111 protein-coding genes, 3 tRNA genes and 1 other RNA gene (1 of these 115 only partly in view) are annotated in these 110,793 nt (G+C 69.4%); 67 read left to right on the top strand and 48 right to left on the bottom strand.

Annotation, left to right across the window (positions count from 1 at the left end; translation table 11 throughout):
* Positions 1-322: 322 nt before the first annotated feature.
* Positions 323-793, bottom strand: a complete 471-nt coding sequence (locus DMC61_RS34765; protein ID WP_125694734.1) for a heme-degrading domain-containing protein — start codon at positions 791-793, stop codon at positions 323-325.
* Between the two features lie 33 nt (positions 794-826).
* Positions 827-2,056 (bottom strand): M20 family metallopeptidase, encoded by a 1,230-nt coding sequence (locus DMC61_RS34770; RefSeq protein ID WP_125694736.1) that lies wholly within the window; start codon positions 2,054-2,056, stop codon positions 827-829.
* Between the two features lie 76 nt (positions 2,057-2,132).
* Here DMC61_RS34770 and DMC61_RS34775 point away from each other — a divergent pair, with 76 nt between their 5' ends.
* The 3 genes from DMC61_RS34775 (at position 2,133) to DMC61_RS34785 (ending at position 3,383) form a co-directional block, all read left to right on the top strand.
* The gene (locus DMC61_RS34775; RefSeq protein WP_197684721.1) at positions 2,133-2,615 is read left to right on the top strand and encodes a tRNA adenosine deaminase-associated protein; all 483 of its coding nucleotides are present in this window, start codon (positions 2,133-2,135) and stop codon (positions 2,613-2,615) included.
* A complete protein-coding gene (locus DMC61_RS34780) occupies positions 2,570-3,091 on the top strand; it encodes a nucleoside deaminase (protein ID WP_233595055.1) in 522 nt (173 codons plus the stop codon). Before DMC61_RS34775 ends, DMC61_RS34780 begins: the two co-directional genes overlap by 46 nt.
* 85 nt (positions 3,092-3,176) lie before the next feature.
* Positions 3,177-3,383, top strand: a complete 207-nt coding sequence (locus DMC61_RS34785) for a CsbD family protein (RefSeq protein ID WP_125694738.1) — start codon at positions 3,177-3,179, stop codon at positions 3,381-3,383.
* Between the two features lie 47 nt (positions 3,384-3,430).
* Here the strand turns inward: DMC61_RS34785 and DMC61_RS34790 are convergent.
* Together DMC61_RS34790 and DMC61_RS34795 are read right to left on the bottom strand one after the other, a co-directional pair.
* Positions 3,431-3,518: transfer RNA gene (locus tag DMC61_RS34790), tRNA-Ser, on the bottom strand.
* Between the two features lie 42 nt (positions 3,519-3,560).
* Positions 3,561-4,106 (bottom strand): DUF305 domain-containing protein, encoded by a 546-nt coding sequence (locus DMC61_RS34795; protein ID WP_125694739.1) that lies wholly within the window; start codon positions 4,104-4,106, stop codon positions 3,561-3,563.
* A 94-nt stretch (positions 4,107-4,200) separates the two neighbouring features.
* On the opposite strand from DMC61_RS34795, the gene DMC61_RS34800 reads away from it, so the two are divergent.
* On the top strand, positions 4,201-4,623 hold the full coding sequence (locus DMC61_RS34800; RefSeq protein WP_199750170.1) for a limonene-1,2-epoxide hydrolase family protein: 423 nt from the start codon (positions 4,201-4,203) through the stop codon (positions 4,621-4,623).
* A gap of 76 nt (positions 4,624-4,699) precedes the next feature.
* On the opposite strand, the gene DMC61_RS34805 is transcribed toward DMC61_RS34800, so the two are convergent.
* Positions 4,700-4,882 carry a hypothetical protein gene (locus tag DMC61_RS34805; protein WP_037334852.1) on the bottom strand — a complete coding sequence of 61 codons (183 nt, stop codon included), beginning with the start codon at positions 4,880-4,882 and terminating at the stop codon, positions 4,700-4,702.
* A 125-nt stretch (positions 4,883-5,007) separates the two neighbouring features.
* Positions 5,008-6,336: a BNR-4 repeat-containing protein gene (locus tag DMC61_RS34810; protein WP_125694741.1), complete on the bottom strand. Its 1,329-nt coding sequence runs from the start codon at positions 6,334-6,336 to the stop codon at positions 5,008-5,010.
* Between the two features lie 232 nt (positions 6,337-6,568).
* Here DMC61_RS34810 and DMC61_RS34815 point away from each other — a divergent pair, with 232 nt between their 5' ends.
* A complete protein-coding gene (locus DMC61_RS34815) occupies positions 6,569-8,971 on the top strand; it encodes an endonuclease/exonuclease/phosphatase family protein (RefSeq protein ID WP_233595062.1) in 2,403 nt (800 codons plus the stop codon).
* Between the two features lie 170 nt (positions 8,972-9,141).
* Here DMC61_RS34815 and DMC61_RS34820 read toward each other — a convergent pair whose 3' ends face one another.
* From DMC61_RS34820 to DMC61_RS34845, 6 genes are all read right to left on the bottom strand, one after another.
* Positions 9,142-9,513, bottom strand: a complete 372-nt coding sequence (locus tag DMC61_RS34820; RefSeq protein ID WP_016337969.1) for a hypothetical protein — start codon at positions 9,511-9,513, stop codon at positions 9,142-9,144.
* A complete protein-coding gene (locus DMC61_RS34825) occupies positions 9,506-12,247 on the bottom strand; it encodes an FtsK/SpoIIIE domain-containing protein (RefSeq protein WP_125694743.1) in 2,742 nt (913 codons plus the stop codon). The genes DMC61_RS34820 and DMC61_RS34825 overlap by 8 nt, the downstream gene beginning before the upstream one ends.
* Before the next feature lie 15 nt (positions 12,248-12,262).
* A complete protein-coding gene (locus DMC61_RS34830; RefSeq protein ID WP_016337967.1) occupies positions 12,263-12,508 on the bottom strand; it encodes a hypothetical protein in 246 nt (81 codons plus the stop codon).
* A 1-nt stretch (position 12,509) separates the two neighbouring features.
* On the bottom strand, positions 12,510-12,770 hold the full coding sequence (locus tag DMC61_RS34835; protein WP_005167132.1) for a hypothetical protein: 261 nt from the start codon (positions 12,768-12,770) through the stop codon (positions 12,510-12,512).
* A 140-nt stretch (positions 12,771-12,910) separates the two neighbouring features.
* Positions 12,911-12,995, bottom strand: a tRNA-Ser gene (locus DMC61_RS34840).
* Between the two features lie 72 nt (positions 12,996-13,067).
* The gene (locus tag DMC61_RS34845; RefSeq protein ID WP_125694745.1) at positions 13,068-13,814 is read right to left on the bottom strand and encodes a PP2C family serine/threonine-protein phosphatase; all 747 of its coding nucleotides are present in this window, start codon (positions 13,812-13,814) and stop codon (positions 13,068-13,070) included.
* Between the two features lie 77 nt (positions 13,815-13,891).
* On the opposite strand from DMC61_RS34845, the gene DMC61_RS34850 reads away from it, so the two are divergent.
* The 5 genes from DMC61_RS34850 to DMC61_RS34870 all read left to right on the top strand — a co-directional run bounded on the left by DMC61_RS34850 (position 13,892) and on the right by DMC61_RS34870 (position 23,002).
* Positions 13,892-15,532: an N-6 DNA methylase gene (locus DMC61_RS34850; RefSeq protein WP_125694747.1), complete on the top strand. Its 1,641-nt coding sequence runs from the start codon at positions 13,892-13,894 to the stop codon at positions 15,530-15,532.
* A 1-nt stretch (position 15,533) separates the two neighbouring features.
* Positions 15,534-16,418 carry a serine/threonine-protein kinase gene (locus tag DMC61_RS34855; protein WP_125694749.1) on the top strand — a complete coding sequence of 295 codons (885 nt, stop codon included), beginning with the start codon at positions 15,534-15,536 and terminating at the stop codon, positions 16,416-16,418.
* Positions 16,419-16,512: 94 nt separating this feature from the next.
* Positions 16,513-17,157, top strand: coding sequence for a L,D-transpeptidase (locus DMC61_RS34860; RefSeq protein WP_125694751.1), 645 nt, complete (start codon positions 16,513-16,515; stop codon positions 17,155-17,157).
* A gap of 124 nt (positions 17,158-17,281) precedes the next feature.
* On the top strand, positions 17,282-20,092 hold the full coding sequence (locus DMC61_RS34865) for a PQQ-dependent sugar dehydrogenase (protein WP_125694753.1): 2,811 nt from the start codon (positions 17,282-17,284) through the stop codon (positions 20,090-20,092).
* Between the two features lie 87 nt (positions 20,093-20,179).
* The gene (locus DMC61_RS34870) at positions 20,180-23,002 is read left to right on the top strand and encodes a PQQ-dependent sugar dehydrogenase (RefSeq protein WP_125694755.1); all 2,823 of its coding nucleotides are present in this window, start codon (positions 20,180-20,182) and stop codon (positions 23,000-23,002) included.
* A 73-nt stretch (positions 23,003-23,075) separates the two neighbouring features.
* Here the strand turns inward: DMC61_RS34870 and DMC61_RS34875 are convergent, their stop codons facing one another.
* On the bottom strand, positions 23,076-24,599 hold the full coding sequence (locus DMC61_RS34875; RefSeq protein WP_125694757.1) for a 3-hydroxyacyl-CoA dehydrogenase: 1,524 nt from the start codon (positions 24,597-24,599) through the stop codon (positions 23,076-23,078).
* Between the two features lie 169 nt (positions 24,600-24,768).
* On the opposite strand from DMC61_RS34875, the gene DMC61_RS34880 reads away from it, so the two are divergent.
* Complete coding sequence (locus DMC61_RS34880) at positions 24,769-24,963, top strand: hypothetical protein (RefSeq protein WP_016337959.1); 195 nt, start codon at positions 24,769-24,771, stop codon at positions 24,961-24,963.
* Between the two features lie 9 nt (positions 24,964-24,972).
* Positions 24,973-25,596, top strand: a complete 624-nt coding sequence (locus DMC61_RS34885) for a TetR/AcrR family transcriptional regulator (RefSeq protein WP_125694759.1) — start codon at positions 24,973-24,975, stop codon at positions 25,594-25,596.
* Here DMC61_RS34885 and DMC61_RS34890 read toward each other — a convergent pair.
* Positions 25,580-26,269: a TetR/AcrR family transcriptional regulator gene (locus DMC61_RS34890; protein WP_199750171.1), complete on the bottom strand. Its 690-nt coding sequence runs from the start codon at positions 26,267-26,269 to the stop codon at positions 25,580-25,582. The genes DMC61_RS34885 and DMC61_RS34890 overlap by 17 nt on opposite strands.
* 117 nt (positions 26,270-26,386) lie before the next feature.
* Between DMC61_RS34890 and DMC61_RS34895 the strand changes: the two genes are divergently transcribed.
* Positions 26,387-26,842 (top strand): nitroreductase family deazaflavin-dependent oxidoreductase, encoded by a 456-nt coding sequence (locus DMC61_RS34895; RefSeq protein WP_125694763.1) that lies wholly within the window; start codon positions 26,387-26,389, stop codon positions 26,840-26,842.
* 29 nt (positions 26,843-26,871) lie between these two features.
* Here DMC61_RS34895 and DMC61_RS34900 read toward each other — a convergent pair whose 3' ends face one another.
* From DMC61_RS34900 to DMC61_RS34910, 3 genes are all read right to left on the bottom strand, one after another.
* Positions 26,872-27,087, bottom strand: a complete 216-nt coding sequence (locus DMC61_RS34900) for a hypothetical protein (protein ID WP_016337955.1) — start codon at positions 27,085-27,087, stop codon at positions 26,872-26,874.
* Between the two features lie 81 nt (positions 27,088-27,168).
* A complete protein-coding gene (locus tag DMC61_RS34905) occupies positions 27,169-27,822 on the bottom strand; it encodes a response regulator transcription factor (RefSeq protein WP_016337954.1) in 654 nt (217 codons plus the stop codon).
* A complete protein-coding gene (locus tag DMC61_RS34910; RefSeq protein ID WP_125694765.1) occupies positions 27,819-28,988 on the bottom strand; it encodes a sensor histidine kinase in 1,170 nt (389 codons plus the stop codon). The genes DMC61_RS34905 and DMC61_RS34910 overlap by 4 nt, the downstream gene beginning before the upstream one ends.
* Before the next feature lie 52 nt (positions 28,989-29,040).
* Between DMC61_RS34910 and DMC61_RS34915 the strand changes: the two genes are divergently transcribed.
* Complete coding sequence (locus tag DMC61_RS34915; protein ID WP_125694767.1) at positions 29,041-30,105, top strand: hypothetical protein; 1,065 nt, start codon at positions 29,041-29,043, stop codon at positions 30,103-30,105.
* Here DMC61_RS34915 and DMC61_RS34920 read toward each other — a convergent pair.
* Entirely contained in the window at positions 30,099-30,644 is a 546-nt protein-coding gene (locus tag DMC61_RS34920) for a hypothetical protein (protein WP_125694769.1), read from the bottom strand. The genes DMC61_RS34915 and DMC61_RS34920 overlap by 7 nt on opposite strands.
* Positions 30,645-30,813: 169 nt before the next feature.
* On the opposite strand from DMC61_RS34920, the gene DMC61_RS34925 reads away from it, so the two are divergent.
* Positions 30,814-31,563 carry a response regulator transcription factor gene (locus tag DMC61_RS34925; RefSeq protein ID WP_125694771.1) on the top strand — a complete coding sequence of 250 codons (750 nt, stop codon included), beginning with the start codon at positions 30,814-30,816 and terminating at the stop codon, positions 31,561-31,563.
* Positions 31,541-33,022, top strand: coding sequence for a cell wall metabolism sensor histidine kinase WalK (locus tag DMC61_RS34930; protein WP_125694773.1), 1,482 nt, complete (start codon positions 31,541-31,543; stop codon positions 33,020-33,022). Before DMC61_RS34925 ends, DMC61_RS34930 begins: the two co-directional genes overlap by 23 nt.
* Here the strand turns inward: DMC61_RS34930 and DMC61_RS34935 are convergent.
* On the bottom strand, positions 33,000-33,890 hold the full coding sequence (locus tag DMC61_RS34935) for a serine/threonine dehydratase (protein ID WP_125694775.1): 891 nt from the start codon (positions 33,888-33,890) through the stop codon (positions 33,000-33,002). The two genes, DMC61_RS34930 and DMC61_RS34935, sit on opposite strands and share 23 nt — an antisense overlap.
* A 46-nt stretch (positions 33,891-33,936) precedes the next feature.
* On the opposite strand from DMC61_RS34935, the gene ffs reads away from it, so the two are divergent.
* Positions 33,937-34,031, top strand: an RNA gene (ffs, locus tag DMC61_RS34940) — signal recognition particle sRNA small type.
* A gap of 9 nt (positions 34,032-34,040) precedes the next feature.
* On the opposite strand, the gene DMC61_RS34945 is transcribed toward ffs, so the two are convergent.
* Positions 34,041-34,874: a spermidine synthase gene (locus DMC61_RS34945; protein WP_125694777.1), complete on the bottom strand. Its 834-nt coding sequence runs from the start codon at positions 34,872-34,874 to the stop codon at positions 34,041-34,043.
* Positions 34,875-34,902: 28 nt separating this feature from the next.
* Between DMC61_RS34945 and DMC61_RS34950 the strand changes: the two genes are divergently transcribed.
* A complete protein-coding gene (locus DMC61_RS34950) occupies positions 34,903-36,918 on the top strand; it encodes a DNA polymerase III subunit gamma and tau (RefSeq protein ID WP_125694779.1) in 2,016 nt (671 codons plus the stop codon).
* Between the two features lie 60 nt (positions 36,919-36,978).
* Here the strand turns inward: DMC61_RS34950 and DMC61_RS34955 are convergent, their stop codons facing one another.
* The gene (locus tag DMC61_RS34955; protein ID WP_125694781.1) at positions 36,979-37,740 is read right to left on the bottom strand and encodes an endonuclease/exonuclease/phosphatase family protein; all 762 of its coding nucleotides are present in this window, start codon (positions 37,738-37,740) and stop codon (positions 36,979-36,981) included.
* On the bottom strand, positions 37,737-38,717 hold the full coding sequence (locus tag DMC61_RS34960; RefSeq protein WP_125694783.1) for a helix-turn-helix transcriptional regulator: 981 nt from the start codon (positions 38,715-38,717) through the stop codon (positions 37,737-37,739). Before DMC61_RS34960 ends, DMC61_RS34955 begins: the two co-directional genes overlap by 4 nt.
* Positions 38,718-38,968: 251 nt before the next feature.
* Between DMC61_RS34960 and DMC61_RS34965 the strand changes: the two genes are divergently transcribed.
* A complete protein-coding gene (locus DMC61_RS34965; RefSeq protein WP_125694784.1) occupies positions 38,969-40,528 on the top strand; it encodes a helix-turn-helix domain-containing protein in 1,560 nt (519 codons plus the stop codon).
* Here the strand turns inward: DMC61_RS34965 and DMC61_RS34970 are convergent.
* Positions 40,525-41,361: an N-acetylmuramoyl-L-alanine amidase gene (locus DMC61_RS34970; RefSeq protein WP_125695044.1), complete on the bottom strand. Its 837-nt coding sequence runs from the start codon at positions 41,359-41,361 to the stop codon at positions 40,525-40,527. The genes DMC61_RS34965 and DMC61_RS34970 overlap by 4 nt on opposite strands.
* A gap of 89 nt (positions 41,362-41,450) precedes the next feature.
* On the opposite strand from DMC61_RS34970, the gene DMC61_RS34975 reads away from it, so the two are divergent.
* Positions 41,451-41,807: a YbaB/EbfC family nucleoid-associated protein gene (locus DMC61_RS34975; protein ID WP_007035126.1), complete on the top strand. Its 357-nt coding sequence runs from the start codon at positions 41,451-41,453 to the stop codon at positions 41,805-41,807.
* A 1-nt stretch (position 41,808) separates the two neighbouring features.
* Complete coding sequence (recR, locus tag DMC61_RS34980) at positions 41,809-42,405, top strand: recombination mediator RecR (protein ID WP_005166260.1); 597 nt, start codon at positions 41,809-41,811, stop codon at positions 42,403-42,405.
* Between the two features lie 84 nt (positions 42,406-42,489).
* Here the strand turns inward: recR and DMC61_RS34985 are convergent, their stop codons facing one another.
* Positions 42,490-43,602 carry a UDP-N-acetylglucosamine 2-epimerase gene (locus DMC61_RS34985; RefSeq protein WP_125694786.1) on the bottom strand — a complete coding sequence of 371 codons (1,113 nt, stop codon included), beginning with the start codon at positions 43,600-43,602 and terminating at the stop codon, positions 42,490-42,492.
* Between the two features lie 61 nt (positions 43,603-43,663).
* On the opposite strand from DMC61_RS34985, the gene DMC61_RS34990 reads away from it, so the two are divergent.
* The 12 genes from DMC61_RS34990 (at position 43,664) to DMC61_RS35045 (ending at position 56,771) form a co-directional block, all read left to right on the top strand.
* Positions 43,664-44,680 carry a glycosyltransferase family 2 protein gene (locus DMC61_RS34990; RefSeq protein WP_037334926.1) on the top strand — a complete coding sequence of 339 codons (1,017 nt, stop codon included), beginning with the start codon at positions 43,664-43,666 and terminating at the stop codon, positions 44,678-44,680.
* On the top strand, positions 44,677-45,975 hold the full coding sequence (locus tag DMC61_RS34995; protein ID WP_125694788.1) for a hypothetical protein: 1,299 nt from the start codon (positions 44,677-44,679) through the stop codon (positions 45,973-45,975). Before DMC61_RS34990 ends, DMC61_RS34995 begins: the two co-directional genes overlap by 4 nt.
* Before the next feature lie 70 nt (positions 45,976-46,045).
* On the top strand, positions 46,046-48,025 hold the full coding sequence (locus tag DMC61_RS35000) for a DUF6541 family protein (RefSeq protein ID WP_125694789.1): 1,980 nt from the start codon (positions 46,046-46,048) through the stop codon (positions 48,023-48,025).
* A gap of 17 nt (positions 48,026-48,042) precedes the next feature.
* Entirely contained in the window at positions 48,043-48,786 is a 744-nt protein-coding gene (locus tag DMC61_RS35005; RefSeq protein WP_255431745.1) for a glycosyltransferase family 2 protein, read from the top strand.
* Between the two features lie 12 nt (positions 48,787-48,798).
* Positions 48,799-49,236, top strand: coding sequence for a DUF2304 domain-containing protein (locus DMC61_RS35010; RefSeq protein ID WP_016337936.1), 438 nt, complete (start codon positions 48,799-48,801; stop codon positions 49,234-49,236).
* Positions 49,233-49,772 carry a uridine kinase gene (locus DMC61_RS35015; RefSeq protein WP_125694791.1) on the top strand — a complete coding sequence of 180 codons (540 nt, stop codon included), beginning with the start codon at positions 49,233-49,235 and terminating at the stop codon, positions 49,770-49,772. The genes DMC61_RS35010 and DMC61_RS35015 overlap by 4 nt, the downstream gene beginning before the upstream one ends.
* Positions 49,773-50,283: 511 nt before the next feature.
* Positions 50,284-51,825: an ABC transporter substrate-binding protein gene (locus DMC61_RS35020; protein ID WP_125694793.1), complete on the top strand. Its 1,542-nt coding sequence runs from the start codon at positions 50,284-50,286 to the stop codon at positions 51,823-51,825.
* An 86-nt stretch (positions 51,826-51,911) separates the two neighbouring features.
* Positions 51,912-52,913, top strand: coding sequence for an ABC transporter permease (locus tag DMC61_RS35025; RefSeq protein ID WP_016337933.1), 1,002 nt, complete (start codon positions 51,912-51,914; stop codon positions 52,911-52,913).
* Positions 52,910-53,845, top strand: coding sequence for an ABC transporter permease (locus DMC61_RS35030; protein ID WP_125694795.1), 936 nt, complete (start codon positions 52,910-52,912; stop codon positions 53,843-53,845). The genes DMC61_RS35025 and DMC61_RS35030 overlap by 4 nt, the downstream gene beginning before the upstream one ends.
* 6 nt (positions 53,846-53,851) lie before the next feature.
* The gene (locus DMC61_RS35035) at positions 53,852-54,847 is read left to right on the top strand and encodes an ABC transporter ATP-binding protein (RefSeq protein WP_125694797.1); all 996 of its coding nucleotides are present in this window, start codon (positions 53,852-53,854) and stop codon (positions 54,845-54,847) included.
* Complete coding sequence (locus tag DMC61_RS35040; RefSeq protein WP_016337930.1) at positions 54,844-55,962, top strand: ABC transporter ATP-binding protein; 1,119 nt, start codon at positions 54,844-54,846, stop codon at positions 55,960-55,962. The genes DMC61_RS35035 and DMC61_RS35040 overlap by 4 nt, the downstream gene beginning before the upstream one ends.
* A 167-nt stretch (positions 55,963-56,129) precedes the next feature.
* On the top strand, positions 56,130-56,771 hold the full coding sequence (locus tag DMC61_RS35045) for an SDR family oxidoreductase (protein WP_037334951.1): 642 nt from the start codon (positions 56,130-56,132) through the stop codon (positions 56,769-56,771).
* Here the strand turns inward: DMC61_RS35045 and DMC61_RS35050 are convergent.
* Complete coding sequence (locus DMC61_RS35050; protein ID WP_125694799.1) at positions 56,722-57,327, bottom strand: CGNR zinc finger domain-containing protein; 606 nt, start codon at positions 57,325-57,327, stop codon at positions 56,722-56,724. The genes DMC61_RS35045 and DMC61_RS35050 overlap by 50 nt on opposite strands.
* Before the next feature lie 86 nt (positions 57,328-57,413).
* Between DMC61_RS35050 and DMC61_RS35055 the strand changes: the two genes are divergently transcribed.
* Both DMC61_RS35055 and erm read left to right on the top strand, forming a co-directional pair.
* On the top strand, positions 57,414-58,112 hold the full coding sequence (locus DMC61_RS35055; protein ID WP_125694801.1) for an SDR family oxidoreductase: 699 nt from the start codon (positions 57,414-57,416) through the stop codon (positions 58,110-58,112).
* 183 nt (positions 58,113-58,295) lie between these two features.
* Positions 58,296-59,030, top strand: a complete 735-nt coding sequence (erm, locus tag DMC61_RS35060) for a 23S ribosomal RNA methyltransferase Erm (protein WP_125694803.1) — start codon at positions 58,296-58,298, stop codon at positions 59,028-59,030.
* On the opposite strand, the gene DMC61_RS35065 is transcribed toward erm, so the two are convergent.
* Positions 58,933-59,856 carry an EamA family transporter gene (locus tag DMC61_RS35065; RefSeq protein WP_016337926.1) on the bottom strand — a complete coding sequence of 308 codons (924 nt, stop codon included), beginning with the start codon at positions 59,854-59,856 and terminating at the stop codon, positions 58,933-58,935. The genes erm and DMC61_RS35065 overlap by 98 nt on opposite strands.
* 87 nt (positions 59,857-59,943) lie before the next feature.
* On the opposite strand from DMC61_RS35065, the gene DMC61_RS35070 reads away from it, so the two are divergent.
* On the top strand, positions 59,944-60,882 hold the full coding sequence (locus DMC61_RS35070; protein WP_125694805.1) for a LysR family transcriptional regulator: 939 nt from the start codon (positions 59,944-59,946) through the stop codon (positions 60,880-60,882).
* Here DMC61_RS35070 and DMC61_RS35075 read toward each other — a convergent pair.
* The gene (locus DMC61_RS35075) at positions 60,839-61,444 is read right to left on the bottom strand and encodes a TetR/AcrR family transcriptional regulator (RefSeq protein ID WP_370456441.1); all 606 of its coding nucleotides are present in this window, start codon (positions 61,442-61,444) and stop codon (positions 60,839-60,841) included. The two genes, DMC61_RS35070 and DMC61_RS35075, sit on opposite strands and share 44 nt — an antisense overlap.
* Positions 61,445-61,502: 58 nt before the next feature.
* On the opposite strand from DMC61_RS35075, the gene DMC61_RS35080 reads away from it, so the two are divergent.
* Positions 61,503-62,129, top strand: coding sequence for a peroxiredoxin-like family protein (locus DMC61_RS35080; protein WP_125694807.1), 627 nt, complete (start codon positions 61,503-61,505; stop codon positions 62,127-62,129).
* Positions 62,130-62,197: 68 nt separating this feature from the next.
* Here the strand turns inward: DMC61_RS35080 and leuA are convergent, their stop codons facing one another.
* Positions 62,198-63,955, bottom strand: coding sequence for a 2-isopropylmalate synthase (leuA, locus tag DMC61_RS35085; RefSeq protein ID WP_037334969.1), 1,758 nt, complete (start codon positions 63,953-63,955; stop codon positions 62,198-62,200).
* Positions 63,956-64,199: 244 nt separating this feature from the next.
* Between leuA and DMC61_RS35090 the strand changes: the two genes are divergently transcribed.
* From DMC61_RS35090 to DMC61_RS35100, 3 genes are read left to right on the top strand one after another with little or no spacing between them, the layout of a single operon-like run.
* Entirely contained in the window at positions 64,200-64,565 is a 366-nt protein-coding gene (locus DMC61_RS35090) for a hypothetical protein (RefSeq protein ID WP_016337921.1), read from the top strand.
* A 24-nt stretch (positions 64,566-64,589) separates the two neighbouring features.
* Positions 64,590-65,195 (top strand): chemotaxis protein CheB, encoded by a 606-nt coding sequence (locus DMC61_RS35095; RefSeq protein WP_125694809.1) that lies wholly within the window; start codon positions 64,590-64,592, stop codon positions 65,193-65,195.
* A complete protein-coding gene (locus DMC61_RS35100; RefSeq protein ID WP_125694811.1) occupies positions 65,192-67,036 on the top strand; it encodes a CheR family methyltransferase in 1,845 nt (614 codons plus the stop codon). The genes DMC61_RS35095 and DMC61_RS35100 overlap by 4 nt, the downstream gene beginning before the upstream one ends.
* Here DMC61_RS35100 and DMC61_RS35105 read toward each other — a convergent pair.
* Positions 66,969-67,760: an ANTAR domain-containing protein gene (locus DMC61_RS35105; RefSeq protein WP_125694813.1), complete on the bottom strand. Its 792-nt coding sequence runs from the start codon at positions 67,758-67,760 to the stop codon at positions 66,969-66,971. The genes DMC61_RS35100 and DMC61_RS35105 overlap by 68 nt on opposite strands.
* Before the next feature lie 119 nt (positions 67,761-67,879).
* Between DMC61_RS35105 and DMC61_RS35110 the strand changes: the two genes are divergently transcribed.
* Positions 67,880-68,761, top strand: coding sequence for an ANTAR domain-containing protein (locus DMC61_RS35110; protein ID WP_125694815.1), 882 nt, complete (start codon positions 67,880-67,882; stop codon positions 68,759-68,761).
* Here the strand turns inward: DMC61_RS35110 and DMC61_RS35115 are convergent.
* Both DMC61_RS35115 and DMC61_RS35120 read right to left on the bottom strand, forming a co-directional pair.
* Positions 68,754-69,347, bottom strand: a complete 594-nt coding sequence (locus tag DMC61_RS35115) for a hypothetical protein (RefSeq protein WP_233595056.1) — start codon at positions 69,345-69,347, stop codon at positions 68,754-68,756. The genes DMC61_RS35110 and DMC61_RS35115 overlap by 8 nt on opposite strands.
* 9 nt (positions 69,348-69,356) lie before the next feature.
* Positions 69,357-70,196 carry a helix-turn-helix transcriptional regulator gene (locus DMC61_RS35120; RefSeq protein WP_125694817.1) on the bottom strand — a complete coding sequence of 280 codons (840 nt, stop codon included), beginning with the start codon at positions 70,194-70,196 and terminating at the stop codon, positions 69,357-69,359.
* Between the two features lie 103 nt (positions 70,197-70,299).
* Here DMC61_RS35120 and DMC61_RS35125 point away from each other — a divergent pair, with 103 nt between their 5' ends.
* Positions 70,300-71,760 carry an MFS transporter gene (locus DMC61_RS35125; protein WP_125694819.1) on the top strand — a complete coding sequence of 487 codons (1,461 nt, stop codon included), beginning with the start codon at positions 70,300-70,302 and terminating at the stop codon, positions 71,758-71,760.
* Here the strand turns inward: DMC61_RS35125 and DMC61_RS35130 are convergent.
* Positions 71,721-72,317: a nitroreductase family protein gene (locus tag DMC61_RS35130; protein WP_125694821.1), complete on the bottom strand. Its 597-nt coding sequence runs from the start codon at positions 72,315-72,317 to the stop codon at positions 71,721-71,723. The two genes, DMC61_RS35125 and DMC61_RS35130, sit on opposite strands and share 40 nt — an antisense overlap.
* Positions 72,318-72,544: 227 nt before the next feature.
* On the opposite strand from DMC61_RS35130, the gene DMC61_RS35135 reads away from it, so the two are divergent.
* Positions 72,545-73,810, top strand: a complete 1,266-nt coding sequence (locus DMC61_RS35135; RefSeq protein ID WP_016337913.1) for an aspartate kinase — start codon at positions 72,545-72,547, stop codon at positions 73,808-73,810.
* Complete coding sequence (locus tag DMC61_RS35140) at positions 73,810-74,850, top strand: aspartate-semialdehyde dehydrogenase (RefSeq protein WP_125694823.1); 1,041 nt, start codon at positions 73,810-73,812, stop codon at positions 74,848-74,850. The genes DMC61_RS35135 and DMC61_RS35140 overlap by 1 nt, the downstream gene beginning before the upstream one ends.
* Positions 74,851-74,944: 94 nt before the next feature.
* Here the strand turns inward: DMC61_RS35140 and DMC61_RS35145 are convergent, their stop codons facing one another.
* Positions 74,945-76,045: a DUF4034 domain-containing protein gene (locus DMC61_RS35145; RefSeq protein WP_125694825.1), complete on the bottom strand. Its 1,101-nt coding sequence runs from the start codon at positions 76,043-76,045 to the stop codon at positions 74,945-74,947.
* A 9-nt stretch (positions 76,046-76,054) separates the two neighbouring features.
* The gene (locus DMC61_RS35150) at positions 76,055-77,554 is read right to left on the bottom strand and encodes a M48 family metallopeptidase (RefSeq protein WP_125694827.1); all 1,500 of its coding nucleotides are present in this window, start codon (positions 77,552-77,554) and stop codon (positions 76,055-76,057) included.
* Between the two features lie 240 nt (positions 77,555-77,794).
* Between DMC61_RS35150 and DMC61_RS35155 the strand changes: the two genes are divergently transcribed.
* Entirely contained in the window at positions 77,795-78,985 is a 1,191-nt protein-coding gene (locus DMC61_RS35155; RefSeq protein ID WP_038521118.1) for an RtcB family protein, read from the top strand.
* 62 nt (positions 78,986-79,047) lie between these two features.
* On the top strand, positions 79,048-79,419 hold the full coding sequence (locus DMC61_RS35160) for a hypothetical protein (protein ID WP_125694829.1): 372 nt from the start codon (positions 79,048-79,050) through the stop codon (positions 79,417-79,419).
* A 73-nt stretch (positions 79,420-79,492) separates the two neighbouring features.
* Here the strand turns inward: DMC61_RS35160 and DMC61_RS35165 are convergent, their stop codons facing one another.
* The gene (locus DMC61_RS35165) at positions 79,493-80,635 is read right to left on the bottom strand and encodes an MFS transporter (RefSeq protein WP_125695049.1); all 1,143 of its coding nucleotides are present in this window, start codon (positions 80,633-80,635) and stop codon (positions 79,493-79,495) included.
* 207 nt (positions 80,636-80,842) lie between these two features.
* On the opposite strand from DMC61_RS35165, the gene DMC61_RS35170 reads away from it, so the two are divergent.
* Positions 80,843-82,285, top strand: a complete 1,443-nt coding sequence (locus DMC61_RS35170) for a catalase (RefSeq protein ID WP_125694831.1) — start codon at positions 80,843-80,845, stop codon at positions 82,283-82,285.
* Between the two features lie 433 nt (positions 82,286-82,718).
* On the top strand, positions 82,719-83,249 hold the full coding sequence (locus DMC61_RS35175; RefSeq protein WP_037334998.1) for a hypothetical protein: 531 nt from the start codon (positions 82,719-82,721) through the stop codon (positions 83,247-83,249).
* 102 nt (positions 83,250-83,351) lie between these two features.
* On the opposite strand, the gene DMC61_RS35180 is transcribed toward DMC61_RS35175, so the two are convergent.
* Positions 83,352-84,398, bottom strand: coding sequence for an alpha/beta hydrolase (locus DMC61_RS35180; RefSeq protein WP_016337904.1), 1,047 nt, complete (start codon positions 84,396-84,398; stop codon positions 83,352-83,354).
* A 146-nt stretch (positions 84,399-84,544) separates the two neighbouring features.
* Here DMC61_RS35180 and DMC61_RS35185 point away from each other — a divergent pair, with 146 nt between their 5' ends.
* From DMC61_RS35185 to DMC61_RS35210, 6 genes are all read left to right on the top strand, one after another.
* Positions 84,545-85,120, top strand: coding sequence for an NADPH-dependent FMN reductase (locus tag DMC61_RS35185; protein WP_125694833.1), 576 nt, complete (start codon positions 84,545-84,547; stop codon positions 85,118-85,120).
* Positions 85,121-85,259: 139 nt separating this feature from the next.
* On the top strand, positions 85,260-85,682 hold the full coding sequence (locus DMC61_RS35190) for an organic hydroperoxide resistance protein (protein ID WP_016337902.1): 423 nt from the start codon (positions 85,260-85,262) through the stop codon (positions 85,680-85,682).
* Between the two features lie 57 nt (positions 85,683-85,739).
* Entirely contained in the window at positions 85,740-86,216 is a 477-nt protein-coding gene (locus tag DMC61_RS35195) for a Dps family protein (protein ID WP_016337901.1), read from the top strand.
* A gap of 71 nt (positions 86,217-86,287) precedes the next feature.
* Positions 86,288-87,661 (top strand): glutamate decarboxylase, encoded by a 1,374-nt coding sequence (locus DMC61_RS35200; RefSeq protein ID WP_125694835.1) that lies wholly within the window; start codon positions 86,288-86,290, stop codon positions 87,659-87,661.
* Between the two features lie 62 nt (positions 87,662-87,723).
* Positions 87,724-88,350, top strand: coding sequence for a TIGR03085 family metal-binding protein (locus DMC61_RS35205; RefSeq protein WP_016337899.1), 627 nt, complete (start codon positions 87,724-87,726; stop codon positions 88,348-88,350).
* Positions 88,351-88,360: 10 nt separating this feature from the next.
* Positions 88,361-88,546, top strand: coding sequence for a 2-hydroxymuconate tautomerase (locus DMC61_RS35210; RefSeq protein ID WP_016337898.1), 186 nt, complete (start codon positions 88,361-88,363; stop codon positions 88,544-88,546).
* Positions 88,547-88,561: 15 nt separating this feature from the next.
* On the opposite strand, the gene DMC61_RS35215 is transcribed toward DMC61_RS35210, so the two are convergent.
* Complete coding sequence (locus DMC61_RS35215; RefSeq protein WP_125694837.1) at positions 88,562-90,406, bottom strand: prolyl oligopeptidase family serine peptidase; 1,845 nt, start codon at positions 90,404-90,406, stop codon at positions 88,562-88,564.
* 39 nt (positions 90,407-90,445) lie between these two features.
* Between DMC61_RS35215 and DMC61_RS35220 the strand changes: the two genes are divergently transcribed.
* Positions 90,446-91,126, top strand: coding sequence for a methyltransferase domain-containing protein (locus DMC61_RS35220; protein WP_125694839.1), 681 nt, complete (start codon positions 90,446-90,448; stop codon positions 91,124-91,126).
* Positions 91,127-91,427: 301 nt separating this feature from the next.
* Here the strand turns inward: DMC61_RS35220 and DMC61_RS35225 are convergent.
* From DMC61_RS35225 to DMC61_RS35235, 3 genes are all read right to left on the bottom strand, one after another.
* A tRNA-Pro gene (locus tag DMC61_RS35225) sits at positions 91,428-91,501 on the bottom strand.
* A 28-nt stretch (positions 91,502-91,529) separates the two neighbouring features.
* Complete coding sequence (locus DMC61_RS35230; RefSeq protein WP_228688264.1) at positions 91,530-92,510, bottom strand: metallophosphoesterase; 981 nt, start codon at positions 92,508-92,510, stop codon at positions 91,530-91,532.
* 506 nt (positions 92,511-93,016) lie between these two features.
* Entirely contained in the window at positions 93,017-95,185 is a 2,169-nt protein-coding gene (locus DMC61_RS35235; RefSeq protein ID WP_125694841.1) for a transglycosylase domain-containing protein, read from the bottom strand.
* Positions 95,186-95,535: 350 nt separating this feature from the next.
* Between DMC61_RS35235 and DMC61_RS35240 the strand changes: the two genes are divergently transcribed.
* A complete protein-coding gene (locus DMC61_RS35240) occupies positions 95,536-95,853 on the top strand; it encodes a WhiB family transcriptional regulator (protein ID WP_005166974.1) in 318 nt (105 codons plus the stop codon).
* 63 nt (positions 95,854-95,916) lie between these two features.
* On the opposite strand, the gene DMC61_RS35245 is transcribed toward DMC61_RS35240, so the two are convergent.
* The 4 genes from DMC61_RS35245 to DMC61_RS35260 form a co-directional block, all read right to left on the bottom strand.
* Positions 95,917-97,047 (bottom strand): ArsA family ATPase, encoded by a 1,131-nt coding sequence (locus tag DMC61_RS35245; protein ID WP_125694843.1) that lies wholly within the window; start codon positions 97,045-97,047, stop codon positions 95,917-95,919.
* Positions 97,047-98,051: an ArsA-related P-loop ATPase gene (locus tag DMC61_RS35250; protein ID WP_016337892.1), complete on the bottom strand. Its 1,005-nt coding sequence runs from the start codon at positions 98,049-98,051 to the stop codon at positions 97,047-97,049. The genes DMC61_RS35245 and DMC61_RS35250 overlap by 1 nt, the downstream gene beginning before the upstream one ends.
* A gap of 22 nt (positions 98,052-98,073) precedes the next feature.
* A complete protein-coding gene (locus DMC61_RS35255) occupies positions 98,074-98,322 on the bottom strand; it encodes a hypothetical protein (protein WP_125694845.1) in 249 nt (82 codons plus the stop codon).
* Positions 98,323-98,406: 84 nt separating this feature from the next.
* Complete coding sequence (locus DMC61_RS35260; RefSeq protein WP_125694847.1) at positions 98,407-99,351, bottom strand: triacylglycerol lipase; 945 nt, start codon at positions 99,349-99,351, stop codon at positions 98,407-98,409.
* A gap of 129 nt (positions 99,352-99,480) precedes the next feature.
* Between DMC61_RS35260 and DMC61_RS35265 the strand changes: the two genes are divergently transcribed.
* From DMC61_RS35265 to DMC61_RS35295, 7 genes are all read left to right on the top strand, one after another.
* Positions 99,481-99,642 (top strand): DUF4177 domain-containing protein, encoded by a 162-nt coding sequence (locus tag DMC61_RS35265; protein WP_016337889.1) that lies wholly within the window; start codon positions 99,481-99,483, stop codon positions 99,640-99,642.
* A gap of 12 nt (positions 99,643-99,654) precedes the next feature.
* On the top strand, positions 99,655-100,110 hold the full coding sequence (locus DMC61_RS35270; protein ID WP_016337888.1) for a RidA family protein: 456 nt from the start codon (positions 99,655-99,657) through the stop codon (positions 100,108-100,110).
* Positions 100,110-100,739, top strand: coding sequence for a hypothetical protein (locus tag DMC61_RS35275; RefSeq protein WP_016337887.1), 630 nt, complete (start codon positions 100,110-100,112; stop codon positions 100,737-100,739). The genes DMC61_RS35270 and DMC61_RS35275 overlap by 1 nt, the downstream gene beginning before the upstream one ends.
* 38 nt (positions 100,740-100,777) lie before the next feature.
* The gene (locus DMC61_RS35280; RefSeq protein ID WP_125694849.1) at positions 100,778-101,926 is read left to right on the top strand and encodes a hypothetical protein; all 1,149 of its coding nucleotides are present in this window, start codon (positions 100,778-100,780) and stop codon (positions 101,924-101,926) included.
* 251 nt (positions 101,927-102,177) lie between these two features.
* Positions 102,178-102,990, top strand: coding sequence for an NUDIX domain-containing protein (locus tag DMC61_RS35285; RefSeq protein WP_125694851.1), 813 nt, complete (start codon positions 102,178-102,180; stop codon positions 102,988-102,990).
* Positions 102,987-103,757 (top strand): MBL fold metallo-hydrolase, encoded by a 771-nt coding sequence (locus DMC61_RS35290; RefSeq protein WP_125694853.1) that lies wholly within the window; start codon positions 102,987-102,989, stop codon positions 103,755-103,757. The genes DMC61_RS35285 and DMC61_RS35290 overlap by 4 nt, the downstream gene beginning before the upstream one ends.
* Positions 103,754-104,005 (top strand): glutaredoxin domain-containing protein, encoded by a 252-nt coding sequence (locus DMC61_RS35295; RefSeq protein ID WP_063277327.1) that lies wholly within the window; start codon positions 103,754-103,756, stop codon positions 104,003-104,005. The genes DMC61_RS35290 and DMC61_RS35295 overlap by 4 nt, the downstream gene beginning before the upstream one ends.
* 300 nt (positions 104,006-104,305) lie before the next feature.
* Here the strand turns inward: DMC61_RS35295 and dnaN are convergent, their stop codons facing one another.
* From dnaN to DMC61_RS35315, 4 genes are all read right to left on the bottom strand, one after another.
* Positions 104,306-105,370 carry a DNA polymerase III subunit beta gene (gene dnaN, locus DMC61_RS35300; RefSeq protein WP_125694855.1) on the bottom strand — a complete coding sequence of 355 codons (1,065 nt, stop codon included), beginning with the start codon at positions 105,368-105,370 and terminating at the stop codon, positions 104,306-104,308.
* 9 nt (positions 105,371-105,379) lie between these two features.
* Positions 105,380-106,642: an MFS transporter gene (locus tag DMC61_RS35305; protein WP_199750185.1), complete on the bottom strand. Its 1,263-nt coding sequence runs from the start codon at positions 106,640-106,642 to the stop codon at positions 105,380-105,382.
* A gap of 451 nt (positions 106,643-107,093) precedes the next feature.
* A complete protein-coding gene (locus tag DMC61_RS35310; RefSeq protein WP_003081747.1) occupies positions 107,094-107,768 on the bottom strand; it encodes a Crp/Fnr family transcriptional regulator in 675 nt (224 codons plus the stop codon).
* Between the two features lie 160 nt (positions 107,769-107,928).
* The gene (locus DMC61_RS35315) at positions 107,929-108,180 is read right to left on the bottom strand and encodes a hypothetical protein (RefSeq protein WP_005166943.1); all 252 of its coding nucleotides are present in this window, start codon (positions 108,178-108,180) and stop codon (positions 107,929-107,931) included.
* 238 nt (positions 108,181-108,418) lie between these two features.
* Here DMC61_RS35315 and nth point away from each other — a divergent pair, with 238 nt between their 5' ends.
* The 4 genes in view from nth to DMC61_RS35335 are tightly spaced (at most 6 nt apart) and all read left to right on the top strand, a layout consistent with a single transcriptional unit that may run on beyond the window.
* Entirely contained in the window at positions 108,419-109,102 is a 684-nt protein-coding gene (gene nth, locus DMC61_RS35320) for an endonuclease III (RefSeq protein WP_125695050.1), read from the top strand.
* Positions 109,099-109,695, top strand: coding sequence for a TlpA disulfide reductase family protein (locus DMC61_RS35325; RefSeq protein WP_125694859.1), 597 nt, complete (start codon positions 109,099-109,101; stop codon positions 109,693-109,695). The genes nth and DMC61_RS35325 overlap by 4 nt, the downstream gene beginning before the upstream one ends.
* The gene (locus tag DMC61_RS35330) at positions 109,692-110,399 is read left to right on the top strand and encodes a CoA pyrophosphatase (RefSeq protein ID WP_125694861.1); all 708 of its coding nucleotides are present in this window, start codon (positions 109,692-109,694) and stop codon (positions 110,397-110,399) included. The genes DMC61_RS35325 and DMC61_RS35330 overlap by 4 nt, the downstream gene beginning before the upstream one ends.
* Before the next feature lie 6 nt (positions 110,400-110,405).
* Positions 110,406-110,793 carry the 5' end (the start) of a MarP family serine protease gene (locus DMC61_RS35335; protein WP_016337877.1) on the top strand. The gene runs 797 nt beyond the window's last position, so only the first 388 of its 1,185 coding nucleotides appear in the window; the start codon lies at positions 110,406-110,408; its stop codon lies off the right edge, out of view.

The following is a 110,793-nucleotide window of genomic DNA, read 5'->3' on the forward strand; positions in this document are numbered from 1 at the left end:
CTGCCGCAACGGCCGGTCACTGGAGTTCACCAGCTCGATGGCGTCACGACGGAACTGCTCCGGATACTTCGACCTGCGGGACACCAGGACATCCTCCCTCCAGACCCCTGTCTGGAATCAAGGTGTCTGCCCCCAAGGGGCAACTCCACGTGATCAGACGGACGACACGCCCGCGGCGGGGCCGTCACTGCGTGTCGTCCGTCCAGACACGCGTGTCGTCCGTCGGATCACGTGTGTCGTCCATCCAGTCACGCAAGACCGCCAGTAGGTGCCGTTGGCGGCGAGCCCGGACCCTGCCGTCATACCGAGTTGGACAGTCCACTTAGGACAAAGTGGCGAGGAAGATCTCCAGCTGCTCGACGACGAACGCGTGATCATCGGCCTGGGGCAGTCCCGAGACACCGACCGTGCCGACCGGCCCCACTCCCTCGACGATCACCGGGAACACGCCGCCGTGCGCGGCGTACAGATCCGGGTCGAGCCGGGAGTCGGCTTCGAACGTCGTGCCCTTCGCGCGGAACTGTTCGCCGACGAAGTACGAGCTGTGCCCGTATCGGTCGACGACGCGGCTCTTGCGGTCGATCCACGCGTCGTTGTCGGCCGAGGTGCCCGGCAACGCCGCGTGGAACAGCCGCTGTCCGCCGCGGCGCACGGAGACCGTCACCGGGAGGGCGCGGTCCCGTGCCGCCGCGAGCAGGTGGGCGCCCAGCTCCAGCGCGGTCTCGTTGTCGAACCGGCGGAAGACCAGGCGCTCCTCCTGTGCGGCCAGGACGGCCAGGGTGTCATCGCTCATGGCACCCATTAAATCAACGCTGTTGTGTAATGGCTAGCGAAGGGCGTCCAGGGCGAAGGCGGCGTACAGCGCCACGCCGTTGGCCATCGCGTCCTCGTCGAAGACCACCCGGTTCGAGTGGTTCGCTTCCACCGTGGCCAGGTCGGCATCGGGCGGGCAGGCCCCCAGGAACGCGAACGCGCCCGGCACCCGCTGCAGGACGTACGAGAAGTCCTCCGCGCCCATCACCGGGTTCTCCATGACCTCGGAGTTGCGGGCGCCGAGCACCTCGCCCGCCAGCTCCAGCACCCGCGCCGCGACCTGGGGATCGTTCACCGTGACGGGGTAGCCGGGGAGGACCTCGGCGCTCACCTTGACGCCGTGCGCCGCGCCGACCGCCTCGCACACCCTCGGCAGTTCCTCGCGCACGAACGCCTGCGTCCGCTCGGACAGTGTGCGGATCGTGCCCTCCAGGAACGCCGTCTCCGGGATGATGTTCGTCGTCGTCCCCGTCTCGATGCGGGTCACCGACACCACCGCGGGCTCGAACACGCTGACCTTGCGGGTCACCATCGTCTGCAGCGCGCCCACCATCGCGGCCGCCGCCGGCACCGGGTCGATCGCCTGGTGCGGCGCCGAGCCGTGCCCGCCCCGGCCGGTGACGGTGACGTGGAAGCTGTTCGCCGACGCCATGATCGGGCCCGGTCGCGTCTGCACGACGCCGGACGCGGCCGAGGTGAAGATGTGCAGGCCGAACGCCTTTTCGACCCGCTCACCCGCGGCGTCGAGCACGCCCTCGTGGATCATGTGGCGCGCGCCGTGCTCGCCCTCCTCGCCGGGCTGGAACATGAACACCACCGACCCGGCCAGCTCGTCGACGTGCTCGCAAAGCAGCCGCGCGGCCGACGCCAGCATCGCGACGTGGGTGTCGTGCCCGCAGGCGTGCATCGCGCCGTCGTCTTCGGAGGCGAAGTCGAGCCCGGTGTCCTCGTGCAGCGGCAGCGCGTCCATGTCGCCGCGAAGCAGGATCGCCGGCCCCGGCTTCCCGCCGCGGAGGACGGCGGTCAGCGAGGTGGTCGATTTGCCCTCGGTGATCTCCAGCGGCAGGCCCTCGAGGGCGGCTTTGATCGAGGCCTGGGTCTTCGGCAGGTCGAGACCGATCTCCGGATTCCGGTGGATCTCCCGGCGGAGCTCTACGGTTTTCGTCTGGAGAGCGCGGGCTTCGTCCAGCAATCCGGCGAAGCGCGCGTCGGGGAGGGTGGGCAGGTCGGTGGGTCCGGTCATGTCTCGATAGTGGCGCATGCGGCGCTTCGGGCGCACCGTGCGTGCGTTCCGAATGCGGGCGGAATACGGTGTGCGCATGGCGGTGCAAGAGCCGATCACGGGGTTCGCGGTGGCCGTGGTGCGGGAGGACGGTCGATGGCGGTGCAGTTCCCTTGATCCGGGGGCGCTCGGCGAGCTCGACGCTGCGATCACCGAGCTCGGCAAACTGCGTTCGACAGGGGCCGCGTTCGGGCTGCTCGCGGTGGACGACGAGTTCTTCGTGATCGTCCGGCCGAGCCCGAGAGGCCCGTCGCTGCTGTTGTCCGACGCCGCCGCGGCGCTCGACTACGACATCGCCGCCGACGTCCTCGACGTGCTGAGAGTCGACCCGCCGGACGAGGACGACGACGCGGTCTGGCCGGAAGGCGACCTGGAGATCTTGTCCGACCTCGGACTGCCAGGGGCCGAGCTGCAGGTGATCGTCGGCGAGGTCGACCTCTACCCGGACGAACAACTCCAGATGGTCGCGCAGCGATGCGGCTTCGCCGCCGAGTTCACCAAGATCCTGGACGAGATCTGAGCCCCGCCGCCTCCGCCGCCGACATCGCCGCCGTCCGGGCGGCGATCGTCGCGGCGCGGGGTGCGGGCGAAGACGTGCCGATCGGCGCCGTCGTCCTGTCCCCGGACGGGACCCCGCTCGCTTCCGCGCGCAACGCGCGCGAGGAACTCGGCGACCCGACGGCGCACGCGGAGATCCTCGCGCTGCGGGCCGCGTCGAAGATCTACGGCGACGGCTGGCGGCTCGAAGGCTGCACGCTCGCGGTGACGCTGGAGCCGTGCACGATGTGCGCCGGCGCTCTCGTGATGGCCAGGGTCGCGAAGGTCGTCTTCGGCGCCTGGGAGCCCAAGACCGGGGCCGTGGGGTCGCTGTGGGACGTCGTCCGCGACCGGCGGCTCAGCCACCGCGCGGAAGTCGTCGGCGGGGTCCTGGAGGCCGAATGCGCGGCCCTGCTCGAAGCCTTCTTCCACGGGCAACGGGGTAACCGCACCGGGTGAAGGATGTGTCGGACCCCGGGACACGGGTAACCCTCCGGACAGGCGGCCGCAGACGGTGGCCGCAGTCGAAGGAGGAACATCCGCCATGAGCGTTTTCGACAAGGCGAAGGACAAGGCCGAGCAGGCCATCGGCGCCGCCAAGGAGAAGCTCGGCGAGAAGACCGACAACCAGGACCTCGCGAACTCCGGCCGGGCCGACCAGACCGAGGGCCAGGTCAAGGAGGCCGGGCACGAACTTCGCGACCGCGCGGAAGGCGGCGTGCAGGACCTCAAGGACAAGTTCAACAAGTAGCCGCGAACACAGAAGAGCCGGTCTCCGTGGAGACCGGCTCTTCGCTGCGGTGGCGGTGGGATTTGAACCCACGGACGGGTATTAACCGTCACACGATTTCGAGTCGTGCTCCTTCGGCCGCTCGGACACGCCACCGCCGAGAACAATACCGGAGGGTCTTCCGGGGTCTTCAGGGGGTCAAGGAAGCTGCGCGGTGATCTCGTCGATCGCCGCCGTCTGGTTCTCGACGATCTCCTGTGCCAGCGCTTTCGTCTCGGCGTGCTCGCCGGAAGAGAGCACCGTCTTGGCCATCGCGACGCCGTTGCGCAGATGCTCGGCCATCAGCGGGAGCCACATCCTGTCGAATTCGGCGCCGGTCAGGTTCTGCAGGGACGCGACCTGCCCTTCGGTGATCATCCCCGGCATCGCGTGCCCGGCGTGACCCGCCGCGGGGAGCACGGCCGCGTTCCACGACTGGAGCCACGCGGTCATCGTCTGGACTTCGGCCGACTCCGCCTTGACGATCTTGGCCGCGGTGGCCTTCACGTACTCGGACGCCGACCGTTCCGACGCCAGGTTCGCGACCTGGATCGACTGCTGGTGGTGCGGCACCATCTGCTGGGAGAAGGTGATGTCGGCCTGGTTGGCGCCCGGTGTCGCCGGTGCCGCGCCCGTGGCCGTCGAGCAGCCCGCGAGCACCCAGGCGACCAGCGCGAACAGGGCCATCGGCAGTCGCCGTCGCATCGATACCTCCGTTGTCGGGAAAACCGGCCCCTCCCCGTCCTGTGATACGGCTGTGACCTTCCGGCGGTTCAAAACCGGATTAGCCTCGGTGGACATGACGGATCCGAAGACCGTGGTGACCGGTTTCCTTCAGGCTCTCGAAGAGTTCGACATCGACCGCGCGCTGGGCTTCGTCGCGATCGACATCGTCTATCAGAACGTCCCGCTGCCGCCTGCTCGCGGCCTTTCGGCGGTGGAGAAGCAGTTGCGCGCCATGGCCCGCTACGGAAGCGGGTTCGAGGCGCGCACCCACCACATCGCCGCCGACGGGCCGATCGTGCTCACCGAGCGCACCGACGTCCTGCGGCGCGGTTCGTGGGAGGCCGAGTTCTGGGTGTGCGGCACGTTCGAAGTGCGCGACGGCCGGATCGTGCTGTGGCGCGACTACTTCGACTGGACGACGTTCCTCGCGGCGAGCGCGAAGGGTGCGGGCAAGGCGGCGGTCGCCGGCTTGAAAAGACTCACGAGGCGGAAATGACACACCGCCGGTGTACGGGCTCCGTCCTCCCCCGACGGGTCCCGTGCACCGGCGGTGCGCCCCCAGTTCCCCCTGCTCACCCTCCCCGGTGAGCGTCCAGAAGTCGTTCGCCCAGATCGGCCTCGCGCAGAACGGCGTCGAGCCGTGCCCCGCCGAACGGGGCCACCGGGCGCCCGCCGCGTTTCCGGTCGCGCAGGTCGACGGCCAAGGCGGTGGTCAGCAGCAGAACCAGTGCCGTACCGACGATGAGCCAGTTCATCGGACACCTCCTCCGGCGACGTGAGGGAGGATTTGTGTCCTCGCTCACGTCGCCAAAGGTAGCTCCGGAAATGCCGGGTTGTACCCCGACTTGAGGTTCATTTAAGGCAGCGGAACACCAATGGGCTATTTCCGCGGGGTTCCCGCGACATAAATGTCACCGTCGGCCACGGAGACGTCACGGGCACTGGACGCGCCGGTCGCCAGAATGCGGGCGGGGTCCCGGAAACCGGTGATCACTTCCACGCGCTGGACCGGTTTCGGTGTGGTGATCAAGGTTTCCGGCGTCCAGACGCGGCCGTTCCCGAGCAAGAACGTTTCGATGCCCGGCTGTCCGTCGCGCGTTCCATAAACGCGCCAAGTGCCGCCATTGAGCTGTTCGATCTCACGCAATCGGAGTCCCTTGGCGACTTCGCGCACTTCCCAGTTCCGGCCGTTCCACGCGCCCGCGAAATCGCGCGGCGAGCCCGCGGCGTCGAACTGGAACCAGGTGACGAACGGCTTGCCGTCGCGCTGGATGCCGACCTGCAGGATGTAATCCGGCGACTTGAGCCCGCCGGGGAGTTCGAGCGGGGTCTCGACGACCTTGAGGTACCGCTCCTGCTCGGCGTCGTCGACCTGTGTGCCGAGATCGCGGCCCGACGCGGAGAAGAAGTGCAGGGTCCGGACGTCGAACGACAGGTGATAGACGTTCCGGTGGTAGACGTCGTGCTTGTGCTGTGACGGTCCGCCGCCCGCGAGCGTGTAGGCGAAGTGGATCCGCCCGGACGACGGCACGTACCGCAACTGCCCGACGTAGATCTCGTCCATGTGGTCCGACCGGCCCAGCGAACCGAACGCCCACCGCTTCCCGGTCAGCTGCACCGAGTTCCGCCACGTCTTCCCGTGATCGCGGGAAACGAGGTACTTCATCGGACGGAAGTCGGAGTTCGCCGTCGGATCCAGCTCGTTGGTGGTCTCGCGGTAGAACAGGAAGAGCGTGCCGTCGGCGGTCTTCACCGGCATCGGGTAGCTCGCCGCGGCCCCCTCGGGGACCTCGATGTCGGACCAGGTGCCGTCGAGGGAATGCGCGAGCGGCGCGCGGCTGATCACGGTCCGCTTGTTGTGCATGCCACGGAAGATCAGCAGATGCCCGTCACCCGCCGACAGCATCGTCGGGTAGTTGTGCGGATCGGACTCGCCGTCGGCGATCTTCTTCGGCGCCGTCCAGACGCCGGTCCGGTGGTCGTACGCCTGCACGTAGGTGTCCGCGGCCTTGCCGGACCACGAGATGAAGGTCTTGCGCGCGACCGGGTCGAAGATCCCGCCCGCGTTCGGCCGCCGGTCGGTGCGTGACGCGACCGTGCTCGCCGGGGTCATCACGTCGAAAGCCGCCTTCCCCGGTGGTTCGGCGGCCGCCGCGGGAACCGGCATCACGAGACCGGCCGCGACGAGCACGCAAAGCAGTCCGCGCATGAAAAACGCCTCCTGTCGGTAACAGGCGGCGGAGTCCGATCTTCTCACGCGAGGATCCGACCGGGCTAGTGGTGACGAATCGTTGTCTTGACGTCTTCCTCATTTCACTTGTTCGGGGGAGTATGCCTCGACCGATCTTGCGAAAAGGGGACTCAGCGTGACCACATCCCGACATGCTGCCCGGAGACGAGCCCTGACCGTGGCCGTCGCCTCGGGCCTGGTCGTGAGCGGCATGACCGCTCCGGCCGCGCTCGCCGCGCCCAGCGCCGACGCCGTGATCGCCGAGGTCTACGGCGGTGGTGGCAACTCGGGCGCCACGCTGACCAACGACTTCGTCGAACTCGCGAACCGCGGCGCGGCCGCCGTGAGCCTCGACGGCTTCAGCGTCCAGTACGCGCCCGCGTCGGGGAACAGCTGGCAGGTCACGCCGCTGACCGGCAGCGTCGCTCCGGGCGCGCGGTATCTCATCGCGCAGGCGAAGGGTTCGGGCGGCACGGTCGCGCTGCCGACGCCAGACGCCACCGGTTCGCTGGCCCTGTCCGCGACCGCCGGCACCATCGCGCTCGTCCAGGGCACCACGGCGCTGACCTGCAAGACGGCCGCGGACTGCGCGGCCGACAGCCGGATCAAGGATCTGGTGGGCTTCGGTTCCACCGCCGTCATCCGCGAGGGGGCCGCGGCGCCCGCGCCGTCCAACACCGCGTCCGTCGCCAGGGGCACGACGCTCGCGGACACCGACGACAACGCGGCCGACTTCGCCTCCGGCGCGCCGACGCCGACCAACGGCAAGGGTGAGACGCCGGGCGAGACCGGCCCGCCGCCGGTCGACGCCAAGATCCACGACATCCAGGGCACCACGCGGATCTCGCCGCTCAAGGACCGGAAGGTCGCCGGGGTCACCGGCGTCGTCACCGCGATCCGGGGCTTCGGTTCGGCGCGCGGGTTCTGGATCACCGACACCGCACCGGACACCGACCCGCGCACCAGCGAGGGCCTGTTCGTCTTCACCGGCTCGACCACGCCGGCCGTGGCCGTCGGCGACGCGGTGACCGCCACCGGCACCGTCCGCGAGTTCTACCCGGACGCGCCCGCGACCTCGCCGTACCAGTCTCTCACCGAGCTGACGAGTGCACAGTGGACGGTCCAGTCGAGCGGAAAAGCCCTTCCCGCACCGACCGTCGTCACGCCGGACACGGTTCCGGACACCGTCGCCCCCGCGCCGGGCGGCAGCATCGAACCGCTGCCGCTGGAGCCCGCGAAGTACTCGCTGGACTTCTGGGAGACGCACGAGAGCGAGATCGTCAGCGTCTCCGACGCGCGCGTCGTCGGCCCGACCTCGCGGTTCAACGAGCTTTACGTGACCACCAAGCCGAAGCAGAACCCGAGCGTCCGCGGCGGCGCGGTGTACCTGAACTACGACCGGCTCAACACCGGCGTGCTCAAGGTCGCGTCGCTGATCCCGTTCGCCCAGCAGCCGTTCCCGAAGGTCAACACCGGTGACGTGCTCACCGGCGAGACCTCCGGTCCGGTCGAGTACAGCAACTTCGGCGGCTACACGCTGTTCGCGACGAAGCTCGGCGCCGCCAAGGACAACGGGTTGCAGCGCGAGAGCACCCGCCCGCAGCGCGGCGGTGAGCTTTCCGTGGCGACCTACAACGTCGAGAACCTGTCTGCTTTGGACAGTGACGAAAAGTTCGGAGAGCTGGCCAAGGCCGTCGTCGGCAACCTGGCGAAGCCGGACATCCTGAACCTGGAAGAGATCCAGGACAACAACGGGCCGACGAACGACGGCACCGTCGCCGCCGATCAGACGTTGCAGAAGTTCGTCGACGCGATCGTCGCCGCCGGTGGGCCGCGCTACGAGTGGCGTCAGATCGACCCGGAGAACGGCAAGGACGGCGGCCAGCCCGGCGGCAACATCCGCGTCGGCTTCCTGTTCAACCCGGCTCGGGTGTCCTTTGTGGACCGCAAGGGTGGCGACGCGACCACTCCGGTCGGCGTGGTCAAGGAGCGCGGCAAGACCCACCTGACCGTCTCGCCCGGCCGCGTCGAGCCCGGGAACGAGGCGTGGGAGGACAGCCGCAAGCCGCTGGTCGGCGAGTTCGTCTTCCAGGGCCGCACCGTGTTCGTCATCGCGAACCACTTCAACTCCAAGGGCGGCGACCAGCCGACGCACGGCCGCAACCAGCCGCCGGTCCGGAGTTCCGAGGTGCAGCGGGGCAAGCAGGCGACCCTGCTCCGCGGCTTCGTCGACAAGCTGCTCGCTTCGGACAAGAACGCGAACATCGTCGTGGCCGGTGACCTGAACGACTACCCGTTCTCGCCCGCCGTGCAGACGCTGACCGCCGGTGGAGCGCTGAAGGACCTCATCGCGTCGCTGCCCGAGAACGAGCGGTACAGCTACGTTTTCGAGGGTCAGTCGCAGGTGCTGGACCACATCCTGGCGTCGAGGGCGCCGCGCGGGCTCGACTACGACGTCGTGCACCTGAACGCCGAGTTCGCGACGCAGGCCAGCGACCACGACCCGCAGGTGCTGCGGTTCCGGCCGAGTGCCGGCAACCCGGTCCAGGACGCGTTCTGGGACCTGGCGGACTACCTCGAGAAGGTCTTCGGCCCTTACCTGCCGAAGCCGTAGTTCTCCCGCGTGAAGGCCCCCTTCCCTCGGCTCAGCCGAGGGAAGGGGGCCTTCACGCGAGTTACGCCCTCAATCACGCGAGTTCCGCCCTCGATCACGTGTGTCGTCCCTCCAATCACACGTGTCGTCCGTCCGATCACGTGTGTCGTCCGTCTGATCACGAGGAGGGGTCAGGAGCGTTTGGCGCGCCAGCCCAGGGAGAGGACGGCCTGCACGAGTTCCTGGTAGCTCGGCTTGACCTCTTCCAGGTACTTCTCCAGGTACCCGGCCCGCGCGGTCGGCACCGGACGCGGGTCTTCGTCCTCCGGCAGCCACGACAGACCTTCGACGTTGTGCTGCGCCATCTTCCACCAGCGCGTGCACCGGTCGACGGCGCGCTGCTCGCGTTCGGCGGCGTCCGCGACGGCCTGGTGCGCCTCGGCGAGCCGGGCCTCCAGTTCGTCCGCGCGGCCGATCTCCCAGTTCCGGAGGTTCTCCGCCGAAGCGCGCGCGAGGCCGACGATCTCCTTGTACCGCATGGCCGCGGTGATGCCGTCATCCATCGAGAAGCCCTTCCGGACGCTGGAACGGGATGATCACCTCAGGGGCACCGTGCGTGGTGCGGTCGAAGAACAGCGCGCGGCCCGGCCGCGGTGACCAGTGCACCACCTGCCCGGCGGCGAACGGCGACAGTTCGTTGCCCTGGACGTCCAACGCCGCCCAGGTGCCGATGTCGTCGGTGCCCGCGAAGCCGAGCGTGTCCTTCAGCCGGGCGATGCTGCGCCACCAGCCGATGGTGTGGACGCCGTGTGTCGGACCCTGCTTCAGCAGCACCCGCAACTGATCCAAACCGCTCTTGAGCTGTCCGGGCGCCTTCGCCTCCAGCGCGGGGATCGACGCGTCGACGCCGTACAGCAGCAGCACCTGTGCTCTGTCCAAAGAGGACAGGTTCTCGGCGATATCGATTACCCGGGCGGGAAGATCGTCGACGAGTGTCGCTTGGTGGCCCTCCGCGCGCAGGCGGTCGACCAGCTCGGAGACCGCGGGGACGGACGCTTCGATGGGGCACGAGAGCACGAACTCCACCGAACCGTGCGGATGCTGCCGGGCCAGTGAACGCGCGGCGGAGTCCATGATGGACAGTGCCTCGGCCGTGGCCGCGCCGAGGACGGCGACGTTCCGCCCCGGCGCCTTAGGTAGTTCGACCCCGCAGGCGGCCTCGTCGACGTCGATGGACTGGCCGAGCAGCGCCCGCGGTTTGTCCGTCGGCTTCAGGTCGGCGAACGCCGGGAACTGTTCCAGCACTGGGGAATGCGCGCCGTCGAACAGCCTCGGCCGCTTGAACGACTCCGAGTACCGCTCCCAGAGCCGGTGCTGCAGCTTGTTGAAGACGTCCTTGCTGCTCGCGTCCGGGACGTGGGCGAGCTGGTTCCCGTGCGCCACACCGGAGTCGTGGTTGATCACCGCGTGCCATTTCGGCGCGGAGACGGCCGCGTTGTTGGTCTCGGACAGCACTCGCCGCGCCTTCGGCATGGCGATCCGCAGCGTGCACTGCTCGAACACCGCCGGTTTGCCCCAGAAGGCCTCGATCCCGGCGACGTCCTGGCTCGCCAGCACGAGGTGGATGCCCTGAGACCGGCCTCGCCGCGCGATGTCCTCCAGCAGCTGGGTCGCGGTCGCCGTCACGCCGTCGCGGCCGGCGAACAGGTACTGGAATTCGTCGATCACCGCGACGATCCGCGGCCAGTGCCCGCCCGGGTCCTGCTCGCGCAGGTCCGCGAGGTTGGTCACCTCGTGCAGTTTCGCCGCGGCCGACCGGCGGCGCAGCTCGTCGGCGAGGAACCGCAGCAGCGCCAGGCCGAACTCGCGGTCGGTGTTGACGTTGACCCCGATGAGCTTGGCGTGCGGCAGCCAGCTGGCGTCCCGCCGTCCCGGCGCGAGCCCGGCGAACGACACGCCTTCCTTGAAGTCCAGCAGGTACAGCGCGAGCTCGTCCGGCGAGTACCGCGCCGCGAGGCTGCCGAGCAGCGAATACAGGAAGTTCGTCTTCCCCGAACCGCTCGGCCCGCCGATGAGCACGTGCGGGCTGGCGTCGCCGATGACGACCTCCACCGGCTCGCCCTCGAAGAACCCGACCGGCGCGCGCAGTTCCCGCGCCGAGCTCTCCTTGCCGAGCTCGGTGGGCAGGAGGTCGGCGAACGCGCGCGGCCCGCCCTGTTTGGCGATCAGCGCTTCGGCGATCCGCCCGGCGGCGCGGATGACCTGCCCGGACGGCATCGGCGGATCGAGATCGACGACCAGGTCCGGGCCGGTCATGCTGGTCATCGCCCGCCGTTCGTCGTGCAGGCTCAGCGATTCGACCGACGTCGACAGCATGGTCGGCACGTCGATGAGGATCAGGCAGATGCCGGCCGCGAGCGCCCCGGTGGCGACCCGTTTCAGTTCGCGGGCGCGCTCCGGTTCGAGGGTCTCGCCGTTGCCGTAGAGCACCGCGACCCGGAACGGTTCGACGCGCTGGCCGCTCGCCCGCCGGATCTCCCGCAGCGACGTGTGCCCCGCCTGCATCCCGGTCGCGTGGATGCGGCGGATGTGCCCGGCCAGTTCGTCGAGGAGGTCCTCCAGGCGTCCCGGGTCGTACAGGGTGAGCGCGCTCGTGCGGCTCAGCGGGTACAGGTCGGGGAGGATCGCGGTCAGCTGCCCGACGTCCCACAGATGGACGCGCACCGCGCCGGGCTCGAACGTGCTCAGGATCCGCATCAGCAGGTTCTGCACGATGCCGTCGACCGCGGCCCTGGTCTTCGGTGCCGACGTGATGGACAGATGCGACTCGTCGAGCAGCGGGACCGCGACGTCGAAGGTGCGTGGCACGTCCTGACCCGGCACGGTCGCCGAGCCGACGCGCCACAGCCCGGGCGCGGTGATGCCGGGATTCGTGCCGACGCGGCCGAGCCAGTTGCCCGGCTGCTGGCTCGCGGGCCCTGGCGCGTTGCTCGCGACGAGTTCGCGCAACGCGTTCGGGCCCGCTTCCCAGTCGGCGTAGAACTGGCCGCGCACGTTGGTCAGCAGGCCGAACACCTCGTTCGCGGCGGGATGCCGCGACCATTCGGCGTACTGCTCCGAGGTGGAGTTGTTCATCCCCACCCGGACGATGTGCTGTTCCAGTTGCAGTTTGGCCAGTTCCGCCTCGGCGGCCTGACGGGCGCCGGCGGCGGCGCCGAGGACGAGCCCGATCTGCTGCCGGACCCGTTCGAGCGCCGTGGCGACGCGATTGCGCTGTTCACTCGCTTTGCTGCCCATACCGGCTCGCCGATCTCAGAGGCGGGATTGGTAACCGCTGACCAGGTCGTCAGCGGCGGAAAGGCGCGTCAGGAGGTTTTCCATTCCCTCGTCGGCCTGCGCCAGCTGCGGCGGCACCCATGGCACGGCCTGCGCCTGGGGTTCCACGATGGCGCGTCTGGACTCTTCGAGCAGGCTCCTGGCCCGCTCGGCATGGGCGCGTCCGTCGGCGAGGCCGGTTTGGACGGCCGTCAGCAGCTGGTGCAGTTCCTCGAGGTACATGTCAGAGACGGGTCGAGTACGACTCGGCCGACGAGATGCCCGCCTGGATGGTGCTCTGCATGCCGGTGATGCCTTGCAGAGCTTCGGCGAGAAGCCCGTGCGCCTGGCTTACCTCGTGCTGGGTGCTGCCCTGGGTGGCCTGGGAAAGCGAAAGCTGGGCTTCTTCGAGAGACTGCGCTGCCTGCTGAAGTGCGGCGATGCTCGCGGATGCCTTCTCGTTCGCGAGCGCGATACCAGCGCGGATCTCTTCGACTCCGGCCATTTTGGCGGACTCCTTGGGACGTCGGGGGCTGGAACGACCACTATTAAACTTAGCGTGATCAACTGACTCTGTTAAGTGAAGGTCCTGCTAAGTAATCAACAAGGCCCCGGACGTCGGAACGTCCGGGGCCTTGCTGACGGCGGAGGATACAGGATTCGAACCTGCGAGGGCGTGAACCCAACACGCTTTCCAAGCGTGCGCCTTAGGCCGCTCGGCCAATCCTCCGTGGGGAACGATACCGGATGCCGTTTCGGCCCCGCGAAGGCGGGTCTGACCTGCGTTTGCCGCTTCGACGGCTCAGGCGGCCGAGGGGGCGAGAACGTCGGCCACGACGCAGGTGATGTTGTCCGGTCCGCCGCCTTCGTTGGCCAGGTCGATCAGCTTCGGGACGGTCTCGGCGGGATCTTGGAAGGCGCCAAGGACGTCCTTGATAACGGTTTCGACAACCGTTGCCGTTAACCCGTCCGAGCACAGCAGGAGACGGTCGCCGGGGGCGGCGTCGAAGGCCCAGATGTCCGCTTCGCCGCTGCCGGTGCTCAGGAGCGCCTTCATCAACAGCGAGCCGCGGGGGTGTCCCTCGACCTCCGAGGGGTCGATGCGCCCGTCGTCCGCCAGGGCCTGCGCGAGGGTGTGGTCGCGGGTGAAGCGCTGAAGCGTGCCGCCGCGGAGGAGGTACCCCTTCGAGTCGCCGATGTGGGCGGCCGTGAAGTGCGTGCCGTCGAACAGCAGGGCGGTCAGGGTGGTGCCCATGCCCCGCGTCTCGGGCTCCTGCTCGGCCTTCGCGGAGAGCCGGTCGTCGATGGCGCGAAGGCCGCCGGTGAGCACCTCGGTCAGGTCGACGTCCGCGAGGTCGAAGCCGCGGAGGTCCGAGTCGAGCCGGGACAGGACGCCGACCGCTTCGGCGCTGGCGACCTCGCCGTGCGGCTGCCCGCCGATGCCGTCGGCGACCGCCAGCATCCTGGCGCTGGCGTAGACCGAGTCCTGGTTGACCTGGCGGCGCCGCCCGACGTCCGAGCCGGCGGCGTACCGAAGGGTGTACCTCATGGGTCCCAGTAAAGCAGCTGTGTACTGAGTTCACAAACAAAGGGTTGGAATGGTCAGCTGTCGGTTACGATGCGGCGATGGAGGAGCAAGCCACCGTCACCGCGGCGGACATCGCGCGCATCGCCGGCGTCGGCCGCGCCGCCGTCAGCAACTGGCGCCGACGTTACGGCGATTTTCCGCCGCCCGTCGGCGGGACGGCGTCGAGCCCCCTCTTTTCCCTGTCCGCCGTCGAAAACTGGCTGCGTGAGCGGGGGAAGCCGGTCGAGATCTCGCTCGGCGACCGGGTATGGCAGCGGCTGCGGAACCTCGGCGACGATCTGGCGCTCGGTGACCGCGTCGGCCGGGTGGGGTCGTATCTGTCGCGGCGCGGCGTGTGGACCTTCTCGCCCCGCTACGACGACGCAGAACTGCTCGGACTTCTGGACCGCTTCGCCGAAGAGCGAGGAGCGCGCGAAGCCTACGAGTTCCTGTGCGAACGGTACGTCGAGGCGCACTCACGCCAGCTGTCCGTCACGCCGGAACCGGTGGCGGCGTTGATGTCCCGGCTCATCGGTCCCGACCCCGGCGTCGTGCTCGACCCCGCGTGCGGGCTCGGGACGCTGCTGCTGGCCTCCGGCGGGACCCGGCTGCTCGGCCAGGTCGACGATCCGGCGACCTCGTGCATCGCCGCGCACCGGCTCCTGCTCGCGGGGGCGGACATGGAGATGTACGGCGCGGACGCCCTGTCGATGGACTCCTACGAAGGGGTGCTCGCGGACGCCGTCGTCTGCGATCCGCCGTTCAACGAACGGGAATGGGGTTACGACGATCTCATCGGCGACCCGCGCTGGGTGTACGGCCAGCCACCGCGCGGCGAACCGGAACTGGCGTGGGTGCAGCACTGTCTCGCGCATGTGAAACCCGGCGGGCTCGTCGCGATCCGCATGCCGCCCGCCGCGGCCGGGCGTCGCACGGGGCGGAGGATCCGCGGGAACCTGTTGCGTGCCGGGGCTTTGCGTGCCGTGGTCACGGTCGGCGGCGCGGATCTTTGGTTGCTACGGCGGCCGGAATCCGGCGAACGGCCGCCGTCCCGGCTTCTTCTGACGACTGATCCGTCCATTGTGGAGGAATATCTGCGCGGTGACGACGTATCCGGCACGGTCCGGATCATCGATCTGCTCGACGAGGAGATCGACCTTTCCCCGGTTCGCCATCAGGCGCGCGGTGAACACGCGGGGGAAGCCTTCCTTGAAATCCTTAAGCGTTTCGAGGGTATTCGGCCGGAACCGCCGTCGCTGGTCGTGTCCGACGAGAAACCCTCGTTCGTCACGATCGGGGAGCTGCTGAAGTCCGGCGTGCTCACCGTGCCGGAGTCGGTGGAAGAAGGCGATGTCGTCGCGTCGCCCGCCGTCCCCGCGTATGTCCACAGTGGAGAGACGTTCACCGCGGAGCCGACGATGTCGAAGTACCGCACCGACCCCGAACGGCTGGACGCCGCGTTCCTCGCCGGCTGCCTGCGCGCGGCCGGGCGGATCGCGCCGACCTCCTCGACCAGGATCGACCTCAAACGCACCCGGATCCCGCGCCTGCCGATCGAGACACAACGCGCGCACGGGGCGGCGTTCACCCGGCTCGCCGCCTTCGAGGACGCCCTGCGCGAGGCGGCGGAATCGGGTCTGGAGCTGGTGAGGCTAGGCTTGGCCGGGCTCACCGAAGGACAGCTCAAGCCGGAGAACTAGGTTGCTTATCGCCGACCGCTACGAACTCGACGAGCTGCCGCTCGGGCGGGGTGGGATGGGCGCGGTGTACGCGGGCCACGACCGGCATCTCGGCCGCCGCGTGGCGGTGAAGTTCCTCGGCCTTCCCGGCGGCCCGGACGCCGAACTCGAACAGCGCTTCATCCGCGAGGCGCGGATCCTCGCCACCCTGGAACACGCGGGCGCGCCGACGCTGTACGACTTCGGCACCTACGACGAGCGGTTGTACCAGGTCATGCAGTTCATCGAGGGCGTGACCGTCGCCGACCTGGCCGCCGAACACGGGCCGCTGCCGGTGCCGTGGGCGGCCGCGATCGCCGCGCAGGCCTGCGCCGTGCTGTCCGCCGCGCACGCGCTTTCCATCTGCCATCGCGATCTCAAGCCCACCAATCTGATGCTGTGCCCCGACGGCAGCGTGAAGGTGCTCGACTTCGGGCTCGCGATGCTGCGCGAGACCGACGTCGCCCAGTTCACCCGCGCCGGGCAGATCCTCGGCACCCCCGCGTACATGGCGCCGGAACAGATCCAGCGCGGGATCGCCGGGCCGCGCAGCGATCTGTACGCGCTGGGTTGCGTCCTGCACGAGATGCTGACCGGCAGGCAGCTGTTCACCGGCCCGACGGCGTACGCGGTGTTCGAGAAGCAGGTCAAGGAGAGCCCGGCCGAAGTGGCCGGTGTCCCGGGTGGACTGAACGTGCTGCTCGCGGATCTCCTGGAGAAGGACCCGGAACGGCGGCCCCGCGACGCGGACGAACTGTTCGGGCGGCTGGCCGTGTTCGCGCGCGACCTGCCGCCGCTGCCCGGATACCTGGACGAAGGCGCCAACCCGGGCCGGATGTACGCGAGGGTCGTCGGCCGCGTGCCCTGAGACGCGATCGTGACCTGCCGATCAACAACCCCGGCCGGGTGAGCTCCGTCTTTACCCATGTCGGACGGACTACGGACAAACGGGGGTAAGGGTCGTGAAGAAGTTCCTGGTGGGGGTGACCGCACTGGCCACCGCGCTGGTGCTGACCGCGTGTTCGGGCGACGCCGGCGGCAGCGCGCCCGGTGGCGGAGCCGTCGCTCAGGGCGCGCCCACGACCACGTCGGCGCCCTCTTCGACCCCGGCCACGTCGTCGTCCCAGACGCCTACGCCGACGCCGAGCAGCAGCAGTGCCACGCCGAAACCGACGTCTTCCAAGCCCAAGCCGACGCCGAAACCCACGCCGAAACCGGCGCCCAAGCCCGCGGCGAACGCCGCCGACGTGCCGTGCAAGGCCGCGCTGGCCTCGCCGGGCGTGAGCGCTTGCGTGGATCTCTCCGCGCTCAAGACGTGGCTCCTGCAGGACGGCAAGGTCATCTACGGTCCGGTCAAGCAACTGCCCGGCAAGAAGGGCTATGCCACGCCGACCGGCGTGTTCCACGTTTCGGCCAAGGTCAAGAACTACCACTCGAAGCAGTTCGACGCGCCGATGCCGAACTCGGTGTTCTTCCTGCCGGGTATCGCGTTCCACACCGGCAGCCTCTCGGTGTACTCGCACGGCTGCATCCACCTGTCCGCGGCGGCTTCGCAGAAGTACTTCACGACTTTGCAGAAGGGCGACGTGGTGCAGGTCGTCGCCTGATCGCTCCACCGCGTGACGATCGATTGCGGTTCGGTTGCTTTGAGATAAATGAAAGCTCCCGGCGGCAATGACTTCCCCGTTCCCGGCGACGTGCCCAGGACACGCCGGAAATGGGGAAGTGCCGATGATCTGGAGCCGGGTACTCGTCGCCCTGTCGGTTTTCATCCTGCTTCTCCCCGGATGGGTGGGCGCTCCGGAAGCGACCGGAGCGCCCACTCTGCCTTCCGGCTTCGTCCTGCGTGACCAGCCGAGCGGTCAGGCCGCGTTCGACCTGACCGATTTCGCCTATCTGCCGGACGGTTCCGTGCTCAGCATCGGCAAGAGCGGCAAGGTCGCCTGGGTGCCGGTCACCGGTGCGGCCAGGACGGTCGCGAACCTGCCCGTCCACGACGACGGCGACCTCGGGCTCGTCGGTCTCGCCATCGCGCCGGACTACGCCACCTCACACCGGATCTACCTCGCGTGGTCGTTCGACACGGGCGGCGGCGCGTTCACCATGCGGGTGGCGCGCTGGACGGTGACCGGCACGGACGTCCCCACCGGTCTCACGGACGAACACGTGCTCGTCGACCTTCCCGGGTTTCACAACGTCCACGGCATCACGGGGCTCGTCACGGCGCCGGACGGCACGTTGTGGATCTCCATCGGCGACGCCGCCGACTTCACCAGGATGGATCCGGGGGCGTTACGCTCCCTCGACCTCGATCAGCTCTACGGCAAGATCCTGCACGTCACCTCGGACGGCGCCGGCGTCCCGGGCAATCCGTACTACTCCGCCGCGGCGCCGGACGCCAATCGCTCCAAGGTCTTCTCCAGCGGCTACCGCAGTCCGTTCCGGTTCTCCCTCGATCCACGGCTCGGCCTGCCGGTCGTGGGCGACGTCGGCTGGAACACCTGGGAAGAGGTGGACGTCGTGCGGCCGGGCGCGAACCACGCCTGGCCCTGCTGGGAAGGAAACGCCCCCACGCCGGGGTATTCCGGGCTCGCGGGCTGCGCCGGGGTGGTCAACACGCCGCCGATCACCGCGTACCACCACGGTTCCGGAGTGGACGAAGGGAACAGCGTCACCGCCGGGATCGTCTACAGTGGATCGTCCTATCCGGACGAATACCGGGGCGCCTTCTTCTTCGGCGACTATGTCACGCAGAAGATCTGGACGATGACGTACGACAGCCAGGGCAGGCTCGTGCGCGCGCCGGAGCGGCCGCCGGAGTTCATCGGCATCGGCGGGCCGGTGAAGTTCGCGGCCGCGGCCAACGGCGACATCGTGTACGCCGACATCCACACCGGCAACCTGCGGCGCCTCAGCTATCCGGGGACGAACGCGGAACCGGTCGCGGTCGCCACTTCCGAAACGAACCCCGAAACCCGCACGGTCACCTTCGACGGCGGCGGTTCCTACGACTTCGACGGCGATCCGCTGACCTATCACTGGGATTTCGGCGACGGCACGAGCCAGACCGGCGTCCGCGTGACCCACACCTACGGCACCGGGCTCACGAGAGCGACAGCGCGGCTCACCGTCACGGACCGTCTCGGCGCGTCCGGCGGTACGGACGTCGTCGTGGTGCCGGGAAACCATTCGCCGGAACCGGTGATGTCGGACCCTGGATCCCGGACGTTCGCGGTCGGGGAACCGGTGGTCGTCGGGGCGACGGCGACCGACATGGAGGACGGCGTGCCGCCGGTGTCGTGGACCACCCTCATCCGGCACTGCCCGGAGGAGGCGACGTGTCACGCGCACCCCGGCTCGCAGGGCAGCGGACCGGCGTTCACCGTGCCCTTCACCGACCACCAGGACTCGCGCGTCGAGATCACCGCGTCGGTGACCGACAGTGCCGGGGTGACGGCGAGCAGGACGTACGTCGCCATGCCGCGTGAGCACCGGCTGACCCTGACCGGCAACGTGGCCGCGGCGCTGAGCATCCCGGCCGAGGGTGGGGTCAGCACCGCGATGGTGACCGAAGGCGCCACGTTCGAGGTCGTGGCGGAGGAGATCGCCGCGGACGGTGTCTCGACGTTCTCGAACTGGTCCGACGGGCGGACTTCGCGCACGGTGACCGTCACCGTTCCAGCGGACGACCTGACCCTGATCGCGAACTACCTCACCCCGATCGACAAGCGCTACCAGGCGGAACCCGCGCTGCGGCAACGTCTGGGCGCTCCCGTCGGGCCCGAGGTCGCCGACGGGACAGTGCGCTACCGGTCATACGCGAACGGCAGGCTCTACTGGAGCGCCGAGACCGGCGTGAAGCAGATCGAGGGCGAGATCCTCAAGAAGTACCTCGCGCTCGGCGGGCATCGGAAGTTCGGACCGCCCGCGACGGACGAGACCGCCACGCCGGACGGCATCGGCCGCTACAACCACTTCCCGAACTGGCCGGGCACGATGCAGTCGTCGATCTACTGGACGCCATCGACCGGCGCGCATCCGGTGTACGGCCGGATCCGGGTCAAATGGGCGGCGCTGGGCTGGGAGACGGGCCCGCTCGGCTACCCGGTGACCGACGAGCTCCCGACCCCCGACGGCGCAGGCCGGTACAACCACTTCAGCAAGAAGGCGTCCATCTACTACACGGTGCCGACCGACGCGCGCGCGATCTGGGGGCGCATCCGGGTCCGGTGGGCGGCGCTCGGCTGGGAGACCGGCCCGCTCGGCTACCCGGCGACCGACGAATCCGCCACCCCGGACGGCGTCGGGCGCTACAACCACTTCACCAAGGCGGGCTCGATCTACTGGACGATGGCCACCGATTCGCACGCGATCTACGGCGCGATCCGGCAGCGGTGGGCCGCGCTCGGCTGGGAGCGGTCGTACCTGCGCTACCCCGCGACGGACGAGTTCGGCACTCCCATCGGACGGCAGAGCAGCTTCCAGAGCGGCTACATCACCTGGAACCGGAGCACGGGGCAGGTGGTCGACCGGCGGTGGTGATCACAGTTCGATAAAGGCACTCGAAAGTGTGAAATGTCCACGTGGGCCCCTTCGATGAGACGTTCGACTGGGGAAAGGGGCCCTTGCATGCCGTCGAGATTCCGTGCGCTCTGTCACGCCCTCGTGACGTTGCTGATAGTGACCTTGCTGGTGCCGTTGACGTCCACATCGGCGTCCGCGGCGCCGGTGCTTCCGCCCGGCTTCGTCCTGCGTGACCAGCAGAGCGGCCAGGCTCCGTACGACCTGACCGACTTCGCCTACCTGCCCGACGGCTCGATGCTGACCACCGGGAAGCAGGGCAACGTCGCGTGGGTGTCCACCACCGGGCAGACCCGGAGCATCGCCACCCTGCCGGTGCGCAGCAGTGGTGACCTGGGGCTGGTCGGAATCGCGATCGCGCCCGACTTCGCCACCTCCCGCACGGTCTACACGGCCCGCGCGGTCGACGTCGCCGGCGGCGGCATCGCCCTGCGCGCGTCGCGCTGGACGGTCACCGGCACCGCCGAGCCGACCGGGCTGACCGGTGAGAAGGTGCTCATCGAGGGCACCGCCAACACCGACATCCACGGCATCACCGGTGTCGTGGCCGCCCCCGACGGCACGGTGTGGGTCTCGACCGGCGACAGCTCCCGGTTCCAGGGCGCGGCCGACCCGTTCGCGCTCAACGTGTACGACCTCGACAAGATCTTCGGCAAGATCTTCCACATCACCTCGGACGGTGCGGGCGTTCCCGACAACCCGTACTACTCCGCGGCGAACCCGAACTCCTTGCGCTCCAAGGTGTTCGCGAGCGGCTTCCGCAGCCCGTTCCGGTTCAGCCTCGACGCCAGCACCGGCCTGCCGGTGGTCGGCGACGTCGGCTGGGGCACCTGGGAAGAGATCAACTTCGTCCAGAAGGGCGCGAATCTCGGCTGGCCCTGCTTCGAGGGCAACCAGCCCGCGGACGGGTTCTCCGCGATGCCGCAGTGCGCTTCGGCCGTGAACACCCCGCCGATGCTGGCGATCCGCCACGGGCAGGGCATCGACAACGGCAACAGCATCACCGCCGGGATTGTCTACAATGGAGAGTCGTACCCGGAGGAATACCGGGGCGCGTACTTCTTCGGCGACTACGCCACCCAGAAGCTCTGGACGGCCAAGTACGACACGCAGGGCCGCGTCGTCCGCCCGCAGGAGACGCCGCCGAAGTTCACCGGCATCGGCGGTCCGGTCAAGTTCCTGGCCGCGGCCAACGGCGACATCGTCTACGCCGACATCTACAGCGGTCTGCTGCGGCGGCTCAGCTACACCACCGGGAACAAGGCGCCGGTCGCGGTCGCCACTTCCGAGACGAACCCCGAAACCCGCACGGTCACCTTCGACGGCAGCGGTTCGTACGACTTCGACGGCGACCAGCTCACCTACGAGTGGGACTTCGGTGACGGCACCACCGGCACCGGCGCGAAGGTCAGTCACACCTACCCGGCGGGCACCGAGAAGTTCACCGCCAAGCTGACGGTGAAGGACGGCCTGCAGGCGTCCGGGAGCACGGACATCGCCGTGGCGCCCGGAAACCACTCGCCGAAGCTGACCATGACCGACCCCGGTGAGCGCCTGTTCGCCGTCGGCGAGGAGGTCAAGGTCGGCGCGACCGTGACCGACACCGAGGACGGCGCCCTCCCGGTCACCTGGACCACCCTGGTCCGGCACTGCCCCGAGAACGCGGTCTGCCACGCGCATCCGGACCAGAGCGGCTCCGGGGCCGAGTTCGCCATGCCGTTCACCGATCACACGGACTCCAACCTGGAGTTCACCGCGACGGCGACCGACAGCGCCGGAGTGAAGGTCTCGAAGACCTACATCGCGAAGCCGCGCGAGCACCGGCTCACGCTGACCAGCAACGTCGCCGCGGCGCTGGGCATCACGCCGGAAGGCGGGGCCTCGTCGGCGATGGTGGTCGAAGGCGCGAAGGTGGAGATCCAGGCGGCCGAGGTCGCCTCGGACGGCGCGTCGACGTTCACCGGCTGGTCGAATGGCGCGACCGGACGGCTGACCGAGATCACCATGGGCACCACGGACCAGACGATCACGGCGAACTACATCACCCCGATCGACAAGCGCTACCGCGACGAACCCGCGCTCGCGCAACGACTCGGCGCGCCGACCGCGCCCGAGGCCGTCGACGGCACGGTCCGCTTCCGCACCTACGAGCGCGGGCGGCTGTACTGGTCGAAGGACACGGGCGTGAAGCAGATCGAGGGCGAGATCCTCAAGAAGTACCTCGCCGCCGGCGGGCACGTGAAGTTCGGGCCGCCCGCGACCGACGAACAGTCCACTCCGGACGGTGTCGGCCGGTACAACCACTTCCCGGTCTGGCCCGGCGTCCTGCAGACGTCGATCTACTACACCGTGAACACCGGGGCCCACCCGATCTACGGCAGGATCCGGCAGAAGTGGGCTTCGCTCGACTGGGAGCGCGGACCGCTGGGTTACCCGAGCACCGACGAGGCCGGCACGCCGGACGGACTCGGCCGCTACAACCACTTCAGCAAGGACGCGTCGATCTATTACACCGTGCAGACGGACGCGAGGGCGATCTACGGCCGGATCCGGGTCCGGTGGGCGGCGCTCGGCTGGGAAGCCGGGCCCATGGGTTACCCGACCATGGACGAGGCGGCGACGCCGGACGGTGTCGGCCGGTACACCCACTTCACCAAGGGTGGTTCCATCTACTGGTCGATGGCGACCGACTCGCACGGCGTGTGGGGAGAGATCCGCAAACGCTGGGCGGCGCTCGGCTGGGAGCGTTCGTACCTGCGCTACCCGACGACCGACGAGATCGCCGTGACCGGCGGACGGCAGAACAACTTCCAGGGCGGCTACGTGTTCTGGAACGCCTCCAACGGCTCCGTGACCGACCGCCCCTGGTAGGCGGCGAACGCGCGTGAAGGCCCCCTTCCCTCGGCTCAGCCGAGGGAAGGGGGCCTTCACGCGCTTTGGGGTATCAGCGAAGAAGGTCCGCCGGCGAGGTGCCCGCCGACGTCAGCGGCAGGCCGAGCGCGACGCGTTCGGTGAGCCAGGCGCTCGGCCGGTAGCGCTGGTCGCCGGTGCTCGCGACGAGACCGCGCAGTACCCGCAGCACGAGCTCCGCGCCCGCCTCGTCACCCCAGGTCAGCGGCCCGCGCGGGTAGCCGAGGCCGAGCCGGACGGCGGTGTCGATGTCCTCCGGCGTCGCGAGCCGCTGCCCGGCGATGAAACAGGCGGTGTTGACGATCGACGCCAGGAGCCGCTGCGCGATCGGCGCGGGGCCGTCGCGGACCACGGTCACCGGCAGGCCGGTCGCCGCGAGCGCGCCCCAGGCGGTGCGGCCGGCGGCCGGATCGAGCGCGGGGTGGACGGTAAGCGTCAGTCGTTTCGCGTAGCCACCGAGGGGATCGACGCCGACGACCCGCTCCGGCGGGAGACCCGCCGCGAGTGCGGCGTCCACAGTGGACGAACCGATCGGGCTGACGATCAGGACCGTGTCCGGGTAGGCGGAGTGCACCACCTGGATGCCCGCCGCCGAGAGCAGCGTGCCGAGGCGTTCGTCGTCGACCCATACCGGGGTGTTCGGGGCCTTCGGCGCGGTCGGTTCAGGCTCGACCTGCTGTTGCCCGTCGACATAGCTGTAGAAGCCTTCGCTGTTCTTGCGGCCGAAGAGCCCGGCGGCGACCCGGGGACGCGTCAGCCACGACGGCCGCAACCGCGGTTCGCCGTGGAAGCCGCTCCAGATGCTTTCGAGCACGGCGTGCGAGACGTCGAGACCGGTGAGGTCGAGCAGTTCGAACGGGCCGAGTTTCAGGCCGAGCACGTCACGGGCGACGCGGTCCACTTCGGCCGGGCTCGCGATCCCTTCGGCGAGGATCTGCAGCGCTTCGGTGCCGAGGCCGCGCCCGGCGTGGTTGACCAGGAAACCCGGCGCGTCGCGGGCGAGGACGGGTTCGTGCCCCCAGCCGCGGACGAGTTCGGTCACGGCGGGCGGCAGCCACGCGGCGGTCCGCGCGCCGGGCACGACCTCGACCAGCCGCATCAGCGGGACCGGGTTGAAGAAGTGGAGGCCGAGCAACCGGCCGGGATCGGTCAGCGCGGCGCCGATCTCGGTGACCGAAAGCGAGCTGGTGTTGGTGGCGAACACGGTGTCCGGGCCGCAGACGCGTTCCAGCTCGGCGAACAGCGCGCGTTTGATCTCCAGATCCTCGCGGACCGCTTCGACGACGAGGTCGACGCCGTCGGCGGGGGCCAGCGGACCCTCGGCCGCGATCAGCCTGCCTTTCGCGGACCCGGCCGCCTCCTCGGTGATCTTGCCCTTCGAGGCGAGCTTGTCCAGCATCGCGCCGACCTGGTCGATGGCCTCGCCGACCGCTTCCGGCCGGGCGTCGGCGAGCTCGACCTCGAGCCCCGCCGTCACGGCGAGCTGGACGATGCCCCGGCCCATCACCCCGGTTCCGATCACCCGGATCCTGCCGACCTGCTCCGCCCACTTCTCCACCGCGAGCCGCCTTTCCCTCGATGTCGTCTCGTCGTGACGCTAGCCGCCACGCCGGTATCTCGCCCGGACGGGTGATCCGTGGCCCACCCGGCGTAAGGCCACCGAGCCGCCGAGGTCTCCTCCGCGAAAACCGAGTGTTCCGCGCACCACCCCCGAAGGGAAACCTCCCATGGCCACCGTCCCCGCCGCCGCAGCCGTCCGGACCACGCCGTTGCTCCTCGTCGCCGTTCTCTTCGGCGCGGTCGCCGCGTTCCTGGCGAGCCAGGCGTTGTGGTCGCTCACCGCCCTGGCCGTCGTGGTCGCCGCCGCCGTCCTCGCGGGCGGGGTGTGGCTGTCCGGCCGGAAGCCCCAGCCCGAACTCTAAGATCGCCATGTGACGGCGAAACGCTTGACGCGGGAGGAAAGCCGCGAGCAGACCAGGCAGCGCCTGCTCGCGGCGGCCGCCGAGCTGTTCTCCGAACGCGGGGTCAACGGCACGTCCGTCGAGCAGATCGCCGAGCGCGCGGGCTTCACGCGCGGTGCCTTCTACGGCAATTTCGACGGCAAACACGAGCTCGTCGTCGAGCTGCTGCGCCGCCGAACCCAGCGCGAGGCCGAGGAGGTCGCCGCGCTGCGTGACGGCGTCGGCTCCTTCGCCGAGATGATGGACCGGCTGCGCGCGTGGAACATCGAGCGCGCCGAACACCTCGCCGGCTGGCTGACGCTGCGCACCGAGCTGGCCCTGTACGCGTTGCGGAATCCCGACGCCCGCCCGCTCGTCGGCGAAGGCGAGAAGTCGACAAGGGCACTGCTGGAGACCTCGATCCGGACCGAGCTCGCCGCGCGAGGCGCGGAACCGCCCGCCGATCCGGCCTTCCTCGCGCTGATCGTGCACGCGCTCGAGGACGGTCTCCTGTTGCAGCGCTTCCTCAGCCCGGAGGGGACGGGCGACGAGGACGTCGTCGACGCCGTCCAGCTGCTGATGCGCTCGTGGACCGCGCTCAGCCGGTCATCTTGATCCCGGTGAACTCGGCCATCTGACGGACCCCGTGCGCGAAGAAGGCGTCCGCCGGGTCGACGGAGCCGACGTACTGGCCGAACAACTCGAAGTTGATCATCCCGAACAGCTGGGTCCAAGCCATGATCAGCCGGGAGGCGGTCTCGGGGCCCAGGTTGACCTTGAGGATTTCGGTGAGCGTGTCGAGCTGGTGAAGCAGCTCGACCGGCATCTCGCCGACTTCGGTCTCGACGCGGAGGTTCGCGTCGCGCAGGACCGCGACCAGCGCGAACGCCACCCGGCCGGCGGGGGCGACGGTGTCCTGCGGGGCCTGGTAGCCGGGGATCGGCGAACCGTAGATCAGCGCGTACTCGTGCGGGTGTGCCTTCGCCCAGGCTCGGACCGCGTGCCAGATCGACGCCCACCGTTCCAGTGGGGCCTTCTTCGGGTCGTCGGCCGCTTCCGCGGCTTCTCCGACGGCGTTGTACGCGTCGACGATCAGCGCGGTCAGCAGCTCCTCGCGGCTGGAGAAGTACCGGTAGAGCGCGGACGAGACCATGCCCAGCTCGCGCGCGACCGCGCGGAGTGAGAGGCCGAGCGCGCCGACTTCGGCGAGCTGGCGGCGGGCTTCGTCCTTGATCTCGCGGGTGAGCTCGGCGCGGGCACGTTCGCGCGCGGTCTGAGTGGCGGCCATGCTCCCACTGTAGAGCATCGCACCTAAACGAGAGCACTGCTCTTGACATGGCGCACTGCTCTGGTGTTCACTGCTCTTAACGGAGAGCACCGCTCTCGCATACTTCGAGGAGACGAGATGACCGCCACGACCCCCGCCGCGATCCGCTACGTGAAGCCTGCCAAGGCGACCAACGCGTTCAACGAGTTCGTGCTCAAGCTGACGAGGCTCGGCGTCAGCGTGCTGGGCAGCCGGGTGCTCTCGGTCCGCGGTCGCAAGAGTGGCGAACTGCGCTCCGTCCCGGTCAACCTGCTGAAGCTGGACGGCGAGCGCTACCTGGTCGCCCCGCGGGGTGTCACGCAGTGGGTGCGGAACCTGCGCGTCGCCGGGGAGGGGCAGCTCAGCGTCGGACGCCGCACCGAGACGTTCACCTACACCGAACTCGCCGACCACGAGAAGCCCGAGATCCTGCGTGCATACCTCAAGCGCTGGAAGTTCGAGGTCGGTGTCTTCTTCGACGGTGTCGACGCGAAGGCGTCGGACGAGAAGCTGCTGGAGATCGCGCCCGGCTACCCGATCTTCAAGATCGCCTGATCACGCGTGTCCGGCGATAGCGGCCGTGGCTAGTCGGCCCGGTCCTCACCGGAGGTCTGTCGAGTGCGGCGGGCGGTGGCCGCCACCAGCACCACCCCGACCAGGAACGCGACGAGCCCGATCAGGAACCACAGCTTCTGCCCGGTCATGAAACTGCCGGTCAGCACACCGGCGCCCTGCAGCACCCAGACACCGCCGACCAGCAGGAAGACCAGCCCGATCGTGAGCGTGACCCAGCGTTTCATCCACAGCTCCCCGCCTCGACGTGCCCTGTGGCGATTCTGGCACCGGGCGCCCCGCCCGGCGAACCGATCAAGCCCGCCGGGTCAGTTCCCCACCAATCCGTTGCGGTACGCGTAGACGACGGCGTGCACCCTGTCCCGCAGCCCGAGTTTCGCCAGGATCCGGGACACGTGGGTCTTCACCGTCTCCTCGCCGACATGCAGGCGCACGGCGATCTCCGCGTTGCTGGAGGCGTCGGCGACGAGCAGGAGGACTTCGCGCTCGCGTGAGGTGAGCCGTTCGAGCTCCGCCGGTTCGGCGGCCGCGGGTTCGATACTGGTGGCGAAGGTCGACACCAGCCGCCGGGTCACCGTCGGGTCGATCAGCGCGTCGCCGCGTGCGGCCACCCGCATGGCCGAGACGAGCTCTTCGGGCGCGAGGCTCTTCAGCAGGAATCCGCTCGCACCGGCGCGAAGCGCGCGGTAGACGTACTCGTCGGAGTCGTAGGTCGTCAGCACGAGAACGCGGGTGTCGTTGCCGGGCGCGGACATGATCGCCTCGGTCGCGGCCAGACCGTCCAATTTGGGCATCCGGACGTCGAGGACCGCGACGTCCGGCCGCAGCGAGGCCGCCTGCGCGACGGCCTCGCGTCCGTCCGCCGCCTCGCCGACGCATTCGAAGTCCGCCTGGGTGTCCAGCACCGCGCGCATCCCGGACCGGAACATCGCGTGGTCGTCGGCCAGCAGAACCCGGATCACTGTGCCTCCAAAGGAAAACCGACTCGAACCCGCCAGTGCCGCCCGTCGTCGAGCGGTCCGCATTCGGCCTGGCCGCCGAACAACGCGACCCGCTGCCTGATCCCGGCGAGGCCGCGTTTCGTCGATTCGGCCGACGCGTTCGGGCGGCCGATCTCGTTCGTGATGGTGAGGAGCACTTCCGTCTGCCGGTAGGCGAGGTCGATCTCGACGATCCCGCCGGCGCCGTGCCGGAGCGCGTTCGTCAGCGCCTCCTGCACGATGCGGTACAGCGCGATGTCCACCGAACCCGGGAGGTCGCGCGGCCCGCCGTGGCTGGTCAGCCGCACGGGCAGCCCGGCGGTGCGGAGGTTGTCGAGCAGCTCGTCGAGGTTGTCCAGCCCAGGCTGCCGCTGGGCGTCGCCGTTCTCCTTGCCGTGCAACAGATCCAGCAGGCGCCGCAGATCGGCCATCGCTGCCCGGCTCGACGATTCGACCGCCGAGAGCGAACGCCGGACGGCGGGTTCGCCTTCCGGCAGCCCGAGCCGCGCGGCGCCGGCGTGCACGCCGATCGCGCTGACGTGGTGGGAGATCACGTCGTGCAGGTCGCGGGCGATCGTCGTGCGTTCTTCGACGACGGCACGGCGGACGGCCTCGGCTTCGTGCTGCTGCCGCTGTTCCTCCGCGCGCTGGAGATCGGCGATGTACGCGCGCCGCGCGGTCGTGTAGCGGCCGACCATCCACGGCAGCAGCCCGCTCACGCCGACGTCGATCACCAGCAGCCGCCAGTCCCGGTCGGCGCGGTCGACCGGGATGACGTTGCAGGCGACGAGCCCGGCGAGCATCGCCGCCAGCGCGGCCAGCGCCGGTTTGGTCGAAAGCCAGGCGCCCGCGCGATAACCCGCGATCAGCACACCGGCGTTGGTGGCCTGCAGGTAGTGGTCGTACGGGAACAGCAGGAGCGGCGCGGCGGTGAGCAACGCGCCGTGCGCGGCGGAAACCCAGCCTGAATACCGCGAAGGCCCGGCGAGTGCGGCGTTCGCGAGAATGCCGCCGATCAGGACCACCCACGCCTGCCAGCCCAGCGAGAGCGGCGGCCCGGCGATGAGGAACAGCCCGGCGTCGGCGACCAGGCAGACGGCCGCGACCGCGCACGCCTGCCTCGCCAGCGAACCACTGATGTCCCGCACGGGCTCAACTCTGCCCTATTTCACTGGACAGGGGTTCCTAAGATCGAAACCCATGGGGGCAGCGAAGACACCCGTGCTCTGGACGACCGGGGCACCGGGAACCGGGAAATCGACCACCGCCTGGGGTTTGTACACCCGCCTCGTGGAGGCGGGCGGGAGCGTCGGGTACATCGACATCGACCAGCTCGGGCTGATCGGCCCGCCACCCGGCGGCGGGGACGCCGCGCACGCGATCAAGGCGGCCAACCTGCTGCGGGTACTGGAAGTCCTGCGTGCCCGGGGCGTCGCGCAGCTCGTCGTGTCCGGGGTGGTGGACCCGGCGAAGCCGTACATCGAGAGCCTGGACTTCGACCTCACGCTCATCCGGCTGACGTGCGATCGCGACGAACTCCGGCGCCGGTTTCTCGGGCGTGGCTCACCCGCCGCGGCCCTGCCCGACCTCTTCGCGGTGGCGGACGTCTACGACCGCGCCGGTTTCGGCGAGGCGATGGACACGACCGGCCAGCGGCCCGAGCAGACCGTGGAAGCGCTGTTCCACCGCTGTGCCGTGGCAGACGGAACCGTTCAGTCGCCGGAGCTCGGACAGCCGCAACCCGGACCGGTGACCGTGGTGACCGGTCCGACAGCGGTCGGCAAATCGACCGCCGCGTTCAGCGCGCTGCGGGACCTGTGGGAGCGGGACGTGCCCGTCGCGTACGTCGATCTCGCGCAACTCGGCTTCGCGCACCCCGGCCCGGACCCGGCACTGGAAGCGGCACTGCTGTCGGCCGTCTGGCGCGGCTATCGCGACGCGGGGGCGAAGCGGCTGATCGTCGTGGCCCGGGAATTCCGCCCGGAGCACCGGCGGGTCTTCGACGCGGTCACCGTCGTCCACCTCGACGCGGACGACACCACGCTCACCGAGCGGGTCCGGCGCCGGGCCGAAGGCGAGTCCGCCTTGCTGGCGGGCGACGAGCTACGCGGCGCGCCACCCGGCATACGGGACCGGGTGGCCGCGCGCGCGATCGCCGAGGCGGCCCGGATGCGGCGTTCCGGCGGCGATCGCGTCGTCCTCGACACCTCCGGGCAGGAACCCGCCGAAACGGCCGCCGCGCTGCTCGCCGTGGCGGCTCAGTAGCGCCGCTGACCGTCCTGGCCCTGTCCGGGCGGCCCGCCGCGCTGGTTCTGCCCCGGCTTGCCGATGGTCGTCGCCGTCGCGGTGTTCCCGGTGACCTTGGCGGTCACCATCACCGTCTCGCCGGCCTTGGGCTCGCCGGTCTTCATGGTCGACGCGTCGATCGTGTAGACCTGCTTGTAGCCGTCCTTGCTGGTCAGGCTGACGGAGGTCGCGCTGATTTCGGTGATCTCGCCGGTCTGCATCCGCTCGGTGCTGTAGCCGCCTTTGCCGTCGGAGACGACGAAGTCGCCGTGCAGCGTGTCGCGCGTCATCGCCCCGCCGGGGCCCATGAGCACCCGGCCGCCGCCGGGACCGCCCATCATCGCGCCGCGTTCGGCGCCGTTCGCGGCGGTTCCGGCCCAGATCGCGGCGCCACCGCCGGCGGCGATCACCACCGCCACCCCGGCCGCGATCGCGGTCTTGCGACCCGACCAGGTCTTCTTGGGCTCGCCTTCCGGGGCTGGCGCGCCCCATTCGGCTGGTTTGGTCGGTTCGGTCATCTGGACGCCTCCATAAGGTCGGTTGCGGCCATGGTCGGCGCCGTCGCTGTGCGGGAGCTGTGCCGCCGGTGGGCACGCGCTGTGATTCCGCCACGGCGGGGTGATCGTTCACAGGAAACGCACAGCCGGCGCACAGAGAGGCCTCATCGGCGCCGCCCAGGATGGCACCATGACCAGTGTGAACGTCCCTTCGTCCGAATCCGCGAAGGCCGGCCTGCGCCGTGCCGACGGCAGCCCCGTGCGGGTGCTGGTCGTCGACGACGAGGCGACCTTGTCCGAACTCGTGTCGATGGCGCTTCGCATGGAGGGCTGGGACATCCGCACCGCCGCCGACGGTACCGAGGCGGTCCGCGTCGCCAGGGAATTCCGGCCGGACGCCGTGGTGCTGGACGTCATGCTGCCGGATATGAGCGGCCTGGAAGTCCTGCGCCGCCTGCGTTCCGAGGTGCCGAACCTGCCGGTGCTGTTCCTGACCGCGAAAGACGCGGTGGAGGACCGGATCGCGGGGCTCACCGCGGGCGGCGACGACTACGTCACCAAACCGTTCAGCCTGGAGGAGGTCGCGCTGCGGTTGCGCGCGCTGCTCCGCCGCGCGGGCGGGGTCGCCGGGCCGAGCGGGTCGACGCTCGTCGTCGGCGACCTGACCCTCGACGAGGACAGCCGCGAGGTGCACCGCGGCGGCGATCCGGTGCCGCTGACCGCGACCGAGTTCGAACTGCTGCGTTATCTCATGCGCAATCCGAAGCGTGTGCTGTCCAAGGCGCAGATCCTCGACCGCGTGTGGAGCTACGACTTCGGCGGCCAGGCCAACATCGTCGAGCTGTACATCTCCTACCTCCGCAAGAAGATCGACGCCGACAGGGAACCGATGATCCACACGATGCGCGGCGCCGGGTATGTCCTCAAACCCGCGGGGTAGGCGGCCGTGGTCCCTGCGGCGACGGCTGATCGCGCAGGTCGCGGGCCTGCTCGCGCTCGTCTGCCTGGTGGTCGGCGTGGTCACCGAACTGGCGTTGCGGAGCTTCCTGATCGACCAGCTCGACGCCCGTCTCGCCGAGACCAGTGAACGCGCCAGCCGCCCGCCGCCACCGGGCCGTCCAGGCGGGGAAAGGGTTCCCGAAGGCCTTCGCGCGTACGGGCAGAGCACCGGTTCGTTGTTCGTGAACCTCCTCCCGGACGGGCGCGTGGTCGCGGCGGTACTGCGGTCCAGTTACGACGCGAAGATCGCCGACCCGTTCCCGCACGACCCCATCGGCCCGGCCCAGCTCTCGGCCCTGTTGCGGTCGACGCCGACCGACAAGCCCACCGACGTGGATCTCGGCTCGCTCGGGGAGTACCGCGTGGTGGCCAAACAGGCGTCCAACGGCGGTGTCTCGATCACCGGGCTGCCGACCAAGGACGTCACGGACACCTTGTGGAGCCTCGGTTTCATCTTCGGCGGGGTCGCCGTCGGCGGCATCCTGCTGGCGGGCGCGCTCGGCGCGGTGACCGTGCGGCGCACCATGAAACCCCTCGACCGCCTGGCCGCCACCGCGACCAGGGTCGCCGAACTCCCGCTGGATCGCGGCGAGGTCGCGTTGTCCGAGCGAGTGTCCGAAGTGGACACGGATCCGCGGACGGAGGTCGGCAAGGTCGGTTTCGCGCTCAACCGCATGCTGGGCCACATCTCGGACGCGCTGTCCGCGCGGCAGGCCAGCGAAAGCCGGGTGCGCCGGTTCGTCGCGGACGCCAGCCACGAACTGCGGACGCCGCTCGCGGCCATCCGCGGCTACGCGGAACTCACCCGGCGCTCCGGCTCCGAGGTGCCGCCGGACGTCGCGTTCGCGATGGGCCGCGTGGAGTCGGAATCGACGCGGATGACCGGCCTGGTCGAGGATCTGCTGCTGCTCGCGCGGCTCGACTCCGGCCGTCCGGTGGTGCACCAGCCGGTGGACCTCTCCCGGCTGGTCGCGGACGCCGTCGCCGACGCGCATGTCGCCGGGCCGGAGCACAAATGGCTGCTGGAGGTCCCGCCGGAACCGATCACCGTCCTCGGTGACGCGGATCAGCTGCATCAGGTGGTGATCAACCTGCTCGGCAACGCGCGCACGCACACCCCGGCGGGCACCGAGGTCGCCACCACGCTGTCCATAGTGGACTCGACGGTGACACTGTCCATTGTCGACGGTGGACCGGGGATCCCGCCGGAAATCCTCCCGGAGGTCTTCGAACGTTTCGCCCGAGGCGACGACTCGCGGTCGCGGGCGGCGGGCAGCACCGGGCTCGGGCTGGCCATCGTCGCGGCCGTCGTCGCCGCGCACGGCGGGCAGGTCGGCGTCGCCAGCCGCCCGGGTCACACGGAATTCCGGGTCGTGCTCAGGGCTTCCACTCACTGTTAGCGCCGCAGAGGATGACGCAGGGCAGCTCGCCCTCGGTCCGCCCGGCCAGCCATGCGGCGAACGGGACCGCGGCGGCCGGCTCGACGGCGAGGCGGAACTCGTCCCAGAGCCGGTCCCGCGCGGCGAGCAGTTCTTCGTCGCTGACCAGCACGGATGTCACCCGGTCCCGGAGCACGGCGAACGGCACGTCCCCGGCCCTGGTCGCGCCCAACGCGGACGCGGCAACCGAGTCGATCTCCACGTCCACCGGCTCACCCGCCTCCAGCGCGGCGCCGAGCGCGCGGCAGCGCTCCGGCTCGACGGCGAACGTCGGCACCCCGGCCAGCGACGTCCCCGCGACCAGCCCGCCACCGCCGACCGCGACCAGGAAGGCGTCGACATCCGGCGCGTCCTGGACCACTTCGGCCGCGACGGTGCCCTGACCGGCGACGACGTCAGGGTCGTCGTACGCGTGCAGGTACCGCGTACCTGGCTCAACAGCGGCTTCGAGCGCCTTCGCGGCTGCCTCGGCGTACGTCGCTCCGTGACGGATGAGCTTCGCGCCAGCGGCCTCGATCCGGTCCGTCTTCGCTTGCGGAGCCGACTCGGGCACGTACACCGTCGCAGGCAGATTCAGCAGCGAAGCCGCCGTCGCCACACCCAGCCCGTGGTTGCCGCCGGACGCCGTCAGCACCCGTTCCGGCAACGGGCCGCTCACCAGCGCGTTCACCGCGCCCCGCAGTTTGAACGATCCGCTCCGCTGCAGATGTTCCAGCTTGAGGACCAGCGGCCGCCCGTCGACCTCGGCGCGCAGCACCGGCGTGCGCCGCACGAACGGATGAACGGCCTCGGCGGCCTTGAGGACATCTTCCCAGGTCGGAGTACTCATACCCCCCACTGTCCTCCATGCCGGGGAGGGAGTGACTACACTGGTCCTCGGATCCCGCGCGGCGTCCATCTTGTGAACCTCCCCAGGGCCGGAAGGCAGCAAGGATAAGCAAGCTCTGACGGGTGCGCGGGATCCCCTTTTTTGGGGGGACTAAAAGATCCCGAACACATCCTTCGGCGGCACGGGCGACGGCAGGGCTTCCGCGTCCGTGATGGGTTTCGCCTTGCCTTGCAGGTCACGAAGGTCTTCTCCCGCGACGCAGCGCGCCGGATACGCCGACGAAGCGGCGCGGCGGGTCAGGTCCGCAACGGGGAGCTCGACACGGGAAGCGGCGACCACGATGTTCCCGAACCGGCGCCCCCGGAGGACCCCCGGCTCGGCCAAGATCGCCAGGTGGGGGAACGAATCCGCCAGCGTCGCCAAGAACCGGCGGAGGAACGGCAGGTTCGGCCCGTCCGACACGTTGGCGATGTAGGTCCCGGCCGGGCGGAGGACCCGCGCGATCTCGTTGGTGAACTCGACGGTCGCGAGCCCGCCGGCCAGGATTCCGCGTTCGAAAGCGTCCACGATGACCAGGTCGGCCGAAGCGTCGTACCTGCCGGAGACGCCTTCGCGGCCGTCGCCGACGCGGACCTTCAGCCCCTTCAATCCCAGCTGCTCGCGGACGAGCGCGACCAGTTCACCGTCGGCGTCGAAGACCAGCTGCCGTGACCGCGGCCGCGCCGCGGCGAGGTAACGGGGCAGCGTGCAGGCCGCCCCGCCGACGTGCAGCGCGTCGAGCGGGCCTTCGCCGAGGCAGTCGACGACGTCGGCGATCCGGCGGATGTAGTCGAACTCGAGATCCAAGGGGTCGTCGAGGTTGACGTGCGACTGGGCGACGCCGTCGACCGAGATCATCCAGGCGTTGGGGCGGTCGGCGTCCTGGAGCAGTTCGGCGGTGCCGAAGCGCACCGGATACCTGCCTGGGGTCGGTGCTGGTCTCACCGTCGGACCTTCCCGGTAGTCTCGCCGCGTGGCTCTAGCTCTATACCGAAAGTACCGTCCGGCTACCTTCGCCGAGGTCGTCGGGCAGGAGCATGTGACCGATCCGCTGCGCACCGCGCTGGCCGCCGGTCGCATCAACCACGCCTACCTCTTCTCCGGCCCGCGCGGCTGCGGCAAGACGTCCAGCGCCCGCATCATGGCGCGGTCGTTGAACTGTGCGAAGGGCCCGACACCGGATCCGTGCGGCGAGTGCAACTCGTGCCGCAACCTCGCGCCCGAAGGCCCCGGCAGTGTCGACGTCACCGAGCTCGACGCGGCCAGCCACGGTGGTGTCGACGACGCCCGCGAGCTGCGGGACAGGGCCTTCTACGCCCCGGCCGACTCGCGCTACCGCGTCTTCATCATCGACGAGGCGCACATGGTCACCACGCAGGGCTTCAACGCCCTGCTGAAGATCGTGGAAGAGCCGCCGGAGCACCTGATCTTCATCTTCGCGACCACCGAACCGGACAAGGTGCTCCCCACCATCCGGTCGCGGACGCACCACTACCCCTTCCGGCTGATCCCGCCCAGCTCCATGCGCGAACTGCTGGAACGCAACGTCGCCGCCGAGGGCGCGAAGGTCGAGCCCGCGGTGTATCCGCTGGTCATCCGCGCGGGCGGGGGTTCGGCGCGGGACACGCAGTCGGTGCTCGACCAGCTGCTGGCCGGCGCCGGGCCGGACGGCGTCGACTACTCGCGCGCGGTGTCGTTGCTGGGCGTCACCGACGTCGCGCTCATCGACGGCATGGTCGACGCGCTGGCCGCGGACGACGCGGCCGCCGTGTTCGGCACCGTCGAGCGGCTCGCCGAGGCCGGGCACGACCCGCGCCGGTTCGCCACCGACCTGCTCGACCGCCTGCGTGACCTGGTGATGCTGCGTTCGGTGCCGGACGCGGGGGAACGCGGCCTCGTCTCCGCGCCGGACGACGAGCTCAAGAAGATGAAGGAGCAGGCGGGCAAACTGGAGCCCGCCACGCTCTCGCGTTACGCCGACATCGTCCACAATGGACTCTTGGAGATGCGGGGCGCGACCTCGCCGCGGCTGGTGCTGGAGCTGCTGACGGCGCGGATGCTGCTGCCGTCGGTCGCCGAGAGCACCGACGCGTTGCTCGCCCGCCTCGAACGGCTCGAGCGTCGCGCCGCTTCGGCACCGGCGCCCGCCGCCGCTCCCGCTCAAGCCGCTCCGGTGGCGCAGTCCGCGCCCGCCCCGGCCGCTCCGCCCTCGGGGGAGCCCGTCCGCGAGTTCCAGCGGCCGTCGCAACGAGCCGCTACGCCCGCACCGCAGCAGGCACCGGCGCCCCAACCCGCCGCGCGACCCGAGCCGGTCGCCGAGCGACCCGCTCCGCAACGTCCTTCCGCGCCGACGCCGCCTCCCGCCGCACCCGCACCCGCTCCGGCCGCGGCTTCGGGCGATGCGACCGACGCGGACGGTATCCGCGGCAAGTGGCCGCAGGTGCTCGCCGCGATCCGTAAGGTGCCGGGCGGCCGCAGTACCGAAGCGATGCTCACGCAGGCGAGCGTCGTGAGCGTCGAAGGGCGCGCCGTCACCCTCACGCACAACGCGGAGCCGCTGGCCCGGCGGCTTTCCGAGCCGCACAACGCGGAGCGGGTCGCGGCCGCGTTGAAGGAGGTCTTCGGCGGCGACTGGCAGGTGCGCTGCGTCCACGGCGCCGCGCCGGCCCGGCAGGCCGCCGCGCCGAAGGCCGCGCCGCCGCCACCCGCGCCCGAGCGTTCCTTCACCCGCCGGTCCGCCGAAGCGCCCAGCGCGCCTCCGGCGCCTCCCACGCCGAAGCCGGAGCCTCAGCGGCCGAAGGTGACGACGAGCGAGCCGGACATCCCGCTCCCGCCCGAGCCGGTCGAGGAGGACGAGGACCTCTACAACGAGGACGCGAGCCCCGCGCCGCCTCCTCCGCCACTCCCGCCCGAGCAGGATCCGGAAGAGATCGCCCGGAAGCTGCTCGCCGACCACCTCAACGCCCGCCCCCTCGACGAACGCAAGTAGTCCTCTGAATGCGGTAGTTGCACGCGCAACTACCGCATTCAGAGGACGAAATGCGGGGCGTCAGCGGGTGAGGGTGACCCGCCAGGCCGGGTGGTCGGTGCCGGGGATCGACGTCTTCCCGGAGCTCCCGAAGCCGAAGGCACCGCCGGCGATGATGTGCTGCACGTTGCCGTCACCCTTCCGGAACGAGCCCGCCGGGACGCACGCCTGCGCGCTCGGATCGCCCGGGTAGCGCAGGTTCAGGTCACCGCCGAACACGGTGCCGGTGCCGTACTTCGCCAGCAGCCCCTTCAGGTCCTGGCACTGCTGCTCGACAGCGGGCTGCTTCGTCGAAAGGTGCGTGGTGCACGCGTTCACCGTGCCGAACTTCGCGCACAGATAGGCCCGCTGCTCCGCGCCGCCATCCTGGGGCCCGTAGTAGCCGCCTTCGCGCGCCTGCACCGCTCCGAGGTCTTGCCTGGCCAGCACCGCGATGCCGTACTCACCCCGCCCTGACGTGCACGGATACGGCGTCGTCCGGCCGTTCTCCTTCTTGCCGACGGGCTGCCAGACGACCGTGTACGCCCGGCCCGACTGCGCTTTGACGTCGGCCGCCAGCTTCGTCGTCTCCGACGAACAGGCCTCGTTCAACGTCACGACGGCCGGGTTCGCCGCGACGATCGTGCTCGCCGCCTTCGCCATCGGGTTCGTCCCGCCCTGGTTGAAGCAGTTCGCGACCCCGCTGCGGCACAGGTTCATCTGCAGCACCGGGAAATCCGTCGCCGCGGCGGCGGGGGCGGCCGTGCCCGCGATCAAGGCGACGGCGGCGAGTACCGACTTCATGGAACGGTCCCTTCGTCGAGTTCCCCGGCGAGCAGTGCGGTGCCGAGCCGGGTGAGGTGGTGCAGGATGGCGCTGCCCTGCCGGGCGCTGGTGACGAGCCCGGCCTCGCGCAGCACGGCGGCCTGTTTGCTGGCCGTGCCGATCGAGGTGCCGAGGCATGAAGCCAGCTTGCTGGTCGTGCGCGGGATACGCAGCGCACCGAGGCTTTCGGCGCGCGTCCGGCCGAGGAGCGCAACCAGTTCGGGGGACACGTCCACCGGGCGGGCGTTCGTCACGCTGGCGGGGTACAGCAGCACCGGCGGCAGCGCCGGATCGATGAAGGTGACCGGCGTGTTCGCGCAGAACCGGCTCGGGATCAGGGTCAGCCCCCGGCCGCCGAGATGGACGGTCCGCTGCCGGGGGTAGGCGATCTCCAGCACCTCGCCGTCCCAGCCGCGGACGCCGGGGATGCCGCGCATCATCGCCCCCGCCCCCTCGGTGGCCAGCGTGCGGACCCGCCGGGCGCGGTCGGCGGCGACGGTCTCGCGCATGCTGTGCCAGAACGGCGCGATCACCAGGTCGTACGCTTCGCGCAGGGCGCCGACCACCCCGTGGACCTCGTCGCGATCGCCATCGGCGAGCCGTTTCACCCAGGTCGGGGCGGTGCCGGTGAACACGGTCCGGAGATCGGCGCACAGCCGTCCGCGAGGTGTGCAGGCCACCGCTTCGAGCCCGCTTTCGAAGGACCCCGCCGACGTGGGCGGAGTGAGGAAATCGGGGAAGTTCCCCTTCGGTGGGACGAGGGTGAACAGCGTCTTCAGCGATCGTGCCGCTTCTTCGTTCTGACGCAGGTTCAGCTGGACCCGCTGCCGCCAGGCCGACGGGCGGTCCTCTCTCAGCTGATGCGAACCGAGCACCAGCTCCCACAGCGGGTCCGGTGCTTCGGCTATCCGGATCCCCTGGAGATCCTTCCGATCGAAGATCATGCGCAGAGTCATGCCTGGTCCCCCTCAAGACGGCATTTTCTTCTCCGGCGGTAACTCAAACGTGCCGGACGCGCTGAGACAAGCCGATCGGCCCAATCCGGGAGGGTGGGACGACAAGCCCATGCTGACCTGCGGAGACGCGGGCGCGTGAGACGTTTCCGGGAGGCCCGGGGCGCGGTGATGTTTTCGCTGGGACGAAAAGGGGTGTCCCGTTCGCGGGGTCGTCGGTGACGCTTCGCAGGCACCATCCGGGGGAGGGACCCATGGCAGGAGGAGAACCCGGCCGGGCCTTGGCGGAACTGCTCGAAGGGCTGAAACGGCGTAGCGGGCACAGCTACGAACGGATCGGCGCCAAGGCGCATCTGAGCCGATCGACCGTCCACCGCTACTGCAGCGGCGTCAGCGTGCCGGCCGCGTTCGGCCCGCTGGAACGGATCGCGACGGTGTGCGAGGCCGAGCGCGACGAACTGTCGAAGCTCTTCCGGCTGTGGGAACGCGCGGACGCGGCACGGGGAGGGGTCGCGTCCGCGCCTCCCGCTCCGCAGCCGGTTCCCGAACCGAGGCGGCGGAACCGGATCGGGTGGTGGCCGCTGCTGGCGTCGCTCGTCATGGTCACCGTGGCCGGGGCGAGCGCGGTGCCCGCGGCGGAACCGGCCGCGCCGGCGCTCCACGCCCCGATGTGGACCGAGTTCCCGTCCCCTGTGGACAGTGCGTTCTTCGGTGTGACGGCGAACAGCGAGACCGGGCTGATGCCGACGTTCGGCGTCGGGGCGGTCCGGCTCTGGGATTCGGAAACCCGCTGGCAGAACCTCGAACCGGAACGCGGCAGGCCTGCGTGGTCCACTTTGGACAGGCTGGTCGACGGGGCGAACCAGGCGGGGCTCCCGGTGCTGTACGTCTTCGGCGGTACTCCGGGCTGGGCGGCGCCGGGCGGACCGCCGTCGGCCTACCCGGACGGCTCCCGGGCAGCGCCGCCCGAAGACCTCGCGGACTGGGACGCGTTCGTCGGGAAGGTCGTCGAGCGGTATCGCGGCCGCATCGAGTCCTACGAGCTGTGGGACATGGCCAACCACCCCAAGTACTTCACCGGTCCGGTCGAACGGCTGGTGGAGATGGTCCGGCGGGCGAGCCGGATCATCAAGGCGGGTGATCCCGGCGCCACCGTGGTCTGCCCGTCGATGGGGCACCTCGCCGATCCCGCGTATCGGCGGGTCATGGAGCGGTTCGGCGAACTCCGCGGCTACGAGAGCTGCGACGCCGCCGCGGTCAAGCTGCACCCGGGCAGGATGGCGGACCCGCCGGAGACGATGCTCGCCGTCGCGGACGAGATCCAGCGGAGCTTCCACCGCACCAACGGGCACGCGAACCTGTGGAGCACCGGCCCCGATTTCGACGTCCCGTTGCAGCCGCCGGTCGACCCCGCCGTCGCCGCGGACCACGCCGCCCGCATTTTCTTGACCGGCCTCTACGCGCGCTTCAAGCGGATGTATTTCTACAACTGGGGAAGCGACCGTGTGCCGATCGTGCTCCAGCCGGCGGGCGGGCCGCCGACCCGCGCCGCCGCCCACGTCGAACGGCTCGGCCGCTGGCTCGACGGCGCGAAGATCCGGTCCTGCGGCGAGGGCACGCGGGCCGGGCTGCCGGAGAACCTGTGGCGATGCCGGTTCACGCGAAACGGCATGGAGTTCCGGATCGCGTGGGCGCCTTCGGGCACCGTGCGGCTGTCCGCGCCGGGCAGCGCGGAACGCCTCGACGGGACGCGGCCGGAGATCGAGTCGGACTCCGTCGAGGTCGGCGGCAGCCCGGTGTTGCTGAAGCCCTAACCCGCGAGGTAGTCCTCGATCGCCTTCGCGATGACGGCCGCGTACTGCTGACGCCCCTCTTCACTCGCCATCGCCGCGGCTTCGGCGGCGTTGCGCATGTTCCCGCATTCGACGAGCGCGGCGGGACGGGTCGAGAGGTTGAGCCCGCCGAGGTCGGCGCGCGGGGCGAGCCCGTTCGAACCGAGGTACGTCGAGGTCGGGAAACCGCCCGCGCGGAGGCCGTCCCGCAACGCGGTCGCGAGCCTCATCGAGGGCTCGCCCTGCTGCGCGTTCAGCGGCGGCGCCGAGTACGCGACGTGGAAACCGTGGGCCCCGGCGGAATTCGAGCCGTCCGCGTGGATCGACACGACGGCGTCCGCCCCGGCTTCGTTCCCGATCGCGGCGCGTTCGTTGACGCACGGCCCGACGCCGGTGTCGCTCTGCCGGGTGAGGACGACGCGGATTCCCTTGGCCGCCAACGCCTGCGAGATCCGCTGCGAGACGTCCCAGGTGAACGCGTGCTCGGTGTAGCCGGAATTCGTCGAGGTTCCGGTGGTGTTGCACGGTTTCGTCTTGCCGCGCCCCGCCGGGACCTGCTTGTTGATCTCGCCGGGCTTGCCTGCGTTGCCGCCGTTGTGCCCGGGATCCAGCACGACGACCTTGCCGGTTTTCGGCGGACGGCTGCTCGAAGACGGCGCGCTCGAAGGCGGAGCGCTCGTCGTGGAACTCGGCCGCGGAAGGGTGGTGAACACCGTGGTGGTGCCGGGCGGCGGCGGACTCGACGGCGAAGACGCCGGGGTGTCCACCCCGCACGCCGTGAACAGCGTCAATCCGATCGCCAGCACCAGGCCCATCCGTCGTCGCACGGCGCCCACGGTGCCACACGGGTGACGGCTAGGCTGGTAGGCGGCACGGGATTTTCCAGGAGAGGACCGATCGGATCATGGTGCAACCCGGTGGCGGCTTCGACCTGTCGCAGATCATGCAGCAGGCACAGCAGATGCAGCAGAAGCTGGTCGAGGCCCAGGAAGAGCTGGCCAACACGGAGGTGACCGGTACTTCCGGCGGCGGCCTGGTCACCGCGACCGTGTCCGGCGACAGCCAGCTCAAGTCGCTGTCCATCGACCCCAAGGTGGTCGACCCCGACGACGTCGAGACCCTGTCCGACCTGGTCGTCGCGGCCGTCCGCGACGCTTCGGCCAACGCGCAGAAGCTCACCGAGCAGAAGCTCGGCCCGCTCGCCGGCGGCCTCGGCGGCGGGATGCCGGACCTCGGCGGCTTCCCCGGGCTCGGCGGCTAGCTTGTACGAGGGTGTCGTCCAGGATCTGATCGACGAGCTCGGGCGGCTGCCCGGCGTCGGTCCCAAGAGCGCGCAGCGGATCGCCTTCCACCTGCTGGCGGCCGATCCCGCGGATATCGCGCGCTTGCAGGAAGTGCTCGGCAAGGTCAAGGAAGGCGTACAGTTCTGCGAGGTCTGCGGCAACGTCTCGGAGCAGGAGACCTGCCGGATCTGCCGCGACACCCGCCGCGACCTCACGGTCATCTGCGTGGTCGAGGAGCCGAAGGACGTCCTCGCCGTCGAGCGGACGCGCGAGTTCAAGGGCCGCTACCACGTGCTCGGCGGCGCGCTGGACCCGTTGTCCGGCATCGGACCCGAGCAGCTGCGCATGCGGGAGCTGCTCGCGCGGATCGGTGGCGCGGAGATCAGCGAGATCATCATCGCGACCGACCCGAACACCGAAGGCGAGGCGACCGCGACGTACCTCGTGCGGATGCTTCGCGACTTCCCGGGGCTGACCGTGACGCGGCTGGCGTCGGGGCTGCCGATGGGTGGTGACCTGGAGTTCGCGGACGAGCTGACGCTGGGCCGGGCGCTCTCGGGACGGCGTGCTCTCTAGTTCCCCGATGCTATGAAAGGTCCTTTCCTTGCAAATTTTGCAAGGAAAGGACCTTTCATAGCGTTCATAAGCGAGCGCGAAGCGTCAGCAGTAGCCCAGCCGCGCCAGCGTGTCGACGATGATCTCCGACGGGTGGAACTTGTCGACCCAAGACTCGCCGCGCCGGTTCTGGTAGGTGTCGAGGAAGTTCTGCAGCTTGTCCCCGCGCATCTCGGTCAGCACGACGGTCTCGCCGAGGTGCTGCGGCGTCTCGGTGCGCTCGCGGTGCACGGCGCACGGCAGGCCGAGGTAGTAGCACTCGGCCGAGAGACCACCCGAGTCGGTGACGACGTACTCGGCCCGCGCGACCAGCGGCAGGAACTTCAGGTACCGCATCTTCGGCTGGATGATGAAGTTCTTCTCGTCGAACAGGTTCGCCAGGCCGAGCGCGCGGATCTTCTCGCGCTCGGGCGCGCCCGCCATGTAGAGGATCGGCATCTGCTTGCTCTGCTCGCGCAGGATCTCCAGCGCCTCGCGGTACTTCTCCGCGCGCGAGACCAGCTCGAAGCGGTGCAGGGTGGCGAGACCGAACTTCTCCGGCAGGCCCTCGACGTCCAGCGGCCCGTTGATGGCCATCCGCATCGCGTCGATCGCGGTGTTCGCCTCGGTGTCGACGACGACGCCGCGGGCGTTGCGGAGGTTGTTCACCTCGCGCGCGCTGGGCGCGAAGTGCATGTCGACGATCTTCGCCGCGATCTTCCGGTTCAGCTCCTCCGGCAGCGGCGACATGATGCTGCCCGACCGCGCACCCGCCTCGACGTGCCCGACCCGCGACTTGAGGATCCGCTTCCCGATGAGCGAGCCGTACGGCGTGGTGAAGGTGTCGCCGTGCACCAGCACCAGCGGCGGACGCCCGTCCTCGACCAGCGCGGCCTTCAGCTCGGCCCGGCGGCTCCACGCGGTCCGCAGCACCTGCGCGGCCCAGCCCGGCACCTGCGCGGGCGACTCCAGGTTGTGCGCCTTCTCCTTCGGCACGAGCCAGACGTCGGGCTCGGGGAGGTTCAGGTCGGCGAGAACGTCCGAGACCTCGTCGACGTGCTGGGCGGTGAACCAGATCTTCGGCCGGACCCCGCGTTCGAGGATGCCGTGGTAGACCGGCGCGATTTTGATCAGTTCCGCCGTGGTGCCGAGAATGAAGGAAATCACCGGAAGAGCCATTCTGTCGGGGTCTGCGGTGCCCGAAGGATACTGGTGGGCCGCGCAAGGTAGCCTCGCCGGGGTGAGTGCGAATTCGCTCCTCCCGGCCCTGTCCGTCGTGATCCCGGTCTACAACGAGCAGGACTGGATCGATCGCAGTGTCGGCGCGCTGATCGCGTCGGCACAGGTGGCGAACTGGCCGGTCGAGGTCGTCGTGGTCGACGACGGCAGCACCGACGGCACCGGCGGCAAGCTCGCCAAGCTGCAGGAGCTGTACGGCATCACCGTCCTCACCCAGCCGAACAGCGGCCGGTTCGAAGCCCGCCGCGCGGGGATCGCGAAGGCGTCGGGGCGGCAGATCCTGCTGCTCGACAGCCGCGTGATCGTGGACCCGGGCTCGCTCACCTTCCTCCGCGACCAGCTCGTCGACCACCCCGAGCGCACGGTGTGGAACGGTCACATCAACGTCGCGTCCGAGCACAATCCGTACGCGGGATTCATGGCCGGGCTGGTCAAGATCCCGTGGCGCCGTTATTGCGCGAACCCGCGGTTGATGTCGTTCGGTATCGAGGAGTTCGACGTCTTCCCGAAAGGCACCGGATTCTTTTCCGCGCCGAAGGACGTTCTCGAGGATTCGTCCAACGCGTTCGAGTCGCTCTTCGAAGACGTCCGTTTCGCCAGTGACGACACGGGTGTTCTGCGCTGGATCGCGGAACGCCATCGCATCTTCCTCGCCCCGGACTTCTCCGCGACCTACCACGGCCGCGATTCGTTCAAGAAGTTCGTCGGGCAGTCGTATTTCCGTGGCACCACGTTCGTCGATTCGTATCTCGCGTCGCCGGGGCCCGCGCGCAATGGCCTGTTCGCCGCGATGGCCGTCGGCGTACTCGGCCTCGGTGTCGCCGCGAAGCGCCCGAAGACCGCCGTCGCGCTGGCCGCCGCCGGGTCGACGGCCGCCGGGTTCGCGGTGACGAAGTTCGGCGCGACCAAGGCCGAGGCCAAGGCCGTCGCCCAGCTCACCCCGGTGTTCGCCGCCGGCTTCGGGGCCGGGGCACTCCGAGGCCTCTTCATGGCGCTGCGGGCACGGCTGCGTAAATGAGCAGCACGGTGAGCGGCGAAAAACTGGCCAAGGACACCGGGAAATCCGCCGGTCGTATCGGCGTCTACCTGCTGATCGCCATCGCGCTCGGCTACGTCCTCACGGTCGTCTGGGGCCGGACGCTGTCGCCTGCCGACAACGCGGTGCTGCTCTCCTTCTGGGGCATGCTGATGGGGCTGGGCGCCGCCCTGTCCCCGCTCGAACAGGAGATCTCGCGCCAATCCGCGCACGCCGCGCTCGAAGGCCGCAAGGCGGGCCGCCCGGCGGTGATCGCCTTCGTCACCAGCCTGGTCGCGGTCGCCGTCGCCGCCCTGTTCACGCTGATCCCGGCGGTGACCGACAAGGTCTACGGCGGCCAGTTCGCGCTCGCCGTGATCGTGCTCGCGGGCGGGCTGTCGTTCGCCTTCCAGTTCGCCGCGCGCGGTCTGCTGATCGGCCAGGACCACGTGCGGTCCTACTCGTGGCTGATCCTGGTCGAGGCCGCCGTGCGGATCCTGGTGGTCGCCGCGCTGGTGGTCGCCGGGCTCACCCAGCTGTACTGGTTCGCCATCGCCGCCGCGACCGGCTCGTTCGCCTGGCTGCTGTTCGCCCGCGGCGCCGCCAAGCTGGTGGACCCGAAGCTCGACGCCGACGAGCCCGCGAAGCCGGTCGTCACGAACATGCTGATGCTGCTGGCGGGCGCGGGGCTCACCGCCAGCGTGATCACCGGCTACCCGGCGCTGGTCAGCCTGCTCGCGCCCGGCGGCGACAAGGACGCGCTCGGCGTGCTCTTCCTCGCCCTGTTCGTGGCCAGGACCCCGCTCACCCTGATGGCGCCGGTCCAGGCCCTCGCGGTGCCGACCGTGGTGCGCCTGTCCAGCACCGAGGAGGGCAAGCACCGGCTGCGGAAGCTGCTAGCGCTCGGCTCGGCCGGAGCGCTGGCGCTCGCGGCGCTCGGCGCGCTGATCGGCTGGCTCATCGGCCCGTGGGTGGTGCGCCTGGTCTACGGCGCCAAGAACGATCCCGAGGCCTGGTGGATGGCCGGGCTGGTCTGGTCGTCGGTGCTGCTGGCCGCGATGCAGCTGCTCGCCGCCGTCCTCGTCGCGCAGGCCAAGGCCACGAAGGTGCTGATCACCTGGGCCGCCGTCGTCGTCGCGACCGCGCTGGTCCTGCTGTTCTTCCCCGGCGACACGGTCGTGCGCGCCGTCGTCGGGCTCGCCGCCGGACCCACCGTCGGCCTGCTGGTCGTGATGGCGTTCGTGGTGAGAGGCACGCCCGAGCCGGGCAACGCGCGACCTTCCGAAACGTCTCGATAGTGTGGCCGCGCCATCGCGCGCCGCGAGCGGGTGGCGTCGTGACGCCGAATAGGGTTGGACAGCGAATTCGATGAACGTTCTTTTGGTCTTGCTGGCGTTCTGGCTGCCGGGGCTCGTCTTCGGTGCCGCGATCCGGCTGCGCGGCTGGACCCTCGCCGCCGCGGCCCCGCTGCTGACCTTCGGCCTCGTCGCCATCGGCATCCCGATCCTCGGCCGCTTCGGCATCCGCTGGACGATGCTGAACGTCGGCCTGTGGGTGCTGCTGCTGTCCGTCGTCGGATTCGCCCTCTCGTTCCTCGTGCTCCGCTTCACCGCGAAGCGGCACCCGGACTGGGCCGAGGACGAAGACGACGACGAGTCGAAGCGTTCCCTCCGCGACCACCTGCTGATCGGCGCCGGCGTTCTGGTCGGTCTCGGCGTCGGCACGGTGACCTTCCTGCGCGGCTCGCACAGCCTGGAGAACGTCCAGCAGGGCTGGGACGCCCCGTTCCACGGCAACCTGGTGCGCTGGATCGCCGAACACGGTGACGCGCGCGCGTCGACCGTCGGCACCATCGCGAACCTGCCGAACCAGCACGACTACTTCTACCCGGACACCTACCACGCGCTGCTCGCCCTGGTCTTCGGCAAGGGCGGCCTGACGATGATGCCGACGCTGAACCTGGCGGCGCTCATGGTCGTGCTGACCGTCCCGGTCGGTGTCGCGGCGATGTGCCGCGCCTGGCGGATGCCGGTGCTCGCGACCGCGGCCGCGGCGGCCGTGTCCACCTGGTTCACCGCGTTCCCGTACGACTCGCTGTGGCGCGGCCCGCTGTGGCCGTACGTCGCCGGGGTGGCGCTGGTGCCCGCGATGCTCGCGCTCGCCCGCCTGCTGCTCAAGCCGAACGGCGTCGCCGGTCCGCTCGCGATCGGCGTCGGCGTCGCCGGGCTGGCCGGTCTGCACACCAGCCTGATCTTCGTGATCATGGTCTACTTCCTGCTGATCCTGCTCGCGGTGCTGTTCCGCTTCGAGAAGATCGGCTGGCGCCGCAGCGCCGCCTCGCTGGTCGCGACGATCGTGATGGCGGTCGTGCTCGGCGTGCCACAGGTCCTTCCGGCGCTCTACAACGCGGGCGGCGTGACGAGCGCGTTCTGGGCCTCCGAGACGAGCGTGTCCGGCGCGCTCGGGCAGACGATCACGTTCTCGCCGATGGCGTCGTTCCCGCAGTGGTGGATCGGCATCCCGGCGATCATCGGCGTGTTCTTCCTGGTCAAGCACCGGCGGATGCTCTGGATGGTCGGCGCGTACGTGGTGCTCGGCGGCCTGTTCGCCGCGACGATCTCGCTGGAGACCCCGCTCATCCACACCCTGACCGGCGTGTTCTACAACGATCACTGGCGGATCGGCGCGCTCGTGCCGCTGGCAGGCGCCGTCGCGTTCGGCGAGTTCGTGCACACCGCCTCGGGCAAGTTCGCCGAGAAGATCGGTGAGCGCAAACCGAACCTGAACCCGGTCACCGCGGCCATCGCGGGCGCGCTGGTGGTCGGTCTCGTGGTCACGGTGCTGAGCCGGGGCGGCTACATCGGCCGCAACTCCGCGCGGCTCGCGATGAACTACGGCACGGAGGGCCCCTCGGTCAGCAAGGGCGAGGAAGAGGCCTACGCCTGGCTCGGGAAGCACGTCGTGCCGGGCGAGCGCGTGATGAACGACAAGGCCGACGGCTCGGTGTGGATGTACGCGCTCGCCGGGGTTCAGCCGGTCGAGTGGACCAACTACGGCGCCGAGTTCACCACCAAGCCGGGCTGGCTCAGCGTGTTCCTCAACGACATCAACCGCGACCCGCGCGTGCGCGAGGCGCTCACCGACCTCAAGGTGCGCTACGTGCTGGTCGGCAAGGGCAAGGTGGCCCCCAACGCGCAGTCCGCGGTGGGGCTCCAGCGGCTCGACATCACTCCGGGTTTCAAGCGCGTCTTCCACAACCTCGACGCGTCGGTTTACGAAATCGAAGGTCAGCGAGGTGTGGTCGCCTCCGGCGTCCCCGCCGGGTCCGACACCGCTCACGGCCAGTAAGAAGATAGAGTGATCCAGTGTCCAGTACGTCCGTGACCACCCGTCGCGTACTCATCGTGATGCCTGCTTTGAACGAGCAGGCGAGTGTCAGCGCGGTCATTTCCCAGGTCAAGCAGTCCTTGCCGGGCATGGACGTGCTGGTGGTCGACGACGGCTCGTCCGACGACACGGCCAAGCTCGCCCGCGCTGCCGGTGCGGAGGTGGCCCGCCTGTCGGTGAACCTCGGCGTCGGCGGGGCCATGCGCACCGGCTTCCGGTACGCGGCCGCCCGCGGCTACGACGTCGTCGTGCAGGTGGACGCGGACGGTCAGCACGACCCGAACGAGGTCGCCGCCCTGCTGGACGCGCTCGACGACGCCGACATCGCGATCGGCTCGCGGTTCGCGGGCAAGGGTTCGTACAAGGCCAGCGGCCCGCGGAAATACGCGATGGTCGTGCTCTCGGTCGTTTTCTCCCGGCTCGGGAAGACCAAGCTCACCGACGTGACCTCCGGGTTCAAGGCGATGGGCCCGCGCGCGATCAAACTGTTCGCCGCGTACTACCCGGCCGAATACCTCGGCGACACGGTCGAATCGCTGGTGATGGCGATCCGCGCCGAACTGAAGATCAAGGAAATCCCGGTGATCATGCGGGAACGGGCCGGTGGCACACCGAGCCATTCGCCGGTGAAATCGGCCGTCTACCTCGGCCGCGCCGGACTCGCCCTGCTGCTGGCGCTGGTGCGCCGCCGTCCCGCCGTCGACTCGTCGGATTCGGCGTAAAAGGAGCTGATTATGGCTGGCTGGCGCATTCTCAGCATCGTCGTCGCCTGTCTGGTGCTGTTCGTCGTCCTCGAGATGATGCGGCGGCGGAAACTGCGGGAAAAGTACGCGGGTGTTTGGCTCGTCCTCGCCGTCGGCGTGGTCGTGCTCGCCCTGGTTCCGCAGGCCGCCGACTTCATGGCGCGGATAACCGGCGTGCAGACGCCGTCGAACTTCGTCTTCCTCTTGGCCGGTGTCGTGCTGGCACTGGTCGCGTTGCATCTGTCGACCGAGGTCGGGCACCTCGAAGAAGAGGTCCGGACCTCCGTCGAGGAGATCGCGCTGCTCCGCTGCGAACTCGCCGACGCCCAGCGTGACCTGGAAGAACGCGTCGCCGCGCTCGAAGCGCGGACGGCCACGCCCGACAACGTCAAAGGGCTCCCCGAAGTGAGCCCCGCGCGCGCACGCTGATCGACGCCCTTTTCGCGGCCCCGCCGAGGCTGGGCGCCGTCCGCGTGCTCGCCGTCGACGGCCCTTCCGGCTCCGGGAAGTCCACGCTGGCCGGGAAGATCGTGGCCGGACTGGCCGGCCGGGGCGTCCGGGTCGCGCTGGTGAGCACCGACGAGTTCGCCACCTGGGACGAACCCGTTTCGTGGTGGCCGCGGCTGGAGTCCGGCGTCTTGGAGCCGCTGCGCGCGGGCAGGCCCGGCCGCTACCGGCGAGTGGACTGGTCCAGTGGCGTCCCGCTGCCGGGTGAAGAGGTCGAGATCCCGGTGCCCGAGGTCCTGGTGCTGGAAGGCGTTTCCAGTGGCCGCGCGCGGATGCGGCCGTCGTTGTCCCTGCTCACGTGGCTCGACGGCGGCAGCGAAGCCGAACGTCTCGACCGCGCCGCCGCGCGCGACGGCGAGGGATCCAGGACGGAACTGCGGCGCTGGCAACTGTTCGAGCGCGGGTGGTTCGCCGTCGACGGGACCCGTGCCGCGGCCGATCGCGTGTTCCGCCCCTGATCACGCGAGTTCCGCCTTCAATCACGCGAGATCCGGCTTCGATCACGCGAGATCCGGCTTACCACTCACGAGACGGGACCCAATGTCCTGCCGATGTCCTGTTTCCTCCGGCACCCATTGGTTGTAGTGGTGGACACCCATTTGAGTCAGTGACCCGGCACTCTGCGCGTTAGTGGTCCGGAATTGATTACACTCCGTCCGGAATTGCGGACACTTTGCGGTCGTATTGGCCGTCGTGTAGCGCGATCGTAACCTCGCGTGCTTAAGTGCGGGCTGAGTTCCCGCTAGTGTCGGCGGGCACACCGATCGTCCGCCGAGTTCGAGTTACCGACCGACCGGACGGTGCCTAAACACCGAAAATCTCCTCAAGGGGTGCCAGATGCAGCAACTGCGGGTGACCCGAGCACGCCGTGTGGCCCTGATCGGGCTTGCCGGCGCACTCGCGGTCTCCATTTCCGCCTGTGCCGAATCGAAGCGTGAAGAAGGCGCAGGGGGTGGCTCGGGAGGCACCATGGTCTTCGGCGCCGCCGGTAACCCGAAGACGTTCGACCCGCTCTTCAACGACGACGGTGAGACCTTCCGCATCATCCGCCAGATGATGGACACGCTGATCATGAACAAGCCGGGCACCGCGGACCTCGAGCCCGGCCTGGCGGAGAAGTGGGAAGGCAGCAACGAAGGCAAGACCTGGACCTTCACCCTGAAGAAGGGCGTGAAGTTCCACGACGGCACCCCGTTCAACGCCGAAGCGGTCTGCTTCAACTTCAACCGCATGTTCAACATGAAGGGCGCCGCCGCCCAGAGCCAGATGATCTACTACGGCGACGTCTTCGAGGGCTTCGCCAAGAACGAGGGTGACGCCTCCGGCGCCCCGGTGTTCAAGGACTGCCAGGCCAAGGACGAGTCGACCGCCGTCCTGAACCTGAACAAGGCGAAGGGCGCCTTCCCGGCGGCCTTCACGCTGCCGTCGTTCTCGATGCAGAGCCCGGACGCGCTGAAGAAGTACAACGCCGACGCCGTCACCCAGAGCGGTGACTCGTTCTCCTACCCGGAGTACGCGCTGAAGCACCCGACCGGCACCGGCCCGTTCAAGTTCGAGAGCTGGGACCAGGCCAAGGGTGAGATCACGCTGGTCAAGGCCACCGACTCGCCGACCCAGACGGCCAAGCTCGACAAGCTGGTCTTCAAGGTCATCCCGGACGAGAACGCCCGCAAGCAGGCGCTCAAGGCCGGCGACATCCAGGGCTACGACTACCCGTCGCCCGCGGACTACGGCCTGCTGCGCAACGACGGCGAGCAGGTGCTCATCCGCCCGTCGTTCAACATCCTGTACCTGGGCATCAACCAGAAGAACAACCCGAAGCTGAAGGACCTCAAGGTCCGCCAGGCGCTGGCCTACGGTCTCAACCGCGACCAGTTCGTGAAGTCGAAGCTCCCCGAGGGCGCCGAGACCGCGAGCCAGTTCGTGCCGAAGGCGATCGACGGCTACAACGAGAACGTCACCAAGTACGACTACAACCTTCAGAAGGCGAAAGACCTGCTGAAGGAAGCCGGCGCCGAGGGCATGACCCTGAAGTTCTACTACCCGACCGAGGTCACCCGGCCGTACATGCCGAACCCGGCGGACATCTTCACCTCGCTGTCCGAGGACATGAAGGCCATGGGCATCAAGGTCGAGCCGATCGCCAAGCCGTGGAACGGTGGCTACAAGGACGACGTCCAGAAGGCGGGCAAGCACGACGTGCACCTGCTCGGCTGGACCGGTGACTACAACGACGCCGGTAACTTCGTCGGCACCTTCTTCGGCCGCGAGAAGCCGGAGTTCGGCTTCAACAACGCGGAGCTGTTCTCGGCCATCTCCGCCGCGGACGCCGCGCCCGCCGGCGAGGCGCACACCAAGGCGTACCAGGACGTGAACCAGAAGATCATGGAATACCTGCCCGCCATCCCGATCTCCTACGGCCCCCCGGCGATCGTCGTCGGCCCGAAGGTGAAGGGTCTGGTGGCCAGCCCGCTGACCGACGAGCGCTTCTACACCGTCACGGTCAACTGATCCACCACCACTAGTGGCTCAGGGGGTGGGTGCTACCGCGCCCACCCCCTGAAGTCCATTCCCGGGCTGGCAACAAAGGAACGCACGTGCTCCGTTTTCTCGTGCGTCGGCTGCTACAAGCGATACCGACGCTCTTGATCCTGTCCATTTTGATCTTCGCCTGGCTCCGGTCCCTGCCCGGTGGCCCCGCCGGCGCCCTCCTGGGTGACAAGGCGACCCCGGAGAAGATCGCCGACCTGAACAAGCTTCTCGGCCTCGACGATCCGATCTTCGTCCAGTACTTCAAGTTCCTCGGCCGGGCGATCACCGGCGACTTCGGCAACTCGCTGGTCTCCGCCCAGCCGGTCATGTCCGAGATCGGGAACTTCCTCCCCGCCACGATCGAGCTCGGCTTCTGCGCGATGCTCATCGCGGTGGGTCTCGGCATCCCGTTCGGTTACCTGTCCGCGCGGTTCCGCGGCGGGGTCGTCGACAACGTCATCATCGTGCTCAGCCTGGTCGGCGTCGCGGTGCCGGTGTTCTTCCTCGGCTACATGATGCAGGACCTGCTGGCCGCCCCGCTGGGACTTCCCTCGCAGGGCCGTCAGATGGCCGGTCTCGACGCCACCACCGTCACCGGTTTCGCGGTCTTCGACGGCATCATCACCCAGGAATGGGACGCCGCCTGGGACGCGCTCACCCACCTGATCCTCCCGGCGTTCGCGCTGGCCACGATCCCGCTCGCGGTGATCGTCCGGATCACCCGCGCCTCGGTGCTGGACGTGCTGAACGAGGACTTCATCCGCACGGCCAACTCGAAGGGCCTGACCCAGCCGATCGTCCGGCGCCGTCACGTGCTCCGCAACGGGCTCCTGCCGGTGGTCACCGTCATCGGCCTGCAGACCGGCGCGCTGCTCGGTGGCGCCGTGCTGACCGAGCGGGTGTTCAACTTCCGCGGCCTTGGCTTCCTGCTCGCCGAGGGCATCGAACGGCGTGACTACCCGCGTCTGCAAGCGCTGCTGCTGTTCGGCGCGCTGGTCTACGTGCTGGTGAACATGCTGGTCGACATCTCGTACGGGCTCATCGACCCGAGGGTGCGTGTCCGATGAACACCTTGCTGAACAAGAAGAAGGAGCCGATCGACCGGCTCGCGGCCTCGTCGGCGAAGGGGCACAGCCTCGGTGGCGAGGCGCTGCGCCGGATGATGCGGAGCCCGGTGGCCATCACCGGCGCCGTGATCACCGGACTGTTCCTGCTGGTGGCGATCTTCGCGCCGCTGCTGGCGCCGAAGGACCCCTACGAGCGGTATCTGCAGGGCCAGGTCATCCTCGGGCAGGGCATCATCCCCGGCGCCCAGCCCGGTTTCCCGCTCGGTGTCGACGACTTCGGCCGTGACTACCTTTCGCGGCTGCTCGTCGGCGCGCAGAACACCCTGCTGGTCGGCGTGCTCGCCACGATCATCGGTGTCGTGGTCGGCATGATCATCGGCGGTCTCGCCGGTGCCTTCGGCGGCTGGGTCGACACCGTGCTGATGCGTCTCGTCGACGTCATGCTGTCGGTGCCGTCGCTGCTGCTGGCGATCTCGGTCGCCGCGCTGTTCCAGAAGCCGAGCCAGTGGACGGTCATCGTCGCGGTCTCGATGGTCAGCGTGCCGATCTTCGCGCGGCTGCTGCGCGGTTCGATGCTCGCGCAGAGAAGCAGCGACCACGTGCTCGCGGCGACGTCGCTCGGCGTCAAACGCGGGGCGATCGTGTTGCGGCACATGCTGCCGAACTCGCTCGGCCCGGTCATCGTGCAGGCCACGCTGACCCTGGCCACCGCGATCCTCGAAGCGGCGGCGCTGTCGTTCCTCGGTCTCGGCGACCCGGACCCGAACCGGGCGGAATGGGGCATCATGCTGAGCCGCAGCGCTCGGCAGTTCCTCGACATCCGTCCCGAGCTGGCGTACTACCCGGCCATCGCGATCATCATCGTCGCGCTCGGGTTCACGCTGCTCGGCGAGTCCCTGCGGGAAGCCCTCGATCCGAAGAACAGGCGGTGATCTTTCATGGCTCTCCTTGAAGTACGCGACCTCAAGGTCGTTTTCTCCCGGCGCGGCGAGAAGCCGTTCACCGCGGTGGACGAGGTCAGTTTCGACGTCGAACCCGGCCAGACGGTCGGTCTCGTCGGTGAGTCCGGTTGCGGCAAGTCCGTGACCTCGCTGGCGATCATGCGGCTGCTCGCGAAACGCGGCAACCAGGTCACCGGTTCGGTGTCGTTCGAAGGCACGGATCTGCTTCGCTTGTCGGACAAGGAAATGCGGGACCGCCGGGGTCGCGACCTCGGCATGGTGTTCCAGGACCCGCTGTCCTCGCTGAACCCGGTCATCCCGATCGGCCTGCAGATCACCGAGGTGCTGGAGCGGCACCGCGGGATGGCGCGCAAGGCGGCGTCGGTGGAGGCGGCGGAACTGCTGGACAAGGTCGGCATCCCCGACCCGACCCGGCGGCTTTCCGAGTACCCGCACCAGCTTTCCGGCGGGATGCGGCAGCGCGCGCTGATCGCGATCGCGCTGGCGTGCCGTCCGCGGCTGCTCATCGCCGACGAGCCGACCACCGCGCTCGACGTGACGATCCAGGCGCAGATCCTCGCGCTGCTGCGGGAACTGGTGCAGGACACCGGGACCGCGCTGATCATGATCACGCACGACCTCGGTGTGGTCGCCGGTCTCTGCGACCAGGTCAACGTGCTCTACGGCGGCAAGATCGTCGAGCGCGCGGAGCGGCACGCGTTGTTCGCCGAGCCGCGGCATCCCTACACGCACGGCCTGCTCGCCTCGATCCCGCGTCTCGACGCGGGCCGCGGCGAGAAACTGATCCCCATCAAGGGATCCGTCGCCGACAACATCCCGTGGGACGGCGGCTGCGCCTTCGCGCCCCGCTGCCCGAACGCTCTCGGCGTGTGCCGGGAGGTTTCACCGCAGCTGACCCCCGATCACGGTGGGCTGCTGCGCTGCCACAACCCGGTGATCCCGGCCGTGGCCGCACGAGGAGGGGCCCGATGACCCACACGGTACCGCCGCAGGACGTGCTGCTGGAGGTCGAAGACCTCAAGGTGCACTTCCCGATCAAACGCGGCATCGTGGTCGACCGGACGGTCGGGCACGTGTTCGCCGTCGACGGCGTCGATCTGGCCATCCGCCGGGGTGAGACCTACGGCCTGGTCGGGGAATCCGGCTGCGGCAAGTCCACTTTGGGCAGGGCGATCCTCCGGCTGACCGAGCTGACCGACGGCAAGGTCGTCTTCGACGGCACCGACGTCGCCGGGCTCAAGGGCGAGGAACTGCGCAAGGCCCGCCGCCGGATGCAGATGGTGTTCCAGGACCCGATGTCCTCTTTGGACCCTCGGCAGTCGGTGGAATCCATTCTGACCGAAGGGATGAAGGCGCACGGCCTCGACAAGGACAAGGAGGCGACGGCCAAGCGGCTGCGCGAACTCCTCGCCGCCGTCGGGCTTCCCGAGTCCGCGCTGCGCAAGTACCCGCACGAGTTCTCGGGCGGTCAGCGTCAGCGCATCGGCATCGCGCGGGCGCTGGCGGTCGAGCCGGACCTGATCGTCGCCGACGAGCCGGTGTCCGCGCTGGACGTCTCGGTGCAGGCGCAGGTGGTCAACCTCCTGGAGGATCTGCAGGAGAAGCTCGGGCTGACGTACCTGGTGATCGCGCACGACCTCGCGGTGGTGCGGCACATCTCCGACCGTATCGGCGTGATGTACCTCGGCTCGCTGGTCGAAGAGGCCGACGCGGACACGCTGTACGAGAACCCGCTGCACCCGTACACGCGGGCGCTGCTCTCGGCGATCCCCGTGCCGGACCCGACGGTGGAGGACAGCCGCGAGCAGATCCTGCTCGCCGGTGACCTGCCCTCGCCGGCTCGGCCGCCGTCCGGCTGCCGGTTCCACACGCGGTGCCCGTGGCGGCAGCAGAGCCTGTGCGACACCGACCGCCCGCAGCTGCGGGAGCTCGGCACCGGGCACCGGGTCGCGTGCCACTACGCGGAGGACATCCGCGACGGGCGGATCCAACCGCACGAGGTCAAGGCGGAACTCGTCGAGGCCGGGGAGCTGAACCCCGACGTCGGCGGGCTGCCGGACGTCGGCTCGGCGGCGGAGATCCTCTAGCCCCGAACGCGCGTGAAGGCCCCCTTCCCTCGGCTCAGCCGAGGGAAGGGGGCCTTCACGCGCTACGACCGCATTCAGAGGACTAAATGCGTGGCCGAGGGCGCGACGCCCGACCGCATTTAGAGGACTAAATGCGGGGAGGGTGGCCTTCGGGCAGACTCTCTGTCATGCGGGTCACAGTGCTGGGTGCGTCGGGGCGGACGGGGATCCACGTGGTCCGGCTCCTGCGGGGGCGGGGCCATCAGGTGCGGGCGGGCCTGCGCAGCCGCCGCCGCGCCGAGCAGGTCGCCGGGCTCGGCGCCGAGACCGTGGTCGCCGACGTCACCGCCGACGCGGACGACCTCGTCGAGGCGCTCGCCGGTTCCGAAGTGGTGATCAGCGCGATCGGCGCGCCCGATCCGGATCAGGCCTCGGTCGACCTGGTCGACCGTGACGGCGTGATCACCGCGATCCGCGCGGCGGAGAAGGCGGGGGTCGCGCGGTTCGTGCAGCTTTCCGCGCAGTTCGCGGACTCGCCGGATCAGGGTGACCGCCTGGTGCGGTCGATCCTGATGGCCAAGCAGATCTCCGACAGCGTCCTGCGCCGTTCGAGCCTGAACTGGACGATCGTCCGGCCCGGCACGCTCACCGACGACCAGCCCACCGGCCACGTCAAGATCGCCGGCCACCTCGAACCGGGCCGCGTCTCCCGCGCGGACGTCGCCGCCGTCCTGGTCGCCACGCTGGAAGAGCCGCTCGCCGAGAATCAGGGTTTCGACGTCATCGGCGGGGAGATCCCGATTCCGTCGGCACTGGCGTCGCTGGGCTGAGCGCCTTCTTCCGTTCTCGCGCGGCCCGCAGGTTCGCGACGTTCCCGCAGGTGCGCACGTCGTGCCAGACGCCGCTGTTGTTGCGCGAGACGTCGTAGAAGGCCGAACGGCAGCCGTCGAGCCGGCACAGTTTCAGCCGCGACCAGATCCCGGCCTGCTGCGCGAGCAGCGTCTCCGTCCACAGCGCCGAAGCGAGCCACTGCCGTCCGGTGCCGGACGGGAACAGCCGGACGACGCCGTCGCGCAGGGCCAGATCCGCCCTGACCGGTTTGCCAAGGTCCGTGTCGTCGCCGTCCACGAGCGAAACGAACGACGCGCGAAGGTCGCGAAGCGCGCGAAGATCGCCCGGACCCAGCGAGATCTCGGGAGTCTCCGAGTCCCGGGCTCGCGACCATTCCGCCAGCGCCTCGGCGGCCCAAGGCCGCGCCAGATCGGCGTCGCTCAGCAGGTCGAGGCCGTACGTCTTGATCGCCTTGGTGTTGAGGAAGTCCTGAACGAGCGCCAGCCCCGAGGGGGCGGTGCGTAACCGGTACCGGTCCGTCGCGGTCCATGACATAGGTCAAGCGTACTTGACTCTGTCGAGCCGCGTCGCCATGCTGACGACAGAGGCAAAAGCCAAACACTTCTGTCAAGGAGCAAGTCATGACCTCCATCGAAGGCGCCGTCGTCCTGGTCACCGGCGGGCAGCGCGGGCTCGGCAAGGCGTTCGTCGCCGAACTGCTCGACCGCGGCGCCGCCAAGGTCTACGCGACGGCCAGGTCGCCGCGTGCGGAGACCGACCCGCGGATCGTCCCGCTCCCGCTCGACGTCACCGACCCGGCATCCGTCCGCGCGCTGGCGGAGAAGGCGAGCGACGCCACGATCGTCTTCAACAACGCCGGTGTCCTCGGGCTCGGCTCGCTGTTGAGCGACGGCGTCGACGTGCACCGTCCGGTCTTCGAGACGAACGTCTTCGGCGCGCTGCGCGTCGCGCAAGCGTTTGCGCCGCAGCTCAAGGACGGTGGAGCGCTGGTCAACGTGCATTCGGTCCTGTCGTGGGCGGCGGGCTCGGGGTCCTACGGCGCGTCGAAGGCGGCCTTCTGGTCGCTCACCAATTCGCTCCGCATCGAGTTCGCCGAGCAGGGCACGCAGGTGGTCGGGGTGCACCTCGGCTACACCGACACCGACATGACCCAGGGTCTCGACATCCCCAAGAACGACCCTCGCGACGTCGCCCGCCAGGTCGTCGACGGTCTCGAAAAGGGCGAGACCGAGGTGCTCACCGACGAGCTCACCCGCCGGGTCAAGGCCGCGCTGTCCGGTCCGGTCGAGCACCTCGGCACCAGCCGGATCGGCGCGTAGAAAACCGTTGGCGGGAGGCCTCCGGTCCGAGGTAGCTTCGCCGCCATGTGTGCCCCCGCGTTCACCCGGATCCGCCGCGCCTAGCGGCGGATTCCCGGCTTCCGGCAAGGAACCGCCGCCCGAGCGAGTCATCGCCGGGCGAGCCTCGTGCTGCCCGGCTCACCTCGAAGCCGCGGAGATCCCTTGCGCACACAACATCCTGGCCGTCATGAACTCGGCCAGAACTTCCTCATCGACCGGAACGTCATCGAAACCGTCGTGAAGCTCGTCGACGGCACGGACGGACCGATCATCGAATTCGGTACGGGCGACGGCGCGCTGACCTTGCCGCTCGAACGGCTCGGCAGGCCGTTGACCGGCGTCGAGATCGACGGACGCCGCGCCGCCCGGCTGGCGGGCCGCGTCCAGCCGTCGACGAAGATCGTCACCGCGGACTTCCTGCGGCATCCGTTGCCGAAGGCGCCCCACGTGCTGGTCGGCAACCTGCCGTTCCACCTGACCACCGCGACGCTGCGGCACGTCCTCGCCGCTCCCGGCTGGACGGACGCCGTCCTGCTCATGCAGTGGGAGGTGGCGCGCCGCCGGGCCGGGGTCGGCGGCGCGACCATGATGACCGCGCAGTGGTGGCCGTGGTTCGACTTCCGGCTGACCGGCCGGGTGCCCGCGGCGGCGTTCCGCCCGAGGCCCGGTGTCGACGGCGGTCTGCTCACCATGACCCGGCGTGAGCGGCCGCTCGTCGACGACGCGGATCGCCGGCGCTACCAGGACTTCGTGCGGCAGGTGTTCACGAGGCCCGGCCGGGACGTCGTGCCCAAACGGCTCACCGCACGCCAGTGGGCTGAGGCGTTTCGGCTTCGGCGAGGAAATCCGGCTCGCGCACGCGGCGCTTCGTCGAACCGAACAGGACGCCGCCGATGACGACGGCCGCGGCGAGGATCTCCACCAGTGACGGGCGTTCGTCGAGGACCAGGAACGCCATCGACAGCCCGACCACCGGCACCAGCAGGGAGAACGGCGCGACCACGCCCGCCGGGTTGCGGCGCATCAGCGAGGTCCAGATGCCGGAGCCGACGATCGTGCCGAACAACACGACGTAGGCGAGACCGCCGAGCCCGATCAGCCCGGTGGTCGTGCCGAGCGTGCTCAGCGAGTGCCCGATCTCGGCGGGACCCTCCATGACCAGCGACAGCGCGAACATCGGCAGCGGCGGCACCACGGACATCCAGAGGACGAAATTCAGCGGGTTGTCCGGTGCCGCCTGCCGGGTGCTCAGGTTGCCGAACGCCCAGCTCAGCGCGCCGAGCAGGGTCAGGATCACCGGCAGCAGGGCGGCGTTCCCGGCCTGCTGCCAGGCGATCGTCGCCATCCCGGCGACGGCGAGCAGGATGCCGGTGAGCTGCCGTCCGGACACGCGTTCGCGCAGGAAGACGGCGCCGAGCAGGACGGTGAACGGGGCCGACGCCTGCAGCACCAGCGACGCGAGACCGGTCGGCATACCGGTGTCCATCGCGATGAAGAGGAACACGAACTGCCCGGTGCCGAAGCCCAGCCCGTAGCCGAGCAGGTGGCGGATCTTCACCTTCGGCCACGGGACGAACAGGATCGTCGGGATCGCGATGACCGCGAAGCGCAGCCCGCCGGCGAAAACGGGCGGGAACTGGCCGAGGGTGGCGTGGATGGCGAGGAAGTTGCAGCCCCAGAGGACGGCGACGAACAGGGCGAGCAGACGATCGCGGGCGGGCATGTCTTCACTCTTACGTGGAGCGACCCTTTAGGACCAGCGAGAATATTTGCAGCGATCGTTCAGTTCGGCTTCACATATGCTGGCGGTATGGACATCGGCCGGTTGCGGACCCTGCGGGAATTCGCCGATCGCGGCAGCGTGACGGCGGCCGCGAAGGCGTTGCACTGCACGCCGTCCGCGGTTTCCCAGCAACTGCGCGCCCTGCAGGGTGACGTGGGTCTCGCGCTCACGGAACCGGCCGGACGCGGCCTTCGGCTGACCGACGCGGGCCGCGCGCTGGTCGCCCGCGCGGACGACGTGCTCGCCGCCCTGGAGCGCGCGGAGTCCGAATTGGACACTTATCGCAGCGCACCGCGCGGCCGGGTCCGGGTGGCGATCTTCCAGTCGGCCGGGCTGATGCTGCTGCCGGGACTGCTGCACCGGACGGCGGAATTCGACGGCCTGGACGTCATCGTGCGCGACGTCGACATGACCCCGCCGGAGGTCCCCGGGCTCGTCGCGGATTACGACATCGTGGTGGCGCACCGGGACGAGCACGCGCCGTCGCTCGGCTCGGACCGGCTGGAGACCCGGCATCTGCTGCGGGAACCGCTCGATGTCGCGCTCCCCGCCGGGCATCGGCTCGCGAAGCGCCGCCGCATCGAGCTGGCCGAACTGGCCGACGAACGCTGGATCAGCGTCAACGCCGGCTTCCCGGTGGACGACATCCTCCAGTCGCTGATCATCCGCACCGGGGTGCGGCCGCAGGTGGTCCAGCGCATCAACGATTTCCGCATCACCGAACGGCTCGTCGCCGCCGGGCACGGGATCGCGCTGCTGCCCCGGTACACAATGGACACCCGGCGCGGCAGCGGTCTCGTCTGCCGTCCACTCGCCGGGATCAAGGCGGCCCGGCATGTGGAGGCGGTCTACCGGCTCGGCGCGTCTTCTCGGCCCGCGGTGGCGAAGGTGCTCGACGCGCTCGCCGGCGAGGTCGGCGCGCTCACCGGCGAGCGTGACTCTTCAGGTGGTCCAAGGCGATCTTGAGCGCGTCGGCGATCGGCGTGATGTCGTGGCGCAGGTGGGCCATCAGCAGGCCGCCCTGCACGCAGGTCAGCGCGGCCTGCGCGAGCCTCGCCGGGTCGGCGCCCTCGACGAGTTTTCCCTGTTCCCGCAACGATTCCAGGCCGCGCTGGAGATGTGATTCCCATTCGCGGTAGGCCTTGTCCAGCAGCGGCGCCATCTTGGGGTCGTCCCCGAGTTCGCCGGTGAGGTTGCCCAGCGGGCAGGCGATGGGCCCCTTGGGCGTGGTCTGGATGGCCAGGATCTCCCGGGCCCACTGGTCGAAGTCGGCCCAGTCGTGCAGTTCGAAGATGGTCGGCTGGTTGCCGAGGATGTTTTCGAGGAAGCGGGTGATGACCGCCTCGACGAGCTGATCCTTGTTCTTGAAGTAGTGGTACATCTGCGATTTCCCGGCCCCGCTCGCCGCGAGCACCTTGTCGACGCTCGTCCCGGCGACGCCGTTGACGTACATCAGCTCCGCCGCCGCGTCGACGATCGCGTCCCTCGTCATCCGCCCCTGCGGGGTCTTCGCCGGTTGACCACTCATGTACCGAATAGTACAGTCGGCTTCACTGTACCGATCAGTACAACCAAAGGAGCCGACCATGGGGGATCTCAACACCGACCTCGCCGAGCTGCGGGAATCCGTCGCGAGCCACGTTCCGGCGGAGGTCGCCGAGGTGCTCAAGGCCGACCGCGCGACGTTCGTCGGGGTGGTCGCCGAGGCGGCCGCGAAGCCGGGCACGCCGATGCCGGATCTCGCGCTGCCGGACGCCGGCGGCGATCGGGTGCGGGTCGCGGACGGGCCCGCGGTCGTGGTGTTCTATCGCGGCGCGTGGTGTCCGTACTGCAACCTGGCACTGCGCACGTATCAGCAGGAGCTGTTGCCGGAGCTGGAGAAGCTGGGCGTGAAGCTGGTCGCGGTCAGCCCGCAGCTGCCGGACGGCTCGCTGTCCACGAAGGAGCTGGAGTTCGCCGTGCTGTCCGATGTGGACAACGAGCTCGGGCGTGCGCTCGGCATCACGTTCCGGCTGGCCCCGGAGACGAAACCGGCTTTCGACACGCTCATCGGCGACGTCGAGAAGATCAACGGGGTGGCGGAATGGGAGCTGCCGTATCCGACCGTCCTGGTCGTGGACGGCGAAGGCGTCATCCGGTACATCGACGTGCACCCGGACTACACCACGCGCACCGATCCGGCCGACGTCCTGGCCGCCGTGAAGGCCCTGTAGAAGCGCGTGAAGGCCCCCTTCCCTCGGCTGAGCCGAGGGAAGGGGGCCTTCACGCGCAAAGCGGGAAACTACCGGTTAGCCCGGTTCACTGCCGACACGACGGCCCGCAGCGAAGCGGTCACGATCGACGGGTCGATCCCGATGCCCCAGTACACCCGGTCGGAGATCGCGCACTCGATGTACGACGCCGCCCGCGCGTCGTCGCCCGGCGAGAGCGTGTGCTCGCTGTAGTCCAGCAGCCGCAGGTCGAACCCGACGGTCGACAGCGCGTCGAAGAACGCCGCGATCGGGCCGTTCCCGCGGCCGGTGACCTCGTGCTCGTCGCCCTCGACCCGCACGGTCGCGGTGATGTCGTACTCGCCGTCCCCGTTGTCCCGGACGTGCTGGCGCACCAGCTCCAGCGGCGTCTTCAGCTCCAGGTACTCGGCCGAGAACGCGTTCCACATCGTGGCCGGGTCGACCTCGCCGCCCTCGGTGTCGGTGTGGCGCTGGACGACCTTCGAGAACTCGATCTGCAGGCGCCGCGGCAGGTCGAGCTGGTGCTCGGCCTTCATGATGTAGGCGACGCCGCCCTTGCCGGACTGCGAGTTCACCCGGATCACGGCCTCGTAGTTGCGGCCGATGTCCTTCGGGTCGATCGGCAGGTACGGGACCTCCCACGGGTGCTCGTCGACCGGCGTCCCGACCTTGTCGGCGGCGGCCTTCAGCGCGTCGAGGCCCTTGTTGATCGCGTCCTGGTGGCTGCCGGAGAACGCGGTGAACACCAGGTCGCCCGCCCACGGGCTGCGTTCGTGCACCGGCAGCTGGTTGCAGTATTCGACCGTCCGCTTGATCTCGTCCATGTCGGAGAAGTCGATCTGCGGGTCGACGCCCTGGCTGTACAGGTTCATCCCCAGCGCGACCAGGTCGACGTTGCCGGTGCGCTCGCCGTTGCCGAACAGGCAGCCTTCGATCCGGTCCGCGCCGGCCTGGAAGCCCAGCTCGGCGGCGGCGATACCGGTGCCGCGGTCGTTGTGCGGGTGCAGCGACAGGATCACCGAGTCGCGGCGGTCCAGGTTGCGGTGCATCCACTCGATCGAGTCGGCGTAGACGTTCGGCGACGCCATCTCGACGGTGGCGGGCAGGTTCAGGATCACCGGCTTCTCCGGCGTCGGCTGCCAGATCTCGGTGATGGTGTTGCAGACCTCGAGCGCGTACGACAGCTCGGTGCCGGTGTAGGACTCCGGCGAGTACTGGAAGCGGAAGTCGGTGTCCGGCTGCTTCGCCGCGTAGTCGACGACCAGCTCAGCGGCCTGCGAAGCGATCTTCGTGATGCCGATGCGCTCTTCGCGGAACACGACGCGACGCTGCAGGATCGAGGTCGAGTTGTAGATGTGGACGATCGCGCGCGGCGCGCCTTCGAGCGCCTTGAAGGTGCGCTCGATCAGCTCCGGGCGGCACTGGGTCAGCACCTGGATGCTGACGTCGTCCGGGATGGCGCCCTCGTCGATGATCTCGCGGACGAAGTCGAAGTCCGTCTGCGACGCCGCCGGGAAGCCGACCTCGATCTCCTTGTAGCCCATGCGGACCAGCAGGTCGAAGAACTTGCGCTTGCGCGCCGGCGACATCGGGTCGATCAGGGCCTGGTTGCCGTCACGCAGGTCGACGGCGCACCACAGCGGCGCGCGCTCGATGCGCTTGTCCGGCCAGGTGCGGTCGGGCAGCGAGATGTCCTCGACCAGGTCGTACCAGGGGCGATAGCGGTGTACGGGCATCGAAGTGCCGCGCTGGGTGTTCCACGAAGCCTGCTCGGAAGGCGCAGGACGGGTGGGCTTGCGAATGCTCATGAGGGGACGGTTCTCCTGAAGAATCGGGTGCGACGACCGGCACCACGAAGCCCCGCGACGGGGAGCCGGTCCGATCAGGCCCCGTCGCGGCAGCGAAGCAGGAGAGCTCGAGCCACGACGCCACCTTAACCGCGCGATCTCCCGAAAGGAAACCCGGGCCGCGATCGAACCGTGACCACAGTGGCGCCCATTCGGGTTACTCGCGGGTAGCAATCGGACCAGGCGACGTGCCACACTGCCCGGCATGGGCGAGCACGCTGAAGAGAAGGAAACCGCTGATCAGGCGACCCGGCGCAAGGTCGACTGGCGAGCGGGCGGCAGCCGCGCGGCCGGGATACTGGCGAGCGTGGTCCGCTGGGTGGGCTTGATCTTCGCGGCCATCCTCGTGCTGCACGTCGTCTTCGTGATCGGCGAGGCGAACCCCGACAACGGCATCGTGTCGTTCGTCCGCGGCTGGGCCGACGGGCTCCTGCTCGGCTTCAAGGACCTCTTCATGCCCGAAGACGCCAAGCTCCGCGTGCTGATCAACTACGGCATCGCCGCGATCTTCTGGATGGTCGTCACCGGGATCCTCGCCAAGATCATCCGCCGCGTGGGCGGTTCCGCCTGACCCTGCGAGCACTACGCTCGGAAGATGTCCGGCATCAGCCGCTTCCGGGCGGTGCCTTACGAGATCGTCGCGATCGGGGCTTCGGCGGGCGGGGTCAAGGCGCTCCTCACGGTGCTCAAGGCCTTGCCCGCCGACCTCCCGGTGCCCGTGGTCATCGTCCAGCACCTCGATCCCCATCACGACACGGTGCTCGCCGAGCTTCTCGACCGGCGGTCCCGGTTGCGGGTCAAGCTGGCCGAGGACGGTGAGGTGGCCGTGGCCGGTGCCGCCTATGTCGCCCCGCCGGACCGGCATCTCCTGGTCTGCCCGGGCGGCGAACTCCGGCTGTCGGAGCGGGAGAAGGTGAGGTTCGTCCGGCCGTCGGCCGATCTGCTCTTCGAATCCGTCGCGGTCGCCTGCGGTGCCGCGGCGCTGGTCTGCGTGCTCACCGGCACCGGTTCCGACGGCTCGGCGGGCGCGAGGGCGGTCGCGTCCCGTGGCGGTACCGTGGTCGCCGAAGATCCGGACACCGCGGAATTCAAGGGCATGCCAAAGGCCGTGGTGAACGCGGTGGCGGTCGACCTGAAGTTGCCGCTGGAAGGGATCGCGGCCGGGCTGGTGGCCCTGATCGAAGGAACGAGATCGCTGTGACCGCGTATGACGCCGGCGCCGATGACGAGCGTGAGCTGGAATCCCTGCTGGCGTTCATCAAGGATTCCCGCGGCTTCGATTTCACCGGGTACAAACGCACGTCGCTCGGGCGCCGGATCCGCAAGCGGATGCAGACCGTGGGCTTCGAAAAGTACTCGGATTACCGGGATTTCCTGGAAAGCAACGCCGACGAGTTCCAAGAACTCTTCAACACCATTCTGATCAACGTCACCGGTTTCTTCCGTGACCCGGCGGCGTGGGACTACCTGCGGACGGCGGTCGTCCCCGGGTTGATCGCGAAGGCCGATTCCGATCAGGACATCCGGATCTGGAGCGCCGGGTGTTCGAGCGGCGAGGAGGCCTACACCCTCGCGATCATCTTCGCCGAACACCTCGGTATCGAAGCCTGCACGAAACGGGTCAAGATCTACGGCACCGATGTCGACGAGGAGGCCCTGCGCGAGGCCAGGGCCGGGGTGTACTCCCTCAAGGCGCTGGAAAAACTCCCCGAAGAGGTGAAAGCGAAGTACTTCGAACCGAACGGCGCCCTGTTCGCCTTCCGCCGGGACCTGCGCCGCCGGGTGATCTTCGGCAGGCACGACATCACCCGCGACGCCCCGATCTCACGCGTCGATCTGCTCGTCTGCCGCAACACCCTGATGTATTTCAACGTCGAAGCGCAGACGAAGATCATCGAGCGGTTCCATTTCGCGCTCAACGAAGGCGGTCACCTCTTCCTCGGCAAGGCCGAGATGCTGCTCGCCGACGGATCCCGGTTCGAGGTCACCGACATGCGCAACCGGGTGTTCCGGATCCAGGCCGGGGTGGGGGCGGTGAAGCCGGCGCGACTCGACGTCTTGCCCGCTTCCGAGGCGGGAAGGATCAATCGGCGTCAGGTGGTGGAACTGGCTTTGGCGTCTTCGCCCGATTCGGTGCTGGTCATCGATCGTGACGGCACGGTCGCCTTGATCAACGGCGCGGCGAGGCTGCAGTTCGGGCTGTCCCCGGACAAGGTGGGCACGCCGTTCGGGGAACTGGAGATCTCGGCCAGGCCGATCGAACTCGGGTCCTTGGTCGACCGGGCACACGGCGAGCGCCGGAGCGTCCGGGTCAACGCCGTGCGGTGGGACAAGAACGACGGCGAGACAAGGTATTTCGACGTCATCGTCAAGCCGTTGCTCACCAGTGAAGGCGAGGATCTCGGCGTCGCGATCACCCTCATCGACACCACCGAGGCCACCCGGCTCCAGCAGGAGGTCAAACGGGTGCAAGAGGACCTCGCCACGGCCTACGCGGAACTCCAGTCGACCAACGCGGAGCTGGAGACCGTGAACGAAGAACTCCAGTCGAGCATCGAGGAACTCGAGACGACGAACGAGGAACTCCAGTCCACCAACGAAGAACTGGAGACCACCAACGAGGAACTCCAGTCGGGCAACGAAGAACTCGAAACGATGAACGAGGAGCTGCGGATCCGCACCGCCGAACTGGACGAGGCACGCACCTTCCTCGAAGGGGTGCTGTCCAGTGTCGCCGCCGGCGTGGTCGTGCTCGACAGCGATCTCCTGGTGCGCAGCTGGAACCGCGGCGCCGAGGATCTGTGGGGGATGCGCGCCGACGAGGTCTACCGGACGGACTTCTTCACGCTCGACTTCGGCCTGCCGACGGACGGCCTCCGCGACATGGTCGAGATCTGCAACGAGACCGGCCACCGCGCACTCCCGGTGGAGACCGACGCGGTGGACCGGAAAGGCAGGCCCTTCGCCGCCTCCGTCAGCTGTTCGCCGCTGGGTGGGCCGGGAAGTGGCGTCGTGCTGTTGATGGAGAAGCGGCGGGAGTGAGGTCGTCGCCCTGGGGGAGCAGGTCGGCGACGGTCAGCCGGCGGCTCATCAGCCGTTCGGAGAGGTCGCCGATCCGCATGTTGTGACCGCGGGCGTAGCGCCGCAGCACCCGGAAAGCGCCCTCCGGGCTGACTTCCAGCCGGGCCGACAGCAAACCCTTGGCCTGCTCGATGATCACCCGGCTCGACAGGGCCCCCTGCAGTTGCCGCGAGGTCGTGGTCAGCCCGGCGATCGTCCGGTGGTTGAGCATGGCGATCGTCGCGACGTCGGCGAGCGCGTTCGCGATGCTCAGCTCGGCAGGCGGCAGCGGCGCCGTCTCCGTGGTCAGGATCGTCACCGCGCCGAGCGTGTCTTCGCGGCGGCTGAACGGGAACGCGTGCACCGACCGGTAGCCGAGGGAAAGCGCGGCGGGAGCGAAGCCGCTCCATCGCGACGTCGCTTCGTCGAGGAGCACGTTGACGACAGGCTCCCCGCTCGCCTCACTCTCGGCACCGGGCCCTTCTTCGGCGAAGAGGTCGCCGAGTGGTGGCGTTTCGAGCCGTTGGTCGGTGTCCACCACGACGGGGCGATCGCCGGAGGCGGTCAGGTGCACCGACGACGAAGCGATCAGCTGGGTGTACCGATCCGCCACGCAGAGCCAGTAATTCGCCGGATCCAGCGCGGGGACGAGAGTGTCCGCCAGCTCCACCAACGTGTCGGCGACCCATTTTTCGCGATTCCGCATCAAAAATCGGCCTTCCTCGGGGGCAGCCAACGCTAGTCCTCTTGATGCGGTCACGAAAGCCGCCCCACTCAGCCATCCGGGTCACATCCGCGGGGCGGCCGCGAGCGTACGCTCGCTTCATGTGGGACGGCACCGGTGGCCGGTACGACCAGTCGGCCCTGCGCGAACTGGTCGAGGCCGAACGAGGGCGTGCGGATCGCGCCGCGGGGGTGGCCCTACGTCACGAAATCCTCATGGAAACGGCCGTTGAAACCATGCGACCGTTCCATCGGCGGATGGCGCGGCTCCATCGCGCCACCGAAGGCAGGCACCGGGCGGCGGCCGAGCTGCACGCGGGCTACGTCGCCGCGGTGAACGACTGGGCCGCCGGGCGCGCGGACGTCCCGCCGGCGTTCCTGGCCGCGGTGGCCGAGAAGGCCGGGATCCGCAGCCTCGCGGTGACCTTGTTCGGCAGCCCGGGAAACGCGGCGGTCGTCGTATCGGATCCCGTCGCCGCCAGGGCGAACGACCTGGAGTGCGTCTTCGGCGAAGGGCCCTCCCTGGCGACGTCCGGCGAGCCGGGCGTTTGCGGAGAGGGAGAACTGTCGAGCCGGTGGCCCCGCTTCGGGCCCGCCGCGAGGGAACTCGGGGTCCGGGCGGTGGTGTCGGCCCGGCTGGGACTGCGGGAAGCGCCGCTGGGCACCCTCACCGCGTATCGGCCCGAACCCGAACCGGACGCCGGGATCGCCCGTTCGACGGAGCTGGTGGCCGAAGCGCTCACCGCCACGGCGCTGCACCCGGACACCCGGCTCGACGCCGAAGACGGGCTCCCCGTCCATCCGTTGTTCGGTGACCTGGACCTCGAAGCCGTGCTGCACCAGGCGACGGGCGTGGTCATGAGCACCCACGACTGCACCGCCCCGGACGCGCTGGCCCTCATCCGCGCGCACGCCTACACCCGGGACGAAAGCGTCATCGACGTCGCCAGGACGATCGTGGACCGGACGTCGACGCTCAGCTGACCCCGAGCCTTTCGTACGCGTCGACGGCGGCTTTCGGGTCGTCCGCCTGGAATTTCACGACACGGACGGTCTCGGTCGCGCCGAGCGGCCGGGTCACGGTGATCGGCTCACGCAGCTCCGCGACCAGATTGGTCTCGTAGAAATTGTCGTACCTGAGCCAGGTTTCGTCGCGAAAGGCCTTCGCCTTGGCGGGATCGTGGCTCTCCTTCGCCTGCCGCAGGGAGGCGATGTTCTCTCTCGGGATCCGTACGTCGTAGAACGAGCTGTAGCGCACTCGCACCTCGCGCGAGGAGATCACGTGCGGCCGGACGACGGTGCCGGCGTAGACCCCGAACACCAGCAGCGCCGAGTACACGCCGAGGACGAGCAACAGGACGTCCACGACGAGGCCGAAGTCGATCAGCCAGAAAAGCCCGGCTTCGAAGGCGCTCACCACGGCCAGGACGATGAAGATCGGCTTGCCGCCCGAGCCGTACGGCACCGGCACGGCGTCCCCGTCGATTCCGTCCTTGCGGCGGGTCAGATACAGCCAGAGCCCGGCCATCGTCCGTGACTCGTTGCGGAGAATCCTGCGGAATGCCCCCATAACCCCAGGTTAGCGATCGAACCCGGTGAGGATCTTCACCGCGTCGGCGGATCCCGGGTCCTTCGGGGTGTAGATCTCCAGCCGGTGGTCGGGGCTGTCGGGCTGGAGCCACACCTGGTAGTCGACGCTCACCGCACCGACCGTGGGGTGCCGAAGATGCATGGCGCCGACGGTGCAGTCGGCGACGTCGCCGGTCGCCCAGAGTGTCGCGAACTCGTCGCTGCGCATGGTCAGCTCGCCGATGAGCGCCGCCAGCCGGGCGTCGGTGGGGTAGCGACCGGCGGTCAGCCGCAGATAGGCGACGTGGATCGGGGCGAGTTCGGCCCGGTTCCGGTGCAGCTCACGGGTGAGCGGGTCGAGGAAGAACATCCGGGGCAGCGACGGCCGCCGTTCCGGATCCTCCGGGGCGTCGAAGTCGAGGTGTTCGGCCATGAGCGAGTGCCCGCCGTGGTTCCACGCGAGCACGTCGCCGCGACGGCCGAAGACGAGCGCGGGCACGGTCTCGCCGAGGTTCTCCAGCAGCGCGAGCACCCGGGGATGCGGTTCTTCCGGGCCCGGGTCGGACATCTTCGGGAGCGAGGACCGCCGGGCGAGGTTGTGCAGGTGCGCGGTTTCGACGTCGTCGAGCCGCAGCGCGCGGGCGAGCGCGTCGAGCACCTGCTGTGAAGCGGTCTCGGCCAGCCCTTGTTCCAGCCGCGTGTAGTACCCGGCGCTCACCCCGGCGAGCTGGGCGAGCTCCTCGCGGCGCAGCCCGGGCACGCGGCGCGAGGTGCCGTACGTGCGCAGGCCGATCTCGGCGGGAGTCACCCGGTCACGACGGCTTTTGAGATACACGCCGAGGCTTTCCATGACTCCGAGCCTAGGTACTTCGCCCGCCGCGTGGGTGTACCCGCGAGGTGTACCCATGGCACGGGGATGGTTGCCGTCCCGAAACCGGTACAGCGTCGAGGGCATGACACGACAGCACACCAGGGCCTGGTTCGGCCTGCTGGTGATCCTCTGCCCGGTGTTCCTGGTCTCGATGGACGGCTCGATCCTGTTCCTCGCGATGCCCAGGATCAGCCAGGCGCTTACGCCCACGGCCGATCAGGCACTGTGGATCCTGGACGTCTACGGTTTCGCGGTCGGCTCGCTGCTGATCGCGTTCGGCGCGATCGGCGACCGGTACGGACGGCTGAAGCTGCTGATGATCGGCGCCGCGGTGTTCGGCCTCGGCTCGGCGGGCGCGGCCTTCGCCCCGAACCCGGAAACGCTCGTCGCCTTCCGCGCGCTGATGGGGCTGGCGGGCGCGACCCTGCTGCCGTCCGCGCTCGCCGTGCTCAGCGAACTCTTCCCCGACCCACGGCGGCGGGCACGCGCCATCGGGATCTTCGCGGCCGCGTTCGCCGCGGGTTTCGCGATCGGCCCGGTCGTCGGCGGGGTCCTGCTGGAGCGGTTCCCGTGGGGCTCGGTCTTCCTGGTCAACCTGCCGGTGATCGTGGTGTTCCTCGCGCTCGCGCCGGTGCTGTTGCGCGAGGTGCGAGCCACCGGGACGGGCCGCGTCGACGTGCCGAGCGTGGCGCTCTCCGCCATCGGTCTCCTGCTCGCGATCTACGGGATCAAGCACGCGGCCGCCGACGGCCTGTCCGTCTTGTCGGTCGCCGCCGGGATCGCCGGCGCCGCGCTGCTGACGTGGTTCGTCCGGCGGCAGCGCGGTCTGGAGCACCCCCTGATCGAGTTCTCCCTGTTCCGCGACCGTGTTTTCACCATCGCGATCGTCACCGGGCTGGTGCCGCTGGCCGCGTGGTCGGCGGCCGCGTACCTCTCGGGGATCCACCTGCAGTCCGTGCTCGGCCTGCCGGTCCTGCACGCGGCGCTGCTGGCGCTGCCCGGCGCGGCCGTCCTCACGATCATGTGCGTCGTCACGCCCGCACTGGTCGACCGCGTCGGCAAGCGAACGGCGCTGGTCGCCTGCCATTTCTCCATCGCCGCCGGGCTGGCGCTGCTGCTCATGACCGGGGTCACGGGCGGGGCGGGCTGGTACGTCGCGTCGACGGTGGTCGCCGGGATCGGCTACGGCATCTCGTTCAGCGTGGTGGCCGACACGGCGGTCGCCGCGGTGCCGGCCGAGCGGGCGGGAGCCGCGGGCGCGATCGCCGAGACCAGCAACGAGATCGGCAACGCGCTGGGGATCGCGCTCATGGGCTCACTCGCCGCGCTGGTGTTCCGCCTGACGGGACCGGATCTCGCGCCCACCCTGGGGGAAACCCTCGCTATCGCGCCCGCGACCGCTCTTGACGCGAAGGAGGCCTTCGTCGCCGGCCTGCACACCGCCGTCGCGGTGCTCAGCCTGCTGCACGTCGGGCTAGGGGTGCTCGCTCTGCGATGGCTCCCTCACTCGGAGAAGGCGCTCGTGCCCCAGGCGTCGGCGTAGGCGAATTCGGCCAGGGGGACCCGCTCGCGCGGCGCCTTCTCGCGCTCGATCCGCCAGTCCTCTTCGAGCACCGACGGGTCCGCGGCGTGGCCGACCGCGATGGCGACCTTGGGGACGACGTCGTCAGGGAGACCGAAGAAGTCCTTCGCCGCTTCGGCGGAGAAGCCCGCCATCTGGTGCGCGATGAGGCCGAGGTCGACGGCCTGGAGCACGAGATTTTCGCTGGCCAGGCCCAGCCCGTACTCGGCGTACGGGATGTCGCCCTTCTCGTTAGTGGTCACCATCACGCCGATCAGCAGCAGGCCGGCGCGCTGCGCCCACGCGCGGTTGCCCGAGTTGAGCGTCGAGAGGATGCGGTCGAACGACGGCGTGCCCCGCAGGCCGACCAGGTAGCGGGCGGGCTGGGTGTTGCCGAACGACGGCGCCCAGCGGGCCGCTTCGAGCAGCGCGCGGAGCTGGTCTTCGGTGACGATCGCTGACTCGTCGTAAGCGCGCGGGCTCCACCTGGCGGCCATGATCGGCGCGATCGGGGCACTCGTTCGGGCGGGTTTGTGCATTGGCGGACCTTAACAAGGGGTGCTCTCCGTCACTAAAGTGAAAGCCCTCCGACTATTTCGTTGGTGTTAAGGAAGATTTACTTCGGGAAGTCCTCTATGTGGTGGTCAGGACCACTTACGAGGGTGGCGGGCGTGCGCGACCCCGGTAGGCTTTCGCCCAAATAAGGGACGCGGGGGCTCCTCGGTGCCCACGAGGAGCACGCCCGGCCCGTCGAGGAGGTTCGGGCGTGGCCCTCGTGGTCCAGAAGTACGGCGGTTCGTCGCTGGAAAGTGCCGACCGGATCAAACGCGTCGCGGAACGCATCGTCGCCACCAAGAAGGCGGGCAACGACGTGGTCGTCGTCTGCTCCGCCATGGGCGACACCACCGACGAGCTGCTCGACCTGGCTCAGCAGGTCAACCCGGCTCCGCCGGAGCGTGAGATGGACATGCTGCTCACCGCGGGTGAGCGCATCTCCAACTCGCTGGTGGCGATGGCGATTTCGGCGCACGGCGCGGAGGCCTGGTCGTTCACCGGCTCGCAGGCGGGCGTGGTGACGACGTCGGTGCACGGCAACGCGCGGATCATCGACGTCAGCCCCAGCCGCGTGACGGAGGCCCTCGACCAGGGCTACATCGCGCTGGTGGCCGGTTTCCAGGGCGTGTCGCAGGACACCAAGGACATCACCACCCTCGGCCGCGGCGGCTCGGACACCACCGCCGTCGCGCTGGCCGCGGCGCTGAACGCCGACGTCTGCGAGATCTATTCCGATGTGGACGGTGTGTACACCGCCGATCCCCGGGTCGTGTCCGACGCCCGCAAGCTCGACACCATCGCCTACGAGGAGATGCTGGAGCTCGCCGCGAGCGGATCGAAGATCCTGCACCTGCGCTCGGTGGAGTACGCGCGCCGCTACGGCGTCCCGATCCGAGTCCGTTCTTCCTACAGTGACAAGCCGGGCACCACGGTGACCGGTTCTATCGAGGAGATCCCCGTGGAACAAGCGTTGATCACCGGTGTGGCGCACGACCGCTCCGAAGCCAAGATCACGGTGACCGGCGTACCCGACACCACCGGTGCCGCCGCCCGGATCTTCCGCGTGATCGCCGACAACGAGATCGACATCGACATGGTGCTGCAGAACGTGTCCAGCACCGTCTCCGGCCGCACCGACATCACCTTCACGCTGTCGAAGGCCAACGGGGCCAAGGCCGTGCAGTCGCTGGAGAAGATCAAGGACGAGATCGGCTTCGAGTCGGTCCTCTACGACGATCACGTCGGCAAGGTGTCGCTGGTCGGCGCGGGGATGCGTTCGCACCCCGGTGTCACGGCGACGTTCTGCGAGGCGCTCGCGCAGGCGGGGGTCAACATCGAAATCATCAACACCTCGGAGATCCGGATCTCGGTGCTCATCCGGGACGCGCAGCTCGACGACGCGGTGCGCGCGATCCACGAGGCGTTCGAACTCGGCGGCGACGAAGAAGCCGTCGTCTACGCGGGGAGTGGTCGCTGATGTCGGAAGGTTTGCGGGTAGGCGTGGTCGGGGCGACCGGCCAGGTCGGCGGCGTCATGCGCCGTCTGCTGGCCGAGCGGGGTTTCCCGGTCGCCGAAATGCGGTACTTCGCTTCGGCGCGGTCCGCCGGTTCGAAGCTTCCTTGGCGTGACGGGGAAATCGTCATCGAGGACGCGACGACCGCGGATCCGTCCGGTTTGGACATCGCGCTGTTCTCCGCCGGCGGCTCGACCTCCAAGGCCCAGGCGGAACGGTTCGCCGCCGCCGGCGCCACGGTGATCGACAACTCGTCGGCGTGGCGGATGGACCCGGACGTCCCGCTGATCGTCAGCGAGGTCAACCCGGAGGCGGTCAAGGAGGCGCGCAAGGGGATCATCGCGAACCCCAACTGCACCACCATGGCCGCGATGCCGGTGCTCAAGCCGCTGCACGCCGAAGCGGGCCTGGTGCGGCTGGTCGCCAGCACCTACCAGGCGGTGTCCGGCAGCGGGCTCGCCGGCGTCGAGGAGTTGGAAGGCCAGCTGGCCGCGGCCGCGGCGAACGCGGGCGCCCTCACCCACGACGGCGCGGCGGTGACCTTCCCCGAGCCGAAGAAGTACGCGCGGCCGATCGCGCACAACGTCCTCCCGCTGGCCGGGTCCATTGTGGACGATGGCGAGTTCGAGACGGACGAAGAGAAGAAGTTCCGCAACGAGAGCCGCAAGATCCTGAGCATCCCGGAGCTGCGGGTCTCGTGCACCTGTGTGCGGGTGCCGGTGTTCTCGGGGCACTCGATCTCGATCAACGCCGAGTTCGCGCAGCCGCTTTCCGTCGCCCGCGCGACCGAACTGCTGACCGGCGCGCCCGGCGTCGAGCTGTCGGACATCCCGACCCCGCTGCAGGCCGCGGGCCAGGACCCGTCGTACGTCGGGCGGCTGCGGACGGACCCGGGCGTCGAGGGCGGTCGCGGTCTGGTGCTGTTCCTGTCGAACGACAACCTGCGGAAGGGTGCGGCGCTCAACGCCGTGCAGATCGCGGAACTGGTCGCCGCGAACTCCTGACCCGTGCAATGAACGGTCCTTTCCTTGCGAAATTCGCAAGGAAAGGACCGTTCCTTGCATCCGCCCGGGCCCACGCGCCTACGCATTCAGAGGACTAAACGCGCGTGGCACCCGCGCAGGCCGCATACCGCGTCGCCAGGAACTCGCCCCGCGGATCCCCGCTGTAGGACCACACCCCGCCGTCCGCCCGCGTCCCCAAGTGCCGGAACTGCTCGACGGCCTCGTCGAAGCGCCCGTTCTCCACGAGCGCCTTCGCCAGGTACGCCCGGTCTCCCCGCTTCTCCGGATAGTCCTCGCCTTCGAGCAGCGCCAGGATCCCGTCGAGCGCGCCGGAGACCCGCGGGTCCCGCCACGCGGGAACGTCCTGGAACTCGGCTTCGTGCGCGGCGACCAGCAGCAGCGGGGCCAGGTTCGGCGACTCCGCGGCCGCGGTCCCGGCGAACTCCCACATCAGCTCGTTCGAGCCGAACCACTTCGCGCACCAGTACTGCAACGCCCGCGAGTGCGCGCCGCGGTGCCGCGGGTCGCGGGCGACGAGTTCCGCCCAGACCTTCCGGTACTGGTCGTTTTCGTACTGCCGCCCCATCGCGATCGTGAGCGCGGTCACCCAGGGCGTCGGGTCTTCGGGAGCGAGCCCGGCCGCCTCGTGCACGGCCTCCTCGGCCTGCTCCAGCACCCGGAAGAACGCGGCGAACTGCTCCTGCGTGACGTGCTTCGCCTGCAGTGAACTGCGCACCTCCCAAGCCACGTCCACCAGTGACGCCGCGTTGACGAGCACGGCGCCGGGGTCGCCGGGGCGGGCCTTCCGCCACGCGCGCAGCCACTCGTCGTCCTTCGCGGCGGCCTCGCCGAGCGCGCCGGTCACCTGATCGCGGCGAGCCCAGTTCCCCCGGGTCGACGCCAGCAGCGCGGCGGCGCCTTCCCATTCGCCGCGGGCGGTCGACTCCTGCACGGCGAGGATCTCCGTGTCGGTCCAGTACTCCTTGGCCGACACCTCGCTGTCGGCCAGGAGACCCCAGCGCGTGACGTCCGGGATCCTGCCCTTGAACTTGGGCTTCTCCGGCGGCAGCAGCGCGGCGAACTCCTCCGGCGTCAGCACATTGTTGAGTTCGTCGATGCTGACGCCGCGCCGCTTCGCTTCCTTCATCACGGCGAAGACAGCCTTGCGTTGACGGGATTTGAGCAGCCAAAGCATGGAAACTCCTTAAGAGCGAACGAGAGTGAGGGCCGGCCGATAGCCGGCGGGCACTCCGGCGGCTGTCAGCAGCGCGCGCAGCGGCGCGGTGTCGGATTCGGCCGCGGTGGCCTGGTCGAGCGCGGGTTCCAGCCGGTCTTCCAGCGGCTCGTCGACGGCGAACGGAGCCGGCCCGGACCACGAAAGCGACCATCGTCCCGCGCCGACGTCGGTGAGCGCCGCGTGGACGACCACCGTCAGCCGCCGGCGGACCGAGACGACGGCGAACTCCCGGCGGGCGCGCGGACCGGCGCCGGCGGGTGGCTCCGGATCGGGATCGGCCAGTTCCTCGTGCCTGCCCGCGTCGAGCAGGTCCAACGCCATGTCGAGGGTGCGTTCGCCCAGGACCTCGGCGGCCGCTTCGGCGGCGGCGTGACGGCGGCCGATGGCGACCAGCGACTGCCAGTCCGTCCGCCGCTTGGTGTGCGCCTCGTCGGAGAAGACGGTGAACAGCGCCTCGTCGAGCATCTTCTCGGCGCCGGTCAGCAGTTCGGTCGCCGGACGTTCGCCGCCGGGACGGACCGGGATCCGGGCGCCCGCTTCGAGCGTCGCGACCCGGTCCCGGGTGGCCGGATGCGTGTCCCAGCGCGACGTCTCGTCCTCCGACGGGTTCCGGCGGATCTCCTCCATCTGCTCCGCCCTGGTCGGGTCGGTGAGCAGCGCGCGGTAGCCCTCGCCGAACCGGTCCGGGAGGTAGCCCGCGTCCCAGCCGATCGAGGCGTAGTTGTTCATGAAGAACCGCCAGGTGACGGCCAGCGCTTCGATCTCGCGCAGGGCCGACGTCGCCGCGTCGGTGCCCGCGAGCCGTGCCGAGACGGCGTCGGCCGCGAGCTCCTGAGCCCGGCAGACGCTCATCGAGACGGCGAAGTACAGCTTCGCGTACTGCTTGAAGAGCCAGCCGACGAAGCGCTCGAAATAGCCGTCGCGGTCGAGGCCGCCGACCACCCGCGCGATCGACTTGCGCCCGCGATAGGTCACCGCGGCGAAGCGGGTGTCCTTGTTGCTGTAGTGCCCCAGTTCGTGCGCGAGCACGGCGCGGAACTGGTCCTGGCGCAGGCCCATGATCAGCGGGACACCGATGATCATGCGGCGGCGCAGCACCCGCAGCCCGAGCCACGAGGTGCGCTCGGTGACCGCGGCGTTGACGTCCGGATCGAGGTAGATCTCGTCCGGTGGGCGGGTGCCCGCCTCGGCCGCCAGCTCCCGGACCAGCGCCCAGAGCGCGGGCTGGGACTCCGGCGTCACCTGGACGCCGGGTACGTCGTCGTCGGTCACCCGCTCGACCGTGAGCAGGGTCTTGAGCAGGATCCAGCCGACCGGAACGGTGATGATGCCGAGCTTCACCGCCGCGATGACGTTGTGCTGCAAAGCCAGTACTTCGAGTGTCACGATCCCGCCCACGAACGCGAGCACGAGCAGCGGGAACCCCGCCAGCAGGACGGCAGCGAGCAGCCCACGAAAAGACTTCACTGTGAAACGGACCTTCCCCAGAGTTGGTGTACCCCCGACACCGAGCGCTCATTGTGCCCGAAGCGCCTCTCATGGCCGATCACTTTTCGAGTACGATCGAAGACTTCGGGATGAACATCACCCCGGGCCTCCGCTGTCGCATGTGGACTGTCCATTGTGGAGCCGGTTAATTGCCTTGTCCGGTTCGCCCCAGCGGTGCATTCTCAACGGCGACAAAACGTTTTCCACGAAGGGAAAGTCATGTACACGGCGGTCGAAGGCTCGCGGGTTCCGATCCGGATGTGGGCGGACCCCGCATCGGTCGAGGACCAGGCCATGCGGCAGCTGCACAACGTCGCCAACCTGCCGTGGGTGCACGGCGTCGCGGTCATGCCCGACGTCCACTACGGCAAGGGCGCGACCGTCGGCAGCGTGATCGCGATGCGCGACGCGGTGTCCCCGGCCGCCGTCGGCGTGGACATCGGCTGCGGGATGAGCGCGGTGCGGACCTCGCTCACCGCCGCCGACCTGCCCGACGACCTGCTGAAGCTCCGCCGCCGGATCGAATCGGCCGTCCCGGTCGGGTTCGGCCTGCACAAGACCCCGGTGAACCCGGCCAAGGTGCACGGTGTCGGTGGCTGGGACGCCTTCTGGAAGTCCTTCGGAGACCTGCATCCCGGCGTCCAGGAACTGCACGACCGCGCGTCGCGCCAGATCGGGAGCCTCGGCGGCGGCAACCACTTCATCGAGGTCTGCCTCGAACAGGGCGGCGAGGACGAAGGCCGCGTGTGGCTGATGCTGCACTCCGGTTCGCGCAACATCGGCAAGGAACTCGCGGAACGGCACATGGCCGTCGCGCGGAAGCTGCCGCACAACGCGGATCTGCCGGATCCGGACCTCGCGGTCTTCGTCGCGGGCACGCCGGAGATGCAGGCGTACCGGCGCGACCTGTTCTGGGCGCAGGACTACGCGGCGCGCAACCGCGCCACCATGGTCGCGCTCGTGAAGCAGGCGCTGAAGGACGTCGTCCCGCAGACGACGTTCGACGACGCGATCAGCTGTCACCACAACTACGTCGCCGAGGAGACCTACGACGGCGTCGACCTCCTGGTGACCCGCAAGGGCGCGATCCGCGCGGGTTCGGGTGACCTCGGGATCATCCCGGGCAGCATGGGTACCGGTTCGTACATCGTGCGCGGCCTCGGGAACGCGTCGTCCTTCCAGTCCGCGTCGCACGGGGCGGGCCGCCGGATGTCGCGGAACAAGGCCAAGAAGCTGTACACCGCCGAAGACCTCGCCGCGCAGACCGCCGGCGTGGAATGCCGCAAGGACTCCGGCGTGGTGGACGAGATCCCGGCCGCGTACAAGGACATCGAAACGGTGATCAAGGCGCAGACGGACCTCGTCGAGGTGGTCGCGCACCTCAAGCAGGTCGTCTGCGTGAAGGGCTGAAACGTGGGTGGTGTGCCGGGGAACCCGACATACCACCCACGTTTCTCGCTACTGTGGTCTTCATGAAGAGGTTGGGAATCGCGGCGCTCCTGGCGGCCGCCGGGCTCGCGCTGGCGGGCTGCAGCGAGGTCACGAACGCCGTCGATCAGACGAACAAGGCCGCGACGAAGGTCGGCGCCTGTGCCGAGGCGCTCAGCCTCACCGACCTCAATCCGGACCCGGCGACGATCAAGGAACGCGCCGCGGACAAGGAGAAGCGCCTGCGTGAGCTGGCGAACAGCGTCGGCGAGCAGAACGTCGCGAGCGCGCTCACCGGCATGGCCGATTCGTATCTGCAGGTGCAGAAGGAGAACATCCAGGACGCGGGCAAGATCGCGGACTGGACCAAGCGCAACCTCGACCAGGTCGAGGCCCTCCGCAAGGTCTGCGCCTAGCCCCCTTTCGCATTTCGTCCTCTGAATGCGGTAGTTGGTATCGCCAACGACCGCGTTCAGAGGACGAAACGCATCAGGAGGAGGTGAGCGCGGGCACCTGGGCGGGCGTACGGGACCGGCGCCAGAACAGGCCGGCCGAAGCGATCGCCAGCGCGCCCAGCGCCGAGGCCGCGAACCCCCAGCCGGGGCTCGAATGGTCGATCACGAACCCGATGATCGGGCTTCCGATCGCCAGCCCGATCCGGCTGGCCGCGTCCAACAGGCCCATCGCCTCGCCGCGCACCCGCGGCGGCGCCGCCGCGCTGACCGTCTCCGTGCTCGCGGCGAGCGTCGGCGCGCACAGCACGTTGCTCGGGAAGAGCACGATCGCCAACAGCCACCACGGGTGGTCGATCAGCCCGACCGGCAGCGTCAGCACCGCTAGCAGCACCATCAGCGTGCCCTGCGAAAGCGACCGCCGGACCGCGCCGTGGATCGCCCCGCCGAGCACGGACGCGACGCACATGAACGTGATCAGCAGGCCCGACCAGGCGATGTCCCCGCTCGCGCGCAGTGTCGCCAGCGCCGCGAGCTCCATTCCGACCAGGCAGAACAGCGCGCCCGCGGCGATGAACATCGCCATCACGAGCCGTCCGGTGAGCCAGCTCCGCACGCGCGGCCGCTCCCCGGTGAACACCTCGGCGTCGGCTTCGGCGCGGATCGGCGGGTTCTGCCGGTAGATCAGCGTCGCCGAAAGCGCGAAGCAGACCCCGATACCGGTGAGCGCGTAGACCGCGGGCAGCTGCGTGATCGCCATGATCCCGGCCGACGGCCCGATCATGAACGACGCCTCCACCAGGATCGTGTCCAGCGAGTAGGCCGCTCGCCGCTGCTCCAGCGGCACGAGCGCGGTGAGCACCAGCCGCGCGAGCGTCCCGGCGGGCACCGACAGCACACCCGCGGGGAGCGCGACCGCGAGCAGCACCTGATACGGCAGATGCGGCGCGCTGATCCAGAACGTCGACGAGGCCACCCCGCAGATCGCGACCACCGGCCGCAGCCCGTAGCGGTCGACGTACCGGCCGACGAGCGGCGCCCCGATCGCGCTGCCGAGCGTGGTGGCGGCGCCGATCAGCCCGGCCGCGCCGTAGCCGCGGCCGAGGTCGTTGACCACGTACAGCGTCATCGTCACGCCCATGGCCGTCATCGGGAGCCGGGCCAGGAACATCAGCAGCATCGAGCTGGGAACTCCGGGCACGGCTAACACGCGACGATACGGAGCGAGGGCCATACGTCCGATGAGAACGTAACTTGGTACGCGCGTGCAAGTTTTTTTCGCGAGGTACGGGTCACCCGGTCCGGGGGGTTTTCTTGACTGATTCCAGATTAAGCGAGAGGGTGGTGGGGACTGACCGCTCACCACCACGAACCAGGAGGCACCGGCGTGACCCTGCCGACCACGAACAACGTGGGCATCCCCGTCGCGAGCGACAACGACTCCCTGACGGTAGGCGCCAACGGCCCGATCCTGCTCCAGGACCACTACCTGATCGAGAAGAACGCCCAGTTCAACCGCGAACGGGTGCCGGAGCGCGTCGTCCACGCCAAGGGCGGCGGTGCGCACGGCTTCCTCGAGGTCACCGAGGACGTCAGTCAGTTCACGAAGGCCGCGCTGTTCCAGCCCGGCGTGCGCACCGAGAGCCTGGCCCGCTTCTCGTCGGTCGCCGGCGAGAACGGCTCTCCCGACACGTGGCGCGACCCGCGCGGCTTCGCGGTGAAGTTCTACACCTCCGAGGGCAACTACGACCTCGTCGGCAACAACACCCCGGTGTTCTTCATCCGCGACCCGATCAAGTTCCCCGACTTCATCCACTCGCAGAAGCGCCGCGCCGACAACCACCTGCGCGACCACGACATCCAGTGGGACTTCTGGACGCTGCGGCCCGAGTCCGCCCACCAGGTCACCTGGCTGATGGGCGACCGCGGCATCCCGTCGAACTGGCGGGAGATGGACGGCTTCGGCTCGCACACCTACCTGTGGGAGAACGCCGGCGGCGAGAAGTTCTGGGTCAAGTACCACTTCAAGACCGACCAGGGCATCGGCTACCTGTCGCAGGCCGACGCGGACCGCATCGCGGGCGAGGACTCCGACTACTACATCCGCGACCTGTTCAAGAACATCAAGCAGGGCAACCACCCGAGCTGGACGCTGTACGTCCAGGTGATGCCGTACGCCGAGGCCGCGGACTACCGCTTCAACCCGTTCGACCTGACCAAGGTGTGGCCGAAGGGCGACTACCCGCTGATCAAGGTCGGCCGCTGGGTGCTCGACCGCAATCCGGCGAACTACTTCGCGGAGATCGAGCAGGCCGCGTTCGAGCCGTCCAATCTCGTGCCGGGCATCGGCCCGTCGCCGGACAAGATGCTGCAGGGCCGTCTGTTCGCGTACCCGGACGCGCACCGCTACCGGATCGGCGCGAACTACACGCAGCTGCCGGTCAACGCGCCGAAGTCCCCGGTGAACAGCTACTCGCGTGACGGCGCGATGCGCTACAACAACCCGGGCGACCCGGTGTACGCGCCGAACTCCTACGGCGGCCCGCACGCGAGCGCGGAGATCGCCTCCGAGACCGCTTCGGGCTACGGCGTCGAGGACGAGGTCATCCGGTCGGCGTACAAGCTCCACGCCGAGGACGACGACTTCGGCCAGCCGGGCACGCTCGTCCGCGAGGTGATGGACGACGCGCAGCGCGAGCGGCTCGCGAGCAACATCATCGGCCACGCTTCGAACGACGTCTCGCAGCCCGTGCTGGAGCGCGTCTTCGAGTACTGGCGGAACGTCGACAAGGACCTCGGCGACAAGGTCGCGGACGCCTTCCGCAAGTAAAGGACCTCTCTTCGAGAGGCCGCTCCCACCACGGAACGCCCCCGGTGCGCGCACCGGGGGCGTTCCCATGTCCCCACTCGCATGTGAAACCAGAAGTGGGCGTGGCGTGCGTGGGGGACACCCCGAGTGGAGCAGTGCGACACGCCTGTCCGACGGAGTGATGAAGCCAAACGATCACCGTTTACGCCGGTGTGGGTGAACGAGCGGCTCCACGGTGGAGGTCGGTCACGGATGGTCATAAATCGGCGGGAAAAGGATGATCTTCAGGGGGAAGCACAAGATTTCGACGTTAATCAATTGCGGGGGTCTTCCCCGGGAATGAATCCGGCACGTAAGGGTTAGAAATCGGTTCCAACCGGTGATCGGGTGGTGTTCGGCCGATACGGCGGGTATCGATTTACCTCGTCAGGTCCCAGAGGCCAGGAGGTAAGGAATGAAAGGCAACATTGCCCGGATGATTGCCGTGGTCGCCACCGGCAGTCTGTTGGCGGTGGCCTCGGCCGGCGCCGCGACGGCTGGTACCGATGGTGGAAAGGGTTCGTCGAACACGCAGGCGCTCGCCGCGCAGGTGCTGCAGATGCGGGACGGCCTCACCAAGGTGGCCTACGCCGGTGACGTCGCCAAGACGCGGGCCGACTTGGACAAGCTGAGCCCCGTCCTCGGTGACATCGCCGCGGGCAAGCGCTACCAGATCCAGACCGAAACGCAGAAGCTCGGCGACCTGGCCCAGGGTCGCTCCGTCGAGTCCAGCAGGCTGCTGGCCGACCCGACCGCGAAGGCGCGTCAGCTGCCGCCGCTGCCGGTGCCGATCCCGTCGCTCCCGGACCTTCCCGGACCGCTGAAGATCGTCAGCGACCTGGTGAAAGCCCTGCTCACGGCCGTGACCGGCATTCTCGCGGGCCTGCTCGGCGGACTTCCCGTCCCGCCGCTTCCGGTACCGCCCGTACCGCTTCCCACGCCTTAGGAGACCGAGGGAGTCGTCAGGTTCCGCCGTGCAGGGCGGCGGGCCACGAAATGGGGGCCGGGGCCCGGGTGGGGACATTTCTCCCCACCCGGGCTCTGGCCGTCACCGGGGCGCTAGGCCCACTCGCAGGGCGCCCGCCGCCTCGGCCGTCGCTTCACGGAACCGCCGCCCGACGCCGAGGAAGTTGAGGTACCCGTGGATCAGGTCCGGCTGGCGGCTGAGCGCCACCGGGACCCCCGCTTTCCGCAATTTCTCCGCGTAAGCCTCGCCCTCGTCGCGCAGCGGATCGAAACCGGCCGTCGCGATATACGCGGGCGGCAATCCGGAAACGTCGCCGTGCAACGGTGACAGTTTCGGGTTGTACAGATCGGTGCCCTTCGGCACGTAATGTCCCTCGAACCAGGTCATATCCGAATCGGTGAGGAACAGGTCCTCCGCGAACAATTCCCGGGAGCGGCGGCGCACGGTGAAATCGGTCGCCGGGTAGAACAGCAGCTGGAACGCCGGGACGCCGCCGCCGCGTTTCACCGCCTGTTGCGCCGTCACCGCCGCGAGGTTCCCGCCCGCGCTGTCGCCGCCGACGGCGATGCGCGCCGGATCGGCGCCCAGATCCCTCGCCTTCGCGAAGGCGTACTCGAACGCCGCGATCGCGTCTTCGGTGGCGCCGGGGAACCGTGTCTCCGGCGCGAGCCGGTATTCCACCGAAAGAACCCGCACACCCGCCTGTTTCGCCAGGTAGCGGACGCTGTTGTCGTGGGAGGCGCGGCTGCCGACCACCCAGCCCCCGCCGTGGAAGAACACGAGCAGCCCGGACGGGTCCGGCAGCCCGGCCGGGGTGTAGAGCGTGGCCGGCAGGTCGCCGTCACCCGTCGGGATGAGTAGTTCCCTGGTGGCGACCGGCTCGATCGTCGGTCCGCTCACCAGATGCCTGCTGGCCAAAAGCATGCTTCGCGATTCTTCGACGCTTCCCCGCACCAGCGATGCCTTCGCCAGCTTCTGCAGGCGAAGCAGGAGCTGGGCGTCCAACGCCAGTTCCTGTCCGTCCAGGCGTAGCGGCGGCCCGGCGATGGCCCGTCTGACCGGCCTCGGGAGCCAGAACGCCAGCTGCGAAAACGCGGCCTCGGCACGGATCTGGAGCGGTATCGCCATGCTTCCTCCTGGGGGCTTCCCGACAGGTTACTTTCGAGTAGGTATGCCGTCCAGCGGGAACGGGCTGTTGGGGCGAACGGGTGTGACGCAGACCTCCGTTCCAGATCCTGGTCCTCCACTTAAGTAGAGGGGTTAGCCTCGAAAGCGTGACTTCGACGAACTCGGTGCATGTCCTCGGTATCGGCGGCTCTCTGCGGGAGGGCTCGCAATCCGAGCGCGCGCTGCGGATCGCGCTCGGCGGGGCGGCCGAAGCGGGAGTCACCACCGAGCTGATCGCCGGACCCGAACTGGTTTTGCCGTTCTATGACACGGCTTTGGACGAGCGGCACGAGCGCGCCACGCGGCTGGTCGAAGCGATCCGCCGCGCCGACGGGATCGTCGTCGTCTCGCCCGGCTACCACGGGGCGCTGTCCGGCCTGGTCAAGAACGCCCTGGACTACGTCGAAGACCTGCGCGACGACGCCCGTCCGTATCTCGACGGCCGCGCGGTCGGCCTCGCCGCCGTCGCCTACGGCTGGCAGGCCGCGGTCACCACACTGGAACAGCTCCGCACGATCACGCACGCGCTGCGCGGCTGGGCCACCCCTTTGGGTGGTTCGATCAACACCGCGGAGACCAAGTTCGACGAAGCGGGCGGCGCCTCGGACGAGAAGAGCGTCCGCACCCTCCGCCTGATCGGAAGCCAGGTCGCCGAGTTCGCGCTGAGTCGCGCCGGTCACTAAGCCGTTTGTTCCGGTCATCGTCCGGGTAATTCCCGGACGTGATGCCTGCCATGGGGTGGCAAGGTTTCGCGGTTGCGGGACGTTGACACCGAAGAGACGCTCAACGGGGCGTGTCTTGAGACCAGGAGGTAGGCGAAGAATGGCTGAGGCTCTGTACACCGCTGTGGCCACTGCTCGCGGCGACGGCCGCAACGGTGAGGTCACGTCTTCCGACGGCGTCATCGACGAATCGCTGGCGATCCCGAAGGAGATGGGCGGCCCCGGCGGGGACAAGACGAACCCCGAGCAGCTCTTCGCCGCCGGCTACTCCGCCTGTTTCCACTCCGCGCTGCAGCTCGTCGCGCGCCAGGCGAAGGTGACGCTGGACGGCTCCACCGTGACCGCCGAGGTCAGCGTGCTCAAGCAGGGCGCGGGCTTCGGGCTCGGCGTGGCACTCAAGGTTTCGCTGCCCGGCCTGGAGCAGGCGCAGGCCGATCAGCTCGTCGAGCAGGCGCACCAGGTGTGCCCCTACTCGAACGCGACCCGCGGCAACATCGAGGTCGCCCTGTCCGCGACGGTCTGATCCCGGCCGCGGCAGGTCCATCCCGAACCGACTGATTTCTGAAAGGAAGACCGGAAAATGGGCAAGTCTCCGATCCAGAGTCCGTTGAGCGAAGCCGACAAGGAGATCACCGGTAACGCCTTGCAGGCCACGCTGGTGGATCTGGTGGACCTGTCGCTGATCGCGAAGCAGGCCCACTGGAACGTCGTCGGCGCGAACTTCCGCAGCGTGCACCTCCAGCTCGACGAGCTGGTCGACACCGCGCGCCAGTACGTCGACGAGGTCGCCGAGCGCGCCAACGCCATCGGTGTCTCGCCGAACGGGCAGGCGAAGGCCGTCGTGGAGAGCTCCGGCCTGCCGGACTACCCCGACAACTGGCAGTCCGTCGAGTCCACGGTCGCCGCGATCGTCGGCATCCTCGCGGCGCTGATCGAGCGGCTGCGCAAGCGCATCGACGAGACCGACAAGAGCGACCTGGTCACCCAGGACCTGCTCATCGCGATCACCCAGGAGCTCGAAAAGGCGCACTGGATGTGGCAGGCGCAGCAGGCCTGACCCTCACCCCTCGTGAGTGGTAAGGACGGTTCTAACCGTCCTTACCACTCACGAGCCGCTACGTTCGATCCATGGTGCTGCACAAGGGAACCGGCTCCGATCCGGACCGCAAGACCGGGGCCAACCCGCTGTACGCCGGCGCGTATCCCGCGCTCGCCGCGAACATCCGCCTCCCGCACGACAGCCTCGCCGAAGACCCGCTCCCGCCCGACACCGCGCTCCAATTGGTGCGCGACGAGCTGATGCTCGACGGGAACGCCCGGCTCAATCTCGCCACGTTCGTCACCACGTGGATGGAGCCGCAGGCCCGCGAGCTGATGGCCGAATGCGTCGACAAGAACATGATCGACAAGGACGAGTACCCGCAGACCGCGGAACTCGAGCGGCGCTGCGTGAACATCCTCGCCGATCTGTGGCACGCGCCCGATCCCACCGCGATCATGGGCTGCTCCACCACCGGTTCGTCGGAAGCCTGCATGCTCGCCGGCATGGCGTTGAAGCGCCGCTGGTCGAAGCTGGGCCGCACCGGCAAGCCGAATCTGGTGATGGGCGCGAACGTCCAGGTCTGCTGGGAGAAGTTCTGCGAGTACTGGGAGGTCGAGCCGCGGCTGGTGCCGATGGACGGCGACCGGTTCCATCTCACCGCCGACGAGGCGATCGCCCGCTGCGACGAGAACACGATCGGCGTCGTCGCGATCCTCGGGTCCACTTTCGACGGCAGCTACGAGCCGGTCGCCGAGATCGCCGCCGCGCTCGACGGCCTGGCGGAACGCTCCGGCTGGGACATCCCGGTGCACGTCGACGGCGCTTCGGGCGCGATGATCGCGCCCTTCCTCGATCCGGAGCTGAGCTGGGACTTCCGCCTGCCGAGGGTGGCGTCGATCAACACCTCCGGGCACAAGTACGGGCTCGTCTACCCCGGCGTCGGCTGGGTGCTGTGGCGCGACAAGGAGGCGCTGCCGGAGGAGCTCGTCTTCAACGTCAACTACCTCGGTGGCGACATGCCGACTTTCGCGTTGAACTTCTCCCGCCCCGGCGCCGAGGTGGCCGCGCAGTACTACACGTTCGTCCGGCTCGGCCGCGAAGGTTTCCGTGCCGTGCAACAGGCTTCGCGTGACGTCGCGACCCAGCTGGCGGACGGGATCGCCGAGCTGGGCCCGTTCCGGCTGCTGACACGCGGCGATCAGCTGCCCGTGTTCGCCTTCACGACGAAGCCGGACGTCGAGGGCTTCGACGTCTTCGACGTGTCACGACGGCTTCGCGAGCGTGGCTGGCTCGTCCCGGCGTACACGTTCCCGGAGAACCGGACCGATCTCGCGGTGCTGAGGATCGTGGTGCGTAACGGTTTCACCCACGACCTCGCCGATCTGCTGCTCGCCGATCTCCGCCGCCTGCTGCCCGAGCTCGATCACGGCCCGCGACCACGGACCGCGTTCCATCACTGAGCCGGGTGCCCTGCGTCACGCCGGATTTCCCCGGGCCCTACCGGCGCGTAACGTCGGGGGGTATGGGAGTCGCCGGAGACGAACGTCGTGCGTTGAGCGAGCTTTTCGAAGAGGTCGGCCCGGACGCGCCGACCCTGTGCGCGGGCTGGAAGACGCGGGATCTCGCGGCGCATCTGCTGGTCCGCGAGCGTCGGCCCGACGCGGCGCCCGGCATCCTGGTGCCCGCGCTCGCTTCGTACACGCAGCGGGTGCAGGACTCCTACGCCGCACGGCCGTGGTCCGAGGTCGTCGGCAAGGTCCGGTCCGGCCCCGCCTGGTACTGGCCGACGTCGATCGGCGCGGTCGACGAGCTGGCGAACAGCGCCGAGTTCCTGATCCACCACGAGGACGTCCGCCGGGGACAGCCCGGCTGGGAGCCGCGTCCGGCGGACTCCGCGCGGGACGCGGCGGCGTGGAAGTCGGCGAAGCAGGCCTCGAAGCTGAACCTGCGGAAATCACCGGTCGGCGTGATCCTTAAGACCCCCGAAGGCCGCGAAGCGCGGGTGAAGGAAGGCCCGGACACGGTGACGGTGATCGGCGCGCCGATCGAGCTGCTGCTGTTCGTCTTCGGCCGTGACGCCGCCAGGATCACCTTCGAAGGTGACGCCTACGCCGTCGACCGTCTGCGGAAGCACGACCGCGGGCTTTAGAGTTCCGCCCATGCCGATGATCAGTGTTTCGATGTTCCCCGGCCGCACGGCCGAGCAGAAGCAGGCCCTCGTGCGCGAGGTGACCGACGCCTTCGTCCGCACCTGCGGCGGCAACCCCGAAGGCGTCTGGGTGACCATCAACGAGATTCCCGCCGAACACTGGGCGTCCGGCGGGACTCTCTTCTCCGAACGCTGACCCCGTTCGCCGGGGTCAGCGAAGCCCGACGGCCCGCAGCGCGAAGAACACCTCGATCGCGGTCTGCTTGATCGTCTCGGCGATCACCAGCGACCCGTGGCCCGCGTCGAACCGGTAGAACTCGAACGGGATCTCCCGCTTCGCGAGCCTGTCGAGGTAGTTCTCGACCTGCCGGATCGGGCAGCGCGGGTCGTTGTCCCCGGCGAGCACCAGCACCGGCGCCGTTACGGCCTCGACATAGGTGATCGGCGAGCATTCCCGGTACACCGCCGGCACCGTCTCCGGCGAACCGCCGAACAGCGCCCTGTCGAACGACCGGAGCTGTTCCATCTCGTCCTCGTACGCGGCGACGTAATCCGCCACCGGCACCCCGGCGATCCCAGCCGCCCAGCGCGCGGGCTGGGTGCCCAGCGCCAGCAGGCTCAGGTACCCACCCCACGAAGCGCCGTTCACCACGCACTTCTCCGGATCCGCCAGTCCACTTTGGACGGCCCAGTCGTGCACGGCGGCGACGTCTTCGAGCTCGGTCAGCCCGGGGCGGCCTTCGATGGCGTCACGCCAGGCCGAGCCGTACCCGGTCGAACCGCGGTAGTTGACCTCGACGACGGCGAATCCGGCGTCGAGCCAGACGGCGCGATACGCGGAGAAGCGGTCCTCGTCGGCCGAATGCGGCCCGCCGTGCAAGGAGAAGACCGTCGGAAGCGGACCTTCGGGCGCGTCGGCCGGACGCGAGACCAGCGCGTGGATCTGCCCGCCGATGCCGTCGACGAACGCGTCCGTGACCGGGGCGGACTCCGGGGCACGCTCGCCCGGCGGTTCGAGGAGCACGGAGTCCTCGCCACTCGCTGTCCGCGCGCGCACCGCCGTCGGCTGCGCGGCACTGGACCACGAGTACTCGACCGTGCCGTCGGGCCGCACGCCCGCGCCGCCGATCCGGCCGGGCGGAGTGTCCAAAGAGGACAACTCGCCGGACGAGAGGTCGTACCGGTGCAGGGAACTGCGGCCTTGGTGGAAGTGCACGACCAGCAATGCCGTCGCGTCGGGATACCAGCCCGCAACCACCTCGCCGGGCAGATCCAGCTCGATCTCCTGCTCGGTGTCCGCGGCGGTGTCCCAGATCAGGAGCTCTTCGCGGCCGCGCCGCTCGTGCAGCACGAGCAACCGCTGATCGCCGGCGACCGGCGAGTACTCGAGCGCGCCGAGGCCTTTGCCCTCGCCGTCCCATTTGTCGGCGATCGTCGTGAATCCGTCGGTGGACAGGACACGCAGGGCGGGGTGGCGCGAATCACCGTGCTCGGAGTGGGAGATCGCGAGCAGCGACTCGTCGCGGGACAGCGAGGCGATCCCGGCGTCGTCTTCGTGGCGGTAGAAGGAGGTGGTCTCGCCGTCGATGTGGGCGAAGAGCTCGCTGCCGTCGTCGGTCGAGACGCCGACCGCGACCACCCGGGTGCCGATCTCGAGCCCGGCGGGGTAGCCGTCGTGGACGTCGGGCACCGCGCGCTCGGCGGCGGCGCCCGGCGCGAACGGTTCGCGGACCCAGGAGCCGAATTCGTCGCCGTCGGTGTCGTTGAACCACCAGATCCAGCGGCCGTCGGGGGACGGGGTGGCGTGCATCGTGCCGTTGGGCCGATCGGTGACGCGGCGGTGCTCGCCGGTCGACCGGTCCCAGGAGTAGACCTCCCAGACGCCGCTGGCGTTGGAGACGTAGACGTTCGCGTCGGGGGCGTCGATGGCCCACTCGGGGACCGAGATGCGCGGCGCGTGGAAGCGGGCCCGCCACCTGCTCTCGGCTTCGGCGTCGTCGAACAGGCGGTCCGGGACCGCCGCGGACGGATATTCAGTGCCTGACTGCGTGCTCACCCCTCGATCCTGCCACTCGGGAGCCGTACTGTGTGCGGGGTGCTGGAGGGAAACGCGCCACGCGCGCGGTCCGCGCGTCAGGCGGTCGAACGGGCCGTGTTCGCGCAACCGCTGTTCGGGCCGGGGATGGGGTGCGTCGACGTCGGCTGCGGGCCGGGTTCGATCACCCTCGGTATCGGCGACGGGCACAGAAAGTCCACAGTGGACTTCCTGGTGGCCGAGGCGTGCGCGCTGCCGTTCGCCGACGATTCCGTGGACGTGGTCTTCGCGCACGCCGTTTTCGAGTATCTGAAGGAGCCGGGTGCCGCGCTGGCGGAGTTCCGGCGCGTCCTCAGGACGGGCGGCACCCTCGCACTGTCCACATCGGACTGGAGCCGGGCGCGGCTGCGGCCGAAGACGGCGAACGTCGACGCCGCCCTCCGCGGCCACTATCTGCTGTGGCGCCGCGCCGGCGGTGATCCGTTCGCCGGGCGCTCGCTGCCCGCCGCGGTCGCGGCCGCCGGTTTCACCGACGTACGAACGAAAATCCGCTACCGCACGGACACGACGTACCGTGGGCTGGCGACGTCCGTGGAGGCGGGGCTGGTGACGGCGCTGGAAACCGCGACGACCCCGGACCGCGACCAGCTCGCCTCGGCCGCCCGGTCGGCGTGGTCGTGGGCGCGCTCGGGGGATGGGGATTTCGCGCAGTGCTGGACCGAGTTGCTCGCCACCCGCTGAGCGCTCCTTGCGGGGTTCCCAATGGCTCATTTGAGACCCTCAGCGTCTCAAATGAGCCATTGGGAACCCCTCGGCCTTCTGCCCCCTCGGTTGTCCACAGCCGCTCGCCGTTGTGGACTACTGACCTCGCCTGCCCCTCTTTCGCCCAGTCCCGACGCCCCTCGGCGATACGCTGGACCCGGGGTCGCCCCCCCCTGGGAGTGGCGGGGGCTGCGCGGGACATCTGGCTCCAGTCGCGCGGAAGCCCGCAACGCGAAAGAGCCTTGCTCGCAAAAGCGAGCAAGGCTCTTTCGATCTTGCGTCGGGGTGGCGGGATTCGAACCCACGACCTCCTCGACCCGAACGAGGCACGCTACCAAGCTGCGCCACACCCCGGATACTTCTTAGCGGGTCGAGGAGAAGTTTAGCGGACGGTGTTTCGGGCTTTGCGGGGGGCTGCTTTCCGGTGGTTCTCGCTGGTCGTACCCCGTGGGACGAGGGTCAGCAGGCTCGCCTCGGGCGGGCACGCGAAGCGGACCGGGGCGTACGGCGAGGTGCCCAGTCCCGCGGAGACGTGCAGCCACATCTGGGCGCCCCAGCGGGAGGCGCCGCGGGCGCGGGTGCGGTCCAGTTCGCAGTTGGTGACGAGCGCGCCGTAGCCGGGGACCCGGAGCTGCCCGCCGTGCGTGTGGCCCGCGAGGACGAGGTCGTAGCCGTCGCCGGCGAACTCGTCGAGCACGCGGGGCTCCGGCGAGTGCGTGACGCCGATGCGGACGGCGGCCGCGGTGTCCACGGGGCCCGCGATGTCGGCGTAGCGGTCGCGGTGGAGGTGCGCGTCGTCGACGCCGGCGGTGAACACGTACTGGTCGGCGACCTCGATGGTGCGCCGGACGTGGGTGAGGTCGTTCCACCCGTGTTCGACGAAGGCCGCGCGGAGGTCGCGCCACGGCAGGTGCTCGCCGTGGATGCGCTTCTTCTTGCCCTTCGGCATGAGATAGCGCGCGGGGTTCTTCGGCTTCGGCGCGTAGTAGTCGTTGCTGCCGAAGATGAACACGCCGGGCCGGTCCAGCAAGGGGCCGAGCGCGCGCAGCACGGACGGGACGGCCTGGTGATGTGACAGGTTGTCACCGGTGTTGACGACGAGGTCCGGTTCGAGTTCGTCGAGCGCCGCTACCCAGCGTTGTTTGCTCACGTGCCCGGGCAGCATGTGCAGGTCCGAAATGTGGAGGATCGTGAAGGGCTTCGCCCCTGCCGCGAGGACCGGGAGCTCCGCGGTGCGAAGCGTCCACCGGCGCCTTTCGATACCGACCGCGTAACCGAGGGTCGCGGCTCCCAGGGCGACGGTTCCCACGGCCAAGCGCCGTACCGTCGCCCCCGAAGTGCTTTCGTTACTGAGCGTGCTCACAATGTCCAGTTTACGTGCTCTCCGGTGGTGATCGTCCGCCCCCATTCCGGCGATCTCGGCAAATCGCTGGAATGGCCTCTTTTCTTCACCTTCCGTGGTCGGCGCGGAGTGTCGCGATCGACCGACATGGTCTCGTCGACCGCTGTTCCCCGTTAGGCCGCCGCGCAGTCACTCAAAGTTAGAGTGACGTGACACATCGTGATTTGCGCTGGTGAATACGGCTTCAGCGCTGCCGATCGTATTTCGGTGGGGTACCCGTCTGCTCGCCAGTGATTCCGGCCGGCCGTTGCCACAGTACGACAACGAGGCGGCACAGGGCGATGACCGCGCCGGGGCCGAGGATCGCTGACCACAGTCCGACGATGCCGGGTATGGCCGGCTGGCGAGGTAGATGGACACGACGAACGCGGGAATGTAGACGAGGAATACTCCGGTCACATCAACCCCTTCGCTTCGGCTGTCGGCGAGGGGGCGACCGGAGCAGGCCTCGGCATGTCAGTCGGGAGTCAGCGTCCGCCGCCCATGTACTTCGGGTCCGGAGCCGGCAACGGCAGCGGTTCCTGGCCTTCGAGGATCTTCGACATCGCCCCGAACCAGGTCTGCGCCGGCGTCTTCCCGCCGAACATGTTTTCGCAACCGCGAGTGGTCACGTTACCCGGGCCGAGGTAGCACAGGCCGCCGTTTCCACCCTTCGGACGGAACACCATCGCCGCGCCCGCGAGCTGCGGGGTGGCGCCGAGGTAGGTCCCCGAGCCGTTGCTCTGCGTCGTCCCGGTCTTGCCAATAACCGGACGGTTCCACCGGGCGCCGTTCGCGGCGCCGAACGAGGTCCCGCCGGGCTGGCTGTCCCTGCTCATCCCGACCGCGAGGGTGTTGGCGAGACCTTCGGGCACCACCTGCTCGCAAGCGGCTTCCTTGACGGGCACCGGCTTTCCGTCCCGGTCGGTCACGCCGGCCAGCGGGGTCGGCGGGCACCAGACGCCGCCGCTCATGATCGTGGCGCCGACGTTCGCCAGCTCCAGGCCGCTCAGCGGAGCCGGGCCGAGGGTGAACGACGCGTTCCCGGCCCAACCGGGCCGCGGGCCGAAGGCTTGCAGCTGGCTGGTGTTGGCACCGGGATTGTCGGACTTCGGATCCACCGCGCCACCGCCGAGGTTGCTGGCCATGGTGTCGCGCATGCCGAGTTTGCGGGCCATCTCCACGATCGGCCCCGTGCTCCCGATCTTCTCTTCGAGGGCCACGAACGCGGTGTTCGGCGAGGTCGCCAGCGCCTGCTGCATCGACATGCTGCCGCCCGCCGGGTTGTAGTCACCCGCGTTGCCCAGGCAGTACCAACGGGAGCGCAACGGCGGCCCGGTCGGCGCGCACTTGGGGCCACCACCGGCGAAGATGTGCGAGGTGTAGAAGTCGGGCACCGGCAAGGGAGAGTTGATCCCGGCCACGCCTGCTTCCAGTGCCGCCGCGGCGGTGAAGACCTTGTACGCCGAGCCCGCACCGCCGGTGTTGTAGACGCCGGAAGGCAACGCGAACGTCGTCTGTCCCTGGTCTTCGTGCAGCCCGTAGTCGCGGTTCGCCGCCAGCGCGACGACCTCATGCCGCTGTTTGCCCGGCTTCACCAGGGAAAGCGTGTTCGCGACGTTGTCCTGCGTCTTCTTGACCTGGGCTTCGGCCGACATCTTGGCCTCGTGGTTCGCCCGTTCGTCCAAAGTGGTCTTGATCTGGTAGCCGCCGGTGTAGAGATCGTCCTTCGTCATCCCGGACTTGAGGAGATAGTCCTCGACGTACTGGCAGAAGAAACCGTTCTCCGTGCCGGCGCCGGTGCAGTTCGACGCGGGCTTCTGCGGGCCGCCTTCGACTACGCCGAGCGGCTCGGCCTTGAAGCGTTCGGCGTCCACCTTCGCGAGCTTCTGGTTGTCGACCATGCGGTCCAGCACCAGGTTGCGCCGCTCGGTCGCCTTCGCGGGGCTCTTCCATGGGTCGTTGACGATCGGGTTGTTCACCAGGCCGGCCAGCAACGCCGCCTGCGGCACCGTGAGCTTCTCGACGGGCGTGTTGAAGTACGCGTTCGCGGCCGCGCCGACCCCGTAGATCTCACGCGAGAACTCGACGACGTTCAGGTAGCCGGTCAAGATCTGCATCTTGTTCAGCTTGGTTTCCAGCTGGATCGCGATCCGGGCTTCCTTCAGCTTCCGGGCGACCGACTGTTCCTGTGCGCGCTTCTGGCCCGGCTTGTCGTCCCGGTAGACGACGTTGATCAGGTAGTTCTTGACGTACTGCTGGGTCAGCGTCGACGCGCCCTGCGTGTCCCCGCCGGTGCTGTTGCTGACCGCCGCGCGCAGCGTGCCCTTCCAGTCCACCCCGTTGTGCTCGTAGAAGCGCTTGTCCTCGACCGAGATCAGCGCCCACTTCATGGCGTCGTTTATCTGGGTCTCGGTGGTCGGGATGCGGTACTGCTTGTACAGCGTCGCGATCTGCTTGCCGGTGTTGTCCGTGATCGTCGTCACCAAGGGCGGCGGGATGTCCGCTAGGTCCGAAGATGTCTTGTCGACGGTCTCGCTCGCCTGGTTCGACAGCACCCCCGCGGCACCCGCCACCGGGAACAACATCCCCGCGACCAGCACCCCCGCGAGCACACAAAGGCCAATGAGCTTCAGCAGACCGTCCGTTTTGCGCACGCGGACCAGGGTACGCGGATCCCGTTAGCCCACCGTGACGTCACCTCGCTGTAAGTGCGGATTCGGTCACGAAAGCGACCCCATGAGGTGACGGCTGGTAGTCGGAGGCATTCTAGGGCTTGGCGGAGGGAACCGAGGGCCCTTACAGTCCGTCAACGTCTCACGTATGAAAAAGCCGACAGACGGGTGAGTGCGAGCGGCAGTCGCATTCGGCCGAACGGAGGCACCGGCACCGGGGAGGTGTCGGCTCAACCGACGTGAGCACACAGGGAGACACGCTCATGGGGGCAGGAGCGCAGGCTTTTCGTCCCCCCGTGGTGTGTCGAACACCAGGGTAGGGAGCTGGGGGTATGGAAACCAACCAGTCGAGCTGGCGAGTCAATGCGTCGTGCCGCGACACCGATCCGGACGGCTTGTTCGTCCGGGGGGCGGAACAGAACCGGGCCAAGGCGGTCTGCCTCGGTTGCCCGGTCAGGACGGAATGCCTCGCCGAAGCGCTCGATGGCCGGATCAACTTCGGCATCTGGGGAGGTATGACCGAACGGGAACGGCGGGCGCTGCTGCGGCGGCGGCCGGACGTTTCCAGCTGGGCGGACCTGCTTGAAGCGGCGAAGCGCAGTTTCACCGGGATCGACGAAGAGGAAGACGTGCGCGTCCGAGTCTCGTGATCAAGGTTCCGTGAGTGACCCCTTCCCTGAGTCCAAGGTAGGGAAGGGGTCCTTCACGGAGACTCAGGACTGGGTGGCGAGCCTGGTTCCGATGTCGCGCAGGCCTTCGAGATCGTGCACGTCACTGGGGAGCGCGGGCACCCGCACCAGCGGGACCTCGGGATGCGCCCGCGTGAACCTGGCGAGCAGCCGCGTCTCTCGATCGGCCAGCGCGACCCGGTCCGCGTGCAGGCGAAGGACGGCTTCGGCCAGCGGAGCGCTGGTCTCGCCCTTCGCGAGCTGCTCGGCGGCCGCGATGGCTTCGGCGCTCGACAGCGGGGCGAGCACCGGATGTGTCCGGTTCGCGACCAGCCCCGCCAGCGGCATGCTCTCTTCCGAAAGCCGCTCCACGAAATAGGACGCCTCGCGCAGCGCGTCCGGCTCCGGCGCGGCCACCACGAGGAACGACGTCCCGCCGGACCGCAGCAGTTCGGAGGTCTTGCGCGCGCGTTCGCGGAAACCGCCGAACATGCTGTCGAAGGCCTGCATGAACGCCGAAGCGTCCGTCAGCAGCTGGCCGCCGATGATCGTCGAGACGGCCTTCGCGAACATCGAGAACCCGGCGTTGACCACCTTGCGCAAGCCCCAGCCGCCCGCCTTGGCGGGGCCGGTGAGCAGCCGGATCATCCGGCCGTCGAGCGCGGTCGAGAGCCGCGTCGGCGCGTCGAGGAAGTCCAGCGCGGACCGGCTCGGCGGTGTGTCGACGATGATCAGATCCCACTCGTCGGTGGCCGCGAGCTGCCCCAGCTTCTCCATCGCCATGTACTCCTGCGTGCCGGAGAACGACGTGGAAATGGTCTGGTAGAACGGGTTCTGCAGCAGCTGCTCGGCGCGTTCCGGGCCGGCGTGCACGCGCACCATGTCGTCGAAGGTGCGGCGCATGTCGAGCATCATCGCCCACAGCTCGCCCTTGGGCTCGAAGCCTTCGACCTGCACCTGCTTCGGGTGATTGCCCAGTTCGCGCAGGCCGAGCGCCTGCGCCAGCCGCCGCGCCGGGTCGATGGTGAGCACCACCGTCTGCCGCCCGCGTTCGGCCGCGCGCAACGCGAGCGCCGCCGCGGTGGTCGTCTTGCCGACCCCGCCGGAACCGCAGCACACGATGACCCGGCTCTCCGGATCGTCGATCAGCTTGTCGACCTCCAGGACGTCCGACATCAGCGCACCCCCTGCTCGGTCAGCGCTTCGGCGAGGTCGTAGAGCGCCGCGACGTCGACGCCGTCAGTCAGATCCGGCAGTTCGAGGCCCGGCAGGTCCGCTTCGGATAGTTGCTCGCGGGCGCGCTGCTCGGCCGCGACCCGCACGGCGTGCTCGACGGTCTCCTCGACGAGCGCGTCGAGAGTGCTTTCGGGCAGGTCGAGACCGGCCGACGCGAGCCCGGCGCGGACGCGCGAGGCGTCGACACGGCCGTCCGCGGCGGCGGTCACCGAGCGGGCGGGCAGCCGGGGCGGGCGGACCCGGTTCACCAGCACGGCGCCGGGGCGCAGGTCGGCGCCGTCGAGTTCGGCGACCGCCTCGACGGTCTCCCGCACCGGCATCTCTTCCAGCAGCGTCACCAGGTGGACCGCGGTCTCACCGGAGTGCAGCAGCCGCACGACGCCGTCGGCCTGGCCGCGGATCGGGCCGGTCTTGGCGAGATCGGTCAGCGCCTTGGTGACGTCGAGGAACTTCACGACCCGGCCGGTGGGCGGCGAGTCGACGACGACGGCGTCGTAGGTGTGGCGGCCGTCCGATTCGGTGCGGCCGACGCATTCCTTGATCTTCCCGGTGAGCAGGACGTCGCGAAGGCCCGGCGCGAGCGTGGTCGCGAACTCGATCGCGCCCATCCGCCGCAGCGTCCGCCCCGCGAAGCCGAGGTTGTAGAACATCTCGAAGTATTCGAGCAGCGCGGCCTCGACGTCGATGTGCAGGGCGCGCAGTTCGCCGCCGCCGGGGACGGCCGCGATGCGCTGCTCCGCGTACGGGAGAGGCTCGGTGTCGAAGAGCTGGGCGATGCCCTGGCGGCCTTCGACCTCGATCAGCAGCACTCGGCGCCCGCCCTTGGCGAGCGCGAGGCCCAGCGAGGCGGCGAGCGTGGTCTTGCCCGTCCCGCCCTTACCGGTGACGAAATGCAGCCTGGCTCTCGCGAGTTCGTCGGTCCAGCCGGCAAGGGGTGTGCTCACCGGTCCCACCCTAATTGAGCGATCAGCCCGCCAGCATCATGACGCCGAGCGCGGCCACGACCAGTCCTGCGACGCACCAGGTCAGGACGCCGGGCAGCACCGTGAGCATCACCACACCGAGCAGCAGGAGGGCGACGAAGGCCACCGCGCCGGTGACCGCGACCGTCGCCGAGCTGTCCGTGCGGTCCCGTGCCTTCGCCATCAGGACCAGCACCAGCGGCAGCCCGGCGGCGGCGAGCAGGACGGTCGCGATCACACGCCAGGTCTCCACCGGCCCACCGTAGCGCCGCCGAACGCGCGTGAAGGCCCCCTTCCCTCGGCTCAGCCGAGGGAAGGGGGCCTTCACGCGCTTCGGTCAGCTCCCGATGGGGGTCGCGGGCACGCAGGGGACCGGCTTCGCATGCGCCGGGTCCAGCGCGTTGAGGACGTGCCCGGCGGCGTTGCGGTCCGCGGCGACACCGGCGTGCTCGGCCAGGTCCAGCAGACAGCTGTCCTGGAGCACGATGTTCTTCACGTTCGGGCCGGAGCCCATGCCGCTCGTGTACGGGACGACGGCTTCGTCGTAGCGGGTCATGATGTTCGTGTAGGTCACGCCAGGCTGGAAGACGCCGTTGCCCGAGCGCAGCTTCGTGAGGAACTCCGAACCGCGCAGGAACTGGCGGCACGAACCGCAGAGCGGGTCGAGGATGCCGTTGAACCCGGGCGCGAGCCCCAGCGCGCCGGCGAGCGCGTAGAGATGCGAGGCGCCGAACAACGTCGTGCCGTTCCAGAGCGGGGTCAGGCTGACGTACTTGTCCACTTTGGACGCTCCGCCGAGGAACTTCACATAGTAAGAAGGCATCAGCGTGCCTTCGGAATGCCCGAGGATGTCCACCTTGGACGCGCCGGTCGCGCCGCGCACCTTGTCGATGAACGCGGAAAGCTCCTTCGCGCTCTGCTCCATCGGCAGCAGTCCGCCGGGCTGGTAGATCGGCAGCGGCTCCCCGGGGACGCCGTAGGTGAGGGAGAAGACGCAGTACCCCTGGTTCTTGAGAAGCGGGCCGAACGTCTGCCAGTTCACCGTCTGGTTGGCGCTGAGGCCGTGGGTGAGCACCACCGGATTCGGATGGGCCGCGCTCGGACGGCAGTCGAAGTCGTTCGCGCCGGGTGGCGGGCCGCCGGGGTTCGCCGCTTGTGCGGGCAGCGCCGCGGCCAGCGTCCATGGGACGGGAAGTTCCTCCTCGGCGGTCGCGGGTGAAGTGCAGATCAGGGCAAGGGCCGCGGCCAGGAAGGTGGCGGCGAGGGACTTCGTCGTCCGCATGTCGGCGTCCTATCTACTCCCGAGTAGGTGTGAAGTGAACCACATCGACGGGAAATCGGCGAACCGGTCGCGAGAGGGTTTTCCGCATGTGTGTCGGGCGCCCTTGCCGGTTTGGCTACGCTCCCGGGCATGAGCGCCACCAAGTGGGAGTACGCGACCGTCCCCCTGTTGATCCACGCCACCAAGCAGATCCTCGACCAGTGGGGCGAGGACGGCTGGGAGCTCGTCACCGTGCTCCCGAACCCGACCGGCGAGCAGCACGTCGCCTACCTCAAACGACCGAAGAACTGAGGGCCTGAAGCCATGACCTGGAGCGATCGGCTCGCCGAGCTCGGTATCGAACTGCCAGCCGTCGCCGCCCCGCTGGCGGCTTATGTGCCCGCTGTCCGCACCGGTTCGCACGTCTACACGGCCGGGCAGCTGCCCTTCGTGAAGGGTGAGCTCGAAGCGACCGGCAAGGTCGGCGCCGAGGTCAGCCCCGAAGAGGCGAAGCAGTACGCGCGGACGTCGATCCTCAACGCCCTCGCCGCGGTCGACTCGGTCGCCGGCATCGACAACGTCGTGCGGGTGGTCAAGGTCGTCGGGTTCGTGGCGTCCGCGGAGGGCTTCACCGGCCAGCCCGCGGTGATCAACGGTGCGTCCGAGCTGCTCGGCGAGATCTTCGGCGAGGCGGGGATCCACGCCCGTTCGGCCGTCGGCGTCGCCGAGCTGCCGATCGGGGCGCCGGTCGAGATCGAACTGATCGTGGAGGTGAAGTGATGGACCCGGACATCGAGCGGTCCTCGCACGAGCTCCTGCTCCGGCTGGCCGGACGGCTGCCGGACCAGCTCTTGTGGCGGTTCCGTGACTGGCTGGGCGAGGGCGCGATGGGCACGCTCGCGCGCACCCTGCCCAGGTCTTTGCTTAAGCACAGGATCGACCTGGACCAAACCGAGTATCGCCTGCTAGTCGCCGGACTCATCCCTCACGGGGCCGACTGGCATCAGGTGAGTTCCACCCTGGGGGTAGACGACGTCACCGAGACCAGGTACACATTCACGCAGAGTGCGCCCGAATGGGTGAACTCCGTCGACTCTGTGTCCGTATTGATCCACGCGACGTTGCGGGGACGGCCGGATGTGGGTGAAGTGCGGCAAAGCTGGCGACACCTCGGTGTGGTCGGCGAGGGTGGGGCGAAACGAGTCCTCCTGGTCACGGCGACGAACGGCCTGCCGAGGCTGACCGGCGAACTGCAGCGCGTCCTGCGCGTGCTGGGTGACGAGGAGCCCGGCGTCGAGGTTCTCCCGCCGAGCATCGACCTCACCGGCTATCACCGCACCGCGCTCGCCAACTCCGAGCTGGTCTGCGTGGGCGCGGTGGACACCGGAAGTCGGCTGGTCGCCGCTTAACGCTCGCTCCACCAGGCGAGCCGGGAGGGAGCAGAGCAATGGTGGAGGTCCACGACGGCCCGCCCATGGACGGGTTCTCGGTGCCCCTGCGCCTGCACAACCTGTTACTGGCCCTGGCGGGTCGTATCGACGACAGTGCTTTGACCGAAGCGCGTGAGCTGATCGCGCGTGCGCACATCGACGAAGCGGTGGAGCTCACCACCGGCACCCTGATCGCGGGGAAGATCCCGGTGAGCTCCTCCGAACAGCGCGAACTCGCGCTCGTCCTCGAGATGAGCCGGTCCGACGCCACTCTGGCGAACGACCTGCTGGTCGTCGAGGAGGACGAGCCGGTGCTCACCCACCGGTTCACCGGGGAGAACCAGCCCGAATTCGGCCTCGCCGAGGCGCTCGACCGCACCCTGCAGGTGCTGCCGGACGTCCGGTCGGTGCACGCGGTGTGGCGGAACACGCCGGCGGGCAGTGTGCCCGGCGCGCTGCCGCAGCGGGTGGTCCTGGTCGAGATCGGGCCCGAGGGCAACCCGCCCGCGGTCGCGTTCCGCGTGGACACCGCGCTTCGCCGAGCGGGCATCCGCTCGGTCGTCGAGGTCGCGGGCCCCGGCGTCGCGCGGTCCGCGTACCACCAGGCCGCGTCTTCGGCCGCGAGCCCCGTCTGGGTCACCGGGAGTACCCACTCCAGTGACTTTCGGTCCGAACCGGTGACTCCGCCGCCCGCTCCCGCCCCGGCTCCCGAGCCGGTCAAGGAGCAGCCGAGCAGGCACGGGCTGCGGCCGGTGAGTGCTGGGAGCCACGAGCCGGCCGAGCCGATCGCGCCGGTGGTGCCGATCGTGCAGCAGGCGCCGGCGGCGGCGACGTCGTCCTCGTCTTCGTCGGAGTCGGCACCGCCGCGCAAGTCGCGGGCGGAGACCCGTGCCGAGCGCACGGCCGACCTGACCCCGGCCGAGGTGGCGCAGCTTCGCCAGGCGCTCAAGGAGGACCCCGAAAAGGGCCGCGAGATCGCCACGGGCAAGCCGAGCATGCACGAGGTCGTCGAGCTGCCCGCTCTCGACCTCGACGATCCCAGCCTGAGCGAGCGCGACCGCGCGCTCCTGCGCGAGCTGCACGCCGAGCTCGCCGAACGGGAGCGTGCCGAAGCGGCGAAGATCCGGCTGAACGGCGCTTCGCGCAGCAGCGGCTGGTCTTCCTGACGAGCCCCACGCGTTTCGTCCTCTGAATGCGGTCGTTGCACGCGCAACGATCGCAACCAGAGGACGAAACGCCGTCTCGAGGGCGCTCAGCGCCCGACGGAGACTTCGTCGAGCGCCCTCTTTGGGCCGGAGGCCCCGGAAACTCGATGAAAGGGCGCCATCCGCACGCGACTCCGGGTGCCCGCCGGCGGCGCCCTTTCGGCGTGTTTGCGGCAGCGCTCGACAGGCAGGCACAGTGTTAGGTTGCGGGTGTGGCTGAAGAACTGACATTCGACATCCCGGTGGGGGCCGGGGTGGGCACCCGCGCCAACGCCGACGGCGAGCCCGTGACGCCCAAGGACGCGGCGACCGTGATCCTCCTCCGCGACGGCGCCGAAGGCGTCGAGGTCTTCCTGCAGCACCGCGTGAAGGGCATGCCGTTCGCGGGCGGGATGACCGTCTTCCCCGGCGGCGGCGTGGATTCCCGCGATGTCGACACCTCCGTGAGCTGGGCGGGCCCGGAGCCCGCCTGGTGGGCGGAGCGCTTCGGCTGCGACGAGTCGCTGGCCCGTGCCCTGGTGTGCGCGGCCGTGCGGGAGACGTTCGAGGAGTCGGGCGTGTTGCTCGCGAGCACCGGCGACACGGTCGTCACCGACACGACGCCGTATCACGACGCCCGCGAGAAGCTGGTCTCCCGCGAGCTCTCGCTCGCCGCCTTCCTCGAAGCGAACGGCCTTACGCTGCGCGCGGATCTCCTGCGCCCGTGGGCGAACTGGGTCACCCCGCCGCAGGAACCGCGCCGCTACGACACCTGCTTCTTCGTCGCCGTGCTGCCCGAGGGCCAGGAGGCGGACGGCGCCACCTCCGAAGCCGTCAGCTCCGGCTGGCAGCGGCCCGAAGAGGCCATCGCCGATGCCAAGGAAGGCCGCCGCATGCTCATGCCACCGACCTGGCTCACGCTCGCGGAACTCGGCGAGTTCGACTCGTCGGCCGCGGCTCAGGCCGCCGAGCGCGAGATCTCGAAGATCATGCCGACGCTGGTGCGTGACGGCGACAAGGTCCGCGTCATCCTGGACCCGGCGTGAGCGCCCCCGCGTACGGCGTGCTTCGTCAGATCACGCCGACGACTTCCGTGCTGCTGGAGAACAATCCTTCGTCGATGACGTTGGAGGGCACCAATTCCTGGGTGCTGCGGGGGCCCGGCGCGTCCGGTTCCGTGGTCGTCGACCCCGGTCACGAGGACATCGAGCATCTGACGCTGCTGGCGGAGACCGGCGACGTCGAGCTGATCGTGCTCACCCACCATCACCCCGACCACGCCGAGGGCGCGCCCTGGTTCGCTGAGCGCGTCGGTGCCCCGGTGCGGGCCTTCGACGAGAAGCTCTGCATCGGCGGAAAGTCCCTTGTGGACGGTGAGGTGATCGAGGCCGGCGGTGTCCGGCTGTCGGTGCTGCACACGCCCGGGCACACCGGCGACTCGATCTGCCTGGTGTCCGACGGCCAGATCCTGACCGGCGACACCATCCTCGGCCGCGGCACCACCGTGCTGCACGACCTCGGCGACTATCTGCGCTCGCTGCGGAAGCTCATCGGGCTGCCAGACGGCACCGTCGGCCTGCCGGGACACGGCCCGGAACTACCCGATCTGGCCGCGACGGCGCGCGAATACCTGGCGCACCGGGAAGAACGGCTCGACCAGGTGCGTTCGGCACTGGAGACGCTCGGCGCGGACGCCACCCCGCGCCAGGTGGTCGAGGTCGTCTACGCCGACGTCGACAAGGCTTTGTGGGCGCCCGCCGAATGGAGCGTGCGGGCGCAGTTGGACTACCTGAGGTCGGAGGACGGCGAATGAGTGACGTCGAGGTCGAGTTCTACTGGCGCCCCGGATGCGGGTTCTGCGCCGCGCTGGAGCGGCCGCTGTCGAAGAGCGGCTTCAAGGTGAAGCGGGTCAACATCTGGGAGGATCCGGAGGCCGCCGCTCGGGTTCGTTCCGTGGCTAACGGGAACGAGGTCGTGCCGACGGTGTTCGTGGGCTCGAAGGCGATGGTGAACCCTTCGTTCGGGGAGATCGAGGCCGCAGTGAAGGCCGCCTCCGCCTGATCCCGCAGCGTGCTATGAAAGGTCCTTTCCTTGCAAAATTTGCAAGGAAAGGACCTTTCATAGCGTTTGGGTGCCGGACGACGCGTCGAGCGTCGGTGTCGCGAAAGCCACTTTGGGGACATCAGGCGTCGCGAAAGTGGCTTTCGCGACACCTCCCGGGAGGGGCTGACGGAACCATCCGGGCCGAACGCCTACCCACCTCGACCGGGTTGCGAAAGCCACTTTCGCAACCTTCAACGTTGCGAAAGTGGCTTTCGCAACACGCCGCCCAGCCGCCCCGGCCACGCACGAAAGCGGGCGTCAGCGCGCCAGCATCGGCATCACGTAGTACGTCAGCTCCACATCGCCCGGCTCCACCGCGCGGATGACGCAGGCCCGCATCCCGGGCTGGATGTCGAGCCGCACCCGTTCCCCGGCGAACCCCTGCAGCGCGTCCAGGAGGTAGCGCGCCTGGAACGAGGGCGACGTCCGGCCGCCGGAGACCTGCGCCTTCAGCGTTTCCTCGGCCTCCCCGGTGTCCCGCTTGGCGCTGGCCAGCCGCAGGTGTGCGTCGCCGACCTCCAGCGTCAGCACCCGGCGATCGTCCGCGTAGACGCCGACGCGGCGCACGGCGGCGGCCAGCGCGTCGGCGGCGACCTCGACCGTTGTGTCCACAGTGGACGATTCGATCAGCTTCTCCGACAGGAAACCCGCGTCGAGCACGGCGGTGGTGACGGCGACGCCCGCCCAGCTCAGCCCGAACCGGGTGCCGTCGCCGTGCAGGCCGACGGGGCCGCGCGCCTGCTTCGCCGTCTCGGCGAGGAGGCCCGCCGGGACCAGTGCGTCGATCGGCTCGCCTTCGGAGCGCAGCGGAAGGGTGGCCACGGCCATCCGATACCGGTCGGAGGCCGTCAGCCGCAGCTCGCGGCTGAAGCTCTGCACGCGGACGCCGGTGAACATCGGCAGCGCATCGTCCTTCGCCGCCGTGCCCGCGACCGTGCGCAACGCGGTCACGAGCGCGTGACCGTCCACTTCGGACACCTTCGGCGGCATGTCCGGGAGGTTCAGTTCGCGGCTCAGCAACGGCAGCGCGTAGCGCCCGCCCTCCACCCGCACGGCCAGCCGCGAGCCCTCGACGACCAGGCGCACCAAGTCGTCTTCGAGCATGCGCAGCGTCTCCGCGAGCGGCCCGGCGGGGACGAGGACCTCACCATCGGTGTGGACCATGGCCTCGGCGGTCAGGCGGACGGCTCGTTCGCTGTCGTTGCCGCCGACGGTCAGCCCGTCCTTCCCGGCGCGCAGGAGCAGGCCGGAGCGGGCGGGCAGCAGCCGGGCGGCGGCGGAAACGGCGGACGAAAGCGGGCGGGTGGCGGCGGTCAGGTCCATGCCCGCAAGCTAGCGGGCGGCACCGACAAGTTCGGGCGCTTCGGCGGCGGCCGCGGCCGGCTGGGGGCGGAAGGTGCCGCGCAGCAGCCACACCACCGCGGCGAGCGCGAACCCGACCCCGCCGGCGGCGAGGAACGCCGCTTCGTGCCCGGCGTGCTCGACGAGGTAGCCGCTGATCGACTGCCCGAACGCGAGGCCGAGGGTCACCGCGGTGAGCACCCAGCCGAACGCCTCGGCCGCCGTACCCTTCGGCGCGGCGATCTCGATGGCCGCCGAGTGCGTCGTCGACTGCGGCGTGATGAGCGCGCCCGCGGCGAGCATGGCGAGCGCGAGGCCCCAGAGCGAACCCGGCAGCGCGAGCAGCGCCACCAGCGCGCCGAACCCGGCCAGCAGCACCGGCAGCCGCAGGCCCATCTGACGCGGCCACGGGCGCAGGCTGTACGCCACGCCGAACGCGACCGAGCTGACCGACCAGGCCGAGAGCAGCAGGCCGCCGATGGAGGTGTTCCCCGCCTCGGTGGCGGCCGCCGGGACGGCGACCTCGACGAATCCGATCACCGCGCCGAAACCCAGTGCGGCGATCGCGAGCGTGCGCATCCCGGGGCTGGCCAGCGCGCCGAGCAGTTTCCCGCCCGTCGACGGCGACGGACCCCACGCGCGCACGGTCGGGCTCAGCGCGAACAGCACCGCCCCCGCGATCATGGTCAGCGAGCCGGTCACGATGCCGGTGCCCGCCCACGGCGCGGCGATCAGCAGCCCCGCGAACCCGGGACCGAGGATGAAGAAGACCTCCATGCTGATCGCCTCGTAGGAGAACGCGGCGTTCCGCGTCGGCCCGGCGGGCAGCAGCCGGGTCCACAGCGCACGCGAGGCCGAACCGACCATCGGTTCGGTGATCCCGGTGCCGAAGGCCAGCGGGACCAGCACGAGCGTCGGGGCGTGCGCCTCGATCGCGAACACCAGCCCGGTCATCGCCAGCGCGAAGAGCACCGTGGTGGTCAGCAGCGGGCGGGTCGGCCCGAAGCGGTCGATGAGCCGCCCCTGCACGACCGCGCCCACGGAGACGCCCACCAGCGACCCGGCCGACACCAGTCCGGCCGCGGCGAAGGAGCCCGTCTCACGCTGGACGTAGAGCAGCGCGGAGATGCCGATCATCGCGATCGGCAGGCGGGCGAGCAGCGACGCGATCACCGCCCCGCGGGATCCGGGCGCGGTCAGCGCGGCGCGGTAGTCGGCGAGGGAGGTGCGGTGGCTCTCGGCGGAAGCGGACACAGACTGGGACACGCGTACCAGTATGACCACTTTGGTACGCGAGTACCAGATCTGCGGCGGTAAGTTTGGTCACCACCGGATCCGGGTACTACGGACCAGGAATCGGCCAGGTTCATCACGATCGGGTAACAGTCAGGTGATTCTGGGTCATTCGGGGCAACAAATCGACGCAGATGGCGTCCTTGAGAGTGAAAGAACTTGAGTTCACGGCCGATGGCCGTGGATGGTTGTACGACAGACACACAGCTTCCAGCTCCCTCCGGCGTACGGGTCGGGGCCTTGTTCCGGAGGGCGGGGAGCGCGGATCGTCGGGGGATGGTCCGCGCACAGCGAAGAGCCGGTGCGCCACGTCGGGGGTGGCGCCCGGCTCTTCGTTGTGTTTCAGCACGAGTACATGAAGGCCCCCTTCACTGCGCTAGACGCAATGAAGGGGGCCTTCATGTACTTGAAATCAGCGGGCGCGGCGGGCCAGCCGCTCCGGGTCCAGGATCAGCACGCTCTTGCCTTCGAGCCGCAGCCAGCCGCGGTGCGCGAAGTCGGCGAGAGCCTTGTTGACGGTCTCGCGCGAGGCGCCGACGTACTGGGCGATCTCTTCCTGCGTCAGGTCGTGCGTGACCCGCAGCAGGCCGGCCTCCTGGCTGCCGAAGCGCTGCGCGAGCTGCAGCAGCGCCCGCGCCACGCGGCCGGGAACGTCGGTGAAGATCAGCTCGGCGACCATGTTGTTCGTCCGGCGCAGCCTGCGGGCGACCACGCGGAGCAGCTGCTCGGCGATCTCCGGGCGGGTGGAGATCCACTGCCGCAGCGCCGGGCGGTCCATCGTCACCGCGCGGACCTCGGTCACCGTCGTCGCGCTGGACGTCCGGGGGCCGGGGTCGAAAATGGACAGCTCGCCGAACATGTCGGACGGGCCGAAGATGCCCAGCAGGTTCTCGCGGCCGTCGGGTGACTTGCGGCCGATCTTCACCTTGCCGGACTGGATGATGTAAAGCTTGTCGCCGGGTTCACCCTCGTTGAAGATGACATGCCCGCGAGGGAACTCCACGGATTCCAAGGTCTGTGCCAGCGCCTCGGCGGCTGCCGGCTCAACACCCTGGAAAATGCCCGCTCGGGCCAGGGTTTCGTCCACCTCGGGTGCCTCCTCATCGAGATACGACGTCGATCCTCATTCTGCCGAGGACCGTGTCGTCGATCACTTTTCGCGTCAGTCTAGGTCGTGCGCGCGAGATCGCTCGTCGGCACGCCGAACGCGCGCGCGGGCCGGGAACGATCTCGCTCGAACGTGGAGCCTAACTCCGCACGCGTCGCGCGCGAAGCCTGGCCGCCTTCCCGCCCAGCCTGCGCAGCCGGAAAAGCTCGAGGGCGCGCCCGATGCCGTGCCCGTAAAGGGCCCTGACCTCGTTGGGCTGAGCCTGCTCGAGGAACTCCTCGACCTCGTTCTCCTGCACCGCGACGTGCTTGAGCCTGGTCTCCACGCGTTCCATGAACAGCGCGAAGAACATGATCACCAAGGGGACGAGGATGACGAACCAGACGGTCATGCGCCCTGCCCAGGGAATTCCGAAAAGTTGTGCATTACTCCAGATCCTCGCTCATGGCGTCCTCGATCGAAGCGCCGAGGTGGTGCTCTGGCGTGTCGGCCGTCGACCGGCGGGATGCTCCCACTGGCTCGTCCGATGGCGCCCGTAGGCTATCGGGGTGCCTCCTGCCCCCACCAATGCCCCCCGTGCGGGGGGCAAGGGTGAAAGCCGGCTCGCGTTGGTGAGACGCGCCAGGCGGATGAAGCGTTGCCTCGACGACGAGTTCCCCGACGCGCACTGTGAGCTCGACTTCACCACTCCGCTCGAACTGCTGGTCGCGGTCGTGCTTTCGGCACAGACCACCGACGTCCGCGTGAATCAGGTCACGCCCGCGCTCTTCGCGCGCTACCGGACCGCCGCGGACTACGCCGGCGCCGACCGCGCCGAACTCGAGGAGTACCTCCGCCCGACGGGTTTCTTCCGCGCCAAGGCGAACTCGGTCATGGGGCTGGGTGCCGCGCTGGTGGAGCGCTACGACGGCGAGGTGCCCGGCAAGCTGAAGGACCTCGTCACGCTGCCCGGCGTCGGCCGCAAGACGGCCAACGTCGTGCTCGGTGACGCCTTCGGGGTCCCCGGGATCACCGTCGACACGCATTTCGGCCGCCTGGTCCGCCGCTGGGGCTGGACCGAGGAGGAGGACCCGGTCAAGGTCGAGCACGCCGTCGGCGAGCTCATCCCGCGCAAGGAGTGGACGCTCCTGTCGCATCGGACGATCTTCCACGGCCGCCGCGTCTGCCATGCCCGCAAACCGGCCTGCGGCGCCTGTCCGCTGGCCAAGATGTGCCCCTCGTACGGAACCGGCCCGACGGGTTTCGAAGAGGCCGCGAAGCTGGTCAAGGGCGAAGAGCGTGACCACATCCTGGATCTGGCGGCCCGCCGGTGACCAGGGTCACCAAACTGGCTCTCGGTGCCGCCGTGCTGGTGGTGGCCCTGATCGTCGCGTTGCTCACGACCCGTGACGGCCAGGCGCCCGCCAAGACGTCGGGGGATCTCACGGCCGCGCGCGCGAAGGCCGCGCTCGCTCCCTGCCCCCCGCCTGGGCCCGGTGAAGTGGCGAAGCTGAGCGGAGTCGACGTCGAGTGCCTCGGCGACGGCTCCAGGGTCGACCTCGCCAAGGCGCTCTCGGGCGGTCCCGTGCTGGTCAACCTGTGGGCGTCGTGGTGCGAGCCGTGCCGCGCCGAGCTTCCGCTGCTTCAGCGGTACGCCGCGCTGCCCGGCGCCGCGCGCGTGCTCCTCGTCCAGGTCGCGAGCTCCGGCGCCGACGGGCTGGCGATGCTGGCCGAACTGGGGGTCCGGTTGCCGTCCGTGTTCGACGGTGACGGACAGACCGGACCCGTGCGGACGGCGCTGAAGGCCCCGTCCTCCCTGCCGGCGACGTACCTGGTCACGGCGGGCGGCGACGTCCGGCTCATCGAGAACCCACGCGTCTTCCTGAACACTGACCAGGTGCGCGCCGCTGTGGAAGGGACACCATGACCGGCCCCCTCGTGGACCCGGAGGCCGTGCCCGCCTGGCTGCAACCGCTGGTCAAGATCAGCGGCGAAGTCGACGCGGCCACCTTCAGCCGGTTCAGCGTGCCACCGGACGCGAGCTACCGGTCCGCGTCCGTCCTGATGCTCTTCGGCGAGGGCCCGAACGGGCCCGACGTCCTGCTCCAGCGCCGCGCGGACACTCTCGGCTCGCACGCGGGCCAGGTCAGCTTCCCCGGCGGGGGCGCCGAGCCGGAGGACGGCGGCCCGGTCGGCACCGCGTTGCGCGAGGCGGAGGAGGAGACCGGTGTCGAGCCCGCGGGCGTGCTGCCGGTGGCCGTCTTCCCGGAGCTGTTCGTGCCCGTGTCGAGCTTCGCCGTGACGCCGGTGCTCGCCTACTGGCGGACGCCGTCGCCGGTGCACGCCGTCGACCCTGGCGAGACGGCGGCCGTGGCCAGGGTGCCGGTCAGCGAGCTCACCGATCCGGCCAACCGGTTCCAGGTCACGCGCAAGGGCTACGACTGGAAGGGCCCCGCGTTCGACGTCGGGGGGATGTTCGTCTGGGGCTTCACGGGCGGCCTGCTGGCGATGACGCTGGCGCTCGGCGGCTGGGAACGGGACTGGGACCACGGCGACGTCCGGGACCTTGACGTAGCGTTGGCCGAACATCAGGCGCGGGTCGACGGGCGGCAAGTGCCGGAGAAGGAGTAGGCGCCGGTGAACTGGGTCGACGTACTGGTGATCCTGCTCGCGCTGCTGGCGGGCGTGTCCGGCGCGTTCCAGGGGGTGATCATCGCCCTCCCCTCGCTGGTCGGGGTGGTGCTCGGCGCGCTCGCGGGGATCAAGATCGCGCCGCTGGTCGTGGAACTTTTCCAGCATCCGGCGGCGAAGGTCGCCTTCGCGGTGGCGACCGTGGTGTTCCTGGTCGCGCTCGGCGAGACCCTCGGGGTCTGGGCGGGCCGGAAGCTGCGGCAGAAGATCAACCCGGACAAGCTTTCCGGCGTCGACAAGACGCTGGGCGCGGTGGTGCAGGCCGCCGTGGTGTTCGTGGTCGCGTGGCTGATCGCGACCCCGCTCACCGCCGTCTCGGGCGTGCCGGGATTGG

Origin of the sequence: Amycolatopsis sp. WAC 04169, assembly GCF_003947535.1 — a bacterium.
Lineage (GTDB): Bacteria > Actinomycetota > Actinomycetes > Mycobacteriales > Pseudonocardiaceae > Amycolatopsis > Amycolatopsis keratiniphila.

What these genes read in the sequence shown, in the direction of transcription:
- DMC61_RS34900 (WP_016337955.1), bottom strand. Translation starts at nt 27,087, where the DNA reads ATGAAACGCTGGGTCACGCTCACGATCGGGCTGGTCTTCCTGCTGGTC.
- DMC61_RS34915 (WP_125694767.1), top strand. Translation starts at nt 29,041, where the DNA reads ATGGGGGCAGCGAAGACACCCGTGCTCTGGACGACCGGGGCACCGGGA.
- DMC61_RS34800 (WP_199750170.1), top strand. Translation starts at nt 4,201, where the DNA reads ATGACGGATCCGAAGACCGTGGTGACCGGTTTCCTTCAGGCTCTCGAA.
- DMC61_RS34975 (WP_007035126.1), top strand. Translation starts at nt 41,451, where the DNA reads ATGGTGCAACCCGGTGGCGGCTTCGACCTGTCGCAGATCATGCAGCAG.
- DMC61_RS34985 (WP_125694786.1), bottom strand. Translation starts at nt 43,602, where the DNA reads ATGGCTCTTCCGGTGATTTCCTTCATTCTCGGCACCACGGCGGAACTG.
- DMC61_RS34880 (WP_016337959.1), top strand. Translation starts at nt 24,769, where the DNA reads ATGGCCACCGTCCCCGCCGCCGCAGCCGTCCGGACCACGCCGTTGCTC.
- DMC61_RS34835 (WP_005167132.1), bottom strand. Translation starts at nt 12,770, where the DNA reads ATGGCCGGAGTCGAAGAGATCCGCGCTGGTATCGCGCTCGCGAACGAG.
- DMC61_RS35175 (WP_037334998.1), top strand. Translation starts at nt 82,719, where the DNA reads ATGAAAGGCAACATTGCCCGGATGATTGCCGTGGTCGCCACCGGCAGT.
- DMC61_RS34935 (WP_125694775.1), bottom strand. Translation starts at nt 33,890, where the DNA reads ATGAGTACTCCGACCTGGGAAGATGTCCTCAAGGCCGCCGAGGCCGTT.
- DMC61_RS35265 (WP_016337889.1), top strand. Translation starts at nt 99,481, where the DNA reads ATGAGCGCCACCAAGTGGGAGTACGCGACCGTCCCCCTGTTGATCCAC.
- DMC61_RS34890 (WP_199750171.1), bottom strand. Translation starts at nt 26,269, where the DNA reads ATGGCCGCCACTCAGACCGCGCGCGAACGTGCCCGCGCCGAGCTCACC.
- DMC61_RS34770 (WP_125694736.1), bottom strand. Translation starts at nt 2,056, where the DNA reads ATGACCGGACCCACCGACCTGCCCACCCTCCCCGACGCGCGCTTCGCC.
- dnaN (WP_125694855.1), bottom strand. Translation starts at nt 105,370, where the DNA reads ATGGACCTGACCGCCGCCACCCGCCCGCTTTCGTCCGCCGTTTCCGCC.
- DMC61_RS35120 (WP_125694817.1), bottom strand. Translation starts at nt 70,196, where the DNA reads ATGGAAAGCCTCGGCGTGTATCTCAAAAGCCGTCGTGACCGGGTGACT.
- DMC61_RS35315 (WP_005166943.1), bottom strand. Translation starts at nt 108,180, where the DNA reads ATGACCGTCTGGTTCGTCATCCTCGTCCCCTTGGTGATCATGTTCTTC.
- DMC61_RS35010 (WP_016337936.1), top strand. Translation starts at nt 48,799, where the DNA reads ATGGCTGGCTGGCGCATTCTCAGCATCGTCGTCGCCTGTCTGGTGCTG.
- DMC61_RS34765 (WP_125694734.1), bottom strand. Translation starts at nt 793, where the DNA reads ATGAGCGATGACACCCTGGCCGTCCTGGCCGCACAGGAGGAGCGCCTG.
- DMC61_RS34965 (WP_125694784.1), top strand. Translation starts at nt 38,969, where the DNA reads ATGGCAGGAGGAGAACCCGGCCGGGCCTTGGCGGAACTGCTCGAAGGG.
- DMC61_RS35160 (WP_125694829.1), top strand. Translation starts at nt 79,048, where the DNA reads ATGAAGAGGTTGGGAATCGCGGCGCTCCTGGCGGCCGCCGGGCTCGCG.
- DMC61_RS35020 (WP_125694793.1), top strand. Translation starts at nt 50,284, where the DNA reads ATGGTCTTCGGCGCCGCCGGTAACCCGAAGACGTTCGACCCGCTCTTC.
- DMC61_RS35095 (WP_125694809.1), top strand. Translation starts at nt 64,590, where the DNA reads ATGTCCGGCATCAGCCGCTTCCGGGCGGTGCCTTACGAGATCGTCGCG.
- DMC61_RS34920 (WP_125694769.1), bottom strand. Translation starts at nt 30,644, where the DNA reads ATGACCGAACCGACCAAACCAGCCGAATGGGGCGCGCCAGCCCCGGAA.
- DMC61_RS34830 (WP_016337967.1), bottom strand. Translation starts at nt 12,508, where the DNA reads ATGTACCTCGAGGAACTGCACCAGCTGCTGACGGCCGTCCAAACCGGC.
- DMC61_RS35165 (WP_125695049.1), bottom strand. Translation starts at nt 80,635, where the DNA reads ATGCTGCTGATGTTCCTGGCCCGGCTCCCGATGACGGCCATGGGCGTG.
- DMC61_RS35080 (WP_125694807.1), top strand. Translation starts at nt 61,503, where the DNA reads ATGGGGGATCTCAACACCGACCTCGCCGAGCTGCGGGAATCCGTCGCG.
- DMC61_RS35035 (WP_125694797.1), top strand. Translation starts at nt 53,852, where the DNA reads ATGGCTCTCCTTGAAGTACGCGACCTCAAGGTCGTTTTCTCCCGGCGC.
- DMC61_RS34995 (WP_125694788.1), top strand. Translation starts at nt 44,677, where the DNA reads ATGAGCAGCACGGTGAGCGGCGAAAAACTGGCCAAGGACACCGGGAAA.
- DMC61_RS34870 (WP_125694755.1), top strand. Translation starts at nt 20,180, where the DNA reads ATGCCGTCGAGATTCCGTGCGCTCTGTCACGCCCTCGTGACGTTGCTG.
- DMC61_RS34895 (WP_125694763.1), top strand. Translation starts at nt 26,387, where the DNA reads ATGACCGCCACGACCCCCGCCGCGATCCGCTACGTGAAGCCTGCCAAG.
- DMC61_RS34775 (WP_197684721.1), top strand. Translation starts at nt 2,133, where the DNA reads ATGGCGGTGCAAGAGCCGATCACGGGGTTCGCGGTGGCCGTGGTGCGG.
- DMC61_RS34825 (WP_125694743.1), bottom strand. Translation starts at nt 12,247, where the DNA reads ATGGGCAGCAAAGCGAGTGAACAGCGCAATCGCGTCGCCACGGCGCTC.
- DMC61_RS35090 (WP_016337921.1), top strand. Translation starts at nt 64,200, where the DNA reads ATGGGCGAGCACGCTGAAGAGAAGGAAACCGCTGATCAGGCGACCCGG.
- DMC61_RS34970 (WP_125695044.1), bottom strand. Translation starts at nt 41,361, where the DNA reads ATGGGCCTGGTGCTGGCGATCGGATTGACGCTGTTCACGGCGTGCGGG.
- DMC61_RS34865 (WP_125694753.1), top strand. Translation starts at nt 17,282, where the DNA reads ATGATCTGGAGCCGGGTACTCGTCGCCCTGTCGGTTTTCATCCTGCTT.
- DMC61_RS34845 (WP_125694745.1), bottom strand. Translation starts at nt 13,814, where the DNA reads ATGAGGTACACCCTTCGGTACGCCGCCGGCTCGGACGTCGGGCGGCGC.
- DMC61_RS35125 (WP_125694819.1), top strand. Translation starts at nt 70,300, where the DNA reads ATGACACGACAGCACACCAGGGCCTGGTTCGGCCTGCTGGTGATCCTC.
- DMC61_RS35155 (WP_038521118.1), top strand. Translation starts at nt 77,795, where the DNA reads ATGTACACGGCGGTCGAAGGCTCGCGGGTTCCGATCCGGATGTGGGCG.
- DMC61_RS34795 (WP_125694739.1), bottom strand. Translation starts at nt 4,106, where the DNA reads ATGCGACGGCGACTGCCGATGGCCCTGTTCGCGCTGGTCGCCTGGGTG.
- DMC61_RS35075 (WP_370456441.1), bottom strand. Translation starts at nt 61,444, where the DNA reads ATGAGTGGTCAACCGGCGAAGACCCCGCAGGGGCGGATGACGAGGGAC.
- DMC61_RS35115 (WP_233595056.1), bottom strand. Translation starts at nt 69,347, where the DNA reads ATGGGGGCATTCCGCAGGATTCTCCGCAACGAGTCACGGACGATGGCC.
- DMC61_RS34960 (WP_125694783.1), bottom strand. Translation starts at nt 38,717, where the DNA reads ATGACTCTGCGCATGATCTTCGATCGGAAGGATCTCCAGGGGATCCGG.
- DMC61_RS35195 (WP_016337901.1), top strand. Translation starts at nt 85,740, where the DNA reads ATGGGCAAGTCTCCGATCCAGAGTCCGTTGAGCGAAGCCGACAAGGAG.
- DMC61_RS34955 (WP_125694781.1), bottom strand. Translation starts at nt 37,740, where the DNA reads ATGAAGTCGGTACTCGCCGCCGTCGCCTTGATCGCGGGCACGGCCGCC.
- DMC61_RS34785 (WP_125694738.1), top strand. Translation starts at nt 3,177, where the DNA reads ATGAGCGTTTTCGACAAGGCGAAGGACAAGGCCGAGCAGGCCATCGGC.
- DMC61_RS34780 (WP_233595055.1), top strand. Translation starts at nt 2,570, where the DNA reads ATGCGGCTTCGCCGCCGAGTTCACCAAGATCCTGGACGAGATCTGAGC.
- DMC61_RS35110 (WP_125694815.1), top strand. Translation starts at nt 67,880, where the DNA reads ATGTGGGACGGCACCGGTGGCCGGTACGACCAGTCGGCCCTGCGCGAA.
- DMC61_RS35245 (WP_125694843.1), bottom strand. Translation starts at nt 97,047, where the DNA reads ATGTCGGACGTCCTGGAGGTCGACAAGCTGATCGACGATCCGGAGAGC.
- DMC61_RS35040 (WP_016337930.1), top strand. Translation starts at nt 54,844, where the DNA reads ATGACCCACACGGTACCGCCGCAGGACGTGCTGCTGGAGGTCGAAGAC.
- DMC61_RS35280 (WP_125694849.1), top strand. Translation starts at nt 100,778, where the DNA reads ATGGTGGAGGTCCACGACGGCCCGCCCATGGACGGGTTCTCGGTGCCC.
- DMC61_RS35030 (WP_125694795.1), top strand. Translation starts at nt 52,910, where the DNA reads ATGAACACCTTGCTGAACAAGAAGAAGGAGCCGATCGACCGGCTCGCG.
- DMC61_RS35190 (WP_016337902.1), top strand. Translation starts at nt 85,260, where the DNA reads ATGGCTGAGGCTCTGTACACCGCTGTGGCCACTGCTCGCGGCGACGGC.
- DMC61_RS34810 (WP_125694741.1), bottom strand. Translation starts at nt 6,336, where the DNA reads ATGCGCGGACTGCTTTGCGTGCTCGTCGCGGCCGGTCTCGTGATGCCG.
- DMC61_RS35000 (WP_125694789.1), top strand. Translation starts at nt 46,046, where the DNA reads ATGAACGTTCTTTTGGTCTTGCTGGCGTTCTGGCTGCCGGGGCTCGTC.
- DMC61_RS35130 (WP_125694821.1), bottom strand. Translation starts at nt 72,317, where the DNA reads ATGCACAAACCCGCCCGAACGAGTGCCCCGATCGCGCCGATCATGGCC.
- DMC61_RS35260 (WP_125694847.1), bottom strand. Translation starts at nt 99,351, where the DNA reads ATGCGGACGACGAAGTCCCTCGCCGCCACCTTCCTGGCCGCGGCCCTT.
- DMC61_RS35180 (WP_016337904.1), bottom strand. Translation starts at nt 84,398, where the DNA reads ATGGCGATACCGCTCCAGATCCGTGCCGAGGCCGCGTTTTCGCAGCTG.
- DMC61_RS35055 (WP_125694801.1), top strand. Translation starts at nt 57,414, where the DNA reads ATGACCTCCATCGAAGGCGCCGTCGTCCTGGTCACCGGCGGGCAGCGC.
- DMC61_RS34850 (WP_125694747.1), top strand. Translation starts at nt 13,892, where the DNA reads ATGGAGGAGCAAGCCACCGTCACCGCGGCGGACATCGCGCGCATCGCC.
- DMC61_RS34815 (WP_233595062.1), top strand. Translation starts at nt 6,569, where the DNA reads ATGACCGCTCCGGCCGCGCTCGCCGCGCCCAGCGCCGACGCCGTGATC.
- DMC61_RS35145 (WP_125694825.1), bottom strand. Translation starts at nt 76,045, where the DNA reads ATGCTTTGGCTGCTCAAATCCCGTCAACGCAAGGCTGTCTTCGCCGTG.
- DMC61_RS35200 (WP_125694835.1), top strand. Translation starts at nt 86,288, where the DNA reads ATGGTGCTGCACAAGGGAACCGGCTCCGATCCGGACCGCAAGACCGGG.
- DMC61_RS35065 (WP_016337926.1), bottom strand. Translation starts at nt 59,856, where the DNA reads ATGCCCGCCCGCGATCGTCTGCTCGCCCTGTTCGTCGCCGTCCTCTGG.
- DMC61_RS35295 (WP_063277327.1), top strand. Translation starts at nt 103,754, where the DNA reads ATGAGTGACGTCGAGGTCGAGTTCTACTGGCGCCCCGGATGCGGGTTC.
- DMC61_RS35240 (WP_005166974.1), top strand. Translation starts at nt 95,536, where the DNA reads ATGGAAACCAACCAGTCGAGCTGGCGAGTCAATGCGTCGTGCCGCGAC.
- DMC61_RS35050 (WP_125694799.1), bottom strand. Translation starts at nt 57,327, where the DNA reads ATGTCATGGACCGCGACGGACCGGTACCGGTTACGCACCGCCCCCTCG.
- DMC61_RS35275 (WP_016337887.1), top strand. Translation starts at nt 100,110, where the DNA reads ATGGACCCGGACATCGAGCGGTCCTCGCACGAGCTCCTGCTCCGGCTG.
- DMC61_RS34805 (WP_037334852.1), bottom strand. Translation starts at nt 4,882, where the DNA reads ATGAACTGGCTCATCGTCGGTACGGCACTGGTTCTGCTGCTGACCACC.
- DMC61_RS35270 (WP_016337888.1), top strand. Translation starts at nt 99,655, where the DNA reads ATGACCTGGAGCGATCGGCTCGCCGAGCTCGGTATCGAACTGCCAGCC.
- DMC61_RS34925 (WP_125694771.1), top strand. Translation starts at nt 30,814, where the DNA reads ATGACCAGTGTGAACGTCCCTTCGTCCGAATCCGCGAAGGCCGGCCTG.
- DMC61_RS35330 (WP_125694861.1), top strand. Translation starts at nt 109,692, where the DNA reads ATGACCGGCCCCCTCGTGGACCCGGAGGCCGTGCCCGCCTGGCTGCAA.
- DMC61_RS34820 (WP_016337969.1), bottom strand. Translation starts at nt 9,513, where the DNA reads ATGGATGACGGCATCACCGCGGCCATGCGGTACAAGGAGATCGTCGGC.
- DMC61_RS35045 (WP_037334951.1), top strand. Translation starts at nt 56,130, where the DNA reads ATGCGGGTCACAGTGCTGGGTGCGTCGGGGCGGACGGGGATCCACGTG.
- DMC61_RS35140 (WP_125694823.1), top strand. Translation starts at nt 73,810, where the DNA reads ATGTCGGAAGGTTTGCGGGTAGGCGTGGTCGGGGCGACCGGCCAGGTC.
- DMC61_RS35105 (WP_125694813.1), bottom strand. Translation starts at nt 67,760, where the DNA reads ATGCGGAATCGCGAAAAATGGGTCGCCGACACGTTGGTGGAGCTGGCG.
- leuA (WP_037334969.1), bottom strand. Translation starts at nt 63,955, where the DNA reads ATGAGCATTCGCAAGCCCACCCGTCCTGCGCCTTCCGAGCAGGCTTCG.
- DMC61_RS34930 (WP_125694773.1), top strand. Translation starts at nt 31,541, where the DNA reads ATGTCCTCAAACCCGCGGGGTAGGCGGCCGTGGTCCCTGCGGCGACGG.
- DMC61_RS35210 (WP_016337898.1), top strand. Translation starts at nt 88,361, where the DNA reads ATGCCGATGATCAGTGTTTCGATGTTCCCCGGCCGCACGGCCGAGCAG.
- DMC61_RS35205 (WP_016337899.1), top strand. Translation starts at nt 87,724, where the DNA reads ATGGGAGTCGCCGGAGACGAACGTCGTGCGTTGAGCGAGCTTTTCGAA.
- nth (WP_125695050.1), top strand. Translation starts at nt 108,419, where the DNA reads ATGAAGCGTTGCCTCGACGACGAGTTCCCCGACGCGCACTGTGAGCTC.
- DMC61_RS35070 (WP_125694805.1), top strand. Translation starts at nt 59,944, where the DNA reads ATGGACATCGGCCGGTTGCGGACCCTGCGGGAATTCGCCGATCGCGGC.